Origin of the sequence: Sapientia aquatica (genome assembly GCF_004358105.1) — a bacterium.
Lineage (GTDB): Bacteria > Pseudomonadota > Gammaproteobacteria > Burkholderiales > Burkholderiaceae_D > Solimicrobium > Solimicrobium aquaticum.
In genome coordinates, this window is the sequence record NZ_SMYL01000004.1 from 57,672 (window position 1) to 173,014 (window position 115,343).

A 115,343-nucleotide genomic window follows, 5' to 3' on the forward strand; every position below is an offset into this window, starting at 1 on the left:
AAAACCGCTTGAGCTTAAATGACTACGCCCACTTGGTGCAGCATATTGATGGTGTGAGTAACGTTTCCCCCTCTTTCATGCCGTTTGGCGACTTCGGTACGACCGTTAAAAACAGCAGCACGTCGGCCTTTACCCGCGTCATCGCAGTCACGGCCAATTACCAAGACGCCAATCAAATTTACCCAGAAATTGGTCGCTTTATCACCACCGACGATAATCAGTCGCGGCGCAAAGTTTGCGTGATCGGCAGTAAGCTACGCGAAAATCTCAAGCTGCCCGACAATCCTTTGGGCAGTTACATCGAAGTCGGCGGCGAGTGGTTTAAGATCATCGGCGTGGCCGAAACCCACGGTGAAATGTTTGGCATGAGCCAAGACGATTACGCGCTCATCCCTTTTTCGGTCGGACAAACGATTGCTGGCAACGCGCAAGAAATCAGCGTTCTGATTAATTTCACGGTCGATAACATGGAGCAGATGGACGAAATCCAAGACCGTGTGATCGGCCTACTGCGTCAATTGCACCATCTCAAACCTGGTCAAGCCAATGATTTTAAAGTGCAAACTGCGCAGCAATTAACTGACACTTTTTCGAAAATTATCGATACGATGACCTTGGTTTTAGGCGGCATAGTCAGCGTATCGCTGCTAGTCGGCGGGATCGGAATTATGAATATCATGCTGGTCTCAGTGACCGAGCGCACCCGCGAAATCGGCATCTGCAAAGCGCTCGGAGCGCAGCGGCATCATATTTTGATGCAGTTTTTGATTGAGGCGGTGTTGCTGTCTTTGTTGGGTGGATTGATCGGTTTAGGCTTGGGTTATTTGCTCGGTGCAGGAGCTGCGAAAATGATTCCTAACTTCCCATCAGCGGCGGTGCCTTGGTGGGCGGTGGCGCTGTCGTTTGGATTTTCTAGTGTGGTCGGTATTGTTTTTGGAATTATGCCCGCAGCCAAAGCGGCTAACCTAGATCCGATTGAAGCATTACGTTACGAATGAAACCTTAAGTGGCAGTTTTTAGTTCTGATTTTGGGTAGATTAATGACCGTTGTGTGAAGTAGATCAAATGATTTAAAAAATGCTGCGACTTTTGTGTCGAAAAAAGTTGAATTTCAGCATTTTTCTGCCGATCTGCCGCTATACTTAAGCTACGATTTCAAAAAAATCGTGAATGTAAGTTAGTCGTTTGAAGCGGTGACGCCCAACAACATTGGCTGCATTGTTAGTCTGACGAAAAAAATTTGAAATTCTTTAAAAACGCTGTCAACCACTCGCGTCTCGGCGTCGTTATTGCAGTGTCGGTTACTTAATTTTGTTGTTCTCACTTACTAAGGATCTCATATGAAAACCATCATCTCCGCATTAGTTGCTAGCTTGTTCGCTATTTCCGCTTTCGCTGCTCCACAAGCTGCAGCACCTGCTGCCGCTCCAGCTGCTGCTCCTGCTGCATCTACACCAGCAAGCACACCAGCTCCAAAGAAACACAAAAAGCATAAGAAAGCAAAACCAGCAGACGCAGCAGCTCCAGCAGCGTCGGCTCCAGCTACTAAGTAATTAGAGCGCAATCTCTTAATTAAGTAGGGCAAAAAGCAAAAAGACAGGTTTAGCCTGTCTTTTTTGCTTTTATAGTGACCACGTTAATGAGTCATCAATTTGACTAAAAATGAAAACGCCCCTTACATTTAGGGGCGTTTGTTTTGGTGACGCTTTGCTTAATTTTGGCAATTCAGAACTACGATTAAATTAACGATTTAAGCAGCAAGAATTACGGAGCACTGCACATGCAATGCGTCACCACGCTAAAGGCTTTGGTGCGGTCGGTCATGTCCGCTAACCACAACATATCGTTGGTCACATCTTTGGCTGCTTGCGGTGGAATTCCGTTAGTTGCTAAATTAGTGCGGAGCAATCGAGTGGCAATGTCACCTGCCGACACATCAAAAAATTTAAAGAATTTTTCTAATCCGGTCGGTTCAGTTTCAATGTAATCCAACGAATAGCTGCCAGTTAGCTTAGCGCGCTTGGCGGCGGATTTAATCGCATCAGAATAACTTCCCAAGGTATCGACCAAGCCGCGTTCTTTGGCTTGCTGTCCAGTCCAAACCCGACCTTGAGCCACTTCGTCGATTTTTTCAGCAGTGGTGTTGCGCGCTTTAGCTGCCTTGCTGGTGAAATTGGCGTAAATATGGTTGACGCTTTGTTGCACTAACTCGGCAAATCGTGGATCGATTGGGCGAGTCGGATCATAGCCGCCGCGCAGCCAAGTCGTCGTGGTGCCGCCGCTGTGCACACCGAGCTTATCGAGCGCTTTGTCAGCAGTCGGCAATAGCGCAAACACACCGATTGAGCCCGTAATCGTGGTTGGATCGGCTATCACTTCGTCCGAGCTCATGGATATCCAATAGCCACCGGATGCAGCCACACCGCCCATGGACACCACTACTGGCTTGCCGGCTTCGCGGGTTAATTCAAGTTCGCGCCGAATTAATTCGGAACCGAAGGCGCTACCGCCGGGGGAATTGATCCGTAACACCACCGCTTTGATTTGATCGTTTTCACGGGCTTTACGAATTAGGTTTGCCGTCGATAAGCCGCCGATCGAACCCGAAGGAGCTGTGCCGTCGCTGATTTCACCTTCCGCCACGATCACGCCAATAGCGTCACTCAAAGGATTCATCGGTGTTTTTTGACGGGCTAAATAATCTTCAAAATTGATCTGGCGGAAGCTTTTAGTTTGGTCGTCGCGCGCACCGAGGGCCAGCATAATTTGACGCAATTCATCGCGAGTTTTTAAGGCATCCACTTGTTTGGCATTCACGGCTAACTGCGCCATGTCGCCATTAACCTGTTTGACCAAGTTCGGCAAATCGTCGATGGTGCGCATAATGCTGCCTGCTTCGAGCTTGCGCGATTTCTCCACATCATCGGTGTAGGATTTCCACAAGTCATTGTATAAATACGCTTCAGCCTCCGATGCCGCCGCCGAAGGGCCGTTTGCGATATAAGGCTCGGCAAAGCTCTTATAGGTGCCGACACGCATTAAATTGACGGTAATGCCCAGTTTATCGAGCGCGTCGCGGTAGTAGTTGCGATAGCCGCCAAAACCTTCTAAACCAACCATGCCCATTGGGTGCAGAAATACTTGATTGGCGTGCGCTGCGAGTAAATATTGACGTTGGTTGTAGCTCGAACCCCAAGCGATAATATTTTTGCCGCTGGCTTTGAAACGATCTAAGGCGCTGGCAATTTCACGTAGCATCGGCAGACCAGCGTTTTGCATTTCGTCTAATAACAACACCATGCTGGTGATTTTTGGATCTTTTGTAGCGGCATCAATCACGGTGAGCACATCGCGCAACTGAGCGTAATCTTTCTTGTCACCTTGCGCTTGCAGCAACATCAAATCACGCGCGCTAGCACTTTGTTGCTCGACAATATTGCCGCGCAAATCAAGAATTAGGGCAGTTTTGTCTGCGAGCTTTTTAGTGCCACCGCTAAACAAACCGACCAAGATAAAAATAATAAGGATGAGGAAAAGCAAATTTAATAAGGCCTTTCTCCCTCCCTCAAGCACACGCCACAAAAAACCAGCACTAGTTTTGGCAAATCGAATTACTGACATTGCAACCCCTTGTATTGAGCAGTCTGTTAAGTATAGGAAACGCTGATTAAATTGAGAAGAAGCATTAAATTTGCGTCAATTTAGCGCCAATGTGAGCAATTCAATGGCGAAATTGAACCAGCAAGACGTTAACCAATGTTCCCAAGCTTATTTTTGGAAAATTGTTCAGATTGTAAGCTAGATAACGGAACTAGCGGGCGGGAATACGAGGAAATTATCCGTTTGGGCAAAAAAAAACCCACGACCTGATGGTAGTGGGCTAAGTCCAATTCCTTAAGAGGTTTTGGAGGAGACAGGCGCAACTATAATCACCTCCCAAACCGTTGCCCACTTTATTTTTAGCATATCCGTTATTAATAATTAATATAACGCAACATGAAAGCTTAAAAAAAAACCCACGACCTGTTGGTGGTGGGCTTAAATCCAATTCCTTAGGAGGTCTTGGAGGAGACAGGTGTAACTATAATCGTCTCACAGCCATTTACCAAGTCACTTTTTCTCATATCAGTTATTCGGTTTTCACATAACAAGGTTATCGTAACCTTTGCAAAGCATTAGCGAAATTTTGTTAAGTGAAAAATTAAAAACATCGACTTATATTTGCTTAAGTAGCAAAACCTAAGCAAAAAAATCTTGCGCACCCACAGTAAAACCTTTCAAAAATTCCGCGGTAGGCAAACGCTTACCGCCCGGCTTTTGCAGTTCAAGCAAACTTAACGCCCCTTCCCCGCAGGCAACAATCAACTGCTGATCTTTCAGAATCAGTTGCCCCACTTGGGCTGAAATCGGTTTTTCAACCACTTCAGCACGCCAAATTTTTAAGGTGACGCCGTTCAACACCGCCGACGCCGCTGGGAAGGGATTAAATGCGCGGATTTTTTGCGCCAGTAGTTGAGCAGGCAAATTGAAATCCAGCGCCGCTTCTTCTTTGCTAATCTTTGCCGCGTAATTTACACCTTCGTCGGGCTGAGGGGATGCGGTAATGCTTCCATCAAGCAATTGTTGCAATGTATCAACAATCATTTCACCACCCAGCCTAGCCAATTTATCGTGCAAGGTCGCGGTGCTGTCATCGGCAGCAATTGGCATGGATTCCATTAACAACATGGCGCCGGTGTCTAGGCCACGATCCATTTGCATAATCGTGATGCCAGTTTGCGCATCACCCGCCTCAATTGCACGGTGTATCGGCGCGGCCCCGCGCCAACGCGGCAACAAGGAAGCGTGAATATTCAAGCAACCCAGTGGCGGGATGGACAACACCGACTCTGGCAGGATCAGCCCGTAGGCCGCGACCACCATCACATCGTGCGGAGTTGCTTTCAGCAGCTTATGCGCCTCCTCCGCCTGCTCTGGATATTTGCCATCCAAGCGCAACGAAACGGGCTGAGCGACAGGAATTGCGTGATCAAGGGCGAATTGTTTTACTGCCGACGGATGCAATTGCATGCCACGACCAGAAGGCCGATCGGGCTGAGTAAGCACTAACACAACCTCGTGTCCAGCGGCGTGAATGGCGGCTAACGCGGTGGCGGCAAATTCGGGAGTTCCGGCGAAGATAACTTTCATGCGCGCCCACGTCGAGCGGCGGAAGATTTGCTTGCGCGCTCTAATTCGCGCTCTTCTTTTAACATGCGGGTTTTGATGCGATTACGCTTCAAGGGAGAGAGATACTCAACAAAAACGATCCCTTTTAAATGATCCAATTCGTGCTGAATACAAATCGCCAATAATCCGTCGGCTTTGAGTTCAAACGGTTTCCCATCCACATCAAGCGCACGCACGACAACTTCGGTTGAGCGTTCGACGCCATCGTAAATGCCAGGAACAGATAAACAACCTTCATCCCAAACGATTTTTTCGTCGCTGGCCCACACGATTTCGGGGTTAATAAAGACTTGTAACTGGTTTTGCACTTCGGAAACATCGATCACAACCAGTTGAATATGTTCGTCAACTTGGGACGCAGCAAGGCCAACACCGGGCGCGTCGTACATCGTTTCGGCCATATCAGCGACTAATTGCTTCAAACGGTCGTCAAATTGTGTCACCGGTTTGGCAATTTTGTGTAATCTTTTATCGGGGTACCGGAGGATTGTTAATATTGTCATAGGACTTTCGCGCAACTTAAGCGCGTTTTTTCTTGCTAGTTCAAGGATTTATGTGCAGAATTTGATTCAATTTGGCAACAATCGGACTTAACCACTACTTCGCATTCACATTCAATGAGCCGATTTTGTTTATATTTCTCAATATTGACTGTGTGCAATGGATAAATACATGAAAAAGTTTAGCACAATCGCGCTGCTCCTTGCTTTAAGCTCGTCGGTTTTTGCCGCTGACGAGATGAATGCTCAGCCAACCCAATGTAGTTTTTTGCCCAATGCACCAGATCAACATTTGGTGGTTAAGGGCGATACGTTATGGGGCATCTCATCAATGTTCTTAGAACACGCGTGGTGCTGGCCGCAAGTCTGGGGCATGAACCGCGAAGAAATTAAAAACCCACATTGGATTTATCCCGGTCAAATTGTTTATCTGGACCGAACCGCTGGACGTTTGCGCTTAGGTCAACCAGGCACAAGTGGCACAGGTAACCAAGGCGGCCTGCCTACCGTGCGTCTTTCGCCACAAATTCGTAGCGGCTCCGTTGAAGCTGGCGCGATTGGATCGATCCCAGCCAATTTAATTGAACCCTTCCTGTCTCAGCCTTTGGTGCTGGAGGAAAACGAATTAGTTAATACGCCAAGAATTGTTGCGACCCAAGAAAATCACGTCAATATCGCTAAATTGGAACGTGCCTATGCTCTGGGCGACTTGCACGATGAATCAAATTTCCAAGTCTATCGGCCATCAGTCGCGCTAAAAGATCCCACGACCAAAGCCATCATCGGTTACGAATCAGCGTATGTGGGAACCGTCAAATTAGTGCGTCAAGGCAAACTGCCTAACGAGGCGCATGCGTTTGTAGTGACCAACACAAAAGAAGAAATGACCGTCGGCGACCGTTTGTTGCCCGTTCCAAACCAAGAAGCCAACAACTACGTGCCGCATCCCCCTGTCTCTGCAGTGGAAGGCCAAGTTGTATCCGTGTACGGCGGAGTTAAGCAAGCCGGTCAAAACCAAACTATCTCCATTAATTTAGGCGCGGAGAATGGAATCGATGTGGGAACTGTATTGCAGTTATATCGTCTAGGAAAAATCATTCAAGACAAAACTGGCAATAAAGAACTCATCAAACTGCCCGATGAAAAATACGGCACATTATTTGTGTATCGCGTTTTCAAACATGTTTCTTACGGTTTAATCATGCAAGTAACTGACGCAGCGGAAGTGGGGGATATTGTCAAAAAACCTGAATAAGGGGCCGCGTGACAGAACTCAGTAATTGGATACGATTAACTTGTACTAACGGAATCGGATGCGAAGCAGCGCGAAAACTGCTGCTAGCATTCGGTCTACCGCAACAAATATTTTCCGCCACCTATAACGATCTAAAACAGGTCGTCACCGAACGCCAAGCGCAAGCACTCTGCCTGCCGCTGAGCGAAACAACCCAACATTTAATCGAGCAAACTGAACGTTGGTGCGATCAGCCCAACAATCATTTCATCACGCTTGCCGATCCCAACTATCCGACCAATTTACTCGAAATCCCTGATCCGCCAACCGTGCTGTATGTCAAAGGCCGGTTAGATTTATTGAGCGCCGCTTCAGTCGCCGTGGTCGGCAGCCGCAACGCCACCGAGCAAGGAATGAAAAACGCGAGGCAATTTTCCGCTAGCCTCAGTCATGGCGGCATCACGATTATTTCTGGCATGGCATTAGGCATCGATACTGCCGCGCATGAGGGCGCACTAGCGGGGTTTGGTGCAACCGTGGCTGTCATCGGAACAGGAGCCGACAAAGTCTATCCTGCGCGCAACCATGAACTCGCTCATCAAATCGCCGCGCAAGGCTGCATCGTGAGCGAATATGCGTTAGGAACGCCACCGATTGCGTCCAATTTCCCGCGTCGCAATCGGCTCATTTCTGGCTTAGCGCAGGGCGTATTGGTGATCGAAGCAGCGGCCCAATCGGGTTCGTTGATCACGGCCAGAATGGCCGCGGAGCAAGGTCGTGATGTCTTTGCAATTCCCGGGTCAATTCATTCACCTTTGGCTAAAGGTTGCCATCAGTTAATTAAACAAGGTGCTAAACTAGTTGAAACTGCGCAAGACATTTTGCAAGAATTGCGCTTGGATCACATTGCACCAAACCCAAGTATTGCCCCAACACCATCGGCAGCGAGGGCAGCAGCGGAAACGGTCGATACGATAGTCTCAACAGATGACGATAGCTTATTGGCACACATGGGCTACGACCCAGTCCACTCAGACGAATTAGCATTACGTAGCCATCTGACCAGCAGCGTGTTGAGTGAAAAGTTGCTGTTATTAGAACTTGAAGGTTTGGTAGAAATTATGCCCGGCGGTTTGTACCGTCGTTTAAATTAACTCGCCAGCAAAAAGTTGCCCCAAAGACTTGAATCCTGAAGCACGAATCGATAAAGTAACGCCATGTTTGAAATTTTAGTTTACCTCTACGAAACCTATTACCGCCCAGATGCCTGCCCTGATCCGCAAGCGCTGGCAAAAAAACTGTCGGCGGTCGGCTTTGACGACGATGAAATCTCCGAAGCCATTGATTGGCTAGACTTGCTAGCACAGACTACCGAGAATATTCCCGAACAATCCGAATCCACCGGATTCCGTGTTTATGCCCAGCAAGAAATCGCAATCTTGGGAATTCCAGCGGTTGGCTTCATTCACTTCCTAGAATCTGCCAAGTTGATTACCCCAAAGCAACGCGAAATCATTATCGAGCGCGCTTTGGCGATTGATGAAGCGCCAATTTCCTTGGATAAAATCAAGATCATCGTGTTAATGATGCTGTGGAGCCAAGGAAAAGAGCCGGACTTGCTGATGTTTGATGAATTATTGTTATCAGACGAAGTCGTCAAGCCGCATCTGTTGCATTAATAAACCACGTTTCGCCCTCTTGCCTTCCCAATTTTGCGCATTAAGTTGCTTATAAAATAATATAATCTAGGCAATTGCGCTCAAAATTGCTCCATTACAGCAACACTTGCTTGAAATTGCATTATGATGGGCGAAATTTTGCACTATGGATTTGCTCCGCTTATAACTATAGTGATTACTTGCACGCTATTCGTATTTACCTGAGAACAACAAAATGACCAAAACCCTCATCATCGCCGAAAAGCCCTCTGTCGCCTCCGACATTGCCAAGGCGCTGGGCGGTTTCACTAAACACGATGAGTACTTTGAATCGGATGAGTATGTATTGTCCTCAGCCGTCGGACATCTGCTCGAAATCACTGTGCCGGAAGAATATGACGTTAAGCGCGGCAAATGGAGTTTTGCCAACTTACCAATGATTCCGCCGCACTTTGCGCTCAATCCGATTGCCAAAACCGAATCCCGCTTAAAAGTTCTGACCAAATTAATCAAACGCAAAGACGTCAGCGCCCTCATTAACGCCTGCGACGCGGGCCGCGAAGGTGAATTGATTTTCCGCTTGATCGCCCAGCACGCCAAAGCCAAACAGCCCGTGCAGCGCCTGTGGTTGCAATCCATGACGCAAAACGCAATCCGAGAAGGTTTCTCGCGCTTGCGTTCTGACGCCGAAATGATGCCCTTGGCCGACGCAGCACGTTGCCGTTCCGAAGCCGATTGGTTAATCGGAATCAATGGCACGCGCGCGATGACGGCGTTTAATTCCAAAGAAGGCGGCTTCTATTTAACCACCGTCGGTCGAGTACAAACGCCCACGTTGTCCATCGTCGTTGAGCGCGAAGAAAAGATTAAAAAATTCATCCCTCGTGCCTATTGGGAAGTGCGCGCCGAATTCGTGTGCGCCGCTGGCATTTACGAAGGTCGCTGGTTAGATCACAAACACAAGAAAAACGAACTCGATCCAGAGCAACGACCAGAACGTTTATGGAGCCAAACTGCAGCGGATTCCATCGTCACTGCCTGCCGCAATAAAATCGGCACCGTTACCGAAGAATCGAAGCCAGCTACGCAATTAGCGCCCGCCTTATTCGACTTAACGAGCTTACAGCGCGAAGCCAACTCGCGCTTCGGTTTCTCCGCTAAAAACACGCTCGGTTTAGCGCAGGCGTTGTATGAAAAACATAAAGTATTAACCTACCCGCGTACCGATTCGCGCCATTTGCCGGAAGATTATTTAACGTCGGTAAAGCAAACTTTAGAGGTCGTGGCGGAGAACAATAATTACCAGCAATTTGCCGCTCAGATTTTGAAGCAAGGTTGGGTTAAGCCGAATAAACGGATTTTCGATAACACCAAAATCTCGGATCACTTTGCGATCATCCCAACCACGCAAGCTCCAAAGAATTTATCCGAGCCAGAACAAAAGCTGTACGACTTGGTGACACGCCGCTTCATGGCGGTGTTTTTCCCCGCCGCTGAATTCCAAATCACTACGCGGATCACCGAAGTCTCTGGTCACCATTTCAAAACCGAAGGCAAGGTCATGACTAAGCCCGGTTGGTTAGCGATTTACGGCAAAGAAATGGCCGTTGATGGCGAGGAAAACGGTACTTTGGTGCCGGTCGCCAAAGACGAAAAAGTCAAAACCGAATCGATTCACAGCAACGAATTAGTCACCAAACCACCCGCTCGCTATACCGAGGCGACGTTATTGTCGGCCATGGAAGGCGCCGGTAAATTGGTCGATGACGACGAATTGCGTGAAGCCATGTCGGGCAAAGGATTAGGCACGCCAGCCACACGCGCCACGATTATTGAAGGCTTACTAACCGAGCGTTATTTACTGCGCGAGGGACGCGAATTACAGCCGACTGCCAAAGCATTCCAATTGATGACCTTGCTACGCGGCTTGGGCGTGGACGAATTGACTTCGCCCGAACTCACTGGCGGCTGGGAGCACAAATTAGCGCAGATGGAAAAAGGCGCAATCAGCCGTGACGAGTTCATGCGCGAAATTGCCCAGATGACGCAAATCATCGTCAAGCGCGCTAAGGAATACAACAACGATACCATCCCCGGCGACTATCACACATTGACCACACCTTGCCCACATTGCGGCGGCGTGGTCAAAGAAAACTACCGCCGTTTCGCGTGCACCAAGTGCGAATTCAATATGTCCAAAACACCGGGCGGTCGTCAGTTTGAAATCGCGGAAGTGGAAGAATTATTAGCCAAACGTGAAATCGGTCCCTTGCAAGGCTTCCGCTCCAAAATGGGTCGCCCATTTGCGGCAATTCTCAAAATCGTTCCGGATGATGAAGGCACCAACGTCAAGCTTGAATTCGACTTTGGCCAGAATCAAAATGACGAAGATTCCGAGCCAGTCGATTTCACCGACGAGCCAGTTTTAGGCCCTTGCCCTAAATGCGGCTCCAACGTGTATGAACTCGGTTTAGCCTATGTTTGTGAAAAAACGGTCGCCAAACCCAAAGCTTGTGATTTCCGCAGCGGGCGCATCATTTTGCAGCAAGAAATTTTGCCCGAGCAAATGGTGAAATTGCTCAACGACGGCAAAACCGATTTATTACCCGGCTTCATTTCGCAACGCACACGCCGCCCGTTTAAAGCATTCTTGGTAAAAGCCAAAGACGGCAAAATTAGCTTTGAGTTTGAAGAACGCAAACCTAAAGAAGTGGCGGCTGGCGCGAAAAAGCCAGTGAAAAAAGCTGCCGCAAAACCAGCCACCAAAACGGCGGCGAAAGCAAAAGTAGCGGCTTAACTTAGTCAACGCTACGCACAAAAAAACACCGCCATTTTTTAACATGGCGGTGTTTTTTTATCTAGCTCAATAAAATTCCAATCAACCAAACAAAAAGCCGATCAGCTTTACACTGATCGGCTTTTATTATGAGCTGGCTAAAGAATTATTTCGCTGCTTCGGCTGCTGGAGCGGCGGCAACTTCTTTGACTTCAGGTTCTTTAAAACTACCGCCGCTGTTGTTAGCCATATAGACCACAGCGCGCGCAACTTCTACGTCGTCTAAATCTGGATTGCCGCCTTTAGCTGGCATTGCATTCAAACCGTGCAGAGCGTGGCCAACGACTGTGTCGTAGCCCGCTTTCAAACGCGGTGCCCAAGCAGAGGCATCGCCAAATTTAGGAGCGCCAGCCACGCCAGCACCGTGACAAGCGGAACAAGTCGATTTGTAGAGCTCTTCGCCAGACAATAATTGTTTCGGGCCGCTGGCGTCTTTAAAGGTGTAACCAACATCCGAAACTGGTTGAATACGGGCGGCAATCGCTTCAGGAGTTTGAGCATCCGCACCAGCGTTTGGCAACTTATCGCTAGTGACAAACTGCACTAACAGAACAATACAAATAATCGGAACAACGAAAGCCGCGATAACTGCAACGATTAATTGTTTTGGCGTTTTAATTGCTGATTCGTGTTCGTCGTGTGCATCACTCATAATTTCCTCAATACGTGTTGGGTATTTGATGATCCAAAAACTACTGGATTGCTTATTTATTACTGCTTTATTCTTACAATTCGTGGCTTTATGCTTATAAAACGCGACCAGCGATGCAAATTATTCAGAAAGAAAAGCGCTAAATTTAATTATTTATAGCTCACACCAACCAAAACACCAATTCATTTCGGATAAACGTGTCTTCTGAGCGCTTATTCACATCACAAACCACAGATTATAGAGCTAAAGTGATGTGTTTGGAACTGGAAATAATGCATCCAATCACTAAATTGCCGGAATAGCTGGCCAGATTTGCCACATTTTTGAAAAATGAGAATGGCGTGATCGGATAAATTTATAGCTCGAAATAGCGCCCGGAACGTAGCCACAGCAGCAATTCACGCGGCAATGTGGCCCAAGTCAGCACTTTTTGCCTTATAATTCGCGCCTGCCACAAACATGCGACCGTCTTCCAACGGATAGGATACCGGCCTCCGAAGCCGGCAATACAGGTTCGATTCCTGTCGGTCGCACCAAGTAATTATCAGCTAGTGCTTCTCACTTATTTCTCCGTCGCTTTAAAACGCATTAATCCCAGATCGAATTTCCTCAGCCTGCTGCTGCAATTGAGCTATCGACTCGGGCGTCATTTTTTTTAGCTGTTGGTACGCCATTCCTATGCGTGGGTTGTTCGCCAAAACCGTTCTATTGCGCTCGTAAAAATCCCAATACAACGCATTAAACGGACACGCCTTTTCGCCGATGCGGGCTTTTTTATCGTAGTGACAGCCTTTGCAATAGTCGCTCATGCGGTCGATGTAGGCAGCGCTGGATACGTAGGGTTTGGTTGCTAACAAGCCGCCGTCGGCGTACTGGCTCATGCCGATTGTGTTGGGCACTTCTACCCACTCAAAGGCGTCAATATAGACGCCTAAGTACCAGCGATGCAACGCGCTGGGATTGAGTCCGGCTAGCAGGCTGAAATTGCCGATCACCATTAAGCGGTGAATGTGGTGTGCGTGGGCGTGTTCTAGCGATTGCCCAATCGCATGCGCCATGCAGCGCATTTTGGTTTTTCCGGTCCAGAACCAATCGGGCAAATCAAGTTGGTGATTGAACACATTGTGCTCAACATAGTCGGGCATAAATTCCCAATAAACGCCGCGCACATATTCGCGCCAGCCAAGTATTTGGCGGATGTAGCCCTCAGCCGAAGTCAGCGGCACTTGATCGGCGCGATAGGCCGCTTCTACTTTAGCCACGACTTCGCGCGGATTAAGCATCTTGGTGTTGAGTGCAAACGAAATCAGCGAATGAAACAAGCGCCATGCTTTGGTGCTCATCGCGTCCTGAAAAGCGCCAAAGTGCGGCAGCGCGTGTTGAATAAATCCATCGAGTTGCAACAACGCTTCGGCGCGATTCAACGGCCAATAAAAATCAGCAGCATGTGGTTCACCAAAGCTCTTGATTCCGGCAGCTTGTATCGTTTCCCACAATTTGGAATGATCGTGACGTTGGCGAAAATCTTGCGGCTCCCACGGAATGCCCGGCCACGCTTTGCGATTGTCGTGATCGAAATTCCACTGCCCGCCAACTGGTTGCGCGTCTGCATCGATTAGCACGTTGTGCTTAACGCGCATCTGGCGATAAAAATAATCCATTAGCCATTTTTTACGTCCGTCGAATACTTGCGCGACTTCGTTCTCAGTCGTATAAAAATGTTCGCTATCGACGCAATGCGCTGCAATCGACAAGCCGGCAGCGTACTGATGTAGCTGCTGCCTTAAGCGCCACTCGTCCGGCGCTTGGTATTCAAATTGCTGCGCTTGATAATGAGCGATTAAAAAGTCTAGATTAGCCGCAAAAAGATGCTGATTATCGGGATCATCAATCGCTAAATAATGCACCCGATGTCCAGCTTGAGTAAGTTGTTGCGCTAGGTCGCGCATGCCGGCAAAGATCGCAATTATTTTTTGCGCGTGATGCAAAACATAATCAGTTTCTTGGCGCACTTCCATCAACACGTACACCACCTCATCGCGCGGCTGTTGAAACCAGCTATGTAGTGGATTGAGCTGATCACCCAAAATCAGCCGTATTGTTTTGACGTTCATTTTTGCGTCCAATTTACCGCCCATATTGCCTGCCTCATCTTGCGTTGACCCGAATTGGTCGCAGCACAAAAATCCGTTTTAGTTAAGAATGCTACACTTTCGCAGCGACGTTTCGCGTGCAGTTTTGCTGAGTTACTATTTTAAGAGTTTCGTATGGCGCAAATTGATTTAAACCCGGTTCAAATTTCGCGGGTCATCGAAATGGCGTGGGAAGATAAAACCACGTTTGACGCGATTAAAGTTAACTTTGGACTAACAGAGTCCGGGGTAATCAAGCTCATGCGCAGCCAACTCAAACCCAGTGCTTTTTTGTTATGGCGCAAACGCGTCACTGGCAGAACATCGAAACATGCTGCGCGGCGCGAGTACAAAGTCACCAAAGCCTTTAGTCCGTCGCAATACAAAGTCGCTCGATAATTTTACTATTCATTAGTTAATACAATATGCACATCGCCATCATCGGAGCCGGTATTGCCGGCTTAAGCTGCGCACAAGAACTCAAGTTAGCGGGTCATCGAGTGTCTGTTTTTGAAAAAAGCCGCGGTGTTGCTGGCCGCATGTGCACACGTAAAACGGCTGAGTGGGAATGCGACCATGGCGCGCAATATTTTACTGCGCGTGATCCGGCTTTTATCGCGCAAGTTGATCGCTGGTTGGCAGAGGAAGCGGTGGCGCTTTGGAATCCGACTATCGCAATCTACCAAGATAAGCAATGGACCAAACCGCATACCGAGCTCAACAGATACGTCGGCACTCCGCACATGAATTCGGCGGCAAAATCGTTAGCGGCGTCGTTATCGATTCACACGGAACACACGGTTGAAAGAATCGAATTCAATGAACAACGATGGAGCTTAAGCACGAAGGAACATGGCGCGCTGGCAGATAGATTTGACGCAGTCATCTTGGCAATACCCGCGCCACAAGCTCAGCAACTGCTACAAGAAATGGATACGCCCTTGAACGTCATCGCGAACAGCGCGCAAATGTTGGGCTGCTGGACGATGATGTTGAACTTTGCCGATAAACTCAATGTATCGTTTGATGCCGCGTTCATCAATCAAGGAAAATTAAGCTGGATTGCCAACAACAACAGCAAGCCGCAGCGCTCCGGTTTGCCAACATGGTTGGTACATGCCAATAGCGCATGGAGCCAAGAAAACATAGAGCTTGAACCAGCCGAAGCAGCAGATGTGTTGATCGAAGCGTTTGCCGAACTGACCAATGCGCGCCCTGTCAATCACACCATTCACCGCTGGCGCTATGCCAGCACGCTAAACAATCTCGATCTTGAATTTGGCATGGATTCGGATAAGCGGCTTGGCTTGTGCGGTGATTGGCTTAACGGCGGGCGGGTTGAAGGCGCTTGGTTAAGTGGCTATAAATTGGCGCAGCAATTTCGATAAATTGAATTGATTTTGCGGCAGACAAACGCAAAACAAACGAGAAAAAAAGGCCGTTAGTTCATTTACTAACGGCCTTTTTACTAAAGCAAGCGAACCAGCGTTTCCTTACTTACACGCTCCCAACTCTTGATCGGGGAATGTCGCTTTAATCTGATCTAAGGCGATTTTTTCGGTGCTAGTAACGTTCTTAAATACGTAATTCACTTTATTTGTCGCTACCGTTCTCACGCCGACTTTGGCGCTATGTACACCCTTGGTGGACAGCGTTGCTAAATACAGTTTAGCGGCCTCCTCTGTTTTAAACACGCCCAAAGAAATTCCCCAGCGCAGATTCGACTGGTCTTGAATAATAAAGAAATCCTTCACGCCAAGATGGGTTAATTCCAAGGCTTTTTTATCCGCCAATTCCTTGCTACCTAAGGGCGGAATAAACACAATATTGTTGGCCACATCTTGTACATTTTGACGTGATTGCCGATTACCAAAATTAATTGTTTTGAGCTTTGTTTCAACCGCATTGATCTCTGTCGTTTGAAATGCGCCCAACGATAAACACGCTAGGATTTCTGGCTTGGCGGGTTCTGGCGGAGGTGGAGCGACAACCGGCGCGGTGGCCACTTCGGCAGAAACCAATTTAAGCAGGTTGCTGTTTTGTTGTTGGTACATGCGCTGCGGCTCGTGAGTTTCGGCTACCGGACTAGCAAAATAGCCGCGCCCTAAAGCGAATAACAACATATTAGCGATCACCAAACACAAAAAAATAAATTTCAACATGAGGCAGCCTGTAATCCCATTAAGACTAAGTTATCGATAAATTGGTACGGCACAACCAAGCTTGGCGTGATGTATTTCGCCGCGCCGCCTGAAATGACACATAAGGGCAAAATCGCCGAATCGAGCTGTTTGGCAAACTCACGCACCGCGCGTTCGATTGCGCCAGCTTGTGCGGCTAAGCAACCGCTGATAATGGCTGCTTCGGTGTGGTCGGCAAAGCTAACGGCAAAATTCATTCGCTCTAACACCGACGGCAATTGCGCGGTGTTTTGCGCCAGAGATTGTGCCATTAATTGCAAGCCAGGAGCAATCTGCCCGCCAATGAATTCGCCTTGTGCGGTCACCGCGTCTATCGTGGTCGCGGTGCCGCAAGTCGCCACGATCAGGTGACGGTTTGGAAATAAGGTGTGCGCCGCAATCGCAGAGGCAAAGCGATCACTGCCTAGTTTGGACGGTTCACGATAGCGATTACTTAATCCGGCGTGCTGAGCTTGGGACTGAAACCAACTTACTTGCCCGTGTCGCGGATTAAAGGTTTTTTCTAATTGTTCACGCAACGCCAAGCCAGCAACATTTGAGACCAAAACACGCTCGCTAGAAAGCCCTTGCCACGGCACATTACCGCTGCTGAACTCGGCATGACTGACCGAACCAAATTGTGGCCACTGTCCCAACTCAACGGAGCTCGCGATTTGTTCATCAACAATCGCCCACTTTATGCGGGTATTTCCGGCATCAATCAGTAATCGCATTGGTCGTCCTTTCTTATTCGAGTTGTTACTAGTAGCTCGGACGCAGTGAAACATCGCCCGCCATCACGGTATGAATCAAACCCTGTTGATCTTGCAATAGCAAGCAACCGGATTTATCCACTCCCAATGCCCGACCCTGCTGCGTGACAACTCCGCCGTCCAAAATATGTACTTGCTGACCAGCGTAGGCGTGGAAAGCATTCCAACGATCGACAAACGGCGCAAAACCATGTGCGGAGAATTGCTGCAAACACTGCGCTAAATGGTCCAACAAACGCGCCAGCAATTGATTGCGCTCCATTTGTGCCAGCCATGCCGCATCCGCTACAGGACGATCAATTTGCCGTTCCAATTCTTCGGGCAATAACAAATTAAGGCCGATGCCAACGACCGCCCATGTTTGTTGAACGTGCGATGCCGAGTTGGCCAATTGCGCGGTTTCGATCAAAACGCCCGCTAACTTTTTGCCTTCTTTGAGCACATCGTTGGGCCATTTCAACTGCACGAGCACATCAAGCTTTGCTAACGCTTCGGCTAACGCAACCCCGATTGCCAGCGGCAAACCGAGCAACGCTTGCGGCGCACACGGAAAACGCCAAGCTAGCGAAAACGTCAACGAGGCACCCGGCGCACTAAGCCAACTGCGTCCCGCGCGGCCACGACCAGCGGTTTGCGTTTCGGCGATCAACAAAGTCGGCTGCTGCAAGTGATCCAATCGTGCCAATAAATCGGCATTAGTGGAACCGGTTTCGGCCACGACTTCGACAGCAATCGTGCGCGCTGGCGGCGAACAATGTGCTGTAATTTTTTCTACTTCTAATGAAAAGGCAGGTTTTGTCATGGGGCGAATTGTAGCCTGACCGTATTTTTGATGAAATAGTAACTCGCTCAAATGCCGCACATTACGCACAATTAGTGACATTAGAACATTGCGGTATCGAATTATTTAGCAAATAATCACTGCTCTGCTTCATAAAAATAAAGGAATACCAATGCTAGACGTCGCCCAAACCATTGCAGATTTTAACCGCGGTCGCGATCCAGATCGCCTTGTTATGAAATACCGCAATATGCGCACCAGCCCGTTTGTGTTTTTGCGCGGCACCTGTCATTTGTTCTATCAACGCTTGCCGAAGAATTCCATCTTCAAAACTGCACCGTTGACTTGGAATTGTGGCGATCTGCATTTGGAAAACTTTGGCAGCTACAAAGGCGACAATCGTTTGAGCTACTTCGATATGAACGATTTTGACGAAGCCGCAATCGCTCCGCTGACGTGGGAATTAGTGCGCCTACTCACTAGCATTTTGGTTGGCGCCGAAAGCATCTCGGCCAGCCAGTACGAAGCGTATTCGTTGTGCGAAACCTTGGTCGATGCCTACGCCACCGCGCTTACCCACGGCAAAGCAACATGGGTAGAGCGCGAAACGTCACACGGCATTATTCACCAGCTATTAAATGATTTGCGCGAACGTGATCGAGCAACCTATTTAAACCGACGCACAACCATCAAAGGTCGGGGCAAACACCGCCAGCGCGTCATTAATATTGACGGCAAAAAGGCCTTGGCTGCCACGGACGAACAGCGCGCAATCGTTACCAAAGCCATTGGCGACTACGCTGACACTCAGCCTAATCCGGAATTTTTTAAGATCATCGACATCGCACGCCGCATCGCTGGGACCGGCAGTTTGGGCGTAGATCGCTTTGCGATTTTGGTGGAAGGTAAAGGCTCGCCCGATGGAAATTATTTACTCGATTTAAAAAATGCCCTGCCTTCCGCGTTAGCGCATAACTGTTCGATTCGCCAACCGAAATGGCCGACCGAAGCGCATCGCGTGGTGGATATTGAGCGCCGCATGCAAGCTGTTTCGATGGCATTTTTAACCGCAGTCAAAATTGGCAAAGAAGGTTATATTTTGCGCGCGCTACAACCGACTGAAGATCGGATTAGTTTGAGTCGCAAAGAACATACGATGCAAGAGCTGCACAAGACGATTGCCTGCTTGGGCAATATCGTAGCTAGCGCTCATCTGCGCAGCGCGGGGCGCGATGGTTCCGCAATCGCTGACGAGTTGATCGAATTTGGACACAAGCGGAAATGGAAGATTAAATTGCTCAAAGCAGCGCAAGAATGCGCCCAGCAGGTGGAAAACGATTGGGGAGTTTATTGCACTGCGTTTGATGATGGTGCGTTTAATCTGAGTTAACAATAAGGTCATAGCTAGTTTAAGGTGGTCACCCGCACAGGGTGACCCAAGTGACAGTTGAGATCGGTCAACGATACGCGGCTAGGACAAAATGTGTAAGCCCGAATCGATGTATTCAATATTTCCCGTCATGGCTTTTGCGCCATCGCTGACTAAAAAAGCCGCTACGTTTCCAACATCGTCAATCTGCACTAATTGGTGATCTGGCGTCATCGCACGCGAGCGATCTAGTAAGGCATCAAACCGATCAATTCCTGAGGCGGCGCGGGTTTTTAATGGGCCAGGCGATAAAGTGTGCACACGAATTTGTTTAGGGCCTAATTCTGCGGCCAAGTAGCGCACGGTGCTTTCCAAAGCCGCTTTCACCGGGCCCATTAAGTTGTAATGCTCAACGACCCGCTCGGAACCGTAAAACGATACGGTCAACAAGCAACCGCCGTTTTTCATTAACGGTTCAGCCAAATGCGCGGTGCGGATGAAGGAGTGGCAGGATACATCCATCGCCATGCTAAAACCCTCCTTGGAGCAATCCACCACCCGCGCATGCAAATCTTCTTTGGGCGCGAATGCGATTGAATGCAAGACGAAGTCCAATTCGCCCCAATGCGCTTCAATGGCAGCAAAGACCGATTCCAACTGACCGTCCTCGCGCACATCACAGGGCAAAATCAATGGACTTCCCAATCCCTCAGCCAAAGGCCGTACATACGGCTCGGCTTTAGCATTCAAATAGGTGACCGCGACCTCAGCACCATATTCTTTAAACAATTTAGCGCAACCATAAGCAATGCTTTGGTCGTTGGCGATGCCGATAATTAAACCTTTTTTGTTGGCGAGATTAAGCATGCTTGGCCTGTTAGGTGAGAGTAAAACGCTTATTCTAGTGAGCATAAGTGACATCAATTTGACCAACGTCAATAGGACGCCACATCCAGCACGGCGGGTGATGAATTAAAAGTCATCCAAGCAATAAAAAAGGCCCGACCATTCATTGAATGACCGAGCCTTACCAAGAACTGCCACGCTATTCTGTGGCAGGGCTGCACACCTTCATGGAGAACTAAAACGAGTAATTCCCGCGTACATAGTAGTAACCGCCATTGATGCCAAATGGCGAATATTGCGGATAAATCCGCACGGCGACAGAAGCGTCATTAGCCTTGTTAGCTGCGGCAGTTAAATCACCGTTGATACGAGTTGGGTATTGGTTAAACAGGTTTGTTGCGCCAACACTGACGGTGAGCGATTTAGTTAAATGATTAGCGATTTCAAGGTTGGTAATCGCTTTGGTATGGATGGTAGTTTGGTAGAAGGTAGTGCCATCTTCCGAACCCCATCCTGATGCAGGGCCATAAATGTTTTCACGCAAATTGACCGCCCAACTACCCACTTTCCACAATGCGCCAAGGTTGACTACAACTTTGGGACTTTCAGTCGTTAAATCGCCCACGGCGGATTGATCTAACAATAACTGCGGTTGCAATTGCGCTGGTGTTGAATGGATTTTAGTCAACTCAGTTTTGTTGTAGGCCGCCGATGCGCTCCAATCCACATGACCGTAGTCGCCGTAGTTATAGGCGGTAGTAAACAATAAATCTAAACCTTTGGTGCTGGTATCAACGCCGTTGGTAAAAATATTGATGCCAGTGTAGGTCACGCTAGGATCGAGCACATTGCCGTTGGCCGCAATCGCTTGAGTAACAGCTGGTGAATTCACCGACGAGCCAGAGCCGTATAAGGAACCGCTACCGACGATACGATCGCGGATATCGATCTTATAAAAATCAGCAGTCAATGTCGAAGTGCGAGTTGGCTGCACAACCAAACCGAAACTATAGTTATTCGACTTCTCAGGTTTCAAACCATCAATCCCAACAATGCGCGCACCTGCGGAATTAGGTGGCAGTTGAACGAATGCTGAGGTAGGCGAAACATTGGTTGCGCTGTAATACTCTTCGGCCAACGTCGGTGCCCGGAATCCCGAGCTGATCGTACCGCGCAGCGCAACGACCGGAGTGAAATCGTAACGCAGCGAGAGCTTGCCCACACTGGTATTGCCAAAGTCGCTGTATTTTTCAAAGCGCGCCGCCGCATCTACTTTCAATTCTTTCACAGGCGAACCAGCTAAATCAATGTAGGCCGCGGAGTTGGTGCGGCTGTGTGTTCCCGCATCGGTCGATTGAAAGCCTGGGTAGGATGAAGAACCTGCTTGAAAGCTCGACGCTGCATCACCAGCGTCAATCTCATATTTATCGGTACGGAATTCCAAACCTGTTGCAAAGTTCAGCGGGGTGGCCCAACCGATATTGATTTCACGTCCCAAATCGATGTTCTGAGTCCATTGACTAGCGACGAAATTACCGGCGTGGAAGGTTGTCGGAGTCGCTCCAGTGGCATTAAACAAGGCGATATTGGCGCTGTTTTCGACGCCAATATGTTCAAGGTCTTTTCCATATGTGCTACTCACATCCCAAGTCCAATCATGGAACAATTTACCTTTGGCTCCAACCGTCAAAGCAAAATCAGTTTCATCGATGGTTTCTTTAGGATTGAATCCATTTGGATAGACTGCTGGGATTTTGCTCGGCAAACGGTAGTTTTCATAAGTGTCCGCCGTTTTTTTGCCCAATGTGGCAAACGCATACAAGTTAGTTTCAGCGTCGATTTTGTAACCTGAGTTGGCGGAGGCCACGTTTTGATGGTACGCCGCATCGCCAAAAATGCGATCTAAGTAAGGAAAGTCAGGCGAAGTTAAAAACGTGGGGTTTTTTGCTGCGGTAGCCAAATTCAACGCACGCGGATCAGGTCCGCTGCGCACGCTGTGATCGTGCGATTTAAAATCGGCCGTCAAGTTAATAAAACCGTTTTCCCCCAATTCAAAGCCGCCGTTAATTGATGCGGTCGCTGTGTTTCCACCACCATCCACATAGCGCCCGCCGCTGGTGCTGATGGATCCACCGCTAGCATCTTTTTTGAGAATGATATTAATCACGCCAGCAATCGCATCCGTGCCGTATTGTGCAGCCGCACCGTCAGTCAATACTTCGACGTGATCAATCGAAGCGATGGGAATGAAGTTCAAATCAGCCGCCGCACCACCTTGAAAGGCACTGCCATCGACCGACAAATTGGCGGTAGTATGACGACGCTTACCGTTGACCAGCACTAACGTATCGTTTGGACTAATGCCACGCAAACGCGCCGATAAAGTTAAGTTAGCAGTATCGCCACCAGTAGCTTGAGCGACAAATGAGGGGAATACTTGTGACAATGCGCCGATTAAATCCGATTGTCCAGTTGCTTCTAAAACCGATCCGTCAATGAGTTGAATTGGCGATGAACTATCGACCGCTTTTACGCCAGTTTGGCGAGTTCCGGTAACAATAACCGTATTGGTGTTCCCATCATTTGGCGGCGTCGTTTGTGCGAATGCGCCCGACTGCAGCGACAACATTAACAGGCCAGTTCCTGCTAATGTTTTCTTAAAGTTTTTTTGTGCAATCAAGCTTGATACGGCGATGCTGATTGGATGTAATGCTAACGTTGATCGTTGATATGACATGGTTGTTCTTCCCTTTTTTAATAGCTTTAATTAAATTCTTAATGAATTTTTCGTGATTTTTTCCAACTCGATTTCCAGCTTTCCGACAACTCTTTCGGCATTAACACGACTCATTGATTAGCAACAGTTTTTATCTAAAAAAAATTTTAGAGTTCGTACTAGAACCAATACATCCGTCGCATTGCGCCTCGGTTTGGATTTAACATCGAAAGATTTTTGTTACGAACTAATTTTTCCGAGTTTCCATATAACAATTTTTAGCTCAACGAAATTATTGGGTTGATTTTTGTTATTTAAGATCGCATGAAGTGTAAAAAATTGGGCGAGAAATTTTAACCAAGTGGCTAACTGTCGATGAGTCGGGAGCTGCCGTTAGCGCTGGAAAAATGTTGCTCGTGTAACGGGATTTTTATGAAGTGTTGGTGCTTTAAACTGCTCAACGCGGCCGAGCGAATTAGGAGAAAAACGAACAATTAAATCAACCATAAATCATCAGAACAACAACAGCCAAGTTCTATTTTTCGAACTTACATATCTGAATATTGCAGGAGAAATGACGCAAAAATGAGACGAAATATGCCTTCAAAAATTATAGAAATTTTTTGCATATAGATCGCTAAAACTATTCGTTGTTTGTGCGCGCAGGCGGCATTACTCTGTCGCTGTATCATTCTTCGCTAGAAGTCAGCGCAGTCTTCAAAAGTGGTCATTACACATCGCCACCCGACCGCCGCAAGTACATCACACCAAAAATAGGATGGCAATCTAGCGCAGACTTCCTACTAGTTGAACTAGGATTACGAATCAGGGTAGCTCATCATGGAAACAAAACTCAAACTCCTGCAAGCGGCATTGTTATTGGCAACAGCCAGCGGTCAAACAGTGCTCATTGCAAATATCAAAGCCGAAATCAAACGCCTCGAAAAAAAATTCCGCTGTGGCTTCTAGCCAAAACGGAATCGTTTTTATTGAATCAATCGAGGTGGCATTACTGACCTAATCAAACACCAATTCCCAATAAGCCACATCTATCCATTGATCGAACTTGCGCCCAACTTTTTTAAAATGGGCGACTTTCTCAAAGCCGAATTTTTCGTGTAACGCTATGCTGGCCGGATTCGGTTGCGCAACGCCGCCGATCACTACTTTAATTCCACGGCTTTTTAACTCGTCTAACAAGTGTCGATACAGTTTGGAACCGATGCCTAAGTTAGCACTGTCCCTATCAACATAGACCGAACTCTCAACCGATGTTCGATAGGCGCAACGCGCCCGCCATGCGCCGACATAGGCATAACCAACAATGCGGCCAGCGTGTTCATACACATACCAAGCAAACTTCTCGTTAGTGTCTCGAATCCTCTCTGCCATGTCGGCAACTGACACGGCAGCTTCTTCAAACGAGATCGTGGTATTGAGTACGTAATAGTTGTAAATCTCGGCAATCGCTGCGGCATCGTCGAGCGTGGCTAATCTGATCATCTCGCATCCTTTTTTGATCGCGTTGGCCGATCAATGGGTTGGGCAAATCGGGCACTCATTGCGTTAAATAGATCGCCAAATATTGTAGCGCCATACTGTTTCATTTAGGCAAAATAGGCGGAACTTCGTTATTATCATTGCCAATGTCACAGAGTTAGCCATTAACGGTTAAGACCGCACGAATAATTAAGGGGACTAACATGCATCGTCACGCTGCTATCGTATTCGCATTGCTTTCCATTACCTGCCTAAATGTGGTTGCCGCGGACAGGCTGCCAACCATTCCGCCCGGCCAATATAGCGAGGAACAAAAGCAGGCCGCCGCTGAGTTTGAGCAACATCGGCATGTGCCGGTGTTCGGCCCGTTTGAGCCGCTAATGCACAGCCCGCAAGTCATGTCGCAAACTCGCGCGATGGGAGATTATTTGCGCTATAAAACCGCGCTGGGCAGTTCGCTCAGCGAACTAGTCATCCTCATTACCGCACGGGAGTGGACGCAGGATTATGAATGGTATGTGCATCAACCAATCGCACTCAAAGCGGGATTAAAAAAAGAGATCGTGGATGCGATTGCCGATGGGCGACGTCCTAGCGCCATGAGTGACGATGAGGAAATGATTTATGACTTTTGCACCGAACTGCAGCACAACAAACGTGTATCGGATGCGACGTTTAATCGGGTCGAAAAACGTTTTGGCAAAAAAGGTGTCGTGGATTTAACCGGAATCAACGCCTATTACACATTACTAGCCATGCAATTAAACGTGGCCCAATATCAATTGCCTAGCGATGGCACCAAGTTGGAGCGCTTTCCGAAATAATTAGCCTCATTAACCCGTCCAAGTTAATTTAGTTGAATCGTTTTTATTTCGGTGCCTGATCTGAAATAGGTTCAAAAATTGCCGGCAGCATTTCTTTCATCGAACTAATAAAACAGCGCAGCTTGGCCGGATAAAAACGCGCATACGGATACAGCAAATACACCGGCAAGCGGCTTGCGCTCCAATCCGGCAGCAGGTTAATCAGCTTACCCTGTGCAATATCGTCCAACACTATCCAGGTCGAACCCACACCGACGCCAACGCCTTGCACAACGGCGTTTTTCATCGCGTATAAATTGTCGGTACGTAAGCGCGGGTTGAATTTAATTTGCGTGACTTCACCAGTTTGATGATTTTTTAATTCCAACTCCGACTGATAAAACGTGCTGAGCGCAACCCAAGGCAAGTTCGCTAAATCGCTTGGATGCTGAGGCATCGGGTGATGTTGAAATAAGTTGGGGGACGCAATAATCGAGCGCGAGATGTCACCAATCTGGGTGGCCACCATGTTTTGATCTTTGGGATGACCGACATGAATCGAGCAATCGATGCCTTCGGCAATAAAATCGTGCAGCGAGCGATCGTCGTGCAAATTCCACTCAACCGCCATCTTGGGATAACGGCTCAAATACTGCGCCAATGGCGCGATCAAATGATCTTGACCAAAGGCATGCGGCGCTAACACGCGCAGGACGCCACTTGGCTCTTCTTTCGCGCCGCGCAAATCCGATTCGACCGTATCCCACGCCACCAATAAATCTTTAAAGCGCTCATAACAACGTTCGCCATCGGCGGTCAGCAGCAAGGAATGCGTAGTGCGCTTGAGCAGGTGCAATCCCAGATAGTGCTCTAACATTTTTAAGCGGCGGCTAATGGTCGGTTGGGTGGTAGCAAGTTGTTTAGCCGCAGCGGTCATGCTGCCAGCATCCACAATCCGCACGAACGTTTGCATTAACTCAACGCGGTCGTGCAGGCCAGCTTGGAAATGGATTTTGTTGGAAGACATTTTCAATACCAATTGGTTATTAATACGCATTACGTATGAACTATATGCTTTACAGCATACTACCAATACCGAATTTGCATAGATATGATGGGCGCAAAGTCAGTTATCCGCCTCAAAATAAGTCAAACAGCACGCCGATTAGGGAATGAATATGTCTGCAACTAACACCAACATTGCATCAACTAGCGCCAATCTCGCTCAAAATGACGATTTGCCTAAGCAATTAGTCCTTTTAATGGCGATTAGCGTGGGCTTGGCGGTGGCCTGTATTTATTACAGCCAACCCATGCTGGGCGTTTTTGTCGCTAATCGACTGGGCAGCGCGCAAGAGATCGGCTGGATTCCGACCTTGACCCAATTGGGTTATGCGTTCGGGATTTTTTTCTTGGCGCCGCTGGGCGACCGCTACAACCGCAAAACCATTATTCTGATTAAGGGCGCAGTCTTGGTGCTGGCCTTGGGTGCTTTTGCGGCTAGCGCTGGCTTGTCGGTCATGTTAATCAGCAGTTTATTTATCGGAATTGCTGCAACCATGGCGCAAGATATTATGCCGGCCGCCGCGGCACTGGCTCCAGAACACAAACGCGGCAAGATTATTGGCACGGTCATGACAGGTTTGTTCTTGGGTATTTTGCTATCGCGAGTCGTCAGCGGTGTCGTCGCTGATTTGCTTGGCTGGCGCTTTGTGTTTTTGATTGCCGCTATCTCAATTGCGATGTGCTTAATTGTTCTAGCGCGCGGATTGCCCTCCATTAAACCGACTAGCACCTTGGCTTATACGCAGTTGATGAAATCGCTGTTTTCATTGCTCGGCCAATACCCTGCGCTGCGTGCGGCGGCGCTTGCTCAAGGACTGTTATCCGCAGGCTTTAGTGCCTTCTGGTCAACGCTGGCGGTGATGCTGCACGCAGCGCCCTTTCATATGAGCAGCTCAGTCGCCGGTGCATTTGGTTTGGCCGGTGCTGCGGGTGCGATGGCTGCGCCGTTTGCAGGGCGCTTTGCCGACAAACTGGGCGCTAAACATATCGTGCGCTTTGGCTCCATGATCACCGCTGGATTCTTTTTGCTCATGGCGCTGACCAGCCAACTTCATCCCGCGTTGGCATTAATTGCTCTGGTTATTGGCACGGTCGGTTTTGATCTGGGCGTGCAGATTTGTTTGGTCGGTCATCAAACTATCGTGTACAGCTTAGATGCGGCGGCGCGCAGTCGTTTAAATGCGGTGCTACTGACTGGCATGTTTATTGGCATGTCGAGTGGCTCTGCCATCGGCGCAGCGCTGCTGGCTCATTGGGGATGGACTGCCGTAACCGTGTTTGGCACTGTCTGCGCTTGCGGTGCTTTTTTAGTGCGTTATTTTCATGCTAAAACAAGCGGGCATTAAGACGAACCGCTCGGCAAATTAGCGACAAGAAGCCCTGATTAGTCAGGGCTTTTTTTGTTGGCGAAAAGCCTAGCTTCCACCTCAGACGCACCAGCAACTAGCAAACCATGCAACCTATGTAGCTCGGCGCGCCAAATAACAACAAAAGCGCTGCTATTTTGCTATCGAACACCAAGAAATTTAATGTTAACAAATTGAAATACCGAGTTTAACTTCCTATACTCAACTTTAACTGCCCATTCCAATTCTGTTAATCCTCTGTATTTCGGCGAAGGCGCGCCTTGGGCTGTTGACAGTATATTTTTTGGCATTTTTTTGATGTTTTGAAAAGCGAAAACGCCGAATCAAGCAGTTCTTGCACTCACTTTTCGACATTGCATTCAATCGTTGATCGCAAGCATTTGAACCACTACGGGCCTGAGCAATATGAAATTAGACGTCATTGTCATCGACGATTCCTCGATCAATCTGGTGCTGACATCGCACCTAATTCATAAATTTGAAGGCTGCATCACGAGCGAATTTAACAATCCAAAACAGGCCTTGGAATGGTGCTTTGAGCATGTGCCTGATTTGGTGATTGTGGATTTTATGATGCCAGAGATGGACGGCATCGAATTTATTCGCCGTTTTCGCGCTCTGCCAGAACGGGCCGACATTCCAGTGCTGATGGTCACAGCCAACGATCAAATCGAAATTCGCCATCGTGCGTTGGAGGCCGGCGCCAACGATTTTCTGAACAAACCAATCGACAAAATTGAATTCGCCGCACGCGTGCGCAACATGCTGTCCTTGCGTCGCAGTCAACGTAAATTACTAGACCAAGCCGCGTGGCTATCGGAGGAAGTCAAACTCGCCACCAACGAGATCTTAGCGCGCGAACGCGAGACCATTATTCGCTTATCGAAAGCTGCCGATTCACGCGACCCAGAAACCGGCGCACATATTTTAAGGATGTCGCATTTCTGTAAGCTGATTGCCTCGCACATCGGCGTATCGGAAGAAAACCAGCAAATATTATTAGACGCCGCGCCGATGCATGATGTGGGTAAGGTTGGGATTCCTGACAATATTTTGCTCAAACCGGGTCGCTTGGATCCGACCGAATTCGACATCATGAAACAGCACTCTTTCTTGGGTTACGAAATACTCAATGGCAGCGAATCCGTGATCTTAAAAGCCGCCGCCGAAATCGCCCTGTCCCACCACGAAAAATTCGATGGTAGCGGTTATCCCTTTGGCTTGGTGGGCGACAAGATTCCGCTCTTTGCTCGCATTTGCGCGGTCGCAGATGTATTTGATGCGCTCACCTCAGAACGACCGTACAAAAAAGCATGGCCGGACGATCAAGCCATCGCCTATTTACGCGAAGGCCGTGGCAAACATTTTGATCCCATGTGCGTTGATGTTTTCTTAGAAAATTGGGACGAGGTGATGGAAATCCGCAATCGCTTCAAGGATTAAAACGTGTCGGCAGTTCGATTCATTCAGTCACTCTCATTACCGCCAACGACCAACAAAGCACCCTAAAAATGAAAGTTCTAATTAGATCGTTACTTGTCGTGCTGGCCTATGTCGTGTTCGGCAAACTATCCATTCTATTAGCCCCTTCACCCGGTTACGCGGCCCCGATTTTCCCGCCCGCAGGGATTGCATTAGCGGCGATTTTTATTGGTGGAAAACGGCTGCTGCCATCGGTATTAATCGGCTCATTTTTACTGAACCTGTGGATTGGGTATTCGTCCGGACAAGCTCTCAATGTCACCGCAATTATCGCGGCTTCGTGCATCGCCGCGTCGTCCGCCTTGCAGGCCGGTGTAGGCAGCTGGCTATTAATGAAAATGATTGGGCAGCCGCTGCGACTTGATCGGATTGGCGAAATTGTGCGCTTTATGCTGCTCGCGCCGGTTAGCTGTTTAATCAGTTCGACCTTATCCGTTTCCAGCCTAGTTGCGCTCGGCATTTTTAGCTTCAAAAGCCTTGCGGGGAATTGGGCCATCTGGTGGATCGGCGACACGTTTGGGGTGATGTTGCTATTCCCCTTGACGATGATCGCTGCCGGTCAACCGCGAGAGCTTTGGAAGCGAAGAGTGAATTCGGTTGCGGTACCGATTTTGTTAGCGTTCGCGATATTTGTATTGATTTTCTTCCGCGCCAATCAATGGGAATACGACGATTCACTCAATGATTTCCGCCAGACTTCCCAAACGGTGAAAAACGATGTCGAAGCCAAATTAAGCGAACAAGAATCGCTGCTAGAGCAGCTAGCTGGATTGATGACGCAAGACAAAACCCGCAAGGTTACGCGCGAAGGATTTGCCAGCTTCGTTTCCCGTTCTTTAGCGCGCTATCCAATGATCCAAGCCTTGGAATGGGCGCCGATAATTTTTAATGCCGAACGTCAGAAATTTGAAATTATCCAACGAAAAGACGTACCTAAGTTTGACATCAAAGAGCGAGACGCGCAGGGAAAACTGCTCACCGCTCAAGTACGCGATTCGTATTATCCAGTGGTCTACGTTGAGCCTCTCGCTGGCAATGAACCGGCACTTGGTTTTGACCTCGCATCCAATCCAACCCGTCTAGCGGCAATTCAAAAAGCGATCGCAACCGGCAAAACCGTTATCTCAGCCCCACTCAAATTAGTGCAAGAACAGCAGCAACAATCGGGCGCTTTGTTACTGCTGCCAGTTGATGCCAACAATCCAAAATCAGATGTGGTTCTGACCGTATTGCGGTTAGGCGATTTTATGGAAAGCTTGCTGCAACGAACCCGCCCAATGATCTACTCGCGGCTCATTGATGTCGATGAAAAGAAAATTGTCTACGATAACTTTGAGCCGAAAAATTTACGTAATTTGTTAGCCTATGATTTCGAATTTGGCTCGCGCCGCTACCGCTTGGAAACCGCGCCTACACCCAACTATTTAGCCTTACATCGCAGTTGGCAGAGCTGGGCCTTATTAGCTATTGGGATGTTGGGTACTAGCCTACTCGGTTCTTTATTATTGATGGGCTCGGGTTACGCTTCGCGTATCAAACAAGAGGTGAAAGAACGCACGGCAGAATTATTGGAGGCAAAAAAAGAAGTCGAGCGCGAAAATCAAAAGAAACTGGCATTGCTCCAAAACGCCAGCGATGGTCTGCATATTGTTAATCCGGACGGAATTTTAATTGAGGCCAGTGATTCGTTTTGCACCATGCTCGGCTACCAACGCAATGAGCTGATCGGCAAGCATGTGAGCTTCTGGGATGCGATGCACTCAAGAGATCAAATAAGTAAAGCGATTGAGCTCAATTTAAGTACTAAAACCTTATACAGCTTTGTATCGCATCATCGCCGCAAAGACGGTAGCATCATCGATGTGGAAATCAATGCTGTGCCACATAATTCGGATGGCGAATACGTTTTAATCAATTCGTCGCGCGATATTACCGAGCGCAATCAATCGTTAGCACAGCTCAAACTTGCCAAAGAATTAGCCGAAGAGGCTAGTCGCGCCAAGAGCGATTTTCTGGCCAACATGAGTCACGAAATTCGCACCCCAATGAACGGCATTATTGGCATGACCGAATTAGCCTTGGATACTGATTTAAACGAAGAGCAAAAAGGCTATATCGAATTAGTTAAGTCGTCGGCGGATGCGCTGCTCACCATCATTAACGATATTTTGGATTTCTCTAAAATCGAAGCTGGAAAAATGCAGATCGATAATATCGACTTCGATCTGCACGATATGCTATCGCAAACAACCCGCTCGCTAGCAATACGCGCCGACCAAAAAAATCTCGAACTATTGCTTGATATCGACCCAGCTATTCCTAGAATGTTAAAGGGTGATCCAGGTCGTCTGCGGCAAGTGTTGATCAACCTCATTGGTAACGCGATTAAGTTCACCGAACGTGGTGAAATCGTTATTAAAGCAACCTTGCGCGAAGGCGCTGCGATCTCGGAATTAATCCCGTTGCGCATTAGTGTGCGCGACACAGGGATTGGTATTCCAGAAGAAAAATTTAAAGCAATCTTTGATTCCTTCTCGCAAGCCGATACCTCAACGACGCGGGTTTATGGCGGAACAGGCTTGGGCTTGTCGATCTCAGCGCGTTTGGTTGAATTAATGGGTGGTAGCATTTCGCTGGAAAGCGCGCTAGGTAACGGAAGTACCTTTTACATTGATATTCCGATCGAGCGCGCTCAGGGTAACGCAGTGATGCACGATGAAGCGCTATTTTTGAAAAATATGCGAGTGTTGATCGTGGACGACAATTTAACCAATCGTGAGATCGCACTCGAATTAACTCAGCGTTGGGGCATGCTGCCAACCGCAGTGGAAGGTGGCCAACAAGCGATTGACGAACTGACCCGCGCTAAGCAAGCAGATGAACCGTACGAATTACTGCTGTTGGATGTGCGCATGCCGGATATGAACGGCTTTAGTGTCATTGAAGAACTGCGTGCGCAGCATGCTGACGACATCGCACCAGTGATGATGTTGACGTCAGAAGGACAACGCGGCGACGCGCAGAAATGCCGCGAGTTAGGAGTATCGGCTTACCTACTCAAACCCTATACCCAATCCGATTTATTCGCCGCCATTATGAACACATTGGGGTTGATCGATAAACCGGAACCCGTGCTAGTTACGCGCCATTTTTTACGTGAAAGCAAACACAAACTAAATGTCTTGCTAGCCGAAGATAACAGCGTCAATCAAACGCTGGTGAAAGGATTGTTGACCAAATTTGGGCACAGCATTGAGGTGGCCCAAAACGGCCTAGAGGCGGTTGAGAAATGGCATGCGGGCCGCTACGACCTAATCCTCATGGACGTCGATATGCCAGTATTAAATGGCTACGCCGCCACCGAACAAATCCGCCAATCAGAGCAAGCAAATCCAGAGCAACATATTCCGATTATCGGACTAACCGCGCACGTTGTAGAAGGCACGCGGGAAAAATGCTTGGCTGCCGGAATGGATGGCTATCTGAGCAAGCCGATTAATATCGAAGCGCTGTGGCGGGAATTAAACAAGCTAGGCCAAGCAATCCGCACCGATGAGCCACCAGCACCGACTATTAACTATGCCTTGGCCGTGGCTGACTTTAATAAGACCCGCCGCAATGTGGATGAAGATCAGGATATTTTCAATAAAATTGTCGAGCTATTTTTAGTTGACGCGCCGTCGCATGTGCAACAGATCAAGGACGGCATCGCGCAAAATTCAACCGACAAAATCCGCCATAGCGCACATACCTTACGCGGCATGTTGGGCATTTTCTCGGCGGAACGCAGCATGCAAATCGCTAGAACAATAGAACAAGAAGCTGGACAGAAAGATCTGCGCGGTTTAACGAAAGAATTAGAAATCGCGCTAGCGGAATTGGAAGATATGATTAAAGCGTATCAATGGTGATAGCGGCATTACGCCTCACCAAGATTGGCGTCCAGCTAATTCAAGCAAGTCGGTGCTTAACGATTAATGCTAATGGAAGGGCAAAAAATAAATGCGACACAAACCCACCAATAATAACAACTGGGTCTAAATAATTAGGGTGGTCAGTCGAAGCAATAGAAATAGCTACGTGCATAACAACCCAGGCAAACATGGCGTAGAAAATTGCTAGCAAACTCGCTTCCCAACCGCGCTGCCGAAAGTACGGCCAAATTAGGGCAAACAGTACACCCCACAATGCTGAAAAACTAAAATGAATCAGCGTGCCGATAAAATACGCCGCTGCACCTAAGTCATTTTGGATTTCTTTACCAAACACCAAACCAGTCGCATTACGCGGGATATCGCCGAGCTGCAATAAATGCTGCGCGCCGACCCACACCAAGGCTTCGTACATCCAGATCACGATTCCAGCAATCAGCCCGCTGGTTGCACCAATTTTGAGGGCGGATGTTGAGCGCGTGTCAGAAATCATTTGCTGTCCAATCCAACTCGATTGTTTGCAATGAGACGATCTGCGAATTCCTGCCAATCAGCACCAGCAGCAATCGCGTCAAAAGTGCCAGCTTGCTTGTGCTGCGCCATCCAATCGTCTTTCTCGGCAATTGCCGCGGCCATCAAGGGTGCGAAACCAGCTTCATTCACAGTATTGGCGACTTCGCGCATTTCTTCGGCGCGGCGTTTTCCATGTTGCGCTACCCGACTAAAAAAATAGGCGCTTTGCTGCTCCCAATTAATCGAGGGGAAGGTTTCTTTGAGTGTGGCGATCATGTGTTGCTCTACTCCATAATGCCGCGCCGTGGTAAAGCTCTCGATGACCAGCGCTTCCAGCCCCTTGATCATCACACTGCGACACATTTTGATGGCGGATGCGTTGCCAATGTCAGCTGCCACCGATTTGGTATCCATGCCTAAGTTATTTAACACAGCAGACAATTCAACTGAGCGCGCACCGCCCAATAAGATTGGAACACGAATTCCATACGGCGGTACCGAGGTCATCACACCGGCTTCGACATAACTTCCGCCAGCGGTTTCAATGCACAACGCGGCTTGTTGTTTTGTTTTGGGTGATGCTGAATTTAAATCGATGAAAATCACACCCGCCGCAATTGCCTCAGCCGCAGCTTGCGCTACCGCTAGGGTGTTGGAGGCGGTAACCATCGAAAAAATAATGTCGGCGCGTTGCGCTAATTCTTGGATTGATTGGCACAGATAAACTTGATTTGATTCGGCGTGCTTGCGCTGTTCGATGCTTTGATTGGGCGAGAAAAATTTAGTATCCCAAGCACTAATTGAATTCACACTTTGTTTTAAGCCCGCTGCGAAAATTGTTCCGACTTCGCCATAACCAATGATTCCAATTCTCATACTCAGCTTCCTATCAAACGCAAACACATTATTGAAACAACTTCGGGCAATCCAAACAAACACACTTTTCGTGTTGTTCAGATTGCCCGCCCTGCACATCCAGCTCCGATAAATTTATTGGCAGGACAACTTACCCTCAACAACCGAACATTGTTTTTGGAAGCCAGGCTGCATAAATTCTGCGCCGTACCAATCGTAAGAAGTAGGTTCCCGTTCGCCAGCTTGGGCGCGGTAGTTGGCTGGGTCGTTGGGATTACCGGCACCTTTATAGACCGCTTTATTCGGGTAGGCAAAGACGACGCGAGTTTTTATTGCGGCCTTATTAATCGGCATCACCGGAAGAGGCGGCAAGTCGCCCTTGGCATGATCTTTATCACCGGGCGGTGGGCCCAATTTTGGCGGGAATCCTGACACCGTGTGCGCCACTATTGAGGTTGGCGCTTGGTTTGATTCAGTCCAACGCATTAACGGTGTCAACAAATCAAACTCGCTCGGACCGTCGCCCATCGCGCAATGGTACATACCGGGAAATAGAAACAGCTTGGCAAAATCGCTTGTTTTATCTTTGCCTAAAACTTGGTTCACTGCGGTGTAGTACGCAATCGTGTTGATCGGTGAAATATGTGGGTCAGACCAACCATGCCACAGAATTAATTTCCCACCGGCGTTGGCGAAGCTAGACAAATCGGGATTAGTCGCATCGTACAAGGAATGCATGGCACGCTCTAAATCGAATTGCGCGGCATCGAAATGGAAATCCTTCAAGGTGTAATCGTCCGGCGTATTTTTTTCAAAGATTAATTTTTTGATTGAGCCTAATGCCATGAAGGTACTTGGCACTACTTGGTCAACACTTTTAGTCACAAAGACGCCATCCCACGATAATTCAGAACCATATTGCGGGCCGCCGATGGTGAGGTGTTTTCCGTTTGCATCCACCGGACCTGCATAGAGTTTGCGCACGGTTTCAACTTGCGCTGCACTTAGGCATTGCGCGGTATCTGCTTGGTCCTCTTTACACTGCAAAACAACAGGATCAAATTTGCACTGACGTGGGTCGTTGATGATGCCATCTTTTTGTCCGTCTAAGGCATCGCAGCCGTCCAACACAGCCTTGTGCAATAGCGGTAATTTATCAGCAGTTAAAATGGTCTTACCATTAGCGTCGGTGTTACTGGTCGCTTGCCATCCATGGTAGAAGCTATTCTGAATAACAAAATTCATCGCCGGAGCGCCAGCAGAAATGCCATTGAAATCATTCGGGTAACGCTGCGCTTCCATCAATGCTTCACGGCCCCCGTCAGAGCAACCGGCAAAATAATTGAATTTGGCCGGCACACCGTAAAACTGGCGCACCAATTCTTTACCTAACACGACAGTCAAATGCTGACCGCGATAAGCGAAGTCAATGCGCGCTTGCGGATCATCACCGAATGAACCGTCGCCCATGTTTTTACCAGAGTGCCCCATGTCAGTTGCGCCCAGCGCCAGAGCATGGGTATCGGCAGGAACACAGCCCTGATCATGTTCAGTGTGAATATCCACCATGCCGCACAAACCGCCGCATCCCGTTTGCAGATAACGCTGGGTCCAACCTTTGACAGGGAATCGATATTGGCTGTGAATATTAGGCGCAATCAAGGTACTGATTTCACAGTATGGCGCGCCGTCTTGCTCAATAGCCTTGGCGCTGAGGATTTCTGTTTTTGCACCAACAACTGCTGCCAGCTGATCGTTGAGCGCGCCGCCTGTTAGTTTGTCGCAAGCCAGCACTGGAGCGACTTCAGCTAGGCTAGCTAAGCCAGCTTGGGCGTAGGATTTAGCTAACTTTGCTGGCTTAGTCTGGGCCTCAGCGGGCGTAACAATCGTTGTCACTAGCAATGCCAAAGTAAGCACTAAACCCGTGCTGTGTCGTAGAGTTGAAAAAAATGAGGAAGCAGATTTCATAACCATCCTTAAGAACTAAAAAGGCCAACATAGAAACTATATTGGCCTTAATTCGATTAGTAATTTACTCCAATTCGAACACCAATAAAGCGTGGTTCACTTACCGAGTAACTTGGGTGCGCTTGGCTAGAAGGCCCAGACGTCATCTGCAGTTTGTTCTCAATATTAGTCACAAATAGCTGCGCTGAAAACCTACCGTTTTGATCTAAGTAAGTAATGTTGGCATTGCTGCGCGTGAACGCTTTTTGTGTATTTTGAACACCGTCGATGAAGTCAGTTAATTGGTAACTGCTGGAATACTTAGTTCCGAGGTAAGTACGAACTGTACCGCTCTGCAATTCAAAATTATGGGTATAGCCCAAGGTCGCTGATGCTGCCGGCGTCTTGTCTAAACTCTTGCCAGTAAAATCAACATTACCCATGATGCCAGTCATCAAATGTTTGAATTCAGAATGCATGAACGAGAGGGAGCCCGTCAATTGATCGGCATTGGATAACTTCACTTTGAACGCATTTTCCCAACCATATAATGTCGCTGGCGCAGGGTGGGTATAGATCACGAAATTACCATCAATGATCGACAAGCTACTGATTTGATCTTTGGTGTAATCGTAGTAAAAGAAATCACTGGTAAAGCGAGTTGTATTGGTACTGGCTTTGTAGCCGATCTCATACGCGGTTAATTGCTCCGCTTCGTAAGGACCTGTGCCTTTAGTCACTGGATCAAAGTCATTAAATCCGCCTGGTTTGTAACCCGTTGCTACCGCTGCATACAATAATTGGGTCGGGGTAAATTGGTAGTTAGCACCTAAGCGGTAGGTCAGCTTGTTAGCGCTTTCCGAACCATTGTTTGGGCCACCAACACAATCAGCATATGGATTGGTGCAAGTCGGTGATGGACCAGCGGCAAAAGTACCTACGCGCTCGGTTGAATCGCTCGTTTCGCGCAATCCGATTAAAACGGAAAACGTATCGCTGAGTTTATAAGTGCCTTGTCCAAATACACCACTTGATTTGTGTTTAGTGGTGTTGAGTGGATCAATCCCGTTGGTACTGCCATCAACCGTTGGATTGGAAACCAAGGCATTTAAATTGTGATCGCTTTCATTAATTTTCTCGTTATGAAAGTTCACACCCGCCACCCAGTTAAATACCGAAGGAGTTGCATTGGTCAAGCGCAATTCAGCATTAGTCTCTTTAAAATCGCCTCGGCAATTGCGCCATGCGTATTGTGGATCACCGAAAGGATTCGTGTTGCCCAGCGGGTCGCCTGTGCCGGAGGTCAGTTCGCGCGCATGGTATTGATTGCTGGCGGCAATTGCGGTGAGTTGAGTGTTGGCTAATAAGGTGTTGAATTCGAGATTGTAGTTATTGAAATGATCGTTAATATTGCCACCAAATGGATTACCAAACACTTGGCGCTGTTGAGTGCCCGACGCATCTTGCAAGGTGTTCAAATTTGGCACAACGCCATAACCTACGCCCGAAGAATCACCAAAGGTCGTCGCTACCAATAAGTTAGTTTCTGGGTTGAAGTTATACAAAGCACTAACGCGACCCGCTCTGTCGTGCTGATCGTTACGCGCTGGACCACCGGGATTGGCGCCCAAAGTCGGCTCCAAATAGCCATCGCGATCGTTGCTGTTTAATGCCACGCGAATTGCCAGATCTTTATTGACCGGCGCATTCACCACTGCATCAGCACGTTTCGTATTGTAGTTACCCAACTCCACACCGGCAGAAGCAGCAAATTCTTTGCCCGGCTTATTAGTAATGACGTTAATCGCACCGCCCGTTGTGCTGGTTCCGTACAAAGTACCTTGTGGGCCGCTCAGCACTTCAACGCGCTCTACATCGAAAAAGCTTAAGCCCTGAACCAAGGGACGACCGATAGGTACGCCGTCAACATTGAAGCCAATGCCTTGAGTACCCTTGGAAGTTTGATCGGTCGTCGTCACGCCGCGGATATTGATATTGACACCGAAGCCATCGCGACCAATGACCAAGTTGGGAACCACTTCGCCAATATTGGCGACGCTAACAATGCTGTTCTCTTTCAAATCTTCACCAGTAATGGCCGTGATTGCCAGCGGTGTTTTGGAAATTGGTTCACCGACTTTACGCGCTGTCACGATCACTTCTTGAATACCATTTTGTGGCTCGCTGGTATTAACTGTCGTACTTTGGTCAGCGTCTGGTGCGCCATTGACCGGTTCAGCGGCATAAGCGAATGTTGAAACAAGTTGCAAAATGCCGATTGCCAATGCAATCGGCTTTAAACGCATTGTCTTTGATGGATGCGATACCTGTGTTTTCATAATTGTCTCCGATTTATATTTCTAGTATTAGGACTTCACCTACAAGCAATCTGGCTAACTTCATGGATTGCGGACTTATCTTGTCACCGTTGCGCTCTGCTTATAGTTCGATCGTTGATCGGTTCTTCGCAGAGAATTTGCGCCAGAAAAAATTTATTTCGGGCAATTGAATTATCGTTGAACTTATTTTTTAGCCCCTGCGCAAAAAATCAAGTTACCCATCTAATTTTGTTATGAGTTAAAAATTTGCGACGAAAAAAATCCGCACAAAATACGTTGTTTAGCAGGAGGAATAAGGAGAAAATTGCAGCGCGGAAGAATCGAATTTCGAATTCTAAAAATGCGGATTAAAAGCAACAAAGCGCGATAAAAGTCGTTGCGACAGGCAAACTAATCAGGGTTGAAAAGCCTTGTGTTGCAGTTCGTCGGCAACTTTTCGAATCGCCTCCATTAGCACAGAAGCACCGGGAGACGCGAACGAACCTTCACGCCGCATTAACCCAATCGAGCGGGCTGCATGCTTGAATTCGTAATTAAGCACGGTCAATAAACCCGATTGCCGTTCGTAATACAACTGCTGCGGAGAGATCGCCGTGACCATATCGCTGTTGAGTAATAGTCCACGTAATAACGCTAAGTCGCTGGTCTCGACTATCGGTTGCGGTGGCACTAAATTTTGCGATGAGAAGGATAAGTCAAACATTTTTCGGGCCGGCGTTCCTTGGCGCGCCAAAACCCACTGCATCGTCGACAGATCATCTAATTTGATTTTTTTAACCTTGGTTAGCGGATGGCCGCAGCGCACTGCAATGGCAACGTTATCGATTAGCAATGGCTCACAAATCATATCGTTGGCGCTTTCGTCATTACGCAACGCGCCGATAATGAAATCAATATCGGCTGAGCGCAATCCGACTTCCAATTGCTCGAACGGGCCCTCGACTGTTGAAATTCGCAGCAAGGGATGATGCTTAACAACCTCGGCAATTGCCATCGGAAGAATCACCGAGCGACTTAAGGGCAAGGCGCCCACGGTGATGGTGCCCTGCAAGGTTCCGCGCAACGCAGCAATGTCATCCTCAACTAAACTCAATTCGGCCAACGCCCGCTTGGCATGAAAAGTTAAGATCGCTCCCGCATCGGTAGGAATCATGCCTTTCGTGGTGCGTTGAAATAAAGGTATTTTTAAACTGGATTCCAACTGGCTCACCGACGAACTCACCGCTGGCTGGGTGATATTCAATACCCGCGCCACCGAGGGCATGTGATGTAATTGCGCCAAGGTGACAAAGCAGATCAAGCGGTTCTCATTGAACAACATGCTAAAAATTGGCGCGTTCAAGGAGCCATTTTTTTCTCTGATTACTGGCAGCATTTTCTCTTTGGCGCTGTGCAATTCTTGCGCTGCCCGTTTGGCGCGGTACAACAAAGTATTACCAAAGACGGTCGGCAACATGCCGGTGGCTTTGCGCTCAAATAAGGCGACATCCAAGGTTTCTTCTAACGATTTAATCGATCGCGTAATAGCCGATTGCGCCCGATACAGCGAGTCAGCCGCTTTGGTAATCCCGCCGGTTTCAACCACAGCCAAAAACGCACGGATGTGTCGAAGATTTAAAGGTGCTTTCATGCGAAGTTGTTTCCTTAATTTATGTGCGCCCGCGCGGTGAAATTATCACCTTAACTTTGTGCATCGCAATATTTTCGATGCCTCAAATTGCGCTTAATGAATCGCCAACACATTAATGCTATTGAACTGCTTTGGCGCGGGCCGATGTACGAATAAGACCTAAATCCGCTAGCAAAACGCTGATCCGTACTTTACTTGGTTTCAGGAAGTTTATTCAAGCCAATAAGCAAAATAGAACGGCGCACACTTCATAAAGCAACACAGTCTGCATCAACATGCTCAATACTGAGCGCAAGCAAAATTTACTTTTAAACAGCGAAAGTAACGACATGAAACCAGAAGCAAGCTCTGATCAAATTGGCATTCCCTGCCTATTCATGCGCGGTGGAACTTCCCGCGGTCCGTTTTTTTTAGACTCTGATTTACCCACCGACCAAACCCAGCGCAATCAGGTTTTACTCGCAGCAATGGGCTCGCCCGACAAGCGCCAGATCGATGGTTTAGGCGGCGCGCATCCGCTCACCAGTAAAGTCGGAGTAGTAAGCAAAAGCCGGCGTGAAGGAGTCGATTTAGAGTTTTTATTCCTGCAATTGCAACCCGATAACGACACCGTTGATAGCACGCCCAATTGCGGCAACATGCTGGCCGCGGTGGTGCCATTCGCCATTGAAAAAGGTCTAGTCGCTGCATCGGGTGAGCAAACAACATTGCGGGTCTTAACGTTAAACACCGATATGTTGTGCGACATCACGGTGCTGACTTCAAACGGTCATGTGCGCTATGCGGGTGACGCTAAAATCGATGGCGTTCCCGGCACCTCGTCACCGATCACCATCAATTTTTTAGATACTGCTGGTTCGGTATGCTCCAGCTTATTGCCCACTGGGCGGGTGTTAGATCATTTTTCCATTTCCGGCTCAGGTTTTGCGCCGTTCGAGATCGACGCCACCTGCATTGATAACGGCATGCCAATGGTGCTGCTACGCGCCGCCGATTTGCAACGCACTGGACACGAATCGGTGGAGCAACTCAATGCCAATAGCGACTTGAAGCAACGCTTAGAAGCGATACGCTTGCACGCTGCGCTGGAGATGGGCTTGGGTGATGTGAGCAAAAAAAATTATCCAAAAATGTGCTTGCTAGCAGCACCTGATCAAGGTGGCAATATCTTGACCCGCTGCTTTATTCCGCATGTTTGTCACGACGCGATTGGCGTATTAGCCGCGGTCACGGTTGCCACTGCCTGCGTTTTGGAAAACAGTGTCGCTTGCGGCTTAGCCGTGATTCCGGAAGGTTCGGCAAAACTCATTTCCGTCGAACACCCGAGCGGGGAATTTAGCGTCGAATTAGAGATCGATGCTAACAATAAACAACAAGTAAATCGCGCCGCGTTAATTCGCACTGCGCGTCTCATTATGCGCGGCGAAGTCATGGTACCCGCCGCAATCTGGACTAAGTAATCAAGGAGCTGTCATGACAACGACTAATTTCGCCACCAAAAAACACCGCATCATCGATTGCCATGGGCATTACACGACTGCCCCCAAAGCGCTAGAAGAATGGCGCAATAAACAAATCGCTGGATTAACGAATTCTGCTCTCGCACCCAAAGTATCGGACTTAAAAATTAGCGACGACGAATTGCGCGAATCGATCGAAACCAATCAACTCAAACTAATGCGCGCCCGTGGCTTGGACATGACAATCTTCTCGCCACGCGCGAGCTTTATGGCGCATCACATCGGCGACTTTAATACCAGCGCAACGTGGGCCGCGATTTGCAACGAGCTGTGCTACCGCGTATCGCAATTATTTCCCGATAATTTTGTACCGGCTGCCATGCTGCCGCAATCACCGGGCGTCGATCCGCGCACCTGCATTCCAGAGCTAGAAAAGTGCGTTAATGAATACGGCAACATCGGCATCAATTTGAATCCCGATCCATCGGGTGGACATTGGACTTCACCAAGTTTATCGGATCGCCATTGGTATCCGATTTACGAAAAAATGGTCGAATACGATATCCCCGCCATGATCCATGTCAGCACGAGTTGCAATAGCTGCTTCCACACTACCGGCGCGCATTATCTCAACGCTGACACGACCGCGTTTATGCAATGTTTAACGTCGGATTTATTTAAAGACTTCCCAACCTTGAAATTCATCATTCCGCACGGTGGCGGCGCAGTTCCTTATCATTGGGGACGTTTCCGTGGCTTGGCACAAGAATTGAAAAAGCCGTTACTAACCGAGCATTTGCTAAACAATATCTTTTTTGATACCTGCGTGTACCACCAACCCGGTATCGATTTACTGACCAAAGTTATCCCGGTCGACAACATTTTATTTGCCTCCGAAATGATAGGCGCGGTGCGCGGCATCGACCCAGAAACAGGGCATTATTTTGATGACACCAAACGCTATATTGAAGCGTCCACCCAACTCAACGACGAACAACGCTACAAGATTTATCAAGGCAATGCGCGGCGAGTCTTCCCGCGCTTGGATGCGCGCCTCGATTAATTATTTACACTGAAAAAGGAATCACCATGTCACTCAATCAATTAGGAATCGTCAAACGAAACATCATCCGCGCTGAACCTAAAGCGGTGGAACAACTAGCCAAATTCGGCGTTGCCACAATCCACGAAGCGATGGGGCGCGTTGGCTTGCTCAACCCAACGATTCGACCGATCTACAACAGCGCCAAAGTATGCGGAACCGCAGTGACGGTGCTGATGCAACCGGGCGACAACTGGATGTTGCACGTCGCTGCTGAGCAAGTTCAGCCGGGCGATGTGGTGGTGGCGGCAGTAACAAGCGAATCAACCGATGGCTTCTTTGGTGACTTATTAGCCACGTCGTTTCGCGCGCGCGGCGCACGGGGCTTAGTCATTGATGCAGGCGTGCGAGATGTGCATGATTTAACCGAGATGGGCTTTCCAGTTTTTTCAAAAGCAATCAGCGCCAAAGGAACTATCAAGGCCACACTCGGCTCGGTTAATATCCCTGTTGTTTGCGCTGGCGCGTTGGTGAATCCAGGTGACGTGATCATCGGTGATATTGACGGCGTCGTCGTCGTACCGGCAGCATTTGCGGGCAAAGTGGCCGAAGCCGCTGCAGCGCGCGAAGCGAATGAGGCTTCTAAGCGTGAGAAGTTGGCCTCTGGTGTCTTGGGATTAGATATGTATTCCATGCGCGAGCCACTAGCCAAAGCTGGTTTGACCTATATTGATTAGAACGCCCACAACTCAGCACAACGCGCGACAACTTATCAACACAATAATAAAAATAACTGAGACAAATAATGAATCAGACTTCCTTGGATGTACGTACTTTTATTAACCAGAGAACCATGTCGTCATACCAATGGGTACTGGTTTGTTTGTGTTTTTTGATTGTGGCAGTTGATGGGATGGACGTAGCTATCATGGGCTTTGCCGCGCCATCAATTTTGACCGATTGGCAAATCACCCGCGCTAGTTTTGGCATCGTGATGGGCGCTGCACCGCTCGGTTTAGCATTCGGCGCGTTGATAGCCGGCTCATCCTCGGATTGGCTGGGACGTCGCAAAGTATTAATGGCATCCGTATTCGGCTTTGGTGTTTGCACGCTGATTACCGCCTTCACTCACAGCCCGACCGAAATGGCGATTTTGCGTTTTTTGACAGGCTTTGGACTTGGCGCTGCTATGCCGAATGCCTCCACATTAATGTCGGAATATGTACCCGAGCGCTCGCGTGGTGTGCTGCTAACCATTATGTTCACCGGATTTAATCTGGGTTCAGCATTGATCGGATTTGTCGCCGCCTATTTATTACCTACTCACGGTTGGCGCACTTTACTGTTTTTCGGTGGCGTCGCGCCACTGGCCTTGCTGCCCTTACTCTATTCTTACTTGCCTGAATCGGCGCGGTTTCTGGTGGTGCGTAACTATCCAACCGACAAAATTCGCAAGGTCCTAAGTCGCGTCTGCCAATTCAATTTAGATCATGTGCGCGAATTTATCTCGGTAGAATCAACCGTCGCCGTTAAGCAGCCGATAGCGGTGTTATTTACTAAGTTGTACGCACTTCGCACGCTCACGCTTTGGGTTACTTATTTCATGGGCTTGTTGGTGATTTATTTAGCCACTAGCTGGATGCCAACCATGATGAAAGATGCTGGCATGTCGATCGACCAAGCAGCCAACTTAACTGCTATGTTCCAACTCGGCGGCACGATCGGTGCAATTGTCATCGGTGCTTGCATGGATCGCTTTAATCCGAATCGTGTGATCGCCTTTTCCTATTTGGCGGGCAGTGCATTTTTGATCGCACTCGGTGTCGCGGGATTATTATCGAGTTGGATTGTTTTTCTGGTGGTCGCGGTTGGCTTCTTTTTGAGCGGCGCGCAAACTGGGTTAAACGCTTTTGCGCCCGGCTGCTATCCAACTTTGGCTCGTGCTACTGGTGTTAGTTGGATGCTAGGCATCGGGCGATTTGGCAGTATTTTAGGTTCAGCGATTGGTGGATTATTAATTGGAATTGGTTGGGATTTTGGCGTGATTATTTCATTGCTGGCGATTCCTGCGGCGATTGCGGCGCTAGCGATTTTTATTAATCGGCTCTCGTTTAAATCAGACGAATTTATCAGCGAATAAATATCGGCTCTACGAAATTACCTAGTAAATAAAGGAAATAATATGGCTCGCATCATCGGCGGAATCGCTTGCTCACACACACCAACGATAGGCTTCGCGGTCGATCGCGATAAACAGGACGATCCCGTATGGAAGCCAATTTTCGAGAACTTCCAACCGATACGCGATTGGCTAGATCAAAAAAAGCCTGATGTTTTATTTATGATTTTTAATGATCATGTGACCTCCTTTTTCTTTGATCATTATTCCGCTTTTAGTTTAGGCATCGACACGCAATATGCCGTTGCTGACGAAGGCGGTGGCGCACGCGATGTGCCTCCAATCGGCGGACATTCGGCGTTATCACAACATATCGGTGCATCGTTAATGGCCGATGAATTTGATATGTCGTTCTTTCAGGATAAGCCGCTCGATCATGGCTGCTTTTCACCGCTATCGATTTTATGCAAACGCGACCCAGACTGGAACGTTCAGATCGTGCCGCTAGCAGTCGGCGTCTTGCAGTTCCCGATCCCGAATGCCAAACGCTGCTATAAGCTCGGTCAAGCCCTGCGCAATGCGATTGAAAGCTATCCCGAAGACATTTCTGTCGCCATTGTTGCAACCGGAGGACTTTCGCACCAAGTCCACGGCGCGCGCGCTGGTTTCAATAATACCGACTGGGATAAACAATTTTTAGAGCTGTTTGAAAAAGACCCCGTCGCGCTAACCAATCTGCGCTTGGCTGAATATGTTGAACTGGGTGGCATGGAAGGTGCAGAAATTATCATGTGGCTAATCATGCGCGGCGCATTGTCCGCCTCGGTCAAGAAGATACATCAATCTTATTATCTGCCGTCCATGACCGGCATCGCCACGGCGATTTATGAAAACCAAGACACCGATATTTCGGACGAAAAACGCGAACAACGTTTAGCACAACATCGTCAGCATATGCAATCTGAGTTAGCGGGAGTGGGCGATATCCCGGGGACGCATCCATTCACCCACGCCGCTAGTATTAAGGCCTACCGCATCAATAAATTTTTGCACAGTTTAATCAAACCAGAAAACCGAAAGCGCTTTTTGGAAGATCAAGAAGCTAGCTTTGTCGAGGCGAAATTGACCGAGCAAGAAGCCGATTTAATCCGCCGCCGCGATTGGGACGGAATGATTAAATACGGCGTGATTTTCTTTATGCTAGAAAAACTCGGGGCAGTTATCGGCGTATCCAATCTGCATATTTACGCGGCAATGCGTGGACAAACCTTGGAAGAATTTCAAACCACGCGCAACGCGCCGGGGGCATTATATTCGGTGGCTGGCAAAGGCAATTTAAGTTGGAATAAATCAAGCTAACGGGTACGACTAAATCTATCTCAACAGACGAGCAACAGCGTCAGCAATTTACATAAATATCCTAACAAGGCAACAACTAGCTCATCCAAACCACAATGGATGGCTTGCTTGTTGCCGGATTGCTGCCTTCTATCACAATCAAAAACACAGGGAAAATAAATGAATAAATCTACTAAATACATTCTTTACTTGTTGGGCGGGCTGGTATCGCTTGCCGCAATCGTTGCAGTATTAATTTCTTTAAAAATTATTCCTAATCCATTTTTTATGATGCCGCCATTGCAGGACACCAAGTGGATCAAAACCCAGTATCACGATCTGGCCTATGCCAACACTTCAGCAGCACAGAAGCTCGATCTCTATGTGCCTAATGAAGGCAAAGGCCCTTATCCCGTCATCGTGGCGATTCATGGCGGGGCATTCTTATTTGGTGATAAAGGCGATGGTCAACAGAACGGACCGATTGCTGGCGTTAAGCGCGGCTATGCAGTGGCTGCCGTCAACTATCGACTGGCAGGCGAAGCGGCCTTTCCAGCTGGGGTGCAAGACGTCAAAGCAGCAATCCGATTCTTAAAAGCGAATGCTGCGCGCTTTAACATCGATCCTAATCGCGTTGTGGCGTGGGGCGACTCAGCCGGTGGCTACATGGCTGTCATGGCGGGCGTGACCGGCACACAAGCGAGTGAATTTGACGACGCGCAGTTGGGTAACATCGATCAAACAAGCACCGTGCAAGCGGTAGTCGATTGGTTTGGTCCGATTGACTTTGCACAGATGGATGCACAACTCACCGCTTCTGGTAAAGGCGAAGCTAATCACAGCGCAGCAGATTCACCAGAATCAAAATTCCTTGCTTCAACCGTAAAAAGCGCACCACCCGAGTTGCTGCGCAAAGCGAATCCTTTATCGTATTTAAGCGGCAATTTACCCGCCTTCATCATTCAACATGGTGACGCCGATGGCACAGTACCGACGCAACAATCCATCGTATTGGCAGAAAAACTAAAGCCCGTTTTATCCGCGCAAAAGCTGCAACTCAACATTCTTCCCGGCGCACGCCACGGAGATCCGCAGTTTGAGACCGAACAAAATCTCAACACAGTGTTTAGTTTCTTAGATCAAGCCTTTTACCTAAAATGATTCCTTGAGCGCTGCGCTAGCGTCCACAACGTTAGCGCAGCGAAATCAAGCAACATCACGAGATATGAGAAAATAGCGCACCAGATCAACTCCCCAACTCCAGCATGCCATTCGTCGTTACTGATTCCTGCATATTTTGCAAATACACCACCTGCGTTGAAGTCTGCCCAATGAATTGTTTTCGCGAAGGGCCGCATTTTTTGGTCATCGCGCCCGATGAATGTATTGATTGCTCGATGTGCGTTCCAGAATGTCCGGTTGGTGCGATCTATAACGCCACTGATCTGCCATCGCATTTAGCACACTTTACCCAGCTCAATGCTGACCTAGCGGCAAGTGCTACTTGGAAGCCCATCAACCGTTCGCAAGCAGCGCTACCAGACCATGAGAGCTGGCGCGCTACACGCGATAAATTAACTATCCTAAAATCATCCTCGGAATAGTTAAAAGTCACGGCAATTGCCTACTCGACGCGCATAAAAAAATACCAGCCGATCTCACGATCTCGCTGGTATTTTTTACCTCCAAACTGCGCAGAAATTTCACGCAGTTGCCGTCATCTTCCTCAGAACGGAATATCGTCATCCATATCCGAAAAATTCGGCGCAGGGCGCGATTGCGCTGGGGCGGAACGTTGCACTGGTGCGCTTTGACGCGGTGGGGCGGAATTTTGCATTTCTTGCGGTTGTGAACCGTAGCCGTCGTCCATGCCGCCCGAAGTAGAACGACCACCCAGCATTTGCATGCTATCGGCTTTGATATCAGTGGCGTATTTTTCGATACCGTCTTTGTCGGTGTACTTACGTGTACGCAGGCTACCTTCTACATAAACGGACGAACCTTTTTTCAAATACTGACCAGCGATTTCAGCTAACTTGCCGAAGAATGTTACGCGGTGCCATTCGGTTGTTTCTTTTTTCTCGCCGCTGGCTTTGTCTTTCCAGCTATCGGTGGTGGCGATAGAAATAGTGGTCATTGCGTCACCGCTTGGCATGTAGCGGGTTTCTGGATCGCGGCCCAGATTGCCCAAAATGATAACTTTATTGACTGATGCCATGGTTTCTCCTGTTTTTACTAGATAGTGACGTATTAATTAACTTAATTCTTTGTTAGTTACTAGCTGCCGCCGTTGCGGTTGCCGTATCGGATGAAGATTTTGCCGGTGCTGCTTTATGTGGCCGACCGGGGATTTTTTTCATATTGACCGCGATTATAAGCCAAGCCAAGCATAAAAATGCACTAAATACAAAGACCGAGGATTGGCCTAAATGACCACTCATCCACGCGCCTAATAACGAGCCGCTAAATAAACCGAGCGACTGAATGGTATTGTAAATTCCTAAAGCCGCGCCCTTAGCTGCTGGCGGCGCAATGCGTGAAACCAAGGATGGCTGACTAGCTTCAAGCACATTGAAGGCCAAAAAGAAACCGAATAACAGTGCAATCAACATCACCGGTTGGGTCAAAAACTCCCAAAATCCGCATTGCACAACGAGCAATAAAGTGATCGCCGCGATAAAAACGGCTTTGATTTTGCCGTGTTTTTCTGCAACATAAATGAGTGGCAACATCCCGATGAACGACGCCAACACGACCGGCAAATATACTTTCCAATGCTGCGCTAACGGCAAATCAGCGAAATGCACCAAGGCCGATGGCACCACCACAAACATCGCGGACTGACTGAAATGCAAAGCGAATACGCCAAAATTGAGTCGCATTAAATCGGTATTTTTTAACACTTCCGATAACGGCACACGCGGCAAAGTTTGCTTGGGTACTTTAGGCAGCATAAACATCACCACCAAAATCGCCAGCAAGGGCAACACGCCAGTGAGCAGGAATATCCCTTTCATCCCGATGGCGCTAAACAAGATCGGTGCGACCACCATCGATAGCGCAAACGTTAAACCGATGGAGCCACCCACCATCGCCATCGCTTTGGTGCGGTGTTCTTCGCGCGTCGCATCGGCAATCCAAGCCGTAATAGCAGCCGAAATCGCACCGCCACCTTGCAAGGCCCGACCGACGATCACCCACGTAATATTGTCGGAGAGCGCAGCGATCACCGCGCCAATAGCAAACACGGTTAAGCCAATCAAAATCACTGGACGCCGACCGTATTTATCGGAAGCGATTCCTAGCGGGATTTGGCCGATGGCATTGGTCAATCCATACATCCCTAGGGCCAAACCAACCAGCCAAGCCTGATCGCCGCCGGCTAATGTTTTTGCATAGATCGCAAACACCGGCAAAATCAAAAACAAGCCCAACATGCGCAGCGCAAACAGCAATGCCAAAATCACACTAGAACGGATTTCTAAGGCGGACATGCGCGCATCATTTGGATTAAAAACTGGTGCAGAAACGTGCTCATTGGATGACGTTGAACCGGCTTGTTGTGACATAAGTCTATAAACTTTTGGTGAGGATTATCGAAACCCGATATAGTATCAGGTTGGCTAAGTTTGGCCACCAACACCTATGGCACATTACGCAATAAATCGGGCAAAAAATGAGCAAAACCGCAACTACCAAGTCCACTTCTGAACTAAAAGGCAAGATTAGCAAGAGCAAGTCGCTCAAGCCTGCTTCAGCAATGCAAGCAGAGATCGAATCCGACAAAGAGTTGTTAGCGCTCTACGAGCGACGTGACCAAATTCGTGTACGTGGCGCGCGCACCCACAATCTAAAAAACATCAGCCTCGATTTGCCGCGCAATAAGCTCGTCGTCATCACTGGCTTATCGGGTTCGGGCAAATCGTCCTTGGCGTTTGACACCTTGTATGCCGAAGGCCAGCGCCGCTATGTGGAATCGCTGTCCGCTTATGCGCGCCAATTTTTGCAGTTGATGGAAAAGCCCGATGTTGATTTGATTGAAGGCTTGTCGCCCGCAATCTCGATCGAGCAAAAAGCCACCTCACACAATCCCCGTTCCACCGTCGGAACGGTGACTGAGATTCACGATTATTTGCGTTTGCTGTACGCCCGCGTTGGTACGCCATATTGCCCTGACCATCCAGAAAATCCGCTCGCTGCGCAATCGGTGTCGCAAATGGTGGATGCGGTGTTAGCGATGCCCGAAGATACGCGCTTAATGATTTTGGCGCCAGTGGTGAGCAATCGCAAAGGCGAGCACGTTGATTTCTTTGAGCAAATGCAAGCGCAAGGTTTTGTGCGTTTCCGCCTGCAAAGCGGCACTTCTGCGCCGCGTATCGTGGAAGTTGATGACCTACCCAAATTAAAGAAAACCGAGAAACATACCATCTCGGTGGTGATCGATCGAGTGAAGGTCAAAGCCGATATTAAACAACGCTTGGCCGAATCGTTTGAAACCGCGCTGCGCTTGGCCGAAGGGCGCGCAATTGCGATGGAAATGGATTCCGATATTGAACATCTGTATTCCAATAAATTTGCCTGCCCAACTTGCGGCTATTCGCTGCAAGAATTAGAACCGCGTCTGTTCTCGTTCAACAATCCAATGGGTGCTTGTCCCGAATGCGATGGCTTAGGTCATATTGAATTTTTCGATCCAAAACGGATCGTCGCCTTCCCTAATTTATCGCTCGCCTCGGGCGCGGTAAAAGGCTGGGATAGACGCAACCAGTTCTACTTCCAAATGCTGTCCAACTTGGCGGCGTTTTACGAGTTCGATATCGATACACCGTTTGATCAATTGCCAGAGTCCGCGCAGCAAGTGATTTTGTATGGCTCAGGCAAACAGCACATCCCCTTCACCTATATTAATGAACGTGGCAAAACAGTGATTCGGGAACACAGCTTTGAAGGTGTCGTCACCAACTTGCAGCGTCGTTATCGCGAAACGGATTCGATGGCGGTCAAAGAAGAATTAGCCAAATTCATCAACGAAAAAGAATGTCCGTCCTGCCACGGGGCACGCTTGCGGGTTGAGGCGCGCTTTGTCAAAGTCGGTAGCGGCGAGCAAGAACGTCCGATTTATGAAATCAGCGCCCTGCCTTTGCGCAAGGCCTTGGATTTCTTTGAAACCTTGGTGCTCTCTGGAGCCAAGAAAGAAATCGCGGACCGGATTATCAAAGAAATTTCATCACGCTTAACCTTCCTCAATAACGTCGGCTTGGACTATTTATCGCTTGATCGCAGCTCCGACACATTGTCAGGTGGCGAAGCGCAACGGATTCGTTTGGCCTCACAAATTGGCTCTGGCTTGACTGGCGTCATGTATGTGTTAGATGAACCTTCCATCGGCTTGCATCAGCGCGACAATGATCGTTTGATCGGCACCTTGCAACATCTGCGCGACATCGGCAATAGCGTGCTGGTGGTGGAACACGATGAGGATGCGATTCGCTGCGCCGATTACGTGGTCGATATGGGCTTAGGTGCTGGCGTGCATGGCGGCGAAGTCATTGCTGCGGGTAGCTTGGACGATATTTTGAGCAATAAGCGTTCTTTGACTGCGCAATATTTAAACGGCACGCTGAAAATCGCTGTACCAAAAAAACGCACCGCATTTAATGACGAAAAAGTCTTCACCATTACCGGCGCATCGGGCAACAATCTAAAAGACGTTACGCTAACCTTGCCAGTGGGTTTATTAACCTGCGTGACTGGCGTTTCGGGCTCCGGTAAGTCCACGCTGATTAACGACACACTGTACCTTGCAACCGCGCATCATATTTACGGTTCGCACGCTGAACCAGCGCCGCACAAGAGCATCAGCGGCTTCGCGCATTTTGATAAAGTCATCTCGGTCGATCAAGGCCCGATTGGCCGCACGCCGCGCTCCAATCCTGCCACCTACACCGGTTTGTTCACGCCGATCCGCGACCTGTTTGCGACCGTGCCCAGTGCCAAAGAACGCGGCTACAGCGCAGGACGTTTTTCGTTTAACGTCAAAGGCGGACGCTGCGAAGCGTGCCAAGGCGATGGCGTGATTAAAGTCGAGATGCACTTTTTGCCCGACGTGTACGTACCGTGCGATGTCTGCCACGGCAAACGCTACAACCGCGAAACCTTGGAAGTGCTATACAAAGGCAAAAACATCCAAGAAGTCTTGGGCATGACGGTCGAAGAAGCGTATCAATTCTTTAGCGCTGTGCCACTGATCGCACGCAAATTGCAAACATTGTTGGACGTTGGTTTGGGCTATATCCGCTTAGGTCAGAGCGCTACAACCTTATCGGGCGGTGAAGCGCAGCGGGTAAAATTATCACTGGAATTATCCAAACGCGATACCGGTCGCACCTTATATATTTTGGACGAACCAACGACCGGTTTGCACTTCCACGACATTGATTTGCTACTCAAAGTCATTCACCGATTGCGCGACCAAGGCAACACGGTCGTCATCATCGAACATAATTTGGATGTCATTAAAACCGCCGATTGGCTAATTGATTTAGGCCCCGAAGGTGGAGCAGGCGGCGGACAAATCGTGGCCACTGGCACACCAGAACAAGTGGCTAAGAACCCCAATAGCGCTACCGGAAAGTATTTATTGCCCTTACTTAAGTAACCTAGTTTTTAAGACAAGTTGCCCACTAGAGCATTCAGCAAAGTCGGTTTTTAATGCGGCTTGGCTGAATGCTATTTTTTTACCATCTAAAATTGCGGACACCTTCCGTTCGGCATTACAATAAAACCACATGACAACCAAGGGGATTTGATTGAACCGCAAAGCCGCACCTGCCGCGCCTTCTAGCACAAGCGATTCGAGCGCGGAACAACGCCGATTACAAATGGCGGACATTGCCCGCTTAGCCGGCGTGTCCACCTCCACAGTTTCGCGCGCATTGAGTGGTAGTAAATTGGTTAACGAGGAGACTCGCCAGCGGGTCGCTGATTTGGCGCGCTCATTAAACTACACCATCAATATCGGCGCGCAAAATTTACGGCTTAAACAAAATCGCACCATCGCGGTAGTGGTTCCTTATGATGCGGCGACGCGCCAACATTTATCTGATCCGTTTTTTCTGTCCATGCTGGGTAGCTTGGCAGACGCCTTAACCGATCGTGGTTTTGATATGCTCTTGTCGCGGGTCGATTCAGAACAATTAGATTCAGTCTCGCAGCCCTTTGATACTGGACGCGCTATTGGCGTCATTTTGATTGGTCAATGGCGGCATCACGATCAGCTTAATAAAATTACCGCACGTGGTGTGCCTATCGTGGTCTGGGGCGCGCAATTAGAGCGCCAGATGTATGTGACTATCGGTAGCGACAATGTGGCGGGCGGCTTTTTGGCGACGGAACATTTGATTAACAATGGCCGTAAAAAAATTGCATTTTTTGGTGACGTGCAATTGCCCGAAGTGGCAAGTCGACATGAAGGTTATCGCAAAGCGTTAGCCGCGCACCAAATTCCTTACGACGAACAGTTAGTGGTCCCAGCATCATTTTTAGAAAACGGTGGTCGCATCGCGATGGCAGAACTAGCGAGCAGAAAAGTCAACTACGACGGCTTATTTTGTTGCAGCGATTTACTGGCCATGAGCGCAATCAATATTATGCGTGCTGACAAAAAGCGGGTACCCGAAGACGTCGCGGTGGTGGGCTACGACGATATTGAATTAGCGCGTTATTTCCATCCGCCATTAACCACTGTGCGCCAGCCTATGCAAGTGGCTGGCTTAGCGTTGGTCGATGCCTTATTGAATTTAATTGATCAAAAACCGGAAGCGCCCCATCTGCTGCCAACTGAACTCATTTGCCGATCAAGCAGCGGCAATAAATAAGCAACTCCAGATCAAAAAAAACCGCCTGAATGCAATGCACTCAGGCGGTTTTTTATTGCTGCTCTTACTTCTGTTAATGCTATAGCTGCCCCAATTAGAACGAATATTTCAGGCCCAGTTTAGCGGTGCGTCCATTAATCGAGCGTGCGCCTTGACCATTGTCGTATTCAGTCCAACCAATTTTATTGAACAGATTATTCGCGCTCAATGCCACTGTCGCACGCGGGCTGATTTGGTAATTACCAAATACGTTCACAGTGTAATAGCTAGGCATGATGATCGAATTTTGATTGTCGCCGAACGATTTATCGGTACCAATCAAACTACCGCCCAGAACGAAATCACCAAAGCGATACGATGGAACGACTTGGTAAATATACTTCGCTAAACGTTGCGGTTGATTGCCAACTATCGTTGAATCTAACGCACTAACGATTTGGGCGTCAGTGTAGGTAAAGCCGCCGCTGATATTGAAGCCGCCAACACGGTAAGCGCTTTCTACTTCAAGACCTTTTGCGGTGTAGGTATTTTGCGTGAGCAAGCGAGTTGTTAAATCGTAGTTACCTTCTTCCGTATTCGCTTTAAACGCCGTCACAAAAGTACTGAAACCACCTTCGCGCCATTTCACACCCAACTCAGTTTGTTTCACTGTGTTGATTGGAATTGGCGAACCGCCGATAAAGGGGCCGCCCATACGTTCCACCACGTTAAACGCAGCGCCATCGCTGTAGCGGGCAAATACCGCCAAGTTGCTAGTGAGTTTGTAGTTACCACCCAAGGAGTAAGAATTATTATCCTTGCTGTAGCTCACCGGCGTGTCCGGCAATGCTGGGAATGTGCCCGGTGCATACGTGCCAGCGCCAGTCGCGCTGGTTTGCGCGCCAGTTACTTTTTGCATATCACGACGCAATCCGCCGTCTAAATTTAACGGGCCAGCTTCGTAGTCAAAGTTGACGTAAGGCGAGCTCATATCGTATTGAATCGCGCGCGTTTGATTACCCCACCAAGTCGATTGTGGCAACAAGCCAGCGGCGTTAGTTTGCACGCCGCTGTTATTTAATCCAGCCAACAATGAAGGCTGATCACCGGTTGCACTCAACAAATAATGCGGCAGATTTTGGGTCACGCCTATATGCTGATTATTGATATCCCACCCAACCAAAGTCGTTAATTTGCCGCCAGTGGCAACGTCAAAAGTCTTGGATAATTTCAAGCCATTGACTGTGCTACCTAAGTCATCAAACGAAGCATTAAAGGCCGACACTTCAATCGCGTTGCCAGTGTAGGCCTGGCCTTTGTTTGGACCGCTGGCGTAAGTGGTACCTGCTGATGCGGCAAATGTTGGGCCGGTTGGGTAACCAGATTCAAAGCTGCCGGTTTTTTCGGATTTGCGGAAATTTTCATCCAACGTCCAACCATTGCCCAGTTTGAAGGAGCCTTGCAAACCCAGCGCATTTTCTTTAACAGTCAAGCCAGTGTTGAGGTTAGTTAATGTGGTCGTACCAGAACTATTGACGCCGACAATGCTGCTCCAATAAGGCGAGTAGTAGCTTGCTGTGCGTGGATCGTAGCCAGTTGCAGCACTGATCGTGCCGGGATTGGATTTAGTTGGATTTGCTGTACTCAGGCTAAATGGCACTGGCATGTTGAGCGGAGTTTGGTCGTCCAAATGCTTCACGCTGACACGAATAAAACTGCCATCGCTGAAATCGTGGGTAATGTTGGCCTTGATTTGACCGCCGCTTTCGATCGGCACATTTCCGTTACGTGAGCCTTCGCCATCACGATAAAAACCGCCTACGAAGAACCGGGTAGTTGGCGAAATGTGCGCGCCATAATCAAAATCTAAACGGGTTTCTTTAAAACCTAAACCCTTGGTAATCCCAACACTACCACCTTCTTCTTGGCCGGTTTTGGTGATGAAATTAATGATACCGCCTGGTGAATTGCTACCCAAAACGGAGGAAGCGCCACCGCGCACTGCTTCGATGTGATCTAAGGAATTGTCGAGCTTCACAAACATATCTGGCGTAACGAAAGCGTAGTCACCGTTTTGTAAAACCGGCAAACCGTCTTCTTGGAAACCAACATAACGTGCACCACCAGCAGAGATTGGGATTCCGCGTACCGTCACATTGGTATTACCTTCGCCAGCGGATGCTTCGGAGTGCACACCGGGAATCGAACGCAAGGCATCGGCCGAGCTGATTGGCGCTGAGAGTTGCAACTGCTCTGCATCAATCGTACTGATCGAGATGCTAGAGCGCATTTTGGTCACGCCGACTGGCGCACCGGTTACAACAACTTGTTCCAAATTGAGTGAGTTGGCATCCGTTGCGGCTGGTGCTGCAGGTTGTCCTGCTTGCTGCGCATAGGCAGTGCCCAACTGAAACATGGCGAGCGAAACGGCGGCGGCTAAGCCGGTGACTTTCATTGTGCGTGTGTTCATTTTATCTCCCTAATTTTTGAATTTAGTATTGCCCGAAATCCTGACGATTTCTTTACTTGACTACTCCCCTTTACCCACACCAACAATTTATTGCAAACGGTTGCAAAGAAAAAAGAAGTTGGATTGAATTATCTTCTTCGCTGAAATTTTATGCAACCATGCAGCGCAGCAAATTGAATTTTTAGCGGGACAAAATGTATTCAATCCATCAAAAAATTATTCTTTTTAAAATCCAATAATTCCACAGCAAATACCTGATTCAATAGGAGAAATAATTTTTTTCACGGGAAATTTAGCGCCTCGCAAAAGATTCAAAATATTTTTCAACTAGCGCAGATTTTGTCGCCCAGCGACCACATAAACAGCCCAAAGCGAAAAGGTTTGCTGCGTCGCAAAATGAAATTTATTGAAATCGATTGCAATCCTCTAATGAAGATCCGATAATTTGCATCAGTCGGCGAAGCCCGCTCGGTAAAATTACGTTGTCTAACACTAGTACGCATTATTAGATTGAAGATTCGCATGCCTCTCTTGACCAACATCCTTGAACAAATGCTGACGCACATCCCTGTCGAGCGACACGAGGTTGTCCGCGCACGCTTTAATTCCAGCGCCCAGGTGCTATTCGATCGACTCTCACTGCTTTATGGACAGCAGGCCAATTTTGAAGATTGGGTGATTCAATTGATGACGCGCGTAGCCAACGTCCATGCACAACGCAGTGATGAACTACTGAGCCTCGATGCACAGCGCGAAGCCAATCCTAATTGGTTCACGCAGCAAACGATGTTGGGTTATTGCGCTTACGTCGATCGCTTTGCGGGAACACTGCAAGGCGTGAATCAAAAAATTGATCATCTCGCCGAGCTAGGGGTGACCTATTTGCACCTACTGCCGTTTCTGCGCGCCCGCGCTGGTGACAACGATGGCGGATTCGCCGTGGCCAGTTACAACGAGATCGAACCGCGCTTAGGTAACATGGATGATTTGCGCGATTTAACTCAGCATCTGCGCGACCGCGGCATTAGCTTGTGCAGCGATTTTGTGTTGAATCACGTAGCCGACGATCATCCTTGGGCCTTGGCAGCAAAGTCCGGCAGCAGCAAAGAACTAGACTATTTTTATAGCTACGCTGATCGAACCCAGCCCGATATTTACGAGCGCGATTTGGGACAAATCTTTCCCCAAGCAGCGCCGGGTAATTTTAGTTTTGATGCGACATTGCATCGCTGGGTGTGGACGACTTTTTATCCTTATCAATGGGATTTAAATTACACCAATCCCGCTGTGTTTGAAGAAATGGCGCTGGCTTTATTGGAGCTGTCCAATAATGGCGTCGAAGTTTTTCGACTTGATTCCACCGCTTTTTTATGGAAGCGCGCAGGCACCAATTGCATGAACCAGCCTGAAGCACATTGGATTTTGCAAGCACTGCGCAGCATCGTCGCTATTGCCGCGCCGGGCGTGTTGCTGAAAGCCGAAGCGATCGTCCCAACCGCGCAATTACCAGCCTACTTTGGCACACAAAATCCAGCGACGCCGGAATGCCATTTGGCCTATCACAGCAGTTTAATGGCAGCGAGTTGGGGCGCGTTGGCGGAGCAAAATGCCGAACTGATTTATAACGTCATGCAAGCGACGCCACCATTGCCCGATCAAACATCGTGGCTGACTTATATCCGCTGTCATGATGACATTGGTTGGAATGTGATCCGCCCTGAGGCGAACCAAGATAATCAAAACGCCCAAGAACGCTTGCGCCATATCGCACAATTTTTTGCCGGCGCAGCAAATAGCTTTGCACGCGGCGCCAGCTTTCAAGCCAGCGATGCTAACGCGGTGCATGGCACCAATGGAATGAGTTCCGCGCTGACAGGTTTTGCCAGCGCCAGCACACCGCAGGAATTGGAATTAGCCCAGCGCCGCCTATTATTGTTATACGGCGTGAGTTTTTGTTTTGGTGGAATGCCGCTGATTTACATGGGCGACGAAATCGCACAAGCCAACGATGAGAACTACATTAATGTGCCCGAGTACGCCAATGACAGCCGCTGGTTGCAACGTCCGTTTCTCGATCAAGCGGCATTTAATGCACGCCACGATAGAGCGACACAATCGGGAAATTTATTTGCCCAACTTTGTCATTTGTTAGAACGCCGTCGCAGCTTGCCCATGCTAGCCGCAGCAACACCGATTACGGTGCTTCGCCATCGCAATTCCGCTTTGCTCACCTTTGTACGCGGGGAATCGACAAATACATCGACAAACACATCGAATGCGAACAATGCATTACTATTTATCGGTAATTTTTCCGACCAAGCGCAGACACTCGTGTTAAATCAACTTAGTTTGCCAAGCCCGATAAATTCGTGGTTAGATCAGCTTACGCAACAGCATTACACAGATACCATCGTCATCGAACCGTGGTCGCAACATTGGTTAAGCGCAGCAACATAATAAAGTTGGAGACAGCAATGAGTACGAACACAGCAGCGCCTATCGTCGTTTTTGGCGAGGCCTTAATTGATATTTTTCCGGATCAAAAAATTGTTGGTGGTGCGCCCTTTAATGTGGCGCGCGCTTTGGCTAGCCTTAATTGTCCAGCCTTTTTTATTAGCCGAGTTGGGATAGACGACCATGCCAACTTAATTCGGCACGAATGTAGCAAGTTCAATCTTTCGCCAAACGGAATTCAACTCGATGCGCTCGCGCCCACTGGGCAAGTCACGGTCGAAATGTCGGGCAGCAGCCATCGCTTTATTATCGAACCAGATCAGGCCTACGATTACATCAATGAATATTCGGCCAAGCTAGCGCTAGCGGACGCGTATCCCCGGCAAAAACCGGCCATTATTTATTTCGGCATGTTGGCCCAGCGCAGCGAAGCATCGCGCCGCAGTTTGTATTCCTTGCTCAATGACAGCTCAGCGCCGACCTATTTAGATTTGAATTTGCGCGAAGGCCAATTCACGCTGGAAAATATTTATACGGCGCTTAACCACACCGATATTTTGAAGGTCAACGAAGACGAATTGCAGTTACTGTTGACCGAATTTATTGAAGCTCCGGAATCGGATTTCGCCATTCCCTTACATATCGATCACGCTAAATCAGCCGTGAGCCAATTGATTAAACGCTTTGACCTGCAAGCGGTGGTCATTACTTTGGGCGAACGTGGTTATGCCTACATGGATTCCAACGGTCAGGTTTTAGCTAGCCAGCAAGCACCCAAACCCGCGCTGATGATCGATACGGTCGGATGCGGTGATGCGTTTTCGGCGATATTTTTGGCCGGTAAATTATTCGGCTGGCCGATCCAACAAAGCTTAGATCGGGCACAAACGTTTGCTAGCGCGGTATGCGGGATTAAGGGCGCCGTATCTAATGACCCAGCGTTTTATCAACAGTGGCAATCGCTCTGGATAGAGCAGGAATCCGCACAATGAAAATCCCTAAACCGCTGCTATCGTTCTGGCAAATCGTCAACATGAATGTTGGCTTTCTCGGCATTCAATTTAGCTTTGGTCTACAACAAAGCAATATGAGCCCGATCTATAAATATCTGGGCGCAAGCGAAGCCAATCTGCCGTATTTATGGTTGGCTGGCCCGATCACCGGATTGATTGTGCAGCCCATCATCGGGGCAATGAGTGACCGCACCGTTTCGCGCTGGGGACGGCGCACACCTTACTTTTTAATCGGCGCATTATTGTGCAGCCTTGGTTTATTTTTGATGCCGTTCAGCCCAACGCTGTGGATGGCCGCCAGCTTGCTGTGGATCTTGGATGCGGCCAGCAATGTCACGATGGAACCTTACCGCGCTTACATTAGCGATAAGCTGCAACCGAGTCAGCATTCGGTCGGTTTTTTAACCCAAAGCGCATTCACTGGCTTGGGACAAACCTTAGCCTATTTAACGCCTTCGCTTCTGGTGTATGCCGGGATGAACAAAGATGCCGTCAACGGCAACAACATTCCTTACATTGTGATTATCGCGTTTATGATCGGGGCAGTTTTATCGATTGCTTCGATACTTTGGTCGCTAAAAACCTCACCAGAAATTCCCTTAGACGCACAAGAAATCGCTGAAATTAATCGTCATCCCAAAGGCTGGTTGGCGACTATATCTGAAATTTATCGCGCCATTATTGAAATGCCAGTCACGATGCGGCAATTGGCGCTAGTCAAATTATTTCAGTGGTACGCGATGTTCTGCTATTGGCAATACATTGTGCTGTCGATCGCCAACACGATTTATGGCACGCACGATCAAGCTTCGGTCGGTTTTCGGGATGCGGGATTATTGAATGGAAAAGTCGGCGCGTTTTATAACTTTATCGCCTTCATCGGCGCGTTTGCACTCATCCCAATGGCACGTCGTTACGGCGCAAAATACAGCCACGCGGTTTGTCTGAGCTTAGCGGGCTTGGGCATGCTTTGCATTCCGATGATACACACGCCATGGTTGCTATTAATTCCAATGGTTGCTATTGGATTGGCTTGGGCCAGCATTATGGGCAATCCCTACATCATGTTAGCGGGCAGCATTCCTGCTGAGCGCACCGGCGTGTACATGGGGATTTTTAATATGTTTATTGTGATCCCGATGATTATTCAGATTTTTACCTTGCCGCTGTTTTACGATAGCTGGTTGAGCGGCAATCCTGAAAATGTCATTCGGCTGGCAGGCGCATTATTAGTCTGCGCTGCGGTCGCGGTTACGTTTGTCAAAATCCAAGCGCCGACTCGCTCTTAATTATTTCAGCGATCGATCAACTGGGATTGGATGCACTACTCAGTTGATCGCCCACCTAATAGACCAAGCGAGTTATTCCAATCGGAATGAATTCACATTTTCAACCAAGGACTTAGATTGGTCGCGCATGCTTTGTGCCGCAGCGGCGGCTTGCTCCACCAAGGCGGCATTTTGTTGCGTGACGCCTTCCATCTCCACAATTGCTAGGTTGACTTGCTCGATGCCTTGCGTTTGCTCTTTGGAGGCTTGCGCAATTTCGGCCATGATGTCGGTAACGCGTTTGACACTATCAACGATCTCATTCATCGCATTACCAGCGTCATCAACTTGCGAGGCGCCCGATTGAATCTTATCGACCGAATCCTGAATCAATTCTTTGATTTCTTTCGCGGCTGCCGCTGAGCGCTGCGCTAGGGTTCGCACTTCGGACGCTACCACCGCAAAGCCGCGCCCTTGCTCACCCGCACGCGCCGCTTCTACCGCCGCATTCAATGCCAAAATATTGGTTTGAAAAGCGATCCCATCAATCACGCTAATGATGTCCACAATTTTGGAAGAACTTTGCTTGATCGACTCCATCGTCAACACCACGTTTTTGACCACCGCACCGCCGTGCGTCGCCACTTGGGAAGCAGTGTTGGCCAGTTGATTCGCTTGCCGTGCATTGTCCGAATTTTGCCGAACGATAGACGTCAATTCATTCATCGAGGACGCGGTTTGCTCCAAGCTGGCGGATTGGCTTTCCGTCCGACCAGACAAGTCAAGGTTGCCCTGCGCGATTTCTGAGGCTGCGGTATCTATTGATTCCGACGCATTGCGCACTTGCATTAATAATTGACGCAATTCGTCCACCATCATTTGCAGCTTCGCTAGCAAACTAGTTTGATCATCGGCCTTTAAACTTGCCCGCATCGTTAAATCGCCTTGCGAAACTTTGGTCACCACTTCGACCGCATAGATTGGCTCGCCGCCCAACTGACTAAATATGCTGCGACTAATCAGGAGCGTGACGCCGGTAATAAGCAACAGCACAATCAGCCCTAGACTGATATCAATGGCGGCGGAAGCGCGGAATTTTTGATCGACGTCGTCCAAATAAACGCCGGTACCAAAGGTCCATTTCCATTCGGGGAAATAACTCACATAGGATAATTTTGGTGACGGCTCTGTTTGCCCTGGACGTGGATATTGGTAGGAAACGAAACCTTTGCCTTTATTCTGCGCGGTACTAATAAATTCTCGCACGATGAATTTCCCATTCGGGTCTTGCAGATCGACGAAAGACTTACCTTCGCTAGCGGGTTCGGCTGGGAACAGAATACGTTTGTGATCCAAGCTATAAATAAACACATAGTTGGATTTTTCATAGCGCATGTAACGTATCGCCTCAATGGCAGATTTTTGCGCTTGCTCTTCGGTCAATTTCCCTTCCACCTGAAGCTGGTAAAAGTGCGCGGTGACGTTATTTGCTGAATCGATTAAGCTGACCAATTTAGCTGAACGCTCTTCCAACATCGATGAGCGCAAACTGACCATCGAAACAATCACCATCAGCACGAAGCCAATAAAGATAATCCCAATTAGCATCAGCAATCGCGAGCGAATGTGCATGGTTTCTAATAACTTAATCATACGAATTTCTCTTTCAGCCTTGGTGTAAGTTCGTCAACTTCCATGACTTTTCATCATGGCTTTGCAGGATGATTTTTCACCATCATTTAACGAATTTTTGCGCTTAATTTAAGCAAGTTTGTTGAGTTTTAGCTTAGCAGTCGAATCCTTGATGTCAATGTGAATATGGCCGAGCGGCGCAATTCACCGTGACAATTGATGCCGCGCCCTTGCGGAAAGCTTGCTTAAAAATTATGGGAATTGGGGAGGAAATAGCGGTTTGCTGCCAATCACAGAACGTGATTGGCGTTGAAACTGTTGTTAAAACTGAATGCCGTGCGAAAGGATTAGCCCAATAAACGTTCTTCGGTCAGTCCTAATGCTTCGGTGGTTCCGCGCAAAACCAACACGTCACCGGCCATTAATTGGGTCGTGTCGCTAAATTCAAAGCGCTGCATGGCGCGACGCATGTTGATGATCTCTACGCCGAATTCAGCCAGATTTAAGTCCGATAAAAATTGGCCGTTTGCTCTCGCGCGCTCGGTTAATTGAATCGGTTGCAAACGCACTTGATTGCTATCGGCATCATCGACCACGTCGCTGGCTCCATGAAAATAGCCACGGAATGATTCATAGCGATCATCACGCGCACGTTGAACTCGATGAATCACTCGGCGCAATGGCACACCCAACAATACCAAAGCATGTGAGGCCAACATCAAGCCGCCTTCGATCACTTCAGGCACCACTTCGGTCGCGCCTGCGTGGCGTAATTTTTCTAAATCGGTATCGTCGTGGCTACGCACAATTACCGGCAAAGCGGGATTTAAGACGTTGACGTGATGCAGGATTTTTAACGCCGATGGCGTGCCTGCATAAGTGATAACCAAAACCGATGCGCGCATGATGCCAGCGGCCAGCAAGCTTTCACGCCGCGCCGAATCGCCGTAGGACACGTTAGAACCTGCCGCCTGCGCCGCTTGTACCCGATCGGGATCTAAATCCAGCGCGTGATAGGGGATTTTTTCTTCGTTCAACAGGGTCGCCAGACTTTGCCCAGTCCGTCCGAATCCGGCAATCACAACGTGCTTTTCTTGACCCATAGAACGCGTTGCGATTTTGGTTAGTACCAACGATTGCTGCATCCATTCACTGCGCGACAAACGCATCACAATTGCGTCGCTGTGCACAATCATAAAAGGGGCGACCAACATCGATAACACCATCGCCGCTAACACCAATTGCGTTAATAACGGATTCATCAAATTCAGATCCGATATTTGCGTAAGCAGCACGAAACCAAATTCACCAGCTTGCGCCAAGGCCAATCCGGTACGCAACGCCACGCCGGTTGAATTGCCAAACAACTTGGCTAATACGGCGACCAAACCAAATTTAAAAGTGACTGGAATGACCAATAATGCCAACACGACCCACCAATGTTGGAGAACTAAACTGACGTTGAGCAGCATGCCAATCGTGACAAAAAACAAGCCCAAGAGCACATCGCGGAAAGACTTAATATCCTCCTCAACTTGGTATTTGTATTCTGTTTCCGAAATCAACATTCCGGCTACAAACGCGCCCAAAGCCAAGGACAATCCAAAGCGCTCCGTAATCCACGCCGCGCCCAAGGTGATTAACAGCAAATTGAGCATAAACAGTTCTTGCGAACGCAACTGCACCACCAGCTTGAACCACTTACGCATGAGTTTTTTGCCAAAAAAGAGCAATAAAACCAATACCAACGTGGCTTTGCCCACGGCGAAAATCAAGGTTTGTACCAAATGCTCGTCTTTAGCCGCTAAGGCCGGAACGATAATGAGCAAGGGAACCAAGGCCAAATCTTGGAACAATAAAATCCCAAAACTTTGGCGTCCATGCGGGCTTTCAATCTCTAACCGTTCAACCAATAGTTTCGACACAATGGCAGTTGATGACATCGAAAACGCGCCACCCAAAGCAAAGGCAGCCTGCCAGCTAATGTGCCAAAACGCGGGCAAAACCCGCGCCGATAACCACGCCACCAACAAGCACGACAAGATCGTCACAAACACTTGCGCCAATCCCAGACCGAATACGGTTTTGCGCATTGCCTTCAATTTAGGCAAAGAGAATTCCAACCCGATAGAAAACATCAAAAAAACCACACCGAAGGCGGCAAAACCTTGGGTTGCTGAGTTATTTTCTGCCCACGCCAATCCATACGGGCCAATTACCACACCAACCAGCAAATACCCGAGCATCGGCGGCAGGCGCAAACTGCGGAACAGCACCACGCCTGCCACCGACGCGCCAAGGAATAACAGGGTAATTTCTAGTGCTGATTGCATTCACGCTCCATAGCTAATTCATTGAGATTGCTGGCAATTATATTAATTTTATCGTCCGAATCGCGTAGTAATGGCGACATATTTTTCCAGCGCTGCTGGTTTATTATTAATTCAGGCAGGTTTTTTGCTTTCCGAATTCGTTTATACTTTAGCTTATGAGTTCCTCTAATACAAAACCTACTTCCAACTCCTTTGATCCAGAGCGTATTTTGCAACTGGCTAGCTCAACGCTAACTATCGAAGCCGACGCCATTGCCGCCTTAAATCAACGTATCTCGTCCAAAACTGATAGTAGTTTTGTCGATGCCGTTAAGTTATTACTGAATTGCCAAGGTCGCGTCGTTGTCTCCGGCATCGGCAAATCTGGTCACATTGCCCGCAAAATTGCGGCGACCTTCGCCTCGACCGGAACTCCCGCTTTCTTTGTGCATGCCGCTGAAGCTGCGCACGGCGATTTGGGCATGGTCACCGCCAATGACGTCTTCATCGCCATTTCGTACTCAGGCGAGGCGGGTGAATTGATTTCCATCATGCCGCTAATTAAACGCATGGGCGCGCACTTAATCGCCATTACTGGCAACCCGGATTCACGCTTGGCGCAGTTAGCCGACATTCATTTAAACGCGCATGTCGACAAAGAAGCTTGTCCACTCAATTTAGCACCAACGGCGAGCACTACCGTCACGTTAGCTTTGGGCGACGCCTTGGCGGTTGCGGTATTGGATGCCAGCGGATTCCGCGAAGAAGATTTTGCGCGCTCCCATCCCGGCGGAGCTTTAGGCCGCCGTTTGCTGACGCATGTGCGCGATGTGATGCGCTCTGGCGAACAAATTCCGTCGGTGCAGTCCGATTGCAGTCTCGTTGCCGCGCTACTAGAAATCACCAAAAAAGGCATCGCCATGACAGCGATTGTGGATGCTGATAATACATTATTGGGCGTATTTACTGACGGCGATTTGCGGCGTTTATTGGAACGCTTACACGATTTTAGCGACGTCAACATTGCCGATGTGATGCACAAAAATCCACGCACAATCGGGCCTGATCGCTTAGCCGTTGAAGCCGTTAAACTGATGGAAACCCATCGCATCAACCAATTATTAGTCGCCGATCAAGAAGGTAAATTGGTTGGTGCTTTGCATATTCACGATTTAACTCGTGCCAAGGTAATTTAATGACAGCCAATTCCACATCGTTCGATTTAGCGACAGCGCAGCAGAAAGCCGCGCAAGTGCGGATTATGATTTTTGATGTAGATGGTGTGCTCACCGACGGTCGGATGCAATTTACCGCGGATGGTGAATTCATGAAGAGCTTTCATGTGCACGACGGCTTGGGCATTCAGATATTGCAAAGAATGGGCATTGCCACCGCCATCATCAGCGCGCGCCAGACGCCAATTGTTACCAAGCGTGCCGCCGATCTCGGCATTACCCATGTTTATCAAGGCAATCACGATAAGCGCATCACCTTTGCGCAATTATTAGCTGACACCGGCGTTGCCGCGCATGAGTGCGGTTTTATCGGTGACGATGTGATTGATTTACCGTTATTTTCTAAAGTCGGTTTTGCTGTTAGCGTGCCGAACGGCCATCCAGAAGCAATTAGCCGCGCGCACTATGTCACCAAGGCAGCAGGCGGCTTGGGCGCAGTGCGCGAGATTTGTGATTTTATTCTGCGTGCGCAAGGCAAATACGATGCCGCACTTGCCCCTTACTTAGCGTAACGCAGACAATGAAAATCAGCGCCTTATTTTCTCCCGACAAATTACGGCTTTGGCTGTTAGTGCTATTTGTTGGCGTACTTACGCTCGCAAGTTATTGGATTTTAGAGATTGTTCGCAGCCACGATAAAACTGGAACGCAAGCAGTGCGCACACGGCCAGACTATTACGTCGACAATTTTAATTTCGTCAAAATGCAGCCCAACGGGCAAAATAAATACCGCATCGTCGGTACCAAACTTGTTCATTATCCGAACGACGATCATGCCGATGTGACGCTGCCGGTGATTACCAATTTAGACCCCGACTCGCCGCCCATGACAGCCCGCTCAGAGCGCGGCGTTGTTCATAACATCGCCAATCAATCTGAAAATGAAGTGCATTTGTATGACAATGTTGTCGTGAATCGTCCAAAGTCAGAGAAGTCCAATCACCTGCAATTAAATACCGAATATTTAATTGCCTATCCCGACAAAAACATCATGAAAACAGATTTACCGGTGAAATTAATCACCGGCGACACCATTACTACCGGGGTTGGCATGATGGCCAACAATGACACCCAGCAAATGGAAATCTACAAAAATGTATACAGCATCATTCCTCCACGCACCGAACAAAAGCGCAAATAATATGATTAAACATTTATTCCTCATTTTGCTATTCGCCACGCTAGGCAGCAATGTCGCCTTAGCCGAAAAAGCCGATAGCCAACAACCGCTGCGCATCCAATCGGATTCACAAACCTACGACGGTAGTAAAAAGGTGACGGTCTATACCGGCGCTGTGCACATGGTCAAAGGAACCTTGACGATCAATGCCGCTCGGTTAGAAATTGTTGAAGATGCCAACGGCGGCAAAATCGGTACCTTATATAGCGGCAACGGCAAGCTGGTGAACTACCGCCAAAAACGCGACGGCGGACCGGATTTATGGGCCGAAGGCGAAGCCGATAAAGTGGTGTATGACGACACGCTAGAACTAATCAAATTATTTAACCAAGCCAAATTAGTCCTGCTTGATGGCAAAGAGCGCACCCATGAGAGTTCGGGTATTTATATCTCGTATGACAGCCGCACCGATTTCATGTCAGTCAATAACACGCTGGAAGGCAAAAGTCTTCCTGGCGCTGGTTTTACCAACGCCGTGATTTATCCAACTAAAGACAAACCTAAAGCTGCTCCAGCAAAACCAAACACGCCAGCGCCGGCCGCCCCAGAGAGCAAACATGAATAGTCATCTACAAGTTCAGGGGCTACAAAAACACTACGGCGCGCGTCAAGTCGTATCAGACGTTTCGATCGATGTGCATAGCGGCGAAGTGGTTGGATTGCTCGGCCCAAACGGCGCCGGAAAAACCACCTCGTTTTACATGATCGTCGGCTTAGTTCCATCGGATGCTGGCCTCATCAAACTCGATGAAGTGGATATCTCGCGATTGCCAATTCATAAGCGCGCGACAATGGGATTATCGTATTTGCCGCAAGAAGCCTCGGTATTTCGCAAACTGTCGGTCGAAGATAACATTCGCGCTGTGTTGGAATTACAAAAAGATGCCAATGGTAAGCCGCTCACCACCACCGCTATTGATAAACGACTCAATGATTTATTGGCCGATTTGCAGATTGAAAAAATCCGCGAAAACATGGCGCTATCGTTGTCCGGCGGCGAACGTCGGCGGGTTGAAATTGCCCGCGCATTAGCGACCAATCCGCGCTTCGTATTGCTCGATGAACCATTTGCCGGCGTTGATCCAATTGCCGTCATTGAGATTCAACGCATCGTGCGCTTTTTAAAAGAACGCAATATCGGCGTATTAATCACCGATCACAACGTGCGCGAAACATTAGGTATTTGTGATCGCGCCTATATTATTAATCAAGGTGCAGTATTAGCCAGTGGCCACCCCGACGATATCATTAGCAATGAATCAGTCCGGCGGGTTTATCTGGGCGACCATTTCCGGATGTAATCGCGCTTATGAAACAAGGCTTGCAGTTACGTACCTCGCAACATCTCGCACTGACGCCACAGCTTCAGCAATCTATCCGGCTACTTCAATTATCGACGCTCGAGTTGCATCAAGAGTTAGAGCAAATGTTGCACGACAATCCCTTGTTGGAGCGACTCGACGATCCAATGGATATCGCAGTGCGCCTACTTCCAGACGGCGCATTAACGCAATCGCAAACGGATTTTGTTGGGACGCAAACGCCGAGTTCCGAATCAAACTCAAGCAATGCATCGAGCGACGAAAAAAATTCGGATGAAAGCAACTCCGATCAAAGCGATTACGGCGATGCTCAGGGCGATGAATCGTCCATTTGGGGCGAAGCCAATCGCGGCAACAACAGTCAAGATGGCGACGATGAAGGACGCCAGCAACTCGAAGTTCTTGACCAAAGTTTGCGTGAATATTTACTCGATCAAGCTAACTTAACTGCGCGTACCGATCGCGATGCGGCACTGCTTTGCTTGTTGATTGAAGCGCTCAACGAAAATGGTTATCTCGATGAATCGCTAGAACAAATTCTGGCTGAGTTGCCGCCCGAATTAAACATCGAATTAGATGATTTGAGCTTCGCATTAAAGCTACTACAAAGCTTGGAGCCTGCGGGAGTTGGTGCGCGTAATGCCAGCGAATGTTTAGCGATTCAGATCAAACGCTTGCCGCATATTCCCCTCGTTACACGTCGTCTGGCGCTGACCATCGTCAACGATTACTTAACGCTATTTGCTCAGCGCGACTTTAATAAAATTAAAAAAGCATTAGATTGCGACGACCAAGATTTGCGCGAAGCGCAAGATGTGATTCGCCAATGCCAGCCGCATCCTGGTAAAGGTTTTAGTAAAGACAGAGTTGATTTCGTTGCACCCGATGTCATCGTAATCAAAACGCGCCAAGGTTGGGAAGTGCAATTAAATCAAGATGTCATGCCGAAGTTGCAAGTCAACTCCTTGTACGCCAATTTATTAAAGCAGCACAAGAGCGCCGCGTCCCTGCATACGCAGCTACAGGAAGCGCGCTGGTTGATCAAAAATATGCGCCAACGTTTCGATACGATCTTGCGCGTTTCACAAGCAATTGTCGAAAGACAAAAGAATTTTTTCACGCATGGCGCCGTTGCGATGCGTCCGCTTGTTTTGCGCGAAATTGCTGATACACTGGGATTACATGAGAGTACAATTTCTCGTGTAACAACTCAAAAGTACATGTTGACCCCGCACGGTATGTTTGAGCTTAAGTATTTCTTTGGTAGCCACGTTGCCACGGAAGCAGGGGGAGAAGCTTCTTCTACCGCAATTAGGGCACTTATCAAGCAACTGATCGGAGCTGAAAACCAGACCAACCCACTCTCAGATAGTAAAATTGCAAATATGCTCGGAGAACAAGGCATGGTAATTGCGCGGCGCACTGTAGCCAAATACCGTGAGGCGTTAAAAATTCCCCCCGTTAATTTGCGTAAAACTTTGTAACTACGTGCTTGTAATTTAGCATTACATTGTTAAATGACAGTTGATCTAGGCAGTTGTTTGAGGTCATCAATCAACCCTAAATCGGTTTTGTTTAGCAAGCATTAATTCAATAGGAGCGCTTATGAATATCACCATCAGTGGACACCACCTCGAAGTAACTCCAGCAATTCGTGAACACATTCAAAGTAAGCTGGAACGTATCATGCGACACTTCGATCAAGTCATTGATATCACCGTTACTATCACCGTTGATAAGCTCAAAGAGAAGGAAAAACGTCACAAGGCAGATATTAATCTGCACGTCCCCGGCAAAGATATTCACGTAGAGAGCTTGGCGCAAGATTTATACGCCGCCATTGACTTACTTATGGACAAACTGGACCGTCAAGTGATCAAACACAAAGACAAAATCCAGGACCATAAACATGACCCTGTGAAACACATGTCGATTAATTTAGCTGCGGCTGATTTAGATGGAAGCGCACTGAATTCAGCTAGCGCCTAATTTTTAATTACTCACCTTGAAATCAGGACGCGCAAGCGTCCTTTTTAATTTCCCAAATCAATTTCAACCCCGATCATTTTCACCATGTCCAATTTCGTACTCACCCGAATTCAGCGCAACACCGGCTTTATTACTCTCGATCGTCCCAAAGCACTCAACTCCTTATCGCTAGAAATGATCCGCGCGATCACACAAACTTTACTCGCGTGGAAAGACGACGACAACGTACATCAAGTGGTGATACACGGCAGCCATGAACGCGCCTTCTGCGCTGGTGGCGATATCCGATTTTTCTACGATGTGGGCACGACCACGCCAATGGGCGACAGCGCGTTATTGGAAGATTTTTTTACCGAAGAATATGCGCTCAATTATTTGATTCATCACTACCCAAAACCTTATATTTCATTACTTAACGGCGTAGTCATGGGCGGCGGAATGGGCGTGGCACAGGCCGGTCCAAACAATCGCTTACGCATAGTAACGGAACGAACTAAGATGGCGATGCCAGAAGTGAATATTGGATTGTTCCCCGATGTCGGCGGCGGCTATTTCTTGTCGCGCTGCGCTGGCGAACTCGGCACTTATTTGGGCTTAACCGGTGAGATAATCACTGCGGCTGACGCGATTTACCCTGATTTGGCGGATGTGTTTATTCCTAGCGAACAGTTGCCGGCTTTGATCACATTCATCGAAGCATTTAGCGGCAATGATTTACGCAATGCGCTTCGAGAATTTGCTCTTCCATATCAGCATCAACTTGCGGCCAGCCAATTGGCTGCCAATCACGCTGCGATCGATAAACACTTCGCCCACAATTCGGTCGCTGAAGTTATCGCGTCACTCAAACAAGATTCGTCCGACTTTGCACAACAAGCGGTCAAAGTCATGCTGACCCGCTCACCCCTATTAATGTGCGTGACGTTGGAGCAATTAAGGCGCGGCAAAAACTTATCGGTGGCTGACTGTTTGCGCATGGAACGCACGATGGTGCGTCATTGCTTCAAACATGGGGAAGTCTTGGAGGGTGTGCGTGCCTTGGTGGTTGATAAAGACGGTCAACCCAAATGGAATCCTCCCACCTTAGCAGGAGTTAGTGCGGAACTGGTGGATGGATTTTTTGCAGAAGTTTGGCCAGCGTATGCGCATCCTTTGCGCGAGTTGAAATAAAAAAGAGGCAGTTCACTGAACTGCCTCTTTCGTTAAATGACTGTAGCGAACATTAATTATTTCAATAAACCAAACACCTTCCCGATAATTTTGCTGCCAGTTCCAATTGGGTCTTTGCGTATCGCTTTTTCTTCCTCGCCGATCATCACAAACAAGCCTTCGACCGCACGTTCCGTCACATAGGATTCCACGGTGGCTTGCTGTGCGGGAACCACGCCATATTTAGCCGCCGGTCCCATGACAGCATTGTACTGAGTCGCCAAGCCCGATTTATCGGTGACGCGTTTTACCACAGGCAAAAATTCGGTCGATAATTGCGCGGAGGTTTTCTGCTTAAAGAAATCGGTTACCGCCGTATCACCGCCGCTTAAAATATTTTTCGCATCCGTCACCGACATCGACTTAATCGCATTGATCAATAACGGTTTAGCCATCGGAACTGCTTGCTCTGCCGCGTGATTCATCGAAACAATCAACTCATCCATCTTAGGACCTTGACCGGTCATACGCAGAATGCTCTGGGCTTTGTCTAGCGAACTTGGCAGGTTGATTTTGACTTTATCGTTCGATAAAAAACCGTTTTCAACGCCAAGTTTTCCGACCGCAGAATCGGCGCCTTTTTCTAGCGCAGCGCGCAAACCGCTTGTGGCGTCGGCGTTACTTAAATCGGCGAACGAAACTGGCAATGCTAAGGCTGTGACGGTGATACTAATCAAACCCAAAGCCAATAATGGAAATCGCATAGTCATTTTTTTCTCCTAAAGTGCATCCACAATGAATAAACGGCGGTGTTCGCGCATGGCATAGCGGTCGGTCATTCCCGCAATATAATCCGCCACTTTACGGGCTTGCTTGAGTTCGTTATTGGGAACGAAATAATCCGGTGGTAGCAGATCGGATTCTTTCATGAATAAATCAAACATCTCGGTAACGCAGCGCCGCGCCTTGCTGGTCATGCGCTGCACCTGATAATGGCGGTACAGATTCTTAAATAAAAACTGCTTTAACTCGCTTGCTTCCGCATGCATTGAATCAGAAAATGCAATCAATTTCGGTGCGTTTCGGACATCGTCAACGCTCTTAGGTTGTTGCGCCAAAATGCGTTGCTCGGACGTGGTAATTAAATCGGAGATCAGCGCGTTAATCATGCGGCGCACAGTTTCTGCAATCGCTCGTTTTCCAGTCAGTCCGGGAAATGCCTGTTCTACCAATGCACGATTTCGAGCGAACAATTTCACATCCATCAGCTGCTCTTCTTGAATCAAGCCAGAGCGCACGCCGTCATCCACATCGTGATTGTTGTAAGCGATTTCATCGGCCAAATTCGCCAGCTGCGCTTCCAAGCTAGGTTGCTTTTTGTCGATGAAGCGCTGACCTAATTCTCCCAGCTGCGGAGCGTTCTTCAGAGCGCAATGTTTGAGAATGCCTTCGCGCGTTTCAAAGGTCAGATTGAGTCCATCAAAACTGCCGTAACGCTCTTCTAACTTATCGACGATGCGCAGGCTTTGCAGATTATGTTCAAACCCGCCATAGGGCTGCATGCACGCATTTAAGGCGTCTTGCCCGGCGTGGCCGAATGGAGTGTGGCCCAAATCATGGGCTAGCGAAATCGCTTCGACCAAATCTTCATTTAAACGCAGATTGCGTGCAATTGAGCGGGCGATTTGCGCCACTTCTAAACTGTGCGTTAGCCGAGTGCGGAATAAATCGCCTTCGTGATTGACGAAGACTTGGGTTTTGTATTCCAAGCGGCGAAACGCGCTGCTGTGAATAATGCGGTCGCGATCGCGCCCAAATTCGCTACGTGAAGTCGCCGCCGGTTCGTCAAATTGACGCCGCGGCGGATGATTATCGTGTACCGCATACGGTGCCAGAATGGGATTCAATTTAGTGGAAATTAATTCTGGCATAAGCAACTTTCTTTTGAGATGCACCCGATACAACTAAGGCGTGCAACAGGCTTTCAACGTTGCCTCTAGTACCGAAGCGGGAACCGATTCAACGACAGCTCGGCCCATTTTTTTGAGTAAGATAAATTTGATTTGCCCGCCTTCGTTTTTCTTGTCCACCTGCATCCAATCCAGCCAAGTGGCTAGGCCCAAATCTGGCGCAATAATGGGCAATCCGGCGGCGGCAACTAAGGCGCGAATGCGTTCGACCTCTGCAACAGAAATATATCCCAAACGTTGCGACAAATCGGCGGCCATGACCATGCCACAACCAACTGCTTCGCCATGCAACCAGACGCCGTAACCCAAAGCGGATTCAATCGCGTGCGCAAAGGTATGACCAAAATTGAGAATGGCGCGCAGCCCGCCTTCCCGCTCATCCAAGCGCACCACTTCGGCTTTGATTTCGCACGAACGGCCGATGGCGTAGGCTAAAGCGCTTGGATCTTGCGCACGGAGTTTTTGGCAATTTTGCTCTAACCACGTCAGGAAATCGGTATCGATAATCGCGCCGTATTTGATCATTTCAGCCAAACCGGCGGACAGCTCACGCTCGGGCAACGTGGACAGAGTATTGATATCGGCCACCACCGCTTGCGGTTGGTAAAACGCGCCGATCATGTTTTTACCAAGCGGGTGATTGATACCTGTTTTACCACCAACGGACGAATCTACTTGCGAAAGCAAAGTGGTTGGAATTTGCACAAAAGGTACGCCGCGCATATAGCTGGCCGCGGCAAAGCCGGTGATGTCGCCAACTACTCCGCCGCCAAGCGCGACTAAGGTGGTTTTACGGTCGCATTTTTTTTCTAATAACGCGTCGTAAATTAAGCTCAGGCTTTCCATCGTTTTGTAGGCTTCACCATCGGGCAGAATGACGATTTCGACTTTTTTACCGACGGTTTCTAGCGAGGTTTTAATGCGCTCTAAATATAAGGGCGCAATCGTCGTGTTGGTCACGATCATGACCCGATTGGAACTGATGTATTTAGCGATTTGTTTAATCGCATCCGGAGCAATCAAAATCGGATAGCTGCGTTCGCCCAAAGCGACTTTAAGTAAATGTGATGCGTGTTGAGGTTGTGATGACATGGGAATGGTGAGTCTGGAGACTGGAGCAAGTGGCCAGCCCAATTGTACCAAGATTGTTTGCACCAGATTTGGTACATTAGGACGACCAGTCTCGACGATCAAATGCGCCACTTCTTGATATAAGGGGTCGCGCTGGACAGTTAACTCTTCCAACACTTTGCGCGGATCAGCCGTGCGCAGCAAGGGTCGATTTTTATCGTGACTGGTACGTTGCAGAATATGTGAGACGCTAGCACGCAAATAAATAACGGTGCCGCGCGAATGTAAAAACTGGCGGTTCTGAGCATTTAACACTGCTCCACCGCCAGTCGCTAAAACAATACCGCGTTGCGCGGTGAGGTCTTTAATAACATCGGCTTCACGTTGGCGAAAACTCGCTTCGCCTTCGATATCAAAGATGACCGGAATCGCCACCCCAGTGCGCGCCTCGACTTCGTGATCCGAATCCACGAAACGCATATTGAGCTTCTTTGCAAGGGCGCGGCCAATTGTTGTCTTACCCGCGCCCATCAAACCGACTAAAAAAATATTTCTTTGTGTTTCCAATGCAGACAATCAACTTAGGTTAATGTGGGTAAACTAAGCTGAAAGTATATACCGTACCTTTACCTAACGGGGTAGTTACAGCGACTTGGAATGTACTTGTATAGGTTCCAGATCCAGCAGCATTGCAATTTGTTGAGTCGGGAGTCAATGGAATGTTATGTGTTGACCCCTGTCTGTTTGCTGCAGATGCAGGAACCAGGCCGTTGGGCGGGATGCTCGGAACAAGAGCTGGGAATATAGTACCCGCGGCTACCTTAAGTGGATTGATCACGGAAACCGTGGACCCTGATGGCATCGGGTTAAAATTCAGATCTTCAAACTCGAGATTCAGGTTATATATCGAGCAACTATTCGTAGTAAATGCAGCGCCACTAAATATCTCCGTACCACCACTATAAACGTGGGCCACAGTATTTCCACTTAAATAGACTTGAAGTTGTCCGGTTAATGGCAGTGTGGTTGAGTTACTACTATTAAATTGAATAGTGGCTAAGCCAGCTCGTTTACCTGCTGTATTGCCAAGCCCGTAGCGAGGATTCTGACTGCGGAATGGAACCGAGCAAGAACCATTTATAGTGCCATTTTGACAGCCACCTACCGCAGAGGAACCGACCGCGCCACTATCGGTTGTTGCGACCACAGGAGTTCCATCAGCGACTGGATTACCGTTTTTGTCAGCAATTAGCACGCCCAAGTTACTTGGAATATTATCGTTGTCCCAACCTTCAATGTTGTAGCTAGTGGCACTGAGTGAAAACGCCGCCTGAATCGGCTGTCCGGTCGTGACTGTTATGGTGTCTGACAGGCTCGATAGACCACTTGCTAAGGTTGCTAAGATTCGGAATGTTCCTGCCGTTGATTGCGAATTCACTGTTGCGGTGACCGTACCGTCCGTTTGCGAAACCGCACTTGCGGTATTAAGGGTCGCAATCGTTGGGAAATTATTGGTGAAAGTCACTGTTTGGCCTTTTAAACCAACCCCGTTGATATCGACTACTTTAAAAGTCAAAATGGCAGTTTCGCTACGACCATTACCGCCCGAACCTTGTAACACGATAGATTTATCGCTAGGTGCGGCCGAAACAAAGTTAATCGAAGCTGCTACCGGCGCGACCACGTTCAAGGTTGCTGTGACGGGAGTAGCAACACCTGCGACCGTGGCTGAGACAACATCAGTTGTGCCGCAGCCATTGTCCTTGTAGGTCACCGCAGCTACGCCATTTACTGTCACGGCACTGCTAGGCATGACGGCTTTGCCGCTAGTAGCACAGGAAGAACTGAAGTTCACCACAACCGGTTGAGCAGTATACAGCGCTCCGTTGGCCGAGACACTCACTTGAACCGCTGTAGAAGCATAGGCTCCCAAAGAACTTGGATTGGGTGATGGTGTAACTAAGGCCAAGCTTAAGACTTGCGAAGTCGCCCCAAGGCTAAAGTTGGCGGAATCAGAGAGATTTGTGCCTTTGTAATTAGCGATCGCAACAACCGTTCCCGCCGCACCGGCTTGTGACTGAGCAGTTGCCAGATCCAGCGGACTAATAGTAACGGTGGCTACACCGTTTGAGTTAGTTACTGCGGTGCTGGCTGACGGAGCAATTTTGGTTAACGTTGCTGTACTTGAAAAAGTGACCAATACATTTGGAATCCCAGCACCAGTTCCGTCGACCACTGTTGCGCTGGCAGTCAATGGACTTGCCGTCGACACCGTGCTGCTCGTAGCACCGGACGAGTCTTTCAAGGTAAGTTTAAGAACCGGGCTGGACGTAGCGGTAGCAACTGCGCCATTCGTAAATCCAATCGAGCTCGTCACCGCTGCGGTGCCAACAATGGTTGCTGATGCAGTTAAAGTGGCTGCACCGGCGCCAGAGCCGGACGAAAGTGTGATAACAGCAACGCCGTTACTGTCGCTTAACGCGGTACCCAAACTTGGTGACAACACACCGGCCGAATTACTCACTGCAAACGTAACAACCACGCCAACGACTGCGCCACCCGAAGCATTAGTGAGTTTGGCTTGCGCGGTTAAAGAAGCGCCAGAAGGTATAGCGGTTGCGTTTGCACCAGTAGAATCGGTCAACGTTAAGACGATTGCGCCGTTTTTATTTGTAGTCGTTCCGCCGCCAGTCCCACTTCCGCTGCCGGAGCCACCTAAAGGCGTTCCTGCGGAACCATTGCCACCACCGCAGGCAGCGACCACCGCCAAGAGGATGGCCGATACTAATAGTGTCCAATAACGTGCCGTAAAAATACCTTTAAAATTCAGCTTCATTTTGCTTTCCAATACATTGTGTATGCGGTTACTTCAGTTTCTCTGCGCGGTGTTTCCACCAGACCAAATCATTATTTAGCTAAATGATCGGCGATGATTTTCGGAGTAATGAAAATCAATAGTTCGGTCTTATTGCGTGTTTTTCCCGTAGATTTAAACAAATATCCTAAGAACGGGATGTCACCCAATAGAGGGACCTTAGTTACGGAGTCTTGTTCTGTTTCTTGGAAAATACCGCCTAACAAAACCGTTCCACCGTTATCCACCATCACTATAGTTTTCAAATGTTGCGTGTTGATGGCATAGCCCGAAGTGGTGAGGGTGCCTGGCGTGTCGTTGTTGACGTCTACGTCCAAAATAATATTCCCATCTGGCGTAATTTGTGGTGTGACTTCTAAGCGCAAGTTCGCCTTTTTAAATGTCACAGACGTCGCACCGCTGCTTGTGGCTTGTTGATACGGTAACTCGGTACCTTGCTCCACGACCGCAGGAACTTGATCAGCCGTAACAACACGCGGGCTTGAAATCACTTTACCGTTACCATCCGCCTCCAAGGCAGAGATTTCCATGTTCAAGAAACGGTTAGCAGCAGACGAAAATAAACTGACAGCAAACGAGGCAGGATTAGAACCGTTAATTGCAGCAGCTGGCAGACTAAAGAACTGTCCCGCCTGAGTAAAGGCTGCGGTTGTACGCTGATTAACACTGGTTTGCAAAGTTTGATCACTCGAGCCTTGGTAGGTACCGGTTAATGCTGCATTGGTTGAACCGGTCACTGGGAAACCAGCCGTACCACCTTGAATACTACGCATGTCAGTAAAGCCCAAGGTCGAACCCAAATTGCGGCTGAAATCATCGGTTGCGACAACCAGACGGGCTTCAATCAACACTTGACGCGATGGCACGTCGGTCTTCTGTACAAACTGACGCACAGCTTCCAATCGCGAGGCCACATCCGTCACAAATAATTGATTGGTACGTGCATCAATCACACCCTTACCGCGTTTGGACAAGATGGATTGTTTTTCGCTCACAGCACCGGTTGCATCCAAACCCAACGCCTTGCTGATAACAGCAACTTTTTGATAGTTGAGCTGGAAGGTCTCGGTTCTGAGCGGCTCTAAGTCACCGATTTGCGCTTTTTGCTCTAATTCCAATCGTTCTTTAGTCAGCAATTCGTCTTTTGGCGCGACCCAAATCACGGTGCCGTTTTTACGCATATCCAAGCCTTTAGCTTGCATAATAATTTCTAACGCTTGATCCCAAGGAATGTCTTTTAAACGCAATGTCATGCGACCACTAACCGACTCGGACGAAATAACGTTAAAGCCGCTGACTTCCGCAATCACTTGCAGTAAAGCGCGCACTTCCACGTCTTGGAAATTCAACGATAATTTCTCACCACGATAGCCCTGAGTACCTTGGGTAAGCTTATTTGGATCAACCTTGATCGGCTTAACTTCGATAACCAACTGCGTATCGCTTTGGTATACGCTGTGTTCCCACGGGCCGCGAGGTTCAATAACCATGCGAACATTGTCGCCTTGGGCGGTAGTGGTAATCGATTGCACTGGTGTACCAAAATCAGTGACATCCAAACGACGGCGCAAGACTTCTGGCAATTCGGTTTTGGTAAAGTCGGCAACTAAGGTATTACCTTGCTGGCGCACATCGACGGGTACTTGCTTGCTCGGCAAATCGATCACAATACGACCTTCGCCATTGACACCTTTGCGGAAATCGATATCGCGCAACGCTTGCTTGGAAACTTGCACAACTGGTTGAGCGACGATTTGGCCTTTTGAATTGACTGGTGTTGCGACGTCGCCAGATCCATCGATGGTAATAATCAATACATTGTTTTCCACTACGCTGGCGTAATCGAGAGGCTTGGTCAAATTAAATACCAAACGCGAACGTTCACCGGCTTGCACCACGTTCAGGTTGCGCACGTTGCCCATATTGATGTTGACATTCGACTTACCCGAGTCATTGCTGGTGTCGCTAAAATCCAAGGCGATGCGCGCTGGCGCTTGGGTGGTAAAACCCAGTGGAGCTTTGTCCAGCGGATTTTTCATCGTTACCTTAACGATGATGTTGCTACCCTGCTGGCTCGCAACAACGTCTTGAATCGCGTTCGATTGCGCCAATGCGTGGCTGGAAAAACCCATCACACTCAACACCAAGAAAAGTCGATACATGGAAGACCATCCGCTCTTATTTGCACGCATTTTTAGTAAATTCCTCATTTTTGTGTCTCCTGCAACTCTAACTTGGTCAACCGTTCAATCCAATCGCCACCGCTATCGAGAACAATTTCTTTGATCTCTACCGAGTCATCGTTGACTTTCGTAATCAGACCAAAATTCTGACCAACATAATTACCTGCTTTAACTTGGGTAACGCCTTTGCCATCAGCTTGCAACAACGCGTAGTGTGCTGATCCGCTGGTCAAGGTACCGACCATTTTCAAGGCATCTAACGGTACATATTCCAAGGCTTCGCGTCGGCGGTCCATATCCGGCTTGATACCGTGGGCGCTGCCGGGATTCATTTTAGCCAAGGCCGACTGCAATTTAACTGGACTAAAAGGATCGATCTCGCCCTTTTTATCGTAGGTAAACGGGATGAAATCTTTTGGCTCTTTTAACTTTGGAATAGACGGACGTGTTTCTTGCTTGGTCTTGTCCATCCATTGCTGTACTTCTTGTACGCTGCTATCACCGCACGCTGCCAAACCCAAAGGCAGCAACATTACGCCCAGGAGTTTTTTCATTTCTTAGCTCCTTTTGACGCTTTTTTCTGTGTCGCTACTTCTTCCGGATCAAGGTAGCGGAAGGTTTTTGCCACGGCATCCAATGTCAACACGCTGTCTTTATTGACCGTAATACTTAAGTTGTTCAAGGTCACAATCCGAGAAAGATGGGCAATATCACTGGCAAACGCGCCAATGTCGTGATAACTACCGGTCCATTTCACGTCAATCGGCAATTCAGCGTAATAATCTTTGGGCACGGCTTGACCGGGCTTAAATAAATCATTGGATAAACCGCGCCCTAAACCGGCTTGGGTAATATCCGATAACAGGGCTGCCATTTCAGCTTTGCTCGGTAATTGTTTTTCCAAGGCAGAAACGTATTTCTCAACTTGCAATTTTTGTTTGCGCAAACCTTCCAAGTTAATCGATTGCTGGATTTTATTTTTATAGTCCTCTTTCAATGTCACCTCTTGCTGTTGCCCAGCTTCGAGTTCGTTGAATTGTGTGCTCCAATAAAAATACCAACCCGCCACGACGACCACAATCACCGTTCCCAATGCGCACAACATGCGCGGAACGATAGGCCACAAACCTGGGTGAATTCCGTTTAAATCACGGAACTGAGCCGACAATGACTCGGAAATCTCCGTCATGTTTTTCATAACACTTCTTTCATGGATATTCTCATGGCTTAGCCGCCCCTGCTTTATTAGCTTGAGCAGGATTTGCTGGCGAAGCTGGATTTGCAGCGCCTTCTAGGTCGCGCGGTCTTCTGATGCCGACGTTAATCGTAAAGTCAGATACTTTTTTGGCGTCTTTACCTTGCCCAATTCCGGTCGATTTAATCTCAATCAAATCAGGCTTATTCAACCAATCCGAATTGTTGGTCAAGTTTTTAAGATATTCCGACACGCGCTCATTGGACTGGGCATAACCAAGCAACACGATACGCTGTCCATCTTGCTTGACGCTACGCAAATAAATACCTTCTGGCGTTTGGGCCACTAGTTCGGCCAACAAATACACGGGCTGATTGCGGTCGCCCTGCAAATCCTCAACGGCTTGTTGACGCGCTTTTAAGCCTTCAATTTCCTCGCGCAAAGTGGCAATTTCTTTGATCTCTTCATCCAACTTCACATTGGCGTCTTTAATCAATAAATTGCGCGCATTTTGGGTCGAAATAGCACTGGCGTTATAAAAACCAACCAAAATAAGAATGAGCACACCAACAATCGCCGCCAATACCAACAAACTATAAAAATCTTGTTTGCGCTGTTTGCGACGTTCTTCGCGATGCGGTAATAGATTAATCTTAATCATTGGTCAAACCTCCGCATTGCCAAACCGCAGGCAACCAGATACGACGGCGCTTCATTGCGTAATTGTTTTTCTTTGACGTTCGGTGACAATTCCATCCCTTTGAACGGGCTAATCAAGGCAGTTGAAATCTTGGTTCTATTGGCCACCACATCAAGCAATCCCGACAGTACTGAGCTACCGCCAGCCAGATAAATCTGGTCGATGCGGGTGTAAGGCGTGGAGGTAAAGAAGAATTGGATCGCGCGGGTAACTTCTAGGGCGGCGTTTTCTAGGAATGGATTTAACAAATCTTCTTCGTAGCCTTCAGGAAGTTCATCGCTTTTCTTTTTGAGTTCAGCTTCTTCAAACGACAAACCGTAGCTACGGACAATCTCTTGGGTTAGTTGGTTACCGCCAAAGGCTTGTTCGCGCTCGTACACTGTTTGATCGTTCAGAATCACCGAAATATGGGTCATCTTCGCGCCGATTTGGAATAAGGCGATGATTTTGTCTTTCCCCCCGTTCTCGCTTTGCTCAATAATGCGCGAAATGGCCGCTCGGGCCGCGTAGGATTCGATATCCATGACGGTCGCTTTTAAGCCAGCCAATTCCGCTACCGCGATCCGGTCTTCAATTTTTTCTTTACGCGACGCAGCCAACATCACTTCAACATCTTCGGGAGAATTAGGTGCGGGGCCAATGACACAGAAATCGAGTCGCACTTCGTCCAGCGCAAACGGGATATATTGACTTGCTTCGGATTCAACTTGCAATTCCAACGATTCTTCGGTGGAGCCGCCCGACAAGACGATTTTTTTGGTGATGACTGCGGAAGGCGGCATGCCGAGCGACACTTTTTTCACCTTTGTGCCGCTCTTACTTAACACGCGTCGAATTGATTCGGCGACCTGTTCCATGTTTTCAATGTTGCCGTCCGACATCGCGCCGCGCGGCAAAGGTTCAGAGGCGTAGCGCTCTAGACGCAACTCTTTGTTGGCGCCCTCAGACAATTCGACCAACTTAACGCTGGTCGAACTAATGTCGATTCCAATTAAGGGCGTGTTTTTCTTGCCAGTGACACTAGCAATGAAATCACCCCATAACGTCCCAAGATCTAAAGCCAAAGCAGCCCCCACATTGATTTTTTCCAAATACTAATCTATTTTCCAAATGGAAATAACTATTTTCTTACTGTAAGTAAACATTTGCCACGGAAATTTATATTTGGAAACATTTAAAATTTTCTTCGTTAGCCGATTTATAAACATTGCTCAAAGAAAACTCCTGTTTAATCCTAGCAACAAGACTCTCGCGATGTAAAGTAATTTCTTATCATTTATTACAAAAATACATCGAATTGTTAATAATTCTGCGCTCGGCTCTATTAATACTTCCCGCTTTCCTTACAAAGTTCCTGAAACGCTATAATATTGCTCACCCTTAATTTGAGCTCATAGGCATGACAACTGATTCCCCAACTGCTGCATCTGGTGCAAAAAATGCGTCTAAAAAACATCACCCGGCGCTCAGAATCGCGCTAGGTCTTGCGGCATTCTTAATGGCTATGGTGCTGTGCGGCGTATTAATTGTGGTGTTCGCGCTCACACTGGCTTATCCCAATTTGCCCGATTTGGACTCCATTACCAGCTACCGTCCAAAAATTCCCTTGCGCGTTTTCTCGGCCGACAATGTGTTGCTAGGAGAGTTCGGCGAAGAGCGACGCAGCGTCATGCAGCTCAAAGATATTCCTGAAATCATGAAAAAAACCCTGCTCGCGACCGAAGATGATCGCTTCTACGAGCACGGTGGAGTGGACTATTTAGGAATTACGCGCGCGACGCTACATAATTTGATGGGGGGCAGTAAACAAGGTGCTTCCACGATTACTCAGCAAGTTGCACGAAACTTCTTCCTCTCTAGCGAAAAAACCTTCAAACGCAAAATCTACGAAGTGCTGATGGCTTGGAAGATAGAACAAAATCTGACAAAAGACCAGATTTTAGAAATCTACATGAACCAAATTTACTTAGGCCAACGTGCTTACGGCTTTGCGTCAGCCTCTCAAATCTATTTCGGCAAAAAACTGCAAAACATTACCATTGCGGAAGCGGCAATGTTAGCTGGCTTACCGAAAGCGCCCGGCGCGTCCAATCCGATCTCGAACCCTAAACGAGCCAAGATTCGCCAACAAGCGATTTTGCAACGCATGTTGCAACTTGGATACATTACTCCAGCGCAATACGAACAGGCCAAGAACGAAGAAATCCACGTCGGCAACAACGTCAATGTGTACGGAACCCATGCCGAATACATCACCGAGATGGCGCGCCAAATGGTGTATGACCAATTCAAAGAGGATACCTACACACTCGGTTTAAACGTCTACACCACGATTACCAAGGCCGAACAAGACGCAGCGTATTTATCATTACGCCGCGGTGTAATGGATTACGAGAAAAAGCACGGTTATCGCGGCCCAGAAGCGTTTGTTGAGATTCCCGCTGAAAAAGCCGAAGCCGACGATGAGATCGAAAGCGCCTTGGCGGAGCATCCCGACAGCGACGATATCGTGGCAGCAGTAGTCTTAGACGCCAATCCAAAAAGCGTGCGCGCCGTGGTGTCGAACGGCGATGAAATCACCATCACAGGCAACGGCTTAACTTTTGCAGCCAGCGGCTTAGCTGCCAACGCGCCACCTAAAAAGCGCATTATTCGCGGCTCCATTATCCGCGTAACGCTGGACGATAAAGCGTGGTCGATTATTCAGATGCCAGAAGTTGAATCCGCCTTTGTGGCCGCCGATACCAATAACGGCGCAATTCGCGCTTTGGTCGGCGGTTTTGATTTCAATCGTAACAAGTTCAACCACGTTACACAGGCGTGGCGTCAGCCGGGTTCAAGCTTCAAGCCATTTATTTATTCTGCCTCGTTAGAAAAAGGTCTCTCGCCAGCGACCATTATTAACGATGCGCCGATTTCTTTCGGCGCGGGACAAACCGGCGGTCAAGCGTGGGAGCCGAAAAACTACGACGGCAAGTACGAAGGCCCGATGACCATGCGCAAGGGTTTAACCAAATCCAAAAACATGATCTCGATCCGTATCTTGAATAAGATCGGCGCTAAATATGGTCAGCAATACACCACCCGATTTGGTTTTGACGCCGACAAAAATCCGCCTTACTTGACTTTGGCATTGGGCGCTGGCGCAGTGACGCCGCTGCAAATGGCGGGCGCGTATTCTGTATTCGCCAACGGCGGCTATAAGATTAACCCGTATTTAATTTCTAAAATCACCGACAGCAACGGCAAAGTCCTCGTGGAAACCAAACCCGAAGTTGCCGGTAACGAAGCCAATCGCGTGATCGACGAACGCAATGCGTTCTTGATCGATAGCATGCTCAAAGACGTAGTGCGCTTCGGAACAGCCGCGCGGGCGATGCAATTAAAACGTACCGATTTAGCCGGCAAAACCGGTACCACCAACGATTCTATTGACGCTTGGTTTGCAGGCTATCAAGCTAAATTAGTCGGGATTGCGTGGATGGGTTTCGACCAACCGAGAAACTTAGGTAACCGCGAAACCGGTGGCGGATTATCGCTACCAATTTGGATGGGCTTCATGCAAACCGCGTTGAAGAATATTCCGATGGAAGAGCGCGCGGTACCCAATGGCATTATTCAAGCCGAGGGGGATTACTATTATGTTGAAAACCCACCGGGTTCCGGCATCCAAGTGTTAGATGCTAACGAACCGATAGATCCAACCATCCCAATCGGCAGCGAGACGCCAGCACCAGCGCCCGCCAACACCAACTAACACTAACAAGGCAAAAATCAACGCACACGTTATTTTTGCCTTGTTCTTTTCTACCTCTACTTTCTGTCAGTATGAAAACAGTTATCCCGCAACGTTTACAGCAGTATTTTTCATCCGGCTATATGAAGATTATTTTTGGCGCTATCGCAGGCTTTATTTTGTTGGGATTAATCAGCCTAACAGTTGCCGTCGCCGTGATTTACCCGGGACTGCCTGATCTCGATAGCATTACCAGTTACCGACCAAAAATCCCGTTACGTGTTTTTTCTGCCGATAACGTTCTGCTGGGCGAATTTGGCGATGAGCGGCGCAACGTCACGCCGTTAAAAGATATTCCCGATCTGATGAAACACGCCTTACTCGCGGTCGAAGATCAGCATTTTTACGAGCACAACGGCATCTATTTAATCGGTAATTTCCGTGCGTTGTTGCACAACTTAACCAACTTTAGCGGCGGCCCAAAACAAGGCGCTTCGACCATTACCCAACAAGTAGCGCGTAACTTTTTCCTCTCCAACGAGCAGACCTATAAGCGCAAATTAATCGAAGCATTATTGACCTACAAGATTGAAAAAAATCTGACCAAAGATCAGATTTTAGAGTTGTACATGAATCAGATTTTCCTAGGTCAACGCGCTTACGGTTTTGCTTCCGCGGCACAAATTTATTTCGGCAAAAAATTAAGCGAACTTACTCCCGCCGAAGCTGCGATGTTGGCTGGCTTACCGAAGTCCCCAGCGCGGATTAATCCAATTGCCAACTTCGATCGTGCCAAAAGCCGCCAGCTCATTGTGCTGCAATTAATGCGTCAAATGAATTACCTGACCGACGCCGAATACGAGCAAGCCAAAGTTCAAAAACTAGACATCAAAACCAGCAGCAATGAATTCGGGATCCATGCTGAATACGTGGCGGAACTAGCGCGCCAAGTCGTGCAAGAACAATTCAAAGAAGACGCCTATACGCGCGGCTTTAACGTCTACACCACCATCCTGAAGGCCGACCAAAACGCCGCCTATCTCGCGCTGCGCCGCGGCGTGATGGATTACGACAAACGTCATGGTTACCGCGGGCCAGAAGCATTTTTAGATTTGCCTGAAGACGAGGACGATGCGGATGATGTCATTGACGCCGCCTTCGCCAAACATCCGGCTAACGACGAATTATTAAGCGCGGTGGTGTTAGATGCATCGCCCAAAAAAATTACCGCCGTCACCTCGAACGGAGAGGAAATTAGCATTAGCGGAACGGGGCTAACTTTTGTCGCAGCCAGCCTCAATAAGAATGCGTCCAACAAACTCAAAATCGTGCGCGGCGCGGTGATTCGCGTGATCCGCGAAAACGAAAAAAACTGGGCAATTACTCAATTGCCGGAAGTGGAATCCGCCTTTGTCGCGGCTGATACCAATACTGGCGCAATCCGCGCCATGGTGGGCGGATTTGATTTCAAACACAATCAATTCAACCACGTGACTCAAGCCTGGCGCCAACCGGGTTCCACCTTCAAGCCGTTCATTTATTCCGCTGCGCTAGAAAAAGGTTTCACGCCCGCGACCTTCATCGATGACAAACCCTTGTCGTTTGAATCGACGCAAACCGGCGGTCTGCCGTGGGAACCAAAAAACTCCGACGATCAATACGAAGGGCCGATGACCATGCGCGAGGCGCTGGCAAAATCCAAGAACATGGTCTCGATTCAAATCCTAGAAAATATTGGCGTCAATTACGGTCAAGAATACGCCATGAAATTTGGCTTTGATTCGGATAAAAACCCACCTTATTTACCACTAGCGCTCGGCGCTGGCGCGGTCACACCGTTACAAATGGCAGCAGCCTATGCCACATTCGCCAATGGTGGATTTCAAATCAAACCTTATCTGATCACAAAAATTAGCGACGCCAATGGCGTGGTCTTGCAACAAACCGAAGTCCCCAAATCCGGACAAGACAGCGCGCGCATCATTAGCGAAGGCAATGCGTTTATGATCGATAGCTTGCTCAAAAATGTCATCAAAAACGGCTCGGCCGCCAAAGCGCAAGTGCTTAATCGGCCTGACATCGCAGGCAAAACTGGTACCACGAACAACGCGGTCGATGCATGGTTTGCGGGCTATCAAAACCGAATCGTGGCGGTTTCTTGGATAGGCTTTGATCAACCTAAAAATTTAGGTAGCCGAGAATTCGGCGGTGGCTTAGCGCTGCCAGTTTGGATCAATTACATGCAAACCGCGCTGCGTAACCAGTTGATTGAAGACCGACCCATGCCAAGCTCAATTACCATCGTCGATGGCGATTACCAGTATGTCGATCCACCTGCGCCGATCATTAAAAGTATCGTCGCCGAGACCAGCGCATCGATGCCTGCGGCAGGGCAGTAAGGTCGGAAATGTTAGCGCGGGTTAATCAGCCCAGACACAAATGAAAAGGGCATCCACGAAGGATGCCCCAACATACTGACTTAGAATCGCCGGTTAATTCACCAAGTAATTCCTTAAAACCCATCAAAATTTATTCCAATATCAAGCCGCCCTGCTCCCACGCGATCACTTTCAAGGCAGCCATCAGTTCGCCACCATCGCGGGTATTGCGCCACACCGCGCCGTCGTGTTTGTAATGATAGCCGCCCGATTTGGCAGCAACCCAAAGTTCACTCACGGCGGCTTGGCTATTGATAATAATCTTGGATTTATTGCCTAAAAACTCAATATCGAGCAAGGAGCCGCTGCGACTGCATTCCACATCGATGTCGCCTTGCTGACCAGCGGTTTCAAAAACGTCCTCAATTTGGGACAAGGTTCGGTCGATCAAGCTCAAAAATTCTGTTTCGGTCATGCTACACTCCCAGCCATTCATAAACCGCTATTGTAAAAGAATTTAAGAGATCGCCCCTATGACGCTTTTTTCCCGCTTCGTTACTTCCTTCATTGCCATCGGCTTAACCCTCTCTGTTTGCGCTTGCGGACAAAAAGGCAAGCTCGTCATTCCAGTCAAACCGCCTGCGATTTCGACACCTTATCCAACGCCAGTCGCTAAGCCTGAAAAATCGCCCGACGCGGGCAGTGCCGCAAAACCAGCAGCGCCGGTGGAGCAACCTAAAGTTGAAACGCCGCCCAATCCAGGCAGCCTGTTTGAAAGCAAATAAGCGCGTTGGATATTAACGTTTGAATGCAATCGTGCTGTGGTTTTGCGGATTTTTACCTTGGAAATCGCGGTAAATCGCTTGAATCTTGGCCAAGTCGGCTGCTTCATCCCCAGTCAGCATTAGCTCGGCGCACACCCCAATTTCTTTGTTGGGGTAATCGATAAAGGCGCACACCAAAGGCACCTGCGCGGCCAGCGCAATATGATAAAAGCCGCTGCGCCAATACGGTGTATAGCTGCGTGTTCCTTCTGGCGCGATTGCCAGCCAAAACCAATCCGACTTCAACATCCTGTCGGTCAACTTTCCAATTGCGCCGCTTGAGACGCCACGCTCAATTGGTTCGCCGCCGCAATAGCGCACAAAGCCGCCTGCGAAAAATCCGGTCACGCCTTTAAAGAGTTTTTCTTTGACCAAAAATTTGAGCGGAAACGCAATCGCCCATTTCGCCAACATGCCCCAAAAGAAATCCCAGTTGGACGTATGCGGATAAAAAATCATCACACCACGCACGCCGGGCAAACCCGCGTAACGCAATTTCCAGCCGAACGAGTTGAGAACAAATAGTGACAATTTAGCGCCCCAATGAGGCGCGTCTTTAGATGTGAAGATAGCAGTGGGCATGAGGCATTATTTATAGGTTTATTTTTGCAAATAATAGCCGCAAAATTTCTGTATGGATATATTTTGCATCGTGCGAATTATGCTGCAAACGCACAAAATCTGACCTTAATGACAACGCCCTAGCCAGTAAAAAACCGGCTTAAGCGCTGCGCTGTGAACGCGGCCTTAGCTCGCCAACGCCGCTTGCTGGCGTTTTTGCAGCGCCCAATAAATACGTAAACCAAACAGCAGCGCTACAACACCGGCAAAGATCATTGGCTGATTCAAATCGTGCTTACCGGCCTTCATCCAAAAATAATGCAGCACGCCCAAACTCGCAATTGCGTAAATCAACTTATGTAATTGCTGCCAGCGCTTTGCCCCGATGCGTTTAATCATCTTATTGGTGCTGGTCAAGGCCAGCGGTATGAGCAATATGAAGGCTGTGAATCCGACCAAAATGAAAGGCCGCTTTAGCACGTCTTTAAGCATCTCCGTAAGATCAAAAAAATGATCGAACCAAAGGAAGGTTAAGAAGTGCAAGCTGGCATAAAAGAAGGTGTACAAACCCAACATGCGGCGCGATTTAATGAAAAACGGCGCGTTGAGCAAGCGCCGTAGCGGCGTCACCGCTAAGGTGATGCACAACAAATACAAAGTCCAGTCACCTGTATTGCGCGTGATGAATTCCAAGGGATTGGCGCCCAAATGATCGGTGAAGGCCGCGACCACCAAGCGCACGAACGGCAACAAAGCCAGGATAAATAAACCGCCTTTGAACAGGCTTTGCTGCTTTAACGTGAGTGTCATTGTGAAATTCTGATTAGTAAAATTTACGTAAATCCATGCCGCTATACAGCGAGGCCACTTCGCTGTAACCGTTGAACATTAAGGTGTTGCGCTTTTTGGTAAAGATGCCGTCTTCACCGATTCGGCGCTCATGCGCTTGCGACCAACGTGGGTGATCGACTTCGGGATTGACGTTCGAGTAGAAGCCGTACTCACGCGGCGCAGTCATGTTCCACGCGGTTTTTGGTTGCTCGCTGGTGAAGCGAATTTTGACGATTGATTTGGCCGATTTAAAGCCGTATTTCCAAGGTAAAACCATGCGTACCGGCGCGCCGTTTTGGTTGGGCAATACTTCGCCGTACATCCCAAAACTTAACAGCGCTAGCGGGTGCATCGCTTCGTCCATGCGCAAGCCTTCAACATAAGGCCAATCGAGCACGCCATAGCGCAATCCCGGCATTTGGCTCTTGTCGGCCAAGCTGGTAAATTCGACATATTTGGCTTTGCTGTTGGGCTCAACTTTTTTGATTAGATTGGATAAGGAAAAACCAATCCACGGGATCACCATCGACCAGCCTTCCACACAACGCAGGCGATAAATCCGCTCTTCCAAAGGCGCGATTTTCATCAAGCTATCGATATCGAGCTTCATCGGCTTATTGACTTCGCCTTCAATGCTCACTGTCCATGGACGTGTTTTTAAGCTGCCTGCGGTTTGGGCCGGATCGGCTTTGTCGGTGCCAAATTCGTAATAGTTGTTATAGGTGGTGGCATCTTTGTAAGTCGTCTTACTTTCTGTTAGGACGTAAGCCGGATTCTTGGTTGCGGCTAATTTTTGCGCGCTAGCATTTTGGGCAAAGGCTTCGCGATTGGCCATTGCCAGCAGTCCCGCACCACCAATCGCGCCGGCAGCAATCTGCTTGATAAATTGGCGGCGTTGTTCAAAGACTTCGCGTGGCGTAATTTCGGACGACAGAATGATGTTACTTGGTGTGCGTTGGATCAGCATGGCAACTCCGTTGAGGATGAAGGATATGACTTAGTCGAACTAATCGGCAGTAACTTACAAAACAGTCGCAATTATTTATTATTTTTCGTTTCCGCGCTGAGCGCCTTTGGTTCTTGGCTCGGCTCACAGCCAAGCACTGGACACAATTCGCTCATTTAATATTTTTTCGACAAGCAAAAGAGCCGCGAAGGCGGAACAAGGCAGAATCCATTCATCCAATTTGGGCGATACCACTTGGCTAACAACTAAGATTTGCGCCGCGCGAGAATCCCTAGAAAGTTGTCCAATTCATTCGCCACAAAAACAAGCGGAATAGATAGCGGTCAACGCTGTTTTTATGGATAATTGCCGCACAAAAAAGCATCACATCCAAAACAATACTTCGGAGACCACCAAGTGCAGAAGCTAAAAAATATCGTTGCATCCATTCCCCAAGGAGCGGGCGCATTGTTTTTTATTCAGATGTTTTCCACCCTCGGCTTCGCCATTCTGTATTCCACCTTGGTGCTGTACGCCACCAAGCATTTGCATTTTCCCGCCGTCGAAGCTTCCGCGTTGATGGGCGTGTTTGGCGCGTTTAATTACGGATTGCACTTATTCGGCGGTTATTTAGGCGGTCGGTTTTTAAGTAACCGTAATTTGTTCGTGGGCGGGATGGTGTTGCAAGTCATCGGTTGCGCGGCGATTTCGCTCGGCTCGGCAGAAATGCTGTATTGGGGCTTGGCGTTTTTCTTAACCGGTAGCGGGTTAAATGTCACCTGCATCAACATGATGTTGACCCAACGTTTCCAGCCTGAAGATATTCGGCGTGAAGGTGCATTTTTGTGGAATTACGCGGGGATGAATATCGGCTTCTTTGTCGGCTTCACCGCTGCCGGACAATTTCAATTAACCGAATCGTATTCCGATTTATTTATCTTTGCGACTGCCGGTAATTTTATGGCGATTGTGTTGGCGGTACTCAACTGGAAATCGATTAGCGATTTAAATACGCCCTTACTGACTTCTAGCACCGCCGACTACAAACGCCGCTTCATCGCTGGCTTAATTATTTTAGTTGGACTCGTGCCGCTAGTGTGGTACCTACTGCAATGCTCGTGGACTGAGAAGCTCGTTAAATTCATTTGCTTATTGGTCGCCATCACCTTGGTCTATTTGACGGTGGTACACAAAGATCAGCGCGAAAAAAATAATATGAAAGCGTATTTAATACTAACTATTAGCTCGCTCGTATTCTGGTCGCTGTACCAAATGGCACCGAATGGTTTGCAACTGTTCGCCGTCAACAATGTGGACTTGGTCGTCTTTGGCTTTACCGTCGCACCGCAGTGGATTCAGAATATCAATACCGTAGTTATCGTCGTAGGCGGTCCACTGATGTCAGCGCTGTTTGTGAAATTACGCCATCAAGGCTGGGATATCGACGTCCCAAAACAATTTTCCGCATCGTTAATTTTGATGGGCTTAGGATTTTTAGCTTTACCGCTTGGGATTTTGCTAGCCGATGGCAAAGGCATGGTGCCGTTCTTTTGGCTGTTCTTAAGTTACGCCTTACAAAGCGTAGGCGAACTGCTCATCTCCCCAGTCGGCTACGCCATGATAGGCCGCATGGCACCACGCCAATATCAGGGCATTATGATGGGCAGCTGGATGTTAATCACCGGCTTAGCATCGCTGTTTGCAGGCGACTTCTCAGGCATGATTCCAGAACCTTCCGAAGGTGCAGCAATTTCCACCAATGCAGCCTATTCGACCTTGTTCTCACAACTGGGTTGGGGCACTGTCGCGGTGGGGGTTGTGTTGATTGTGTTGATTCCTTATTTGAGGCGCCTAATTAAGGATGCGGAGAAGGTGGTTGTTGAGTGATTTGTGTTACGAAAAGTTGGTCAAAAAATCGCCTTTGTTGGCGATTTTTTTTGGGGCAAGAAGGTGTCACTTAGCTAGAAAATCGGGCGGGCATTTGACCAGTCCGATAATTGGTAAAGGGCAGAAAAGTGCCCTTTGGAGACGGTCGGGGTTCTACATAGCTGTCATTCAATCTAGGTCGGGTAAATCGACTCGGCGTCCCCGTCATTCCCGCGTAGGCGGGAATCCAGTGGCGCGTGAGCGCCTTCAACGCTAATTTTCACGAGGCGGTGGACTAAATAATGGTTTCAGGTACGTTACCTCTCCATTAATTTCGGACCATAAATCAATCCATTCCGGATTTCTTTCTTCAATCAATTTCAACTTCCAGGCTCTATTCCATTTCTTCAATGCTTTTTCACGCCTGATCGCTGATTCCATGGTGGAGTGCATTTCATACCAGACCAGCGCTTTCACTGAGTAGTCACTGGAAAATCCTCCAACACTACCTTCCCGACGCTGCCAAATACGTTGAATGAGATTTGACGTTACACCGACATACAGCGTTCCATTTCGTTTACTTGCGAGCAGATATACAGCTGGTTGTTTCATTTCAAGAGGATCGCTAGGTAAGGATTTTTCTTGCAAACGTTGAAGCCGCTGGCGCGCCACTGGATTCCCGCCTGCGCGGGAATGACGGGGGGGTCGAGTATAGCCGAATGCTTAGCAAGCAACGCCATTCACAATCGTTTGATTTTTGATGTCTATTCCGAACGAACAGTTATATTCCGAAGTGCGTTTGGATTTAGTACATTGCATATTTCTGATCTTTTTCCAAAGCAAATCTTCCGAGTAGACATTAGATTTGGCCTTGATCTTCATATGATCAAAAAGATCTTTTGCCGCCTCACCATTCAGATAGAAATAGATGTGCGTATTTTTAGGTTCATAGACTGGGGGATCATAAAATGACTTCCCGCCAATGGAATACGACCCCTTCAAATCCTTATATTCGTCCCCTGAGGCAATTGTCACAACCAACAACAATAGAACGAAAATAACAGATCTACTCGCTAATTTGCGATCCCATGGCGCCATTTGATCTCCAAAAATTCTATTTTTCTAATCGCGTTCAATTTGTCTGCTTCGTGCCGAATCCAGCGCCTTCAAACCCCACCACCGTGTTTGTTACTATCAGCATCCATATTCAATAAAGGTGCGGATGCGAAATCAACCGCGGCTGAATTATCCACAACAATAACTTTGGAATTGAATTCGTCTGCAATGTTTTGCTCGACCAACTTCACCGCAACAGCGCGGGAATCGCCTACTGGTTTTGGATGCCGAAAGAAGAACATATATTTCACTCCAAATTTATAAAATTGGATCCCATTTGGAATTGGAGACACAATCATCAAGATCATTCAACGAAACAAACTTTGTGCGTCAGCACTTTGCTGCCAGCATGCACAACACTCGCTCCAAACACAAATCCGGTGCGTAGTTTCAAAATAGTAAGTTAAATATTGAAACCAAGCAATTTCTAATAAACTGACTTCCGGAGCAAGCACTGAGCATTAACCAAGACCACCGAGCAAAAAAAATCGCCCGATAGGGCGATTTTTTAATTCATCGTACAAAGAGCAAACCTACAAAGTCCCATAAGAATGCAAGCCGGATAAAAACATATTCACGCCCAAGAAAGCAAATGTCGTCACGACCAAGCCTATTACCGCCCACCAAGCCGCAACTTGGCCGCGTAAGCCCTTCATCAAGCGCATGTGCAACCACGCGGCGTAGTTCAGCCAGACGATCAGCGCCCATGTTTCTTTCGGGTCCCACGACCAGTAGCCGCCCCATGCGTCGGCGGCCCACAGGGCGCCTAAAATCGTTGCGATGGTGAAAAAGGCGAAGCCGACTGTGATGGCTTTGTACATCACGTCATCCAACACTTCTAAGCTCGGCAAACGGTCTGCCAGCCAACCTTTGGCTTTCACCAAATACGCAACGCCAACCATCGCTGCTAACGAGAATGTGCCGTAGCCGATAAAGTTGGCGGGCACATGAATCTTCATCCACCAGCTTTGCAGCGCTGGCACTAAAGGTTGAATTTCAGCGGCATCGCGTTTAACCGTGTACCACAACAAAAATCCAACGGCAGCCGAAATCACTAGCATGACAAACGGGCCCATTTGGCGGGTTTTGTATTGCTGTTCGTAATACAAATAAAACAGCGCGGTGATCATCGCAAACAGGATGAAGACTTCGTACAAATTCGATACTGGAATATGACCGACATCGCCGCCGATTAAATACGATTCATACCAGCGCACCATCATGCCCACGAAGCCCATGACGACTGCCGACCAGCACAATCCGGTGCCGACCGAATAACCTAAGGCAGAGCGGCTCACCAATCCACCCCAGTAGAAAACAGTCGATAAAAAAATCAAAAAGCTCATCCACAAAATCGCAGATTGAGACGACAGTAAATATTTGAGGAAAAATTTAGTGTTAGCAGCGTCGAGCGCACCGCCGTATTGTGCAATCGCGCACCAGCTTAAGAAGGCGACCCCCAACAACAATACGCGCACTGGTTTCCAATGCCAGCCGAGTAGCGCAAAAGTCGGTGCGGCCAAGGCTAGAACGAGCTGCTCGTAATAATCCATGTGGTGGCTGAACTTCAATAAGGCCAAACCCGATGCGGTGATTAACACCGCGGCGTACAACCAATCGAGCGCACTTAGGCGCTTGAAAAATCCTTGGTAGGCTGGGTAATTTTGTGTCATGTCCATGATGTACTCCCTATTTTTACTACTTGATTCGTTGTTTGCTAACTCAAGTTAAAGAACCACTCAGGGCTGTTGTGCAGCCTCAGTTAATTCATTTTTTAATTGCAAAAATTCTTTTTCAAAATCCATGGTTTTACGCTGGGTGCTCATCGCTAATAAAGCATGCGCTGCGGCGCCACTGCCCTTTGAATCGGGTTGATCTTTAATCCACACCCAAACCCGGCGCTCGCGGATATAAAACATTGAGAATATTCCGAGCACCAATAATAAACAGCCGAGATACACAATGTTTTTACCGGGCGAACGCGTGACTTGCAGCACGCTGGCTTTGATTTCTTCGTAGGATTTTAATTGCAGATAAACCGGTGCGTTATAAAAGAACGCATCCGATAAAGCGTTGCTGGCTAACTGTAAAAAATGGGCGTGTTTTTCGGTGATCTCCAACGCTGGCAAGCCATCTTGCACGCGCGCGATTTGCCATAAATCCCATAGCGAACCGTTCAGAATTTTCATAAACACATCGGCAGCGCGTTCTTGGTCCGCGGCAGGGATTTTGGATAAAAATTCCGATACCGCGGCAAAGCCAGCGATTTTTGAATTACCGGCAAAAATGGTCAAACTCTTTTCTGCTGAAGCTTGTAATTGTGAGCGGAGTTTGTCGTTAGATTCTTCTTTCGAAAATGCATTTTTGGCGTATTCCGCTGCAGCTTTTACGCGCAATTCAGGATTGGCTAACGCGGCGCGCAGGCGCATCCATTCTTGCACCGAATCGTTGTCGTCCGCTGGGATGCGCAAGTAGCGGAAGGGCTCGGACGGCGAATCACGCATTCCGGCTAAGAACACCCAATCTTCATCAATTTTGACGGATTGCATGTAGTTGTTGAATTCGCGCGCCTGACCAGTTTTGTCGCGCAGTTTGTATTGCACCGAGGCGCCGACGTTTTTTAAATCTTTGGTGTTGATGCCTTTAGCAGCGGAGCCGGAATGTTGATCTAGGCTGGTGACTATCTTTTCGTTAAAGCTTTTTTTGCTGTCCACAGCGCGCAGGTCTTGGCCGTTGGCGCTCATGTTTTCCACGTTAAATGGGCGAAACCCTGACCATTCGATGGTGTATTGCGCGGTTTTGGCAGCGTCGGTGTTGGTTGATTCTGGTTCGTGCAGCGGCGTGGAATTGCCCACTTCACCGTTGACATCAAAGACTTTAAATTGATTACCGGACATCGGATAGGCGGCGAGTTTTAATTTGCTGCCGCCGTCTTCAAAACTCGATTGATAAACCGCCAGCCCCTTATAAACCAAGGGCTCGTTAACCTTGATCGTGGCGGAAAAAGTCTTGCCGGTTTCGTTATCACGCACATCGACTTCGCTGGCGAATAACTTCGGCATACCGGTGGAATAAAAATCGATGATGAATTTTTTGAGGTGAATTGAGAACGGCAAATCTTGGATAAATACACCGCTTGCTTGAGGAATAACCGCCGCTGTGCTGGTTTGTCCTTCGGGGATCATAGTGTTGCCGCGGAAGCTAGGATTGTTCAAACTCAGCCGATGCTTGTTATCGATTTGACTGATTAAACCATTGCCTTCAAACGGCACTTTACCCATAAACCATTGCTGTGCCCGAATCGACAAATCGGAATCGAGCAAACCGCCCACCAAAATAATGACAATGGCGCCATGCGCGAAAATGTAGCCGAGTTTGTTGGCTGCGCCGCGTTTTGCCGTAATCAAAGTTGCGTCGGTTTTGTCCACCGCTTTAATTTGGTAGCCGCGCTGGCGCAGTTGATAGGACAGTCGCTCGGTTAGAGTGGCGCGGGAATGAACGCTATTCCACTCGGCTTTATTAGCAAAATTATTGAGGGATTGTTCACGCACATTTTCACGCCAACTACGCATGTCTTTAAGCATTTTTGGCGTGTTGCGAATCAGGCATAAGGTGGTCGACGTGACCAAGAACGCCATGATGAGTAAGAACCACCAACTGGTGTAGACCGCATACAAACTGAGCTTATTGAAGACTTCAAACCAAAACGGCCCGAATTGATTTACATAATTCGGCATCGGCTCGTTCTGCTTTAACACGGTGCCGATAATCGAGGCGATGGCAATCAAGCTTAGCAAGCTGATGGCAAACCGCATCGACGAGAGTAGCTCAAAGAAATCCGCAACGGGAGTGCTGTTCTGACGCGCAGTGTTGTTGGAGTCGGGTGCAGTTTGCGAATGCTGATTTGGCGCAGTAACGGGAGACGCGGGTGTTGGTGATTCAGTTGTCATAGTGTGTTCAAAATAAAAAAGGGCAGCTCGTCGCCACCCTTTTTAGTGTCCTGCTTATGGCTGAAAATCGTTCAGTGTGATTATTTCAAACCCGCGACGTAGTCAGCAACGGCTTTGATTTCATCGTCTGTCATGCGATGCGCGATTTCGGTCATTTGCGCGCTATTGCTACGCGCGCCGGAGCGGAAGCTGGTTAATTGAGCGATGGTGTAATCTTGGTGTTGGCCAGCTAAACGTGGATATTGTGCTGGGATACCGGCACCGTTCGGGCTATGGCAACCTGCGCAAGCTGGGACATTGATGCCACCGATACCGGCGCGGTAGATTTTTTTACCGGCTTCGACTGAATCTTTGTTTTTTGCTGCATCGGATTTTGGTGCTTGTGCGCTTAAGTATGCAGCAACGTTTTTAACATCTTCAGGGCTTAACGCTTTGGCCATTGTTGTCATCACGGCGTTGTTGCGGGTTGGCTCGGTGAAGTTGTGCAATTGCTTTTCAAGGTAAGCGGCGTGTTGGCCGGCTAAACGTGGGTTTTGTGTGATGGTCGAATTACCTGCTGCACCGTGGCAAGAAACGCAAGCAACGATGTTACGGGTTGCGTCGCCATTGGTGTACAACGCTTCACCTTTGACTGGATCAGCCTTAGCTGCAGCTGTCTTTTCTTCCGCAGCGTAAGCCACCGCTGATAACGCTAACGTTGCGACGAAGAGTGACTTCAGAAAAGATTTTGGATTCATTACGCACCTTGATGACGAAATTTAACAGCGAAATTAGTAATTATGGTTATTCTTAACGAAGTGTTATCGTTATTCGACGTAATTGATCTTGATGTGAGCCAAATCAACGGTAACGCACTAAGTATAGCCACTACGATTCAACATTCAATAGCCCATTATTGTACAATAGCTTTCCTAGGTATTTAGTCCTTTTGTTGCATTTTTCGGTTCAATTTATGTCCATTCTCTGGCAAGCACGCTTTTTCACCACCGTTAACCATCTTCGCAACTTGCCGGATTTACAAGTTCCCGAACTGGCTTTTGCTGGCCGTTCCAACGCGGGCAAATCAACCGCAATTAACACGTTATGCAATCAAAAGAAGTTAGCATTCGCCTCCAAAACGCCGGGCCGCACGCAACACATTAACTATTTTTCCATCGGCGGCGCGCACGTCGCGCAGCATCGCAAAGACCCAACCAAAGTCGATGAAATTCGCGCGCTGTTGGTCGATTTACCGGGATATGGCTACGCCGAAGTACCGGGCGCAGCTAAAAATCATTGGAATGAATTACTCGGCGCGTATGTAAAAAATCGCGATCAACTCAGCGCGCTGATCTTGATTATGGACGCGCGTCGTCCGTTCACCGATCTGGATAAGCAGATGTTGGAATGGTTTGCGCCGACTGGTCGTCCGGTACATTGTATTTTGGCGAAGGCCGACAAACTCAATCGCAACGACTCAACCAACGCGCTGCGATTAACCCAATCCGTTTTGGCGAGCTATGTGGACGAAAACGGCGTGCCATTTCCGTACACGGCGCAGCTTTTCTCCGCTTTAAAACGGGTTGGACTAGAAGAAGCTGACGCGAAGATTCAAGAGTTATTAGGCTTAGATCAACCGTTTGAGCCGCTTGCCGCTGAAGAAATTGATCCTGCAGAATAGTTAGTAACGCGCACCAACCTAGCAAAAATTACGAGCAAAAAAAAGCCCAGTGCGATGAAGCACTGGGTTGTAACACCTTAGAGGTGCCCGCTCAGGGAAGTGAAGCAGGGGGTAATGAACTACCCGCCTGATATGAGCGTGGTGATTTAAATAAGTTCCTTTACTATTTATAAAATCTATGACTCTCACTCATAAGCCATCCCAATTCCCTGCCGTCCGCATGCGCCGCATGCGTAAAGACGTTTTCTCGCGTGCGTTAATGCGTGAAAACACCATCACCGCGTCGGATTTAATCTATCCAGTGTTTATCGTTGAAGGCGAAAACCAACGCGAAAAGGTCGCTTCGATGCCAGGCGTCGAGCGGATTTCGGTCGATATTTTATTGACGGTGGCAGAAGATTGCGTCGCATTGGGTATTCCGGTAATCGCGCTATTCCCAGTCATTGCGCCGAATTTAAAAACGCCCGATGGGATCGAAGCGACTAATCCTAATGGCCTCGTCCCACGCGCCGTTGCCGAGCTAAAACGCCGCTTCCCTGAATTGGGAGTACTCACTGACATCGCGCTCGACCCTTACACGAGCCACGGCCAAGACGGTATTTTGGATGCGAACGGCTATGTACTCAACGATGAAACCATCGATATGCTGGTGCGCCAAGCATTAACACATGCTAAAGCTGGAGTTGACGTTGTTGCGCCGTCGGACATGATGGATGGTCGTATTGGCGCAATTCGCGCGGCTTTAGAGTCCCACCACTATATTCATACTCGTATCATGGCCTATTCGGCTAAATACGCATCGGCGTTTTACGGTCCGTTCCGCGACGCGGTGGGTTCTGCCGGCAATTTAGGCAAAAGCGATAAAGCGACCTACCAAATGGATCCCGCCAACAGCGACGAAGCCTTGCGGGAAGTGGCGTTGGATTTAGCCGAAGGTGCCGACATGGTGATGGTTAAACCGGGCATGCCATATTTGGATGTTGTACGTCGGGTGAAAGACGAATTTAGAGTTCCAACATTTGCTTATCAAGTCAGTGGTGAATACGCGATGATTAAAGCGGCAGCGCAAAACGGCTGGCTCGATCACAACAAAACCATGATGGAAGCGATGATGGCATTTAAACGTGCTGGTGCCGATGGCGTATTAACCTACTTTGCGCGAGATATTGCACGCTTACTAAAACACGGCAGCTAAGGCCTGTTTAACAAATAATAAGCGCGCACTGCTGTTGTTTCACAAATAGAGTGTCCGCATAGTTTTTTCTAAAAGCATGACGGACACCGTTTCACGTCCTTAGGAAAAAACTATGCAAGAACAAGTCATCACTTTTGCCACGCCAGTTTTTATCGTTTTGATTTTGCTCGAAATGATCATCAGCGCGCGCCGCGGCCAGTCTACCTACTTCTTTAGCGACACCATCAACAGCATGGGCTTGGGCGTTATTAGCCAAGTGACTTCGGCGTTTTTTAAACTGCTGTTGATTGGTATCTACGCTTGGGTTTCGGCGCATTTCTCGCTATTTAAATTACCTAACGCTTGGTGGGTCTGGGTCGGCGGCTTACTCCTTTACGATTTTCTGTACTACTGGCTGCATCGTTGCGGGCATGAAATGGCCATTCTGTGGGCGGCGCATGTTGTGCACCACCAAAGCGAGCGCTATAACCTGACAACCGCTCTGCGCCAAACTAGTTCTGGCCCCTTGTTAGCGTGGATTTTTTATTTGCCGATGGCCATTATTGGCGTGCCGGTTGAAATATTTGTCGTGATTGGTTTAATCGATTTGCTGTATCAGTTTTGGGTGCATACCGAGTTGATCGGCAAGCTTGGTTGGTACGATCGGGTGTTTGTCTCGCCGTCCAATCATCGTGTTCATCACGCTACCAATGATATTTATTTGGATAAAAATTACGGCGGGATTTTAATTCTGTGGGATCGCTTATTCGGCACCTTTATCGAAGAAATGGACGAACACAAAGTCGTTTATGGCACACGCAAACCGCTGCGTAGTTGGAACCCGATCACCGCCAATATCGAGGTCTATCAAGCGGTGATTAAAGACGCTGTATTGGCGTCCAGTTGGATCGATAAATTACGTTTTTGGATCAAGCATCCCGGCTGGCAGCCTGCCGATGTAGCGCAGAAAAATCCGCATGCGCCGTTTGAATTGCACCATCCTAATTTTGAGCCGCAATTGTCGCCGCGCTTAAAATGGTATTGCGCCGCGCAATTCTTATTTATCTTCTTAATCACGACCCATTTTTTAGCGGCCCATGCATCTATTTCAACCATTAGCTCCGTCCTTTATGCAGCTTGGTTGATCGGCGGCCTGGTCGTTGTGGGCGGCTTGACTGAACTAAAGCCGCACTATCTAGGAATCGAAGCGGCGCGATTATTATTCACCGCAGGTTTTGTGATGTTTTCGGGTCAGTGGTTTGGTGAATATCCCTTATCGGAACCGTTAAAAATCGGCATCGTCGCCGTGGCGATGTTGTCACTCGTTTGCCTGTTTGCGCTGCGCGATCAAATCAAAACCAGCGACAGTAATCAACTCAGCACAAATTAACTCCAACTCAATTCACCTAGGCGGCAATCATACATTGCCGCCCTTTTTACATCGCATTCATGATCACGATTTACCACAATCCACGCTGCTCCAAATCGCGCGCTGCACTCGAGATCGCTCAACAATACGCCGAGCAGCATCAATTGGCGTTGCAGGTTGTCGAGTACTTAAAAACACCGCTGAATTCAGCCCAATTGCAGACATTACAAACACAATTGGGAGCGCAAGCTAGTGAGTTGGTCAGAGAACATAGCGATCTGACCGAAGAACAGCAGCGTCAGATTTTGCTTGAGCAACCGGAATTGATGCAGCGTCCGATTATTCGCTTTAACGATAAGGCTGTGATTGCTAGGCCAACCGAATTGATCCATCGCTTATTGACTGAATGAGTCAGCAACCCAGTCAGCCAATAAGTCAGCTAATAAATCAACTACTAAGCTAGCGACTCATCGCGGCCAACAACTGATCCTTCATCGTCTTAATCAACGCGGTTTCATCCGGTGGCACGCCTTCTGGCGCGACCCGATCGCGCTCGGCGTAAATCAATCCAATTGGTCGGCCATTAATTAACAGCGGCAAAATCATCACGCTTTTCGCGCACGGGAAATTCGTCAAATGCCATTTGGGCAGCAAGCGATGAATCTTAGGCACCGAGGTATCTTCAATCATCAAATCAGCATTGTTTGCCAATGCTAGACCAAATAAATCGGACACATCTTTACTTGAAAAACTAAAGTTTTTTTGCTTTTGGCTGCTGTCGGTTCCGACGGAGATGCGGGCGACATAACGCTCGATTTTTGCGTCTTTTAAACTCGCAGTGACATAGTGAAATCCCATCGCGTCGTGCAAAATTTTCAGCATTAAAGACACCACATCATTTAATTGAAATTTACCGGACGAAACGGTCTTGGTTAATTCCATTAATCCCGCTAATAGCAAATCGCGCGCATTGTGCGGCTTACCGCTGGGGAAGGTCGCGGGCGTCGCATTTTCTAAATCCACTTCGCTATGCATTTTGAATTCTTCGGGCAGTTCAAAATCGATGGTATCGTCCAACAATGGCAACGGTTCTTCTTCCACTTGCTCTTGCTTTTCCACCAAACGCATGCCCAGCTTTAAGGCTAATCGTTCGGTCTCTTGGATGGTGTTTGCCAGCCAGTCAACAAGCGTTTTTTGGTCAAGATCAAGCGCGGCTGCGTAGCGCTGCATGAGGCCTTTGGTAAATTTTTCGTGCTCGAAATTTATTGGCTTGCCACCACCAATCTGAAACTGGGAGTTGCGCATAATCACGTCCGAAGCGTCGGCACTAAAGGCGGCAACTTGTTTAATCCATTCGCTACGATGGCGCGTTTTTTTAATCGCACCGGGCGGCAGCGAAGCAACTGTTTGCACAATGCTGTCTGGCAAACCCCAATGCTGCAAAATTAAGCTACCAAAATACTCAATATTGCAACCAAGTTGACGCACCGATGAATAATGCAGCGACTCTTCGCCCGCATTCACTGGCTCCATAATGGCGTGATAAATATCGGGCGCTTGCGAGGCCAAAATAAGTAGGCCGATATTCTTAAACAGCGCCGAAATACTCGCCTCTTCGGCATCTTGGTAGATGCTACGACTGACACATTCGCGCGCCATAATGCTGGCGCACAACGAACGGGTTAATTCGTAATAGAGATATTCGTCATCCTGATTTAAAAACTCCAACATCAAAATGCCCAAGGCACTGGTTTTGACCACATCAAACCCAAGAATAAAAATCGCCTTAGAAATTGTCGTGACAGTTCCGCCCTGCGCACCGCGGTAAGACACGGAGTTTGCTAGATTGAGGATTTCCTTGGTTAATCCAACATCGGCCAAAATAAATTTGGCCAGCTTGTGCACTGAGCCTTCGCCATCCGAGGTGATTTGAATCACTTTAGAAATCGCCACACCCAAGCTGGGCAGAGATTTATCGTGATCAATTTCACTCAACAACTGGTCACGTCGCTGGCGCGTGAGCTGGTCATTCAATAGGGTGAGAGAGAGCTTAGTCACGCGATGGTTTCTCGGTTAAACAATGGAACGTCCAATACCGTATTTTTTTTGTAGTTCGTCGTACAGTTTGCGCATTGCGGCAATACGTTGATTGCCGGGATCCAAGCGTTGCGAATTATCGATCAAGCGCCGACATTGTTCGGCCAAGCCCTGCTCCCAGCCGTCGTGCTCCAAGCATTTTAAGAACGCTAATGCCGCATTCATCACGACCTGTGCGTTGTTGGGCAATTGTTTGGCTGCCGAGGCCATCAATTCGACCGAACCACGGAAATCACCTTCCTTGGCTTTTTTCACGCCAGCCGCGACCAACTCCATGACTTCTGCCCGACTTTGTTCGGCTAATTGCTTACCTAAAAAGCCTTTTCCTTCGGACTCAAAAACACCAATCGCGCGGGTCATTTCTTTCTTATTGGTCGAATTGCGCATGACTTCCAAAACGACTTCACTGGCCGCATCGTCCATATCGCTCTTGAGGCAATTTTTGACCAAATCGAGTTTGAGATTGGTCGATAAACCAATATTTTCGCGATTAGCGGCGACCGCGGCATTGAGTTCATCGATTAAGCGTGGATCGTTATTCTTGGCATGAATAAAGGCGTTGGAAATCGCTTTGCAGGCAGCGGTTTTTAGCTTGTCCGGCATGGAGCGCTCTAGGTCGCGGATGACAGATTTCGCTTGATCGATATTGCCGCGCTGGACTAAGGCGTTGACTAAATTAACGTGATCTTCGGGGTCTTTGAATTCGGAGTATTTAACTTTATTCACGACCTTTTTTAATTGGGTTTCGGCGCCGACCAAATCGCCAATTTGCAACGAGATCGAACCCAAACGACGTAAGCGACGCACGCCGTGGGGCGAGATTTCAACGGCGGTATTCAATACTTCTGCGGCGGATTCTAGACGCCCGCTTTCTTCGTGATTCTTAGCGAGCAAATCAAACGCGTCCATATAGCGATCATTCTCAGTCACTAAGGCCGTTAAAATCGTTTCCGCTTCGTCATAGCGGCCTTGTAAATGCATGGATTTCGCCAAACCTAAACGCGCCCAAGCCACTTTGCGCATTTCGTTTAATAGCTGATAAATTGGTTCAGCCAAAGCGGGTTCGCCCAGCGAAATATGCAGCTCCGCCCGCAGGCGCATAAAGTCGATTTGGTCGCGGTCTTTGGCTAGTTCGCGCTCTTTGCAGGCGTCAATGGCGGCTTGAAATTCACCTTTATCCATCAATTCATAAATCGGCAAAAACTTGTCGCGCTTTTTGAACGCTCGCATCACGCGCTCCAATAAATCGTCGGGCGTAAAGGGCTTTAATAGGTAATCGTTTGGAGCAAGCTCGGCGGCACTAACGACGCGTTCATAACTGCGCTCGGCGGTGACCATGATAAAAATCGTGGAGAGCGGGGCAAGTTTGTGATGACGGATATCTTCTAATAATTGCTGACCGTCCTGGCCCACGCCCAGTTCGTATTCGCACAGAATCAGATCAAAGTATTTGCTTTTGATGGCACCGATTGAGGTACCCGCCGAGACACCGTGTTCAATCTTGGTGATGCCGCATAAATTGAGCATGTTATGCACACTCGCGCGCATGCCTGAGTGCGGCTCAATTAATAGGACTCGAATATCGGCTAGCTCAATCATCTCTTCCCAGTGCAGAACATGGTGTCCGTTGCGACGGCTCTTGGCTGGCGGATCTTCGTTAAGTTTTTTGGGCTTGGCCTTGATTGTTAACTTACTTTAAGAATTTCGCCAATAACATCACCGCCAGTGATAACAGAATAGTCGACGCGAACGGTAAACAAAAGACTCGACCGAAAAGTTTAAAGCGCAAATCGCCCGGCAGCCGCCCAACTCCGAGCTTCTCTAGCCAAGGCAACAACGCCGAAAACACAATCAAGCCAATAAAAATAGCAAATACCCAACGAATCATATCTATCCCTTTATATGTTAACGGTGATTTTTAGCAAACTTTATAGTCGATGACGGCGATCTTGCTGGGTAAACTGCGCTGGCAAGGACGTTTTGGCCCCCATAATCAGAACTTTAAATAATTCACCCATTTCAGCCGGTGACACCAGCTTTTGCAGCGCATTGGCTTGCGGCAGGTAGCGCATTGGATCGGTCGGTGAAGTCCTCAGTAGCAATTCGCCAACGCCGGCATGCAGCAAAAATCCGGCTTGACTGGTGTAACTGAGCAAATCCAAACCAGCTTGTTCACCGGCGTAGGAAATTGCACTGAAATCGACGTGCGTCGTAATATCTTGCAAGCCCGGCCAATAAAACGGGTCAGTATGCGAATGATGGCGGTAATGGCACATTAATGTGCCTTGATCGCGTTGGTGCAAATAGTATTCTGCCGCTGGAAAACCGTAATCAATCCACAACGCCAAACCGCCATCGCCCTTGTTCAACATCTGGGCCACGGAACGCATAAACGCTAGCGCAATTGGATGGCATTCGGTCAGATAACCAATCGGCAAATCGTCTTGAGCGGGGATTTGGGCCAGGATTTCCGGCTGCTTGAGGGGCTGATCAACCCAGATAAATTGGTCATCCTGCCATCTCACGCCGCGCTCCAACCAGCCGTTTTCAGCCTTGACCACCAAATGCGCTGGCATCGCGTCCAATACCTCATTACCCAGCACTAAGCCTGAGAAACTCTCCGGCATCTGCTGCAACCAGACCACTTCTTTGAAATCTTTTAATAGTTGCTCTTGGCGGCTACGCAGTTCACCCGATAATTCAACGATATAATAGCGCTCCGGCGGACAGCTCTGACGATGCAATTCCGTCAAGATATCAAAGGCCAGTTTGCCGGTTCCAGCACCAAATTCCATCAGTTGATTAGACATTTGCGGTAATAATTGCGCGGCAAAATTGGCCAGTGCACCGCCAAATAATGGGGAAATCTCTGGCGACGTAATAAAATCGCCGGCACCACCCAATTTGGCCGCTCCACCGGTGTAATAGCCTAATTGAGGAGCGTACAAGGCATTTTCCATAAATTCAGCAAACGCAATCCAGCCATTATTGGCGCTAATCTTTTGCTGAATTAAGCGACTTAATTGCGCTGACGCGGCTTGTGCTTCGGGGCTGGGTTCGGGTAATTGAAGTTTTTGCATTGCAGTTTTAAACCACGGATGAATTGAATTAGTTTTATTGATTTTGCGCTGAAAGCGAGCGAGTTCGCCGCTGTTGAAGCGCCTATTATCTTCTAACCCGAGTGGATTCACTCAGAATTTATTGTCATGACTAACTTAAATCAACACAACAGCGCTGCTCCAGTGGTATTGATTACCGGAGCGGCAATTCGGATAGGCCGCTGCATCGCTTTGACCATGGCGCAGCGCGGCTGGCGGGTGGCGATTCATTTTAATCAATCGCAGCAACCCGCGTTGGAGCTGGCCGAAGAAATCAATCAACGTGGTCATGGCGCGCAAGCTGACGTATTCCAGTGCGATTTAAGCCAAGAAGACCAAGTAAAACAATTAATCGGCAAAGTCGTTGCCCGTTTCGGTACGCTGCAATGCGTGGTCAATAACGCCTCGTCGTTTGAAGTCGATACCGTGGCCGATTTTGGTCTGACATTATTGGATCACCACATGCACATCAACTTGGCTGCGCCGGTCTTATTAGCGCAAGGCTTGTTTGAAGTCACGCCCGATGGCGAACAAGCCAGCGTGATTAATTTGCTCGACCAAAAATTATTTAATCTTAATCCTGATTTTTTCTCGTACACCCTATCCAAAGCGGCCTTGCAAACCGCGACCACCACATTGGCGCAAGCCTTAGCGCCCAAAGTGCGCGTGGTCGGCGTTGCCCCCGGCACGACCTTGGCATCGATTCATCAAGACGAAGACAACTTCAACAAAACGCACCAACTCGCGGCGCTGGGGCGTTCCAGCACGCCACAAGATCTGGCCGATGCGGTGCTGTATTTGGCTTCCGCGAACGCAGTGACCGGCACGATTTTAGCGGTCGATGGCGGTCAGCATTTGGTTCCACTAGCCCGTGATGTGATGTATCTGGTCAACACGCCCAACACCTAATTCAACCTCAACTACAACTCTATGAACTCTGATCTCACCTTGTCGCAACTGCACGATTGCCGCCGTTTATTCTTGCGTAATTACGAAATTTTTATCAATATCGGCGTGCATGATTTTGAAAAGAAAGGCGAACAACGGGTTCTGATTAATATCGATTTATACGTGCCGTTATCGTCCTCCACGCCGCAACACGATTCGCTCGACGAAGTAGTCGATTACGATTTTATGCGCACTAGCGTGGCCAACCGGGTCGCGCAAGGCCATATTCATTTGCAAGAAACGCTGTGCGATGATTTGGCGCTCAGTATGTTGAGCCATCCTAAAGTGCGCGCTGTGCGTATTTCGACCATGAAGCCGGATGTCTATCCCGATTGCGAAGGCGTGGGCGTAGAAGTATTCAAAATTAAAAGTGCTTAATCAGCCCTAACTAAGTCGTACCCATCATCAAGCCAGTAAAGAGCAATCCGTCATGAACCAAACAACCGCCACCATCGATGCGCCCGTAGTTGACGCAGCCACCAAGTCCGCCAAGACGATGGAAAAAATCGCCTACGAAAATAACAAGCTGCACAAACGCCTATGCCGCCAAGTCGGTCAAGCAATCGGCGACTTTAATATGATCGAAGAAGGCGACAAGGTGATGGTGTGTTTGTCGGGCGGCAAAGACAGTTATGCCTTACTCGATATTTTGATGACACTGCGTGAACGTGCGCCGATTAATTTTGAAATCGTGGCCGTCAATTTAGATCAAAAACAACCGAACTTCCCAGCCGATATTTTGCCGGCTTATTTATCTAAATTAGGCATCCCGTTTCATATCGAAAATCAAGATACCTACAGCATTGTTAAGCGCGTGATCGAAGAAGGCAAAACCACGTGTTCCTTGTGCTCGCGTTTGCGGCGCGGGATTTTGTATCGCGTAGCAGACGAATTAGGCGCGACCAAAATCGCCTTGGGACATCATCGCGACGATATTTTAGAAACCTTTTTCTTGAATATGTTTTTTGGTGCCAAGATCAAAGGCATGCCGGCCAAATTGCAATCCGACGATGGCAAACACATGGTGATTCGCCCCTTGGCTTACGTCAAAGAAGAAGACACCGAACGTTATGCCGCGGTGAAAAATTTCCCGATTATTCCGTGCGATTTATGTGGCTCGCAAGAGAACTTACAGCGCAAACAAATCAAAGGCTTAATGCGCGAATGGGAAAAGAAATTTCCTGGGCGGGTTGAAAGCATTTTCTCGGCCTTATCCACCGTCGTGCCATCGCATTTGATGGATCGCGACTTATTTAAATTTAGCGAATTAAAAATCGACGGCCAAGCCAAGGCCGAAGGCGACATTGCGTTTGATGACGAACCCTGCGCGCCGCCACCTGTATTTAACGCGATCAACATTACTCCCCTCAACTAACACACCCAAAAACTATGATCAATATCGTGATATTAGCTGCTGGCATGGGCAAACGTATGCGTTCGGATGTGCCAAAAGTGTTGCACAAAATCGCTGGCAAATCGTTAGTTAATCATGTGCTCGACACGGCCCGTGGCTTATCTCCTGCCTCCTTGGTAGTGATCTACGGCCACGGCGGCCAACAAGTGCCAACCGCTTTGGCGGCGGATGACGTCAGTTTTGCCAAGCAAGAACCGCAACTCGGTACCGGACACGCGGTGCAACAAGCGCTGCCGTTTGTAAACGATGCCTTACCAACCCTGATTTTGGCGGGCGATGTTCCGCTAACTAAACTCAGCTCATTGCAATCCTTGGTTACTGCTGCGGGCAATGACAAACTCGGTATTTTGACGGTCGATTTATCCGATCCAACAGGCTATGGCCGCATCGTGCGGGTCGATGGCAAGATCAGCGAAATCGTCGAACACAAAGACGCGACGCCGGCGCAGCACGCGATTAACGAGGTCAATACCGGCATCATGATTATGCCGACCACCAAGCTCAAACAATGGCTGTCCACCTTATCGAATAACAACGCCCAAGGTGAATATTATTTAACCGATGTGATTGCCAAGGCAGTGGCCGATGGTGTGGAATTGGTGTCGGCACAACCAGACGCAGAATGGGAAACCTTGGGCGTTAATAGTAAAACGCAATTGGCGCAATTAGAACGTTTATATCAACAAAACCAAGCGGCAGTTTTACTTGAAAATGGCGTCACTTTGCTCGATCCCGCACGCATTGATATTCGCGGCACCTTGGTCTGCGGACGCGACGTGACGATCGACGTTGGCTGCATTTTTGAAGGTCATGTCACCATCGGGGACGGCGTGCATATCGGCGCATACAGCATCATCAAAGATGCAACCATTGCCAACAACGCCAGCATCAAACCGTATTGCCATATTGATGAAAGCAGCGTTGGCGCAGCAGCCCAAATCGGCCCGTATGCGCGTCTGCGCCCCGGAGCAGAATTGGCCAACGATGTCCATATCGGCAATTTTGTCGAAGTAAAGAAAAGCCAAATCGGCGCCTTCAGCAAAGCCAATCATTTAGCCTACATCGGCGACGCCACCATCGGTGAGCGCGTCAACGTGGGAGCGGGAACGATTACCTGCAACTACGACGGCGTGAATAAATTCCGCACTGTGATTGAAGACGACGCCTTCATCGGTAGCGACAGCCAATTAATCGCGCCAGTTACTGTGGGCAAAGGTGCAACCTTGGGCGCGGGAACAACACTGTCTAAAGACGCCCCGGCTGGGCAATTAACGGTGTCGCGCGCCAAACAAGTTTCGGTTCCGGGCTGGCAACGTCCGGTTAAGAAAAAATAATTTGTCCGCTTAAATTATGCGTATCCGCGACTTAACCATCGATGATGCAGAAGATTTATTACGTTTTGAATTCACCAACCGTGCTTGGTTTGAACAGCACATTGCGCCGCGACCCGATAGCTTTTTTAATCTGGTGGCGGTGCAAGATCATATTCGCGGCTATTTAAACGCGCGCGAACTCAAGCAATTCCACGCTTGCGTCATCACCGACGAACAAGGCATCATCGTCGGGCGTGCCAATCTGCGCGAGATCAGCATCAAACTGAGCTCAGCCGAAGTTGGCTATCGCATCGCTGAATCGCATTCAGGTCTTGGTTTAGCCAGCATGGCGACGAAACATTTGCTCGATCTTGCGTATAACAATTGGCGACTGAGTAACATTTTTGCCTATGTCACCGTCGCCAATCATGCGTCCTCGCGCGTCTTGGCCAAAAACGGCTTTGTCGAAATTGGACGCCATCCACGCATCACCAAACTTAAGCACGGCGCGTTTGATTGTATTCAATATCAACATGTGCCTAGCGCAACTAAAACTCACGCATGATCTGCGCTTGTTGTATTATTCCCAATCTTCGTTTTTTTCCTCGGTACCCATAATGACGCTAATTTCACTACGCAATGCTGTTGCCAGCGCCGTGTTGCTGGTTCTTTCTTGGTCAGCGTACAGCGCGATCAATTTATCCGAACCGTTGCCGATCAATCCGCTCGTCAAAACCGGCAAACTGCCTAACGGCTTAAGCTATTTCATCCAAAAAAATCCCAAGCCAGAAAAGCGTGTAGAACTGCGCTTAGTAGTCAAAGCTGGTTCGATTTTGGAAGACGACGATCAACAAGGTTTGGCGCATTTTACCGAGCACATGGCATTTAACGGTTCGCGCCATTTTAAGAAACATGAACTGATTTCGTATCTGCAATCGATCGGCGTCAAATTCGGTGCAGACTTAAATGCCTATACCAGCTTTGACGAAACAGTCTATATCCTGCCTATCCCAACCGACAAAAAAGAAAACCTAGAAAAAGGCATGTTGGTATTAGAAGACTGGGCGCAAGGCGTAAGCATGAACGATGCGGATATCGATTCAGAACGCAATATCGTTTTGGAAGAAGCACGCTTGGGCAAAGGCGCTTCTGACCGCATGAATAAACAATTCTACCCAGCTTTATTTAACGGTTCGCGCTATGCCGAACGTTTGCCTATCGGTAAAGAAGACATCATCAGCAATTTTAAATACGACGTAATCAAACGCTTTTATGCGGATTGGTATCGTCCTAATTTGATGGCGGTTTTTGTCGTTGGTGATATTGATCCGAGCAAAGCCGAGCAAATGGTCAAGGCGCATTTTGGCAAATTAAAAAATCCTAAAAATGAACGTCCACGCACCTATGCGCCTATCCCAGCCGATTCGGACAATGCTGGCTTAGTGGTCACGGACAAAGAAGCCACCAACAATATTGTGTTGATTCGTTACCCGATCAAACCTAAGCAAACTGAAAAAACCATCGCTGATTACCGCGAAACGCTGATCAAAACTTTGGCTGGTTCTATCTTGGCGCAACGTTTTCAAGAGTTGACTCAACAAGCCTCACCGCCGTTTTTAGGCGGTGGCAGCGGCACCGAAGCGATTGCGCCGGGCTATGAATTTTTCTCTTCCTCGGCCGCGATTGGTCGTGCTGGAGTTGAGCCTGCGATTGCTGCATTGATTCAAGAAAATCACCGCGCCCAACAATTTGGCTTTACCGCCGACGAATTAGATCGCGCCAAAAAGAATCATCTGCGCCAATTCGAGCAGTTTTATAACGAGCGCGATAAATCCAATTCCGCCGATTATGCCGCCGAATATATTCGTCATTTCTTAGTACAAGAATCGATTCCTGGCATCGTCAACGAATACCGCTACGTGCGCGAATTGCTACCAACGATTAGCTTAGACGACGTCAATAATTACGCCAAAAATTCGATTCCGACCAAGGCCAATAAACTGGTCACCTACATGGGCTCGAACAAAGAAGGCGAAGCGATTCCGACCAAAGAGCAGTTATTGAGCTGGACAGAAAAATCCGAAGCCACTTTGGTTAGCGCCAATGCCGCTAAAGCGATTCCCACCTCGCTGATGGCCCAACCACCTAAAGCGGGACAGATCGTTTCCGAATCCGAAAACAAGGTATTGGGATTGACTGAATTAACCTTATCGAACGGCTTAAAAGTCATTCTCAAGCCAACCGATTTTAAAGGCGACCAAATCTTGTTATCGGCCACGCGCTTTGGCGGACAATCGCTGTTCTCGGACGCAGATATGTTCAACGCGCGGTATTCCACATCGGTCATGAGTGCCATGGGTTTTGCCGAATTTACGCCGACCGAGATTCCAAAAATCTTGGCAGGCAAATCAGTACGCTTCCAAACCGCACTAGGTAACTACACCGAGAGCTTGAAAGGTTATGCCGGCAGCAACGATGTCGAGGCCTTATTCCAAACCTTGGTATTGCGCTTAACCGCACCGCGCAAGGATGCCGATTTATTCACTTCATTCATTAGCAGCGCGCAAGATGCAACCAAAAATTCAGCCGCGCGGCCTGAATCGATTTTCTCCACCACCTTGTCGCGCACGCTATACAACAATCACCCACGCTTGACCTTGGAAGCCAAACCGGACGATTTCACCCATATCACGCTGGACCGTGCAGCAGAGATTTACAACCAACGTTTTGCTAGCGCTAAAGGTTACACCTTCATCCTCGTGGGTAGCTTCAATAGCGCCACGGTTAAGCCCTTAATCGCGACGTATTTAGCTAGCTTGCCGACCAATGATATTCCGGTGAGCTATCAGGATTTAAATATTCGTCCTGTCACTGGCGTGGTCAAAAAAGATGTGCATAGCGGCAGCGAACCGAAGAGCCAAGTATCCATCGTTTTCACCGGTGTGGCGCAGTATTCGAAGGAAGAGAACATGCGCTTAGGCGCCTTGATGGAAGTCATGAATTTGCGCATCATCGACAATCTGCGTGAGAAGCTGTCTTTGATTTATGGCGGCGGTATGAGCGGCTCGATTGATCGCGTGCCCTACCAAAATTACCGTATCAACATCGGCCTGCCTTGCGGCCCTGAAAATGTGGATAAAGTGATTGCCGCGACCTTTGCTGAAATCAACAAGATGAAGCAACAAGGCCCGACCAAAGAAGAACTCGATAAAGTGAAATCGAACTGGACCAAGAGCCACGACATTGGTATGCGCACCAACGAACTGTGGTTGAGTTATCTGCAAGACGCAACGTTATACAACACCGATGCGGCGGATATTTTAACGGTCGATCAGCGCATTAATGCAATCACCTTAGACGACATCAAAGCAGCGGCAAATCGTTATTTCAATACCGATAATTATGTGCAAGCGGTGCTGTATCCTGAAGTGAAAGCTGCGGAGGCGGCGGATAAAACAGTCGATCAAACAATTAAGCAAATGGCGCAATGAGGTAGTTAGCAGCGACCGTTTTACCGAACAGGGCTCGGGTTTCCGAGCCCTTTTTTTATTTCATCGCTTCCGTCCAATTTAGGAATCGCGAACTCCGTAGGGACGCGCCTCGTTGATGCCTTGGTGAATTAACGTCCGGCGTAAATTAACAAAGCACCCACAAGGGGTGCCAATACGATATGAACGATAAGCCGTTTTCTGATAATTCCCCAAGCGGTGATAACGTTTCAAACTTCCGAACTCCGTAGGGGCGCCCCTCGTGGGCGCCTTGGTGAATGACCGCATGGCGTAAATTAAAAAGGCACCCACGTGGGTTGCCGCTGCTGCCTTAACGCTCCGCGCTGCGACATCTATTTTAACATCGCATTCCGCGCAGCCAACGCCGTTGGGGTGAAGTCG

Annotated in this window: 94 protein-coding genes and 1 tRNA gene (2 of these 95 cut by a window edge); 49 read left to right on the forward strand and 46 right to left on the reverse strand. The window is 48.5% G+C overall.

Going from position 1 to position 115,343, the window contains the following annotated elements:
* Both E2I14_RS09730 and E2I14_RS09735 read left to right on the forward strand, forming a co-directional pair.
* Nucleotides 1-998, forward strand: partial view of an ABC transporter permease gene (locus E2I14_RS09730; protein ID WP_133327914.1) — the 3' portion only. The gene continues 232 nt to the left of window position 1, outside the view; only the last 998 of its 1,230 coding nucleotides appear in the window; the start codon falls outside the window, past its left edge; its stop codon occupies nt 996-998.
* Nucleotides 999-1,340: 342 nt separating this feature from the next.
* Entirely contained in the window at nt 1,341-1,553 is a 213-nt protein-coding gene (locus E2I14_RS09735) for a hypothetical protein (protein ID WP_133327916.1), read from the forward strand.
* Between the two features lie 211 nt (nt 1,554-1,764).
* Here the strand turns inward: E2I14_RS09735 and sppA are convergent, their stop codons facing one another.
* The 3 genes from sppA to def form a co-directional block, all read right to left on the reverse strand.
* Entirely contained in the window at nt 1,765-3,621 is a 1,857-nt protein-coding gene (gene sppA / locus E2I14_RS09740; RefSeq protein WP_133327918.1) for a signal peptide peptidase SppA, read from the reverse strand.
* A 618-nt stretch (nt 3,622-4,239) separates the two neighbouring features.
* On the reverse strand, nt 4,240-5,190 hold the full coding sequence (gene fmt, locus E2I14_RS09745; protein ID WP_133327920.1) for a methionyl-tRNA formyltransferase: 951 nt from the start codon (nt 5,188-5,190) through the stop codon (nt 4,240-4,242).
* Nucleotides 5,187-5,732 carry a peptide deformylase gene (def, locus tag E2I14_RS09750; RefSeq protein ID WP_133327922.1) on the reverse strand — a complete coding sequence of 182 codons (546 nt, stop codon included), beginning with the start codon at nt 5,730-5,732 and terminating at the stop codon, nt 5,187-5,189. Before def ends, fmt begins: the two co-directional genes overlap by 4 nt.
* A 169-nt stretch (nt 5,733-5,901) precedes the next feature.
* Here def and E2I14_RS09755 point away from each other — a divergent pair, with 169 nt between their 5' ends.
* The 4 genes from E2I14_RS09755 to E2I14_RS09770 all read left to right on the forward strand — a co-directional run bounded on the left by E2I14_RS09755 (nt 5,902) and on the right by E2I14_RS09770 (nt 11,418).
* Nucleotides 5,902-6,984: a LysM peptidoglycan-binding domain-containing protein gene (locus tag E2I14_RS09755; protein WP_133327924.1), complete on the forward strand. Its 1,083-nt coding sequence runs from the start codon at nt 5,902-5,904 to the stop codon at nt 6,982-6,984.
* An 8-nt stretch (nt 6,985-6,992) separates the two neighbouring features.
* Nucleotides 6,993-8,117, forward strand: a complete 1,125-nt coding sequence (gene dprA / locus E2I14_RS09760; protein ID WP_227544691.1) for a DNA-processing protein DprA — start codon at nt 6,993-6,995, stop codon at nt 8,115-8,117.
* 63 nt (nt 8,118-8,180) lie between these two features.
* A complete protein-coding gene (locus E2I14_RS09765) occupies nt 8,181-8,642 on the forward strand; it encodes a DUF494 family protein (RefSeq protein WP_133327928.1) in 462 nt (153 codons plus the stop codon).
* 214 nt (nt 8,643-8,856) lie between these two features.
* A complete protein-coding gene (locus tag E2I14_RS09770; protein WP_133327930.1) occupies nt 8,857-11,418 on the forward strand; it encodes a DNA topoisomerase III in 2,562 nt (853 codons plus the stop codon).
* A gap of 145 nt (nt 11,419-11,563) precedes the next feature.
* Here E2I14_RS09770 and E2I14_RS09775 read toward each other — a convergent pair whose 3' ends face one another.
* Nucleotides 11,564-12,109: a c-type cytochrome gene (locus tag E2I14_RS09775; RefSeq protein ID WP_133327932.1), complete on the reverse strand. Its 546-nt coding sequence runs from the start codon at nt 12,107-12,109 to the stop codon at nt 11,564-11,566.
* 461 nt (nt 12,110-12,570) lie between these two features.
* Here E2I14_RS09775 and E2I14_RS09780 point away from each other — a divergent pair.
* Nucleotides 12,571-12,645, forward strand: a tRNA-Arg gene (locus E2I14_RS09780).
* 42 nt (nt 12,646-12,687) lie between these two features.
* On the opposite strand, the gene E2I14_RS09785 is transcribed toward E2I14_RS09780, so the two are convergent.
* Complete coding sequence (locus E2I14_RS09785) at nt 12,688-14,223, reverse strand: cryptochrome/photolyase family protein (protein WP_133327934.1); 1,536 nt, start codon at nt 14,221-14,223, stop codon at nt 12,688-12,690.
* Nucleotides 14,224-14,376: 153 nt separating this feature from the next.
* Here E2I14_RS09785 and E2I14_RS09790 point away from each other — a divergent pair, with 153 nt between their 5' ends.
* On the forward strand, nt 14,377-14,640 hold the full coding sequence (locus E2I14_RS09790) for a TIGR03643 family protein (RefSeq protein ID WP_133327936.1): 264 nt from the start codon (nt 14,377-14,379) through the stop codon (nt 14,638-14,640).
* A 26-nt stretch (nt 14,641-14,666) separates the two neighbouring features.
* Nucleotides 14,667-15,629, forward strand: coding sequence for an NAD(P)/FAD-dependent oxidoreductase (locus tag E2I14_RS09795; protein ID WP_133327938.1), 963 nt, complete (start codon nt 14,667-14,669; stop codon nt 15,627-15,629).
* A 105-nt stretch (nt 15,630-15,734) separates the two neighbouring features.
* On the opposite strand, the gene E2I14_RS09800 is transcribed toward E2I14_RS09795, so the two are convergent.
* From E2I14_RS09800 to E2I14_RS09810, 3 genes are read right to left on the reverse strand one after another with little or no spacing between them, the layout of a single operon-like run.
* Entirely contained in the window at nt 15,735-16,403 is a 669-nt protein-coding gene (locus E2I14_RS09800; RefSeq protein ID WP_133327940.1) for an SPOR domain-containing protein, read from the reverse strand.
* A complete protein-coding gene (locus E2I14_RS09805; protein WP_133327942.1) occupies nt 16,397-17,155 on the reverse strand; it encodes a type III pantothenate kinase in 759 nt (252 codons plus the stop codon). The genes E2I14_RS09800 and E2I14_RS09805 overlap by 7 nt, the downstream gene beginning before the upstream one ends.
* A gap of 28 nt (nt 17,156-17,183) precedes the next feature.
* Entirely contained in the window at nt 17,184-17,996 is an 813-nt protein-coding gene (locus E2I14_RS09810; protein WP_133327944.1) for a biotin--[acetyl-CoA-carboxylase] ligase, read from the reverse strand.
* A gap of 151 nt (nt 17,997-18,147) precedes the next feature.
* On the opposite strand from E2I14_RS09810, the gene E2I14_RS09815 reads away from it, so the two are divergent.
* On the forward strand, nt 18,148-19,365 hold the full coding sequence (locus E2I14_RS09815; protein ID WP_133327946.1) for a DUF2252 domain-containing protein: 1,218 nt from the start codon (nt 18,148-18,150) through the stop codon (nt 19,363-19,365).
* An 81-nt stretch (nt 19,366-19,446) separates the two neighbouring features.
* Here the strand turns inward: E2I14_RS09815 and fabI are convergent, their stop codons facing one another.
* Both fabI and E2I14_RS09825 read right to left on the reverse strand, forming a co-directional pair.
* The gene (fabI, locus tag E2I14_RS09820) at nt 19,447-20,211 is read right to left on the reverse strand and encodes an enoyl-ACP reductase FabI (RefSeq protein ID WP_133327948.1); all 765 of its coding nucleotides are present in this window, start codon (nt 20,209-20,211) and stop codon (nt 19,447-19,449) included.
* Nucleotides 20,212-20,425: 214 nt separating this feature from the next.
* Nucleotides 20,426-22,927 carry a TonB-dependent receptor plug domain-containing protein gene (locus E2I14_RS09825; RefSeq protein WP_227544692.1) on the reverse strand — a complete coding sequence of 834 codons (2,502 nt, stop codon included), beginning with the start codon at nt 22,925-22,927 and terminating at the stop codon, nt 20,426-20,428.
* Between the two features lie 819 nt (nt 22,928-23,746).
* Here E2I14_RS09825 and E2I14_RS19825 point away from each other — a divergent pair.
* Nucleotides 23,747-23,875 (forward strand): hypothetical protein, encoded by a 129-nt coding sequence (locus tag E2I14_RS19825; protein WP_264757056.1) that lies wholly within the window; start codon nt 23,747-23,749, stop codon nt 23,873-23,875.
* Nucleotides 23,876-23,923: 48 nt separating this feature from the next.
* Here the strand turns inward: E2I14_RS19825 and E2I14_RS09830 are convergent, their stop codons facing one another.
* Nucleotides 23,924-24,409, reverse strand: a complete 486-nt coding sequence (locus E2I14_RS09830) for an arsinothricin resistance N-acetyltransferase ArsN1 family B (protein ID WP_133327950.1) — start codon at nt 24,407-24,409, stop codon at nt 23,924-23,926.
* A 200-nt stretch (nt 24,410-24,609) separates the two neighbouring features.
* Here E2I14_RS09830 and E2I14_RS09835 point away from each other — a divergent pair, with 200 nt between their 5' ends.
* Nucleotides 24,610-25,230 (forward strand): carboxymuconolactone decarboxylase family protein, encoded by a 621-nt coding sequence (locus E2I14_RS09835; RefSeq protein WP_133327952.1) that lies wholly within the window; start codon nt 24,610-24,612, stop codon nt 25,228-25,230.
* Nucleotides 25,231-25,273: 43 nt separating this feature from the next.
* Here E2I14_RS09835 and E2I14_RS09840 read toward each other — a convergent pair whose 3' ends face one another.
* On the reverse strand, nt 25,274-26,236 hold the full coding sequence (locus E2I14_RS09840) for a LysR family transcriptional regulator (RefSeq protein WP_227544693.1): 963 nt from the start codon (nt 26,234-26,236) through the stop codon (nt 25,274-25,276).
* Nucleotides 26,237-26,387: 151 nt separating this feature from the next.
* Between E2I14_RS09840 and E2I14_RS09845 the strand changes: the two genes are divergently transcribed.
* The 3 genes from E2I14_RS09845 to E2I14_RS09855 all read left to right on the forward strand — a co-directional run bounded on the left by E2I14_RS09845 (nt 26,388) and on the right by E2I14_RS09855 (nt 33,034).
* Nucleotides 26,388-27,620, forward strand: coding sequence for an MFS transporter (locus E2I14_RS09845; RefSeq protein ID WP_133327954.1), 1,233 nt, complete (start codon nt 26,388-26,390; stop codon nt 27,618-27,620).
* Nucleotides 27,621-28,046: 426 nt separating this feature from the next.
* Nucleotides 28,047-29,084 (forward strand): response regulator, encoded by a 1,038-nt coding sequence (locus E2I14_RS09850; RefSeq protein ID WP_133327956.1) that lies wholly within the window; start codon nt 28,047-28,049, stop codon nt 29,082-29,084.
* A 68-nt stretch (nt 29,085-29,152) separates the two neighbouring features.
* Nucleotides 29,153-33,034 (forward strand): response regulator, encoded by a 3,882-nt coding sequence (locus E2I14_RS09855; protein WP_133327958.1) that lies wholly within the window; start codon nt 29,153-29,155, stop codon nt 33,032-33,034.
* Between the two features lie 40 nt (nt 33,035-33,074).
* Here the strand turns inward: E2I14_RS09855 and E2I14_RS09860 are convergent, their stop codons facing one another.
* The 5 genes from E2I14_RS09860 to E2I14_RS09880 form a co-directional block, all read right to left on the reverse strand.
* Nucleotides 33,075-33,548, reverse strand: a complete 474-nt coding sequence (locus E2I14_RS09860; protein WP_227544694.1) for a DUF1440 domain-containing protein — start codon at nt 33,546-33,548, stop codon at nt 33,075-33,077.
* Nucleotides 33,545-34,444 carry an NAD(P)-dependent oxidoreductase gene (locus E2I14_RS09865; RefSeq protein WP_133327960.1) on the reverse strand — a complete coding sequence of 300 codons (900 nt, stop codon included), beginning with the start codon at nt 34,442-34,444 and terminating at the stop codon, nt 33,545-33,547. Before E2I14_RS09865 ends, E2I14_RS09860 begins: the two co-directional genes overlap by 4 nt.
* A 114-nt stretch (nt 34,445-34,558) precedes the next feature.
* Complete coding sequence (locus E2I14_RS09870; protein WP_133327962.1) at nt 34,559-36,391, reverse strand: tannase/feruloyl esterase family alpha/beta hydrolase; 1,833 nt, start codon at nt 36,389-36,391, stop codon at nt 34,559-34,561.
* A gap of 56 nt (nt 36,392-36,447) precedes the next feature.
* A complete protein-coding gene (locus tag E2I14_RS09875) occupies nt 36,448-38,709 on the reverse strand; it encodes a TonB-dependent receptor (RefSeq protein WP_133327964.1) in 2,262 nt (753 codons plus the stop codon).
* 394 nt (nt 38,710-39,103) lie between these two features.
* Nucleotides 39,104-40,339 carry a LysR family transcriptional regulator gene (locus tag E2I14_RS09880; protein WP_133327966.1) on the reverse strand — a complete coding sequence of 412 codons (1,236 nt, stop codon included), beginning with the start codon at nt 40,337-40,339 and terminating at the stop codon, nt 39,104-39,106.
* A 329-nt stretch (nt 40,340-40,668) separates the two neighbouring features.
* Here E2I14_RS09880 and E2I14_RS09885 point away from each other — a divergent pair, with 329 nt between their 5' ends.
* The 7 genes from E2I14_RS09885 to fdxA all read left to right on the forward strand — a co-directional run bounded on the left by E2I14_RS09885 (nt 40,669) and on the right by fdxA (nt 47,902).
* Nucleotides 40,669-41,799, forward strand: a complete 1,131-nt coding sequence (locus E2I14_RS09885) for a 4-oxalomesaconate tautomerase (protein WP_133327968.1) — start codon at nt 40,669-40,671, stop codon at nt 41,797-41,799.
* A 13-nt stretch (nt 41,800-41,812) separates the two neighbouring features.
* Complete coding sequence (locus E2I14_RS09890; RefSeq protein WP_133327970.1) at nt 41,813-42,862, forward strand: amidohydrolase family protein; 1,050 nt, start codon at nt 41,813-41,815, stop codon at nt 42,860-42,862.
* 26 nt (nt 42,863-42,888) lie between these two features.
* Entirely contained in the window at nt 42,889-43,578 is a 690-nt protein-coding gene (gene ligK, locus E2I14_RS09895; protein WP_133327972.1) for a 4-carboxy-4-hydroxy-2-oxoadipate aldolase/oxaloacetate decarboxylase, read from the forward strand.
* Nucleotides 43,579-43,646: 68 nt separating this feature from the next.
* Nucleotides 43,647-44,981: an MFS transporter gene (locus E2I14_RS09900; RefSeq protein WP_133327974.1), complete on the forward strand. Its 1,335-nt coding sequence runs from the start codon at nt 43,647-43,649 to the stop codon at nt 44,979-44,981.
* A 42-nt stretch (nt 44,982-45,023) separates the two neighbouring features.
* Nucleotides 45,024-46,319 (forward strand): gallate dioxygenase, encoded by a 1,296-nt coding sequence (locus tag E2I14_RS09905; RefSeq protein ID WP_133327976.1) that lies wholly within the window; start codon nt 45,024-45,026, stop codon nt 46,317-46,319.
* A 159-nt stretch (nt 46,320-46,478) separates the two neighbouring features.
* The gene (locus E2I14_RS09910; protein ID WP_206105618.1) at nt 46,479-47,459 is read left to right on the forward strand and encodes an alpha/beta hydrolase; all 981 of its coding nucleotides are present in this window, start codon (nt 46,479-46,481) and stop codon (nt 47,457-47,459) included.
* 104 nt (nt 47,460-47,563) lie between these two features.
* On the forward strand, nt 47,564-47,902 hold the full coding sequence (fdxA, locus tag E2I14_RS09915; protein ID WP_133327978.1) for a ferredoxin FdxA: 339 nt from the start codon (nt 47,564-47,566) through the stop codon (nt 47,900-47,902).
* 122 nt (nt 47,903-48,024) lie between these two features.
* Here fdxA and ssb read toward each other — a convergent pair whose 3' ends face one another.
* Together ssb and E2I14_RS09925 are read right to left on the reverse strand one after the other, a co-directional pair.
* Nucleotides 48,025-48,516, reverse strand: a complete 492-nt coding sequence (gene ssb, locus E2I14_RS09920; protein WP_133327980.1) for a single-stranded DNA-binding protein — start codon at nt 48,514-48,516, stop codon at nt 48,025-48,027.
* 52 nt (nt 48,517-48,568) lie between these two features.
* Nucleotides 48,569-49,792 carry an MFS transporter gene (locus tag E2I14_RS09925; RefSeq protein ID WP_133328397.1) on the reverse strand — a complete coding sequence of 408 codons (1,224 nt, stop codon included), beginning with the start codon at nt 49,790-49,792 and terminating at the stop codon, nt 48,569-48,571.
* Between the two features lie 266 nt (nt 49,793-50,058).
* On the opposite strand from E2I14_RS09925, the gene uvrA reads away from it, so the two are divergent.
* Both uvrA and E2I14_RS09935 read left to right on the forward strand, forming a co-directional pair.
* Nucleotides 50,059-52,956 carry an excinuclease ABC subunit UvrA gene (uvrA, locus tag E2I14_RS09930; RefSeq protein ID WP_133328399.1) on the forward strand — a complete coding sequence of 966 codons (2,898 nt, stop codon included), beginning with the start codon at nt 50,059-50,061 and terminating at the stop codon, nt 52,954-52,956.
* Nucleotides 52,957-53,107: 151 nt separating this feature from the next.
* On the forward strand, nt 53,108-54,175 hold the full coding sequence (locus E2I14_RS09935; protein ID WP_319945928.1) for a LacI family DNA-binding transcriptional regulator: 1,068 nt from the start codon (nt 53,108-53,110) through the stop codon (nt 54,173-54,175).
* 94 nt (nt 54,176-54,269) lie between these two features.
* Here E2I14_RS09935 and E2I14_RS09940 read toward each other — a convergent pair whose 3' ends face one another.
* Nucleotides 54,270-56,624 carry a TonB-dependent siderophore receptor gene (locus E2I14_RS09940; RefSeq protein ID WP_133327982.1) on the reverse strand — a complete coding sequence of 785 codons (2,355 nt, stop codon included), beginning with the start codon at nt 56,622-56,624 and terminating at the stop codon, nt 54,270-54,272.
* 522 nt (nt 56,625-57,146) lie between these two features.
* On the opposite strand from E2I14_RS09940, the gene E2I14_RS09945 reads away from it, so the two are divergent.
* The 3 genes from E2I14_RS09945 to E2I14_RS09955 are packed head-to-tail and all read left to right on the forward strand — an operon-like array spanning nt 57,147 to nt 61,380.
* Nucleotides 57,147-59,081, forward strand: coding sequence for an alpha-amylase family glycosyl hydrolase (locus tag E2I14_RS09945; protein ID WP_227544695.1), 1,935 nt, complete (start codon nt 57,147-57,149; stop codon nt 59,079-59,081).
* A 17-nt stretch (nt 59,082-59,098) separates the two neighbouring features.
* Nucleotides 59,099-60,070 carry a PfkB family carbohydrate kinase gene (locus E2I14_RS09950; protein ID WP_133327984.1) on the forward strand — a complete coding sequence of 324 codons (972 nt, stop codon included), beginning with the start codon at nt 59,099-59,101 and terminating at the stop codon, nt 60,068-60,070.
* Nucleotides 60,067-61,380: an MFS transporter gene (locus E2I14_RS09955; RefSeq protein WP_133327986.1), complete on the forward strand. Its 1,314-nt coding sequence runs from the start codon at nt 60,067-60,069 to the stop codon at nt 61,378-61,380. The genes E2I14_RS09950 and E2I14_RS09955 overlap by 4 nt, the downstream gene beginning before the upstream one ends.
* 72 nt (nt 61,381-61,452) lie before the next feature.
* Here the strand turns inward: E2I14_RS09955 and E2I14_RS19900 are convergent, their stop codons facing one another.
* Together E2I14_RS19900 and E2I14_RS09965 are read right to left on the reverse strand one after the other, a co-directional pair.
* Nucleotides 61,453-63,012 (reverse strand): methyl-accepting chemotaxis protein, encoded by a 1,560-nt coding sequence (locus tag E2I14_RS19900; RefSeq protein ID WP_133327988.1) that lies wholly within the window; start codon nt 63,010-63,012, stop codon nt 61,453-61,455.
* A gap of 326 nt (nt 63,013-63,338) precedes the next feature.
* Complete coding sequence (locus tag E2I14_RS09965; protein ID WP_133327990.1) at nt 63,339-65,324, reverse strand: monovalent cation:proton antiporter family protein; 1,986 nt, start codon at nt 65,322-65,324, stop codon at nt 63,339-63,341.
* 155 nt (nt 65,325-65,479) lie between these two features.
* On the opposite strand from E2I14_RS09965, the gene E2I14_RS09970 reads away from it, so the two are divergent.
* From E2I14_RS09970 to E2I14_RS10005, 8 genes are all read left to right on the forward strand, one after another.
* The gene (locus E2I14_RS09970) at nt 65,480-66,499 is read left to right on the forward strand and encodes a KpsF/GutQ family sugar-phosphate isomerase (protein WP_133327992.1); all 1,020 of its coding nucleotides are present in this window, start codon (nt 65,480-65,482) and stop codon (nt 66,497-66,499) included.
* Nucleotides 66,499-67,050 carry a KdsC family phosphatase gene (locus E2I14_RS09975; protein WP_133327994.1) on the forward strand — a complete coding sequence of 184 codons (552 nt, stop codon included), beginning with the start codon at nt 66,499-66,501 and terminating at the stop codon, nt 67,048-67,050. The genes E2I14_RS09970 and E2I14_RS09975 overlap by 1 nt, the downstream gene beginning before the upstream one ends.
* A gap of 8 nt (nt 67,051-67,058) precedes the next feature.
* Nucleotides 67,059-67,679 (forward strand): LPS export ABC transporter periplasmic protein LptC, encoded by a 621-nt coding sequence (gene lptC / locus E2I14_RS09980; RefSeq protein ID WP_133327996.1) that lies wholly within the window; start codon nt 67,059-67,061, stop codon nt 67,677-67,679.
* A gap of 1 nt (nt 67,680) precedes the next feature.
* A complete protein-coding gene (gene lptA / locus E2I14_RS09985) occupies nt 67,681-68,283 on the forward strand; it encodes a lipopolysaccharide transport periplasmic protein LptA (protein ID WP_165967810.1) in 603 nt (200 codons plus the stop codon).
* On the forward strand, nt 68,276-69,019 hold the full coding sequence (gene lptB, locus E2I14_RS09990; RefSeq protein ID WP_133328000.1) for an LPS export ABC transporter ATP-binding protein: 744 nt from the start codon (nt 68,276-68,278) through the stop codon (nt 69,017-69,019). Before lptA ends, lptB begins: the two co-directional genes overlap by 8 nt.
* An 8-nt stretch (nt 69,020-69,027) precedes the next feature.
* Nucleotides 69,028-70,524, forward strand: a complete 1,497-nt coding sequence (locus E2I14_RS09995; protein WP_133328002.1) for an RNA polymerase factor sigma-54 — start codon at nt 69,028-69,030, stop codon at nt 70,522-70,524.
* Between the two features lie 121 nt (nt 70,525-70,645).
* Nucleotides 70,646-71,029 (forward strand): ribosome hibernation-promoting factor, HPF/YfiA family, encoded by a 384-nt coding sequence (hpf, locus tag E2I14_RS10000; protein ID WP_133328004.1) that lies wholly within the window; start codon nt 70,646-70,648, stop codon nt 71,027-71,029.
* 84 nt (nt 71,030-71,113) lie between these two features.
* Nucleotides 71,114-72,199 (forward strand): enoyl-CoA hydratase/isomerase family protein, encoded by a 1,086-nt coding sequence (locus E2I14_RS10005; RefSeq protein WP_133328006.1) that lies wholly within the window; start codon nt 71,114-71,116, stop codon nt 72,197-72,199.
* A 56-nt stretch (nt 72,200-72,255) separates the two neighbouring features.
* Here E2I14_RS10005 and E2I14_RS10010 read toward each other — a convergent pair whose 3' ends face one another.
* The 9 genes from E2I14_RS10010 to E2I14_RS10050 all read right to left on the reverse strand — a co-directional run bounded on the left by E2I14_RS10010 (nt 72,256) and on the right by E2I14_RS10050 (nt 83,236).
* Entirely contained in the window at nt 72,256-72,942 is a 687-nt protein-coding gene (locus E2I14_RS10010; RefSeq protein WP_406675706.1) for a DUF4197 domain-containing protein, read from the reverse strand.
* 15 nt (nt 72,943-72,957) lie between these two features.
* Nucleotides 72,958-74,109 (reverse strand): deoxyguanosinetriphosphate triphosphohydrolase, encoded by a 1,152-nt coding sequence (locus E2I14_RS10015; protein ID WP_133328009.1) that lies wholly within the window; start codon nt 74,107-74,109, stop codon nt 72,958-72,960.
* Between the two features lie 33 nt (nt 74,110-74,142).
* A complete protein-coding gene (gene aroKB, locus E2I14_RS10020; protein ID WP_133328405.1) occupies nt 74,143-75,750 on the reverse strand; it encodes a bifunctional shikimate kinase/3-dehydroquinate synthase AroKB in 1,608 nt (535 codons plus the stop codon).
* Between the two features lie 55 nt (nt 75,751-75,805).
* Nucleotides 75,806-78,055 (reverse strand): beta strand repeat-containing protein, encoded by a 2,250-nt coding sequence (locus E2I14_RS10025; protein WP_133328011.1) that lies wholly within the window; start codon nt 78,053-78,055, stop codon nt 75,806-75,808.
* A gap of 71 nt (nt 78,056-78,126) precedes the next feature.
* Nucleotides 78,127-80,304 (reverse strand): type IV pilus secretin PilQ, encoded by a 2,178-nt coding sequence (gene pilQ / locus E2I14_RS10030; protein WP_406675704.1) that lies wholly within the window; start codon nt 80,302-80,304, stop codon nt 78,127-78,129.
* Nucleotides 80,301-80,831 carry a pilus assembly protein PilP gene (locus E2I14_RS10035; RefSeq protein ID WP_133328013.1) on the reverse strand — a complete coding sequence of 177 codons (531 nt, stop codon included), beginning with the start codon at nt 80,829-80,831 and terminating at the stop codon, nt 80,301-80,303. The genes pilQ and E2I14_RS10035 overlap by 4 nt, the downstream gene beginning before the upstream one ends.
* On the reverse strand, nt 80,828-81,475 hold the full coding sequence (gene pilO / locus E2I14_RS10040; RefSeq protein WP_133328015.1) for a type IV pilus inner membrane component PilO: 648 nt from the start codon (nt 81,473-81,475) through the stop codon (nt 80,828-80,830). The genes E2I14_RS10035 and pilO overlap by 4 nt, the downstream gene beginning before the upstream one ends.
* A gap of 22 nt (nt 81,476-81,497) precedes the next feature.
* Nucleotides 81,498-82,133 (reverse strand): PilN domain-containing protein, encoded by a 636-nt coding sequence (locus E2I14_RS10045; RefSeq protein ID WP_133328017.1) that lies wholly within the window; start codon nt 82,131-82,133, stop codon nt 81,498-81,500.
* Nucleotides 82,130-83,236 (reverse strand): pilus assembly protein PilM, encoded by a 1,107-nt coding sequence (locus tag E2I14_RS10050; protein WP_133328409.1) that lies wholly within the window; start codon nt 83,234-83,236, stop codon nt 82,130-82,132. The genes E2I14_RS10045 and E2I14_RS10050 overlap by 4 nt, the downstream gene beginning before the upstream one ends.
* 335 nt (nt 83,237-83,571) lie before the next feature.
* Between E2I14_RS10050 and E2I14_RS10055 the strand changes: the two genes are divergently transcribed.
* Both E2I14_RS10055 and E2I14_RS10060 read left to right on the forward strand, forming a co-directional pair.
* Nucleotides 83,572-85,929 carry a penicillin-binding protein 1A gene (locus E2I14_RS10055; protein WP_133328019.1) on the forward strand — a complete coding sequence of 786 codons (2,358 nt, stop codon included), beginning with the start codon at nt 83,572-83,574 and terminating at the stop codon, nt 85,927-85,929.
* 71 nt (nt 85,930-86,000) lie between these two features.
* Complete coding sequence (locus tag E2I14_RS10060) at nt 86,001-88,307, forward strand: penicillin-binding protein 1A (RefSeq protein WP_133328021.1); 2,307 nt, start codon at nt 86,001-86,003, stop codon at nt 88,305-88,307.
* A 130-nt stretch (nt 88,308-88,437) separates the two neighbouring features.
* Here E2I14_RS10060 and cyaY read toward each other — a convergent pair whose 3' ends face one another.
* Nucleotides 88,438-88,761, reverse strand: a complete 324-nt coding sequence (gene cyaY, locus E2I14_RS10065) for an iron donor protein CyaY (RefSeq protein WP_133328023.1) — start codon at nt 88,759-88,761, stop codon at nt 88,438-88,440.
* A gap of 58 nt (nt 88,762-88,819) precedes the next feature.
* Here cyaY and E2I14_RS10070 point away from each other — a divergent pair, with 58 nt between their 5' ends.
* Entirely contained in the window at nt 88,820-89,071 is a 252-nt protein-coding gene (locus E2I14_RS10070; protein WP_133328025.1) for a lipoprotein, read from the forward strand.
* 12 nt (nt 89,072-89,083) lie between these two features.
* Here the strand turns inward: E2I14_RS10070 and E2I14_RS10075 are convergent, their stop codons facing one another.
* The 3 genes from E2I14_RS10075 to msrP all read right to left on the reverse strand — a co-directional run bounded on the left by E2I14_RS10075 (nt 89,084) and on the right by msrP (nt 91,469).
* Nucleotides 89,084-89,692 carry a 1-acyl-sn-glycerol-3-phosphate acyltransferase gene (locus E2I14_RS10075; RefSeq protein ID WP_133328027.1) on the reverse strand — a complete coding sequence of 203 codons (609 nt, stop codon included), beginning with the start codon at nt 89,690-89,692 and terminating at the stop codon, nt 89,084-89,086.
* A 165-nt stretch (nt 89,693-89,857) separates the two neighbouring features.
* The gene (locus tag E2I14_RS10080; RefSeq protein ID WP_133328029.1) at nt 89,858-90,481 is read right to left on the reverse strand and encodes a protein-methionine-sulfoxide reductase heme-binding subunit MsrQ; all 624 of its coding nucleotides are present in this window, start codon (nt 90,479-90,481) and stop codon (nt 89,858-89,860) included.
* A 13-nt stretch (nt 90,482-90,494) separates the two neighbouring features.
* Nucleotides 90,495-91,469, reverse strand: coding sequence for a protein-methionine-sulfoxide reductase catalytic subunit MsrP (msrP, locus tag E2I14_RS10085; RefSeq protein ID WP_133328031.1), 975 nt, complete (start codon nt 91,467-91,469; stop codon nt 90,495-90,497).
* A 396-nt stretch (nt 91,470-91,865) separates the two neighbouring features.
* Between msrP and E2I14_RS10090 the strand changes: the two genes are divergently transcribed.
* Nucleotides 91,866-93,335 carry a peptide MFS transporter gene (locus E2I14_RS10090; RefSeq protein ID WP_206105619.1) on the forward strand — a complete coding sequence of 490 codons (1,470 nt, stop codon included), beginning with the start codon at nt 91,866-91,868 and terminating at the stop codon, nt 93,333-93,335.
* A gap of 252 nt (nt 93,336-93,587) precedes the next feature.
* Here E2I14_RS10090 and E2I14_RS10095 read toward each other — a convergent pair whose 3' ends face one another.
* From E2I14_RS10095 to E2I14_RS10120, 6 genes are all read right to left on the reverse strand, one after another.
* Nucleotides 93,588-93,986: a GIY-YIG nuclease family protein gene (locus E2I14_RS10095; RefSeq protein WP_227544697.1), complete on the reverse strand. Its 399-nt coding sequence runs from the start codon at nt 93,984-93,986 to the stop codon at nt 93,588-93,590.
* A 51-nt stretch (nt 93,987-94,037) separates the two neighbouring features.
* Nucleotides 94,038-94,412 (reverse strand): hypothetical protein, encoded by a 375-nt coding sequence (locus tag E2I14_RS10100; protein WP_133328033.1) that lies wholly within the window; start codon nt 94,410-94,412, stop codon nt 94,038-94,040.
* 68 nt (nt 94,413-94,480) lie between these two features.
* Entirely contained in the window at nt 94,481-94,672 is a 192-nt protein-coding gene (locus E2I14_RS10105; protein ID WP_133328035.1) for a hypothetical protein, read from the reverse strand.
* Nucleotides 94,673-94,963: 291 nt separating this feature from the next.
* Complete coding sequence (gene ccsB / locus E2I14_RS10110; protein WP_133328037.1) at nt 94,964-96,109, reverse strand: c-type cytochrome biogenesis protein CcsB; 1,146 nt, start codon at nt 96,107-96,109, stop codon at nt 94,964-94,966.
* A gap of 60 nt (nt 96,110-96,169) precedes the next feature.
* Nucleotides 96,170-98,245 (reverse strand): cytochrome c biogenesis protein ResB, encoded by a 2,076-nt coding sequence (locus E2I14_RS10115; RefSeq protein ID WP_227544709.1) that lies wholly within the window; start codon nt 98,243-98,245, stop codon nt 96,170-96,172.
* 215 nt (nt 98,246-98,460) lie between these two features.
* A complete protein-coding gene (locus E2I14_RS10120) occupies nt 98,461-99,117 on the reverse strand; it encodes a c-type cytochrome (RefSeq protein WP_133328041.1) in 657 nt (218 codons plus the stop codon).
* Nucleotides 99,118-99,332: 215 nt separating this feature from the next.
* Between E2I14_RS10120 and yihA the strand changes: the two genes are divergently transcribed.
* From yihA to E2I14_RS10140, 4 genes are all read left to right on the forward strand, one after another.
* Nucleotides 99,333-100,040: a ribosome biogenesis GTP-binding protein YihA/YsxC gene (yihA, locus tag E2I14_RS10125; protein WP_133328043.1), complete on the forward strand. Its 708-nt coding sequence runs from the start codon at nt 99,333-99,335 to the stop codon at nt 100,038-100,040.
* Nucleotides 100,041-100,218: 178 nt separating this feature from the next.
* Nucleotides 100,219-101,235, forward strand: coding sequence for a porphobilinogen synthase (hemB, locus tag E2I14_RS10130; RefSeq protein WP_133328045.1), 1,017 nt, complete (start codon nt 100,219-100,221; stop codon nt 101,233-101,235).
* 112 nt (nt 101,236-101,347) lie between these two features.
* Nucleotides 101,348-102,604: a sterol desaturase family protein gene (locus E2I14_RS10135; RefSeq protein ID WP_133328047.1), complete on the forward strand. Its 1,257-nt coding sequence runs from the start codon at nt 101,348-101,350 to the stop codon at nt 102,602-102,604.
* 59 nt (nt 102,605-102,663) lie between these two features.
* Nucleotides 102,664-102,993, forward strand: coding sequence for an ArsC/Spx/MgsR family protein (locus tag E2I14_RS10140; protein ID WP_133328049.1), 330 nt, complete (start codon nt 102,664-102,666; stop codon nt 102,991-102,993).
* 49 nt (nt 102,994-103,042) lie between these two features.
* Here the strand turns inward: E2I14_RS10140 and E2I14_RS10145 are convergent, their stop codons facing one another.
* The 4 genes from E2I14_RS10145 to E2I14_RS10160 all read right to left on the reverse strand — a co-directional run bounded on the left by E2I14_RS10145 (nt 103,043) and on the right by E2I14_RS10160 (nt 107,760).
* The gene (locus E2I14_RS10145; RefSeq protein WP_133328051.1) at nt 103,043-104,641 is read right to left on the reverse strand and encodes an HDOD domain-containing protein; all 1,599 of its coding nucleotides are present in this window, start codon (nt 104,639-104,641) and stop codon (nt 103,043-103,045) included.
* A gap of 15 nt (nt 104,642-104,656) precedes the next feature.
* Nucleotides 104,657-106,279: a response regulator gene (locus tag E2I14_RS10150; protein ID WP_133328053.1), complete on the reverse strand. Its 1,623-nt coding sequence runs from the start codon at nt 106,277-106,279 to the stop codon at nt 104,657-104,659.
* Between the two features lie 91 nt (nt 106,280-106,370).
* Nucleotides 106,371-106,568: a DUF2905 domain-containing protein gene (locus tag E2I14_RS10155; protein WP_133328055.1), complete on the reverse strand. Its 198-nt coding sequence runs from the start codon at nt 106,566-106,568 to the stop codon at nt 106,371-106,373.
* 40 nt (nt 106,569-106,608) lie between these two features.
* Nucleotides 106,609-107,760, reverse strand: coding sequence for a class I SAM-dependent methyltransferase (locus tag E2I14_RS10160; protein ID WP_133328057.1), 1,152 nt, complete (start codon nt 107,758-107,760; stop codon nt 106,609-106,611).
* 126 nt (nt 107,761-107,886) lie between these two features.
* On the opposite strand from E2I14_RS10160, the gene E2I14_RS10165 reads away from it, so the two are divergent.
* Genes E2I14_RS10165 through E2I14_RS10190 form a run of 6 tightly spaced genes read left to right on the forward strand, consistent with a single transcriptional unit; the run spans nt 107,887 to nt 114,944 of the window.
* The gene (locus E2I14_RS10165) at nt 107,887-108,687 is read left to right on the forward strand and encodes an SDR family oxidoreductase (RefSeq protein WP_133328059.1); all 801 of its coding nucleotides are present in this window, start codon (nt 107,887-107,889) and stop codon (nt 108,685-108,687) included.
* 21 nt (nt 108,688-108,708) lie between these two features.
* Nucleotides 108,709-109,104 carry a dihydroneopterin aldolase gene (locus E2I14_RS10170; RefSeq protein WP_133328061.1) on the forward strand — a complete coding sequence of 132 codons (396 nt, stop codon included), beginning with the start codon at nt 108,709-108,711 and terminating at the stop codon, nt 109,102-109,104.
* A gap of 52 nt (nt 109,105-109,156) precedes the next feature.
* The gene (ttcA, locus tag E2I14_RS10175) at nt 109,157-110,101 is read left to right on the forward strand and encodes a tRNA 2-thiocytidine(32) synthetase TtcA (RefSeq protein ID WP_133328063.1); all 945 of its coding nucleotides are present in this window, start codon (nt 109,157-109,159) and stop codon (nt 110,099-110,101) included.
* Between the two features lie 17 nt (nt 110,102-110,118).
* On the forward strand, nt 110,119-111,474 hold the full coding sequence (gene glmU, locus E2I14_RS10180) for a bifunctional UDP-N-acetylglucosamine diphosphorylase/glucosamine-1-phosphate N-acetyltransferase GlmU (protein WP_133328414.1): 1,356 nt from the start codon (nt 110,119-110,121) through the stop codon (nt 111,472-111,474).
* 16 nt (nt 111,475-111,490) lie between these two features.
* The gene (locus E2I14_RS10185; protein ID WP_133328065.1) at nt 111,491-112,018 is read left to right on the forward strand and encodes a GNAT family N-acetyltransferase; all 528 of its coding nucleotides are present in this window, start codon (nt 111,491-111,493) and stop codon (nt 112,016-112,018) included.
* Between the two features lie 52 nt (nt 112,019-112,070).
* Complete coding sequence (locus E2I14_RS10190; RefSeq protein ID WP_133328067.1) at nt 112,071-114,944, forward strand: M16 family metallopeptidase; 2,874 nt, start codon at nt 112,071-112,073, stop codon at nt 114,942-114,944.
* Nucleotides 114,945-115,294: 350 nt separating this feature from the next.
* On the opposite strand, the gene E2I14_RS10195 is transcribed toward E2I14_RS10190, so the two are convergent.
* Nucleotides 115,295-115,343, reverse strand: the 3' portion of a protein-coding gene (locus E2I14_RS10195; RefSeq protein ID WP_133328069.1) for a glycerophosphodiester phosphodiesterase family protein. 1,346 nt of this gene lie beyond the right edge of the window; 49 of the gene's 1,395 nt are visible here — the last part of the coding sequence; its start codon lies beyond the right edge, outside the window; its stop codon occupies nt 115,295-115,297.

Excerpts from the sequence above, each read along its gene's own strand:
- E2I14_RS09885 (WP_133327968.1), top strand. The coding sequence starts at position 40,669 with ATGAAACCAGAAGCAAGCTCTGATCAAATTGGCATTCCCTGCCTATTC.
- E2I14_RS09795 (WP_133327938.1), top strand. The coding sequence starts at position 14,667 with ATGCACATCGCCATCATCGGAGCCGGTATTGCCGGCTTAAGCTGCGCA.
- E2I14_RS09810 (WP_133327944.1), bottom strand. The coding sequence starts at position 17,996 with ATGACAAAACCTGCCTTTTCATTAGAAGTAGAAAAAATTACAGCACAT.
- E2I14_RS09890 (WP_133327970.1), top strand. The coding sequence starts at position 41,813 with ATGACAACGACTAATTTCGCCACCAAAAAACACCGCATCATCGATTGC.
- E2I14_RS09790 (WP_133327936.1), top strand. The coding sequence starts at position 14,377 with ATGGCGCAAATTGATTTAAACCCGGTTCAAATTTCGCGGGTCATCGAA.
- E2I14_RS10135 (WP_133328047.1), top strand. The coding sequence starts at position 101,348 with ATGCAAGAACAAGTCATCACTTTTGCCACGCCAGTTTTTATCGTTTTG.
- E2I14_RS09875 (WP_133327964.1), bottom strand. The coding sequence starts at position 38,709 with ATGAAAACACAGGTATCGCATCCATCAAAGACAATGCGTTTAAAGCCG.
- E2I14_RS09940 (WP_133327982.1), bottom strand. The coding sequence starts at position 56,624 with ATGAACACACGCACAATGAAAGTCACCGGCTTAGCCGCCGCCGTTTCG.
- fdxA (WP_133327978.1), top strand. The coding sequence starts at position 47,564 with ATGCCATTCGTCGTTACTGATTCCTGCATATTTTGCAAATACACCACC.
- E2I14_RS10105 (WP_133328035.1), bottom strand. The coding sequence starts at position 94,672 with ATGTTCTTCTTTCGGCATCCAAAACCAGTAGGCGATTCCCGCGCTGTT.
- E2I14_RS09775 (WP_133327932.1), bottom strand. The coding sequence starts at position 12,109 with ATGAGTGATGCACACGACGAACACGAATCAGCAATTAAAACGCCAAAA.
- E2I14_RS10015 (WP_133328009.1), bottom strand. The coding sequence starts at position 74,109 with ATGCCAGAATTAATTTCCACTAAATTGAATCCCATTCTGGCACCGTAT.
- sppA (WP_133327918.1), bottom strand. The coding sequence starts at position 3,621 with ATGTCAGTAATTCGATTTGCCAAAACTAGTGCTGGTTTTTTGTGGCGT.
- ssb (WP_133327980.1), bottom strand. The coding sequence starts at position 48,516 with ATGGCATCAGTCAATAAAGTTATCATTTTGGGCAATCTGGGCCGCGAT.
- E2I14_RS09950 (WP_133327984.1), top strand. The coding sequence starts at position 59,099 with ATGAGTACGAACACAGCAGCGCCTATCGTCGTTTTTGGCGAGGCCTTA.
- E2I14_RS09910 (WP_206105618.1), top strand. The coding sequence starts at position 46,479 with ATGAATAAATCTACTAAATACATTCTTTACTTGTTGGGCGGGCTGGTA.
- msrP (WP_133328031.1), bottom strand. The coding sequence starts at position 91,469 with ATGCTGATCCAACGCACACCAAGTAACATCATTCTGTCGTCCGAAATT.
- E2I14_RS10120 (WP_133328041.1), bottom strand. The coding sequence starts at position 99,117 with ATGAATCCAAAATCTTTTCTGAAGTCACTCTTCGTCGCAACGTTAGCG.
- E2I14_RS10185 (WP_133328065.1), top strand. The coding sequence starts at position 111,491 with ATGCGTATCCGCGACTTAACCATCGATGATGCAGAAGATTTATTACGT.
- lptA (WP_165967810.1), top strand. The coding sequence starts at position 67,681 with ATGATTAAACATTTATTCCTCATTTTGCTATTCGCCACGCTAGGCAGC.
- cyaY (WP_133328023.1), bottom strand. The coding sequence starts at position 88,761 with ATGACCGAAACAGAATTTTTGAGCTTGATCGACCGAACCTTGTCCCAA.
- E2I14_RS09845 (WP_133327954.1), top strand. The coding sequence starts at position 26,388 with ATGTCTGCAACTAACACCAACATTGCATCAACTAGCGCCAATCTCGCT.
- fabI (WP_133327948.1), bottom strand. The coding sequence starts at position 20,211 with ATGCTTAATCTCGCCAACAAAAAAGGTTTAATTATCGGCATCGCCAAC.
- E2I14_RS09865 (WP_133327960.1), bottom strand. The coding sequence starts at position 34,444 with ATGAGAATTGGAATCATTGGTTATGGCGAAGTCGGAACAATTTTCGCA.
- E2I14_RS10160 (WP_133328057.1), bottom strand. The coding sequence starts at position 107,760 with ATGCAAAAACTTCAATTACCCGAACCCAGCCCCGAAGCACAAGCCGCG.
- E2I14_RS09835 (WP_133327952.1), top strand. The coding sequence starts at position 24,610 with ATGCATCGTCACGCTGCTATCGTATTCGCATTGCTTTCCATTACCTGC.
- E2I14_RS09970 (WP_133327992.1), top strand. The coding sequence starts at position 65,480 with ATGAGTTCCTCTAATACAAAACCTACTTCCAACTCCTTTGATCCAGAG.
- E2I14_RS10080 (WP_133328029.1), bottom strand. The coding sequence starts at position 90,481 with ATGACACTCACGTTAAAGCAGCAAAGCCTGTTCAAAGGCGGTTTATTT.
- E2I14_RS09830 (WP_133327950.1), bottom strand. The coding sequence starts at position 24,409 with ATGATCAGATTAGCCACGCTCGACGATGCCGCAGCGATTGCCGAGATT.
- E2I14_RS10060 (WP_133328021.1), top strand. The coding sequence starts at position 86,001 with ATGAAAACAGTTATCCCGCAACGTTTACAGCAGTATTTTTCATCCGGC.
- E2I14_RS10025 (WP_133328011.1), bottom strand. The coding sequence starts at position 78,055 with ATGAAGCTGAATTTTAAAGGTATTTTTACGGCACGTTATTGGACACTA.
- E2I14_RS10035 (WP_133328013.1), bottom strand. The coding sequence starts at position 80,831 with ATGAAAAAACTCCTGGGCGTAATGTTGCTGCCTTTGGGTTTGGCAGCG.
- E2I14_RS10045 (WP_133328017.1), bottom strand. The coding sequence starts at position 82,133 with ATGATTAAGATTAATCTATTACCGCATCGCGAAGAACGTCGCAAACAG.
- lptB (WP_133328000.1), top strand. The coding sequence starts at position 68,276 with ATGAATAGTCATCTACAAGTTCAGGGGCTACAAAAACACTACGGCGCG.
- E2I14_RS09785 (WP_133327934.1), bottom strand. The coding sequence starts at position 14,223 with ATGAACGTCAAAACAATACGGCTGATTTTGGGTGATCAGCTCAATCCA.
- E2I14_RS10070 (WP_133328025.1), top strand. The coding sequence starts at position 88,820 with ATGACGCTTTTTTCCCGCTTCGTTACTTCCTTCATTGCCATCGGCTTA.
- E2I14_RS09805 (WP_133327942.1), bottom strand. The coding sequence starts at position 17,155 with ATGCGATTACTGATTGATGCCGGAAATACCCGCATAAAGTGGGCGATT.
- E2I14_RS10005 (WP_133328006.1), top strand. The coding sequence starts at position 71,114 with ATGTCCAATTTCGTACTCACCCGAATTCAGCGCAACACCGGCTTTATT.
- E2I14_RS10165 (WP_133328059.1), top strand. The coding sequence starts at position 107,887 with ATGACTAACTTAAATCAACACAACAGCGCTGCTCCAGTGGTATTGATT.
- ligK (WP_133327972.1), top strand. The coding sequence starts at position 42,889 with ATGTCACTCAATCAATTAGGAATCGTCAAACGAAACATCATCCGCGCT.
- pilQ (WP_406675704.1), bottom strand. The coding sequence starts at position 80,304 with ATGAGGAATTTACTAAAAATGCGTGCAAATAAGAGCGGATGGTCTTCC.
- E2I14_RS09815 (WP_133327946.1), top strand. The coding sequence starts at position 18,148 with ATGCTAGACGTCGCCCAAACCATTGCAGATTTTAACCGCGGTCGCGAT.
- E2I14_RS09965 (WP_133327990.1), bottom strand. The coding sequence starts at position 65,324 with ATGCAATCAGCACTAGAAATTACCCTGTTATTCCTTGGCGCGTCGGTG.
- E2I14_RS09735 (WP_133327916.1), top strand. The coding sequence starts at position 1,341 with ATGAAAACCATCATCTCCGCATTAGTTGCTAGCTTGTTCGCTATTTCC.
- E2I14_RS09925 (WP_133328397.1), bottom strand. The coding sequence starts at position 49,792 with ATGTCCGCCTTAGAAATCCGTTCTAGTGTGATTTTGGCATTGCTGTTT.
- E2I14_RS09855 (WP_133327958.1), top strand. The coding sequence starts at position 29,153 with ATGAAAGTTCTAATTAGATCGTTACTTGTCGTGCTGGCCTATGTCGTG.
- E2I14_RS10140 (WP_133328049.1), top strand. The coding sequence starts at position 102,664 with ATGATCACGATTTACCACAATCCACGCTGCTCCAAATCGCGCGCTGCA.
- E2I14_RS09850 (WP_133327956.1), top strand. The coding sequence starts at position 28,047 with ATGAAATTAGACGTCATTGTCATCGACGATTCCTCGATCAATCTGGTG.
- E2I14_RS09880 (WP_133327966.1), bottom strand. The coding sequence starts at position 40,339 with ATGAAAGCACCTTTAAATCTTCGACACATCCGTGCGTTTTTGGCTGTG.
- E2I14_RS09860 (WP_227544694.1), bottom strand. The coding sequence starts at position 33,548 with ATGATTTCTGACACGCGCTCAACATCCGCCCTCAAAATTGGTGCAACC.
- ttcA (WP_133328063.1), top strand. The coding sequence starts at position 109,157 with ATGAACCAAACAACCGCCACCATCGATGCGCCCGTAGTTGACGCAGCC.
- E2I14_RS09900 (WP_133327974.1), top strand. The coding sequence starts at position 43,647 with ATGAATCAGACTTCCTTGGATGTACGTACTTTTATTAACCAGAGAACC.
- uvrA (WP_133328399.1), top strand. The coding sequence starts at position 50,059 with ATGCAAGCAGAGATCGAATCCGACAAAGAGTTGTTAGCGCTCTACGAG.
- E2I14_RS09975 (WP_133327994.1), top strand. The coding sequence starts at position 66,499 with ATGACAGCCAATTCCACATCGTTCGATTTAGCGACAGCGCAGCAGAAA.
- hpf (WP_133328004.1), top strand. The coding sequence starts at position 70,646 with ATGAATATCACCATCAGTGGACACCACCTCGAAGTAACTCCAGCAATT.
- E2I14_RS09755 (WP_133327924.1), top strand. The coding sequence starts at position 5,902 with ATGAAAAAGTTTAGCACAATCGCGCTGCTCCTTGCTTTAAGCTCGTCG.
- E2I14_RS09840 (WP_227544693.1), bottom strand. The coding sequence starts at position 26,236 with ATGTCTTCCAACAAAATCCATTTCCAAGCTGGCCTGCACGACCGCGTT.
- hemB (WP_133328045.1), top strand. The coding sequence starts at position 100,219 with ATGACTCTCACTCATAAGCCATCCCAATTCCCTGCCGTCCGCATGCGC.
- E2I14_RS10155 (WP_133328055.1), bottom strand. The coding sequence starts at position 106,568 with ATGATTCGTTGGGTATTTGCTATTTTTATTGGCTTGATTGTGTTTTCG.
- E2I14_RS09770 (WP_133327930.1), top strand. The coding sequence starts at position 8,857 with ATGACCAAAACCCTCATCATCGCCGAAAAGCCCTCTGTCGCCTCCGAC.
- E2I14_RS10075 (WP_133328027.1), bottom strand. The coding sequence starts at position 89,692 with ATGCCCACTGCTATCTTCACATCTAAAGACGCGCCTCATTGGGGCGCT.
- E2I14_RS09995 (WP_133328002.1), top strand. The coding sequence starts at position 69,028 with ATGAAACAAGGCTTGCAGTTACGTACCTCGCAACATCTCGCACTGACG.
- E2I14_RS09870 (WP_133327962.1), bottom strand. The coding sequence starts at position 36,391 with ATGAAATCTGCTTCCTCATTTTTTTCAACTCTACGACACAGCACGGGT.
- E2I14_RS10150 (WP_133328053.1), bottom strand. The coding sequence starts at position 106,279 with ATGATTGAGCTAGCCGATATTCGAGTCCTATTAATTGAGCCGCACTCA.
- E2I14_RS10055 (WP_133328019.1), top strand. The coding sequence starts at position 83,572 with ATGACAACTGATTCCCCAACTGCTGCATCTGGTGCAAAAAATGCGTCT.
- E2I14_RS19900 (WP_133327988.1), bottom strand. The coding sequence starts at position 63,012 with ATGATTAAGTTATTAGAAACCATGCACATTCGCTCGCGATTGCTGATG.
- E2I14_RS09945 (WP_227544695.1), top strand. The coding sequence starts at position 57,147 with ATGCCTCTCTTGACCAACATCCTTGAACAAATGCTGACGCACATCCCT.
- E2I14_RS19825 (WP_264757056.1), top strand. The coding sequence starts at position 23,747 with ATGGAAACAAAACTCAAACTCCTGCAAGCGGCATTGTTATTGGCAACA.
- lptC (WP_133327996.1), top strand. The coding sequence starts at position 67,059 with ATGAAAATCAGCGCCTTATTTTCTCCCGACAAATTACGGCTTTGGCTG.
- def (WP_133327922.1), bottom strand. The coding sequence starts at position 5,732 with ATGACAATATTAACAATCCTCCGGTACCCCGATAAAAGATTACACAAA.
- E2I14_RS09825 (WP_227544692.1), bottom strand. The coding sequence starts at position 22,927 with ATGTCATATCAACGATCAACGTTAGCATTACATCCAATCAGCATCGCC.
- E2I14_RS10170 (WP_133328061.1), top strand. The coding sequence starts at position 108,709 with ATGAACTCTGATCTCACCTTGTCGCAACTGCACGATTGCCGCCGTTTA.
- E2I14_RS09765 (WP_133327928.1), top strand. The coding sequence starts at position 8,181 with ATGTTTGAAATTTTAGTTTACCTCTACGAAACCTATTACCGCCCAGAT.
- pilO (WP_133328015.1), bottom strand. The coding sequence starts at position 81,475 with ATGAAAAACATGACGGAGATTTCCGAGTCATTGTCGGCTCAGTTCCGT.
- E2I14_RS09955 (WP_133327986.1), top strand. The coding sequence starts at position 60,067 with ATGAAAATCCCTAAACCGCTGCTATCGTTCTGGCAAATCGTCAACATG.
- yihA (WP_133328043.1), top strand. The coding sequence starts at position 99,333 with ATGTCCATTCTCTGGCAAGCACGCTTTTTCACCACCGTTAACCATCTT.
- E2I14_RS09905 (WP_133327976.1), top strand. The coding sequence starts at position 45,024 with ATGGCTCGCATCATCGGCGGAATCGCTTGCTCACACACACCAACGATA.
- fmt (WP_133327920.1), bottom strand. The coding sequence starts at position 5,190 with ATGAAAGTTATCTTCGCCGGAACTCCCGAATTTGCCGCCACCGCGTTA.
- E2I14_RS10010 (WP_406675706.1), bottom strand. The coding sequence starts at position 72,942 with ATGCGATTTCCATTATTGGCTTTGGGTTTGATTAGTATCACCGTCACA.
- E2I14_RS10115 (WP_227544709.1), bottom strand. The coding sequence starts at position 98,245 with ATGCGGTTTGCCATCAGCTTGCTAAGCTTGATTGCCATCGCCTCGATT.
- ccsB (WP_133328037.1), bottom strand. The coding sequence starts at position 96,109 with ATGGACATGACACAAAATTACCCAGCCTACCAAGGATTTTTCAAGCGC.
- E2I14_RS10190 (WP_133328067.1), top strand. The coding sequence starts at position 112,071 with ATGACGCTAATTTCACTACGCAATGCTGTTGCCAGCGCCGTGTTGCTG.
- E2I14_RS09800 (WP_133327940.1), bottom strand. The coding sequence starts at position 16,403 with ATGTTGAAATTTATTTTTTTGTGTTTGGTGATCGCTAATATGTTGTTA.
- E2I14_RS10100 (WP_133328033.1), bottom strand. The coding sequence starts at position 94,412 with ATGGCGCCATGGGATCGCAAATTAGCGAGTAGATCTGTTATTTTCGTT.
- aroKB (WP_133328405.1), bottom strand. The coding sequence starts at position 75,750 with ATGGGCGCGGGTAAGACAACAATTGGCCGCGCCCTTGCAAAGAAGCTC.